The sequence below is a fragment of the Companilactobacillus huachuanensis genome, assembly GCF_005404815.1.
GTDB lineage: Bacteria > Bacillota > Bacilli > Lactobacillales > Lactobacillaceae > Companilactobacillus > Companilactobacillus huachuanensis.
The window spans coordinates 1-115,035 of sequence record NZ_BJDF01000010.1; the positions used below are offsets into that span (position 1 = coordinate 1).

At 36.5% G+C, this 115,035-nt stretch carries 122 protein-coding genes, 2 tRNA genes, 1 pseudogene and 2 other annotated features; of the genes and pseudogenes, 23 read left to right on the forward strand and 102 right to left on the reverse strand.

All coding sequences use genetic code 11. The features are described from left to right. The 8 genes and pseudogenes from FFM71_RS13615 to FFM71_RS06870 form a co-directional block, all read left to right on the forward strand. Nucleotides 1-151, forward strand: a pseudogene (locus tag FFM71_RS13615) (IS630 family transposase); the annotation flags it as partial. 253 nt (nucleotides 152-404) lie between these two features. Continuing rightward, a complete protein-coding gene (locus FFM71_RS06840; protein ID WP_137611435.1) occupies nucleotides 405-1,484 on the forward strand; it encodes a PucR family transcriptional regulator in 1,080 nt (359 codons plus the stop codon). 70 nt (nucleotides 1,485-1,554) lie between these two features. Then, the gene (locus tag FFM71_RS06845) at nucleotides 1,555-1,986 is read left to right on the forward strand and encodes a pyridoxamine 5'-phosphate oxidase (protein ID WP_137611436.1); all 432 of its coding nucleotides are present in this window, start codon (nucleotides 1,555-1,557) and stop codon (nucleotides 1,984-1,986) included. 138 nt (nucleotides 1,987-2,124) lie between these two features. Further along, nucleotides 2,125-2,679 (forward strand): TetR/AcrR family transcriptional regulator, encoded by a 555-nt coding sequence (locus FFM71_RS06850; protein WP_137611437.1) that lies wholly within the window; start codon nucleotides 2,125-2,127, stop codon nucleotides 2,677-2,679. A gap of 133 nt (nucleotides 2,680-2,812) precedes the next feature. Beyond that, nucleotides 2,813-4,615 (forward strand): oleate hydratase, encoded by a 1,803-nt coding sequence (locus FFM71_RS06855; protein WP_137611438.1) that lies wholly within the window; start codon nucleotides 2,813-2,815, stop codon nucleotides 4,613-4,615. 129 nt (nucleotides 4,616-4,744) lie between these two features. Then, complete coding sequence (locus FFM71_RS06860) at nucleotides 4,745-5,269, forward strand: TetR/AcrR family transcriptional regulator (RefSeq protein ID WP_137611439.1); 525 nt, start codon at nucleotides 4,745-4,747, stop codon at nucleotides 5,267-5,269. A 1-nt stretch (nucleotide 5,270) separates the two neighbouring features. Beyond that, a complete protein-coding gene (locus FFM71_RS06865; protein ID WP_137611440.1) occupies nucleotides 5,271-6,332 on the forward strand; it encodes an FtsX-like permease family protein in 1,062 nt (353 codons plus the stop codon). 4 nt (nucleotides 6,333-6,336) lie between these two features. After that, nucleotides 6,337-7,017 carry an ABC transporter ATP-binding protein gene (locus tag FFM71_RS06870; RefSeq protein WP_137611441.1) on the forward strand — a complete coding sequence of 227 codons (681 nt, stop codon included), beginning with the start codon at nucleotides 6,337-6,339 and terminating at the stop codon, nucleotides 7,015-7,017. 135 nt (nucleotides 7,018-7,152) lie between these two features. Here the strand turns inward: FFM71_RS06870 and FFM71_RS06875 are convergent, their stop codons facing one another. From FFM71_RS06875 to FFM71_RS06970, 21 genes are all read right to left on the reverse strand, one after another. Beyond that, entirely contained in the window at nucleotides 7,153-7,656 is a 504-nt protein-coding gene (locus FFM71_RS06875) for a YcaO-like family protein (protein ID WP_137611442.1), read from the reverse strand. Then, on the reverse strand, nucleotides 7,646-8,383 hold the full coding sequence (locus FFM71_RS06880; protein ID WP_137611443.1) for an ABC transporter permease: 738 nt from the start codon (nucleotides 8,381-8,383) through the stop codon (nucleotides 7,646-7,648). The genes FFM71_RS06875 and FFM71_RS06880 overlap by 11 nt, the downstream gene beginning before the upstream one ends. Next, a complete protein-coding gene (locus FFM71_RS06885; protein WP_137611444.1) occupies nucleotides 8,380-9,246 on the reverse strand; it encodes an ABC transporter ATP-binding protein in 867 nt (288 codons plus the stop codon). The genes FFM71_RS06880 and FFM71_RS06885 overlap by 4 nt, the downstream gene beginning before the upstream one ends. A gap of 289 nt (nucleotides 9,247-9,535) precedes the next feature. Continuing rightward, nucleotides 9,536-10,639 carry an IS66 family transposase gene (tnpC, locus tag FFM71_RS06890; RefSeq protein ID WP_137611445.1) on the reverse strand — a complete coding sequence of 368 codons (1,104 nt, stop codon included), beginning with the start codon at nucleotides 10,637-10,639 and terminating at the stop codon, nucleotides 9,536-9,538. A gap of 3 nt (nucleotides 10,640-10,642) precedes the next feature. Continuing rightward, on the reverse strand, nucleotides 10,643-11,062 hold the full coding sequence (locus FFM71_RS06895; RefSeq protein WP_137611446.1) for an IS66 family transposase: 420 nt from the start codon (nucleotides 11,060-11,062) through the stop codon (nucleotides 10,643-10,645). Between the two features lie 56 nt (nucleotides 11,063-11,118). Continuing rightward, nucleotides 11,119-11,472: an IS66 family insertion sequence element accessory protein TnpB gene (tnpB, locus tag FFM71_RS06900; protein WP_137611447.1), complete on the reverse strand. Its 354-nt coding sequence runs from the start codon at nucleotides 11,470-11,472 to the stop codon at nucleotides 11,119-11,121. After that, the gene (locus FFM71_RS13415; RefSeq protein WP_171000500.1) at nucleotides 11,462-11,638 is read right to left on the reverse strand and encodes a hypothetical protein; all 177 of its coding nucleotides are present in this window, start codon (nucleotides 11,636-11,638) and stop codon (nucleotides 11,462-11,464) included. The genes tnpB and FFM71_RS13415 overlap by 11 nt, the downstream gene beginning before the upstream one ends. A gap of 163 nt (nucleotides 11,639-11,801) precedes the next feature. Further along, on the reverse strand, nucleotides 11,802-12,155 hold the full coding sequence (rplS, locus tag FFM71_RS06905) for a 50S ribosomal protein L19 (RefSeq protein WP_137611448.1): 354 nt from the start codon (nucleotides 12,153-12,155) through the stop codon (nucleotides 11,802-11,804). A 114-nt stretch (nucleotides 12,156-12,269) separates the two neighbouring features. Beyond that, on the reverse strand, nucleotides 12,270-12,998 hold the full coding sequence (gene trmD, locus FFM71_RS06910; protein WP_137611449.1) for a tRNA (guanosine(37)-N1)-methyltransferase TrmD: 729 nt from the start codon (nucleotides 12,996-12,998) through the stop codon (nucleotides 12,270-12,272). Further along, nucleotides 12,998-13,513 carry a ribosome maturation factor RimM gene (gene rimM / locus FFM71_RS06915; protein WP_137611450.1) on the reverse strand — a complete coding sequence of 172 codons (516 nt, stop codon included), beginning with the start codon at nucleotides 13,511-13,513 and terminating at the stop codon, nucleotides 12,998-13,000. Before rimM ends, trmD begins: the two co-directional genes overlap by 1 nt. 60 nt (nucleotides 13,514-13,573) lie before the next feature. Further along, nucleotides 13,574-13,846 (reverse strand): 30S ribosomal protein S16, encoded by a 273-nt coding sequence (gene rpsP / locus FFM71_RS06920; protein ID WP_137611451.1) that lies wholly within the window; start codon nucleotides 13,844-13,846, stop codon nucleotides 13,574-13,576. Nucleotides 13,847-14,493: 647 nt separating this feature from the next. Continuing rightward, a complete protein-coding gene (gene ffh, locus FFM71_RS06925; protein ID WP_137611452.1) occupies nucleotides 14,494-15,930 on the reverse strand; it encodes a signal recognition particle protein in 1,437 nt (478 codons plus the stop codon). A gap of 9 nt (nucleotides 15,931-15,939) precedes the next feature. Continuing rightward, on the reverse strand, nucleotides 15,940-16,281 hold the full coding sequence (gene ylxM / locus FFM71_RS06930) for a YlxM family DNA-binding protein (protein WP_041499647.1): 342 nt from the start codon (nucleotides 16,279-16,281) through the stop codon (nucleotides 15,940-15,942). A gap of 2 nt (nucleotides 16,282-16,283) precedes the next feature. Continuing rightward, complete coding sequence (ftsY, locus tag FFM71_RS06935; RefSeq protein ID WP_137611453.1) at nucleotides 16,284-17,753, reverse strand: signal recognition particle-docking protein FtsY; 1,470 nt, start codon at nucleotides 17,751-17,753, stop codon at nucleotides 16,284-16,286. Nucleotides 17,754-17,762: 9 nt separating this feature from the next. Further along, entirely contained in the window at nucleotides 17,763-21,308 is a 3,546-nt protein-coding gene (smc, locus tag FFM71_RS06940) for a chromosome segregation protein SMC (RefSeq protein ID WP_137611454.1), read from the reverse strand. A gap of 13 nt (nucleotides 21,309-21,321) precedes the next feature. Beyond that, a complete protein-coding gene (gene rnc, locus FFM71_RS06945) occupies nucleotides 21,322-22,011 on the reverse strand; it encodes a ribonuclease III (protein WP_137611455.1) in 690 nt (229 codons plus the stop codon). A 403-nt stretch (nucleotides 22,012-22,414) separates the two neighbouring features. After that, a complete protein-coding gene (gene acpP, locus FFM71_RS06950) occupies nucleotides 22,415-22,657 on the reverse strand; it encodes an acyl carrier protein (RefSeq protein WP_137611456.1) in 243 nt (80 codons plus the stop codon). A 14-nt stretch (nucleotides 22,658-22,671) separates the two neighbouring features. Further along, complete coding sequence (gene plsX, locus FFM71_RS06955; protein ID WP_137611457.1) at nucleotides 22,672-23,673, reverse strand: phosphate acyltransferase PlsX; 1,002 nt, start codon at nucleotides 23,671-23,673, stop codon at nucleotides 22,672-22,674. Nucleotides 23,674-23,685: 12 nt separating this feature from the next. Next, nucleotides 23,686-25,719, reverse strand: a complete 2,034-nt coding sequence (gene recG / locus FFM71_RS06960) for an ATP-dependent DNA helicase RecG (RefSeq protein ID WP_137611458.1) — start codon at nucleotides 25,717-25,719, stop codon at nucleotides 23,686-23,688. Nucleotides 25,720-26,105: 386 nt separating this feature from the next. Continuing rightward, nucleotides 26,106-27,782, reverse strand: a complete 1,677-nt coding sequence (fakA, locus tag FFM71_RS06965; RefSeq protein ID WP_137611459.1) for a DAK2 domain-containing protein — start codon at nucleotides 27,780-27,782, stop codon at nucleotides 26,106-26,108. A 24-nt stretch (nucleotides 27,783-27,806) separates the two neighbouring features. Continuing rightward, nucleotides 27,807-28,175, reverse strand: coding sequence for an Asp23/Gls24 family envelope stress response protein (locus FFM71_RS06970; RefSeq protein WP_137611460.1), 369 nt, complete (start codon nucleotides 28,173-28,175; stop codon nucleotides 27,807-27,809). A gap of 197 nt (nucleotides 28,176-28,372) precedes the next feature. Between FFM71_RS06970 and rpmB the strand changes: the two genes are divergently transcribed. Together rpmB and FFM71_RS06980 are read left to right on the forward strand one after the other, a co-directional pair. After that, nucleotides 28,373-28,558, forward strand: a complete 186-nt coding sequence (gene rpmB, locus FFM71_RS06975) for a 50S ribosomal protein L28 (RefSeq protein ID WP_041499634.1) — start codon at nucleotides 28,373-28,375, stop codon at nucleotides 28,556-28,558. Nucleotides 28,559-28,656: 98 nt separating this feature from the next. Beyond that, on the forward strand, nucleotides 28,657-29,487 hold the full coding sequence (locus tag FFM71_RS06980) for a DUF1565 domain-containing protein (protein WP_137611461.1): 831 nt from the start codon (nucleotides 28,657-28,659) through the stop codon (nucleotides 29,485-29,487). Nucleotides 29,488-29,549: 62 nt separating this feature from the next. On the opposite strand, the gene FFM71_RS06985 is transcribed toward FFM71_RS06980, so the two are convergent. From FFM71_RS06985 to gmk, 15 genes are all read right to left on the reverse strand, one after another. Then, nucleotides 29,550-30,734 (reverse strand): hypothetical protein, encoded by a 1,185-nt coding sequence (locus tag FFM71_RS06985; protein WP_137611462.1) that lies wholly within the window; start codon nucleotides 30,732-30,734, stop codon nucleotides 29,550-29,552. A gap of 132 nt (nucleotides 30,735-30,866) precedes the next feature. Further along, nucleotides 30,867-32,012 (reverse strand): trans-sulfuration enzyme family protein, encoded by a 1,146-nt coding sequence (locus FFM71_RS06990; RefSeq protein ID WP_137611463.1) that lies wholly within the window; start codon nucleotides 32,010-32,012, stop codon nucleotides 30,867-30,869. Nucleotides 32,013-32,567: 555 nt separating this feature from the next. After that, entirely contained in the window at nucleotides 32,568-33,344 is a 777-nt protein-coding gene (locus FFM71_RS06995; protein WP_137611464.1) for an SDR family oxidoreductase, read from the reverse strand. A gap of 22 nt (nucleotides 33,345-33,366) precedes the next feature. Next, nucleotides 33,367-33,840, reverse strand: a complete 474-nt coding sequence (locus tag FFM71_RS07000; protein WP_137611465.1) for an S-ribosylhomocysteine lyase — start codon at nucleotides 33,838-33,840, stop codon at nucleotides 33,367-33,369. A 26-nt stretch (nucleotides 33,841-33,866) separates the two neighbouring features. Continuing rightward, nucleotides 33,867-34,721 (reverse strand): MetQ/NlpA family ABC transporter substrate-binding protein, encoded by an 855-nt coding sequence (locus tag FFM71_RS07005; RefSeq protein WP_137611466.1) that lies wholly within the window; start codon nucleotides 34,719-34,721, stop codon nucleotides 33,867-33,869. 804 nt (nucleotides 34,722-35,525) lie between these two features. Beyond that, nucleotides 35,526-36,185: a thiamine diphosphokinase gene (locus FFM71_RS07010; protein WP_137611467.1), complete on the reverse strand. Its 660-nt coding sequence runs from the start codon at nucleotides 36,183-36,185 to the stop codon at nucleotides 35,526-35,528. Continuing rightward, nucleotides 36,182-36,856 carry a ribulose-phosphate 3-epimerase gene (rpe, locus tag FFM71_RS07015; RefSeq protein ID WP_137611468.1) on the reverse strand — a complete coding sequence of 225 codons (675 nt, stop codon included), beginning with the start codon at nucleotides 36,854-36,856 and terminating at the stop codon, nucleotides 36,182-36,184. The genes FFM71_RS07010 and rpe overlap by 4 nt, the downstream gene beginning before the upstream one ends. Nucleotides 36,857-36,870: 14 nt before the next feature. Next, nucleotides 36,871-37,761: a ribosome small subunit-dependent GTPase A gene (rsgA, locus tag FFM71_RS07020; RefSeq protein ID WP_137611469.1), complete on the reverse strand. Its 891-nt coding sequence runs from the start codon at nucleotides 37,759-37,761 to the stop codon at nucleotides 36,871-36,873. Between the two features lie 3 nt (nucleotides 37,762-37,764). After that, nucleotides 37,765-39,732: a Stk1 family PASTA domain-containing Ser/Thr kinase gene (gene pknB / locus FFM71_RS07025; RefSeq protein ID WP_137611470.1), complete on the reverse strand. Its 1,968-nt coding sequence runs from the start codon at nucleotides 39,730-39,732 to the stop codon at nucleotides 37,765-37,767. After that, on the reverse strand, nucleotides 39,733-40,479 hold the full coding sequence (locus FFM71_RS07030; protein ID WP_137611471.1) for a Stp1/IreP family PP2C-type Ser/Thr phosphatase: 747 nt from the start codon (nucleotides 40,477-40,479) through the stop codon (nucleotides 39,733-39,735). It lies immediately after the preceding gene. A 19-nt stretch (nucleotides 40,480-40,498) separates the two neighbouring features. Next, nucleotides 40,499-41,827, reverse strand: coding sequence for a 16S rRNA (cytosine(967)-C(5))-methyltransferase RsmB (rsmB, locus tag FFM71_RS07035; protein WP_137611543.1), 1,329 nt, complete (start codon nucleotides 41,825-41,827; stop codon nucleotides 40,499-40,501). Next, complete coding sequence (gene fmt, locus FFM71_RS07040; RefSeq protein WP_137611472.1) at nucleotides 41,817-42,767, reverse strand: methionyl-tRNA formyltransferase; 951 nt, start codon at nucleotides 42,765-42,767, stop codon at nucleotides 41,817-41,819. The genes rsmB and fmt overlap by 11 nt, the downstream gene beginning before the upstream one ends. 13 nt (nucleotides 42,768-42,780) lie before the next feature. Next, nucleotides 42,781-45,189, reverse strand: a complete 2,409-nt coding sequence (gene priA / locus FFM71_RS07045) for a primosomal protein N' (RefSeq protein ID WP_137611473.1) — start codon at nucleotides 45,187-45,189, stop codon at nucleotides 42,781-42,783. A gap of 639 nt (nucleotides 45,190-45,828) precedes the next feature. Beyond that, a complete protein-coding gene (gene rpoZ, locus FFM71_RS07050) occupies nucleotides 45,829-46,083 on the reverse strand; it encodes a DNA-directed RNA polymerase subunit omega (RefSeq protein WP_041499615.1) in 255 nt (84 codons plus the stop codon). Between the two features lie 6 nt (nucleotides 46,084-46,089). Further along, a complete protein-coding gene (gene gmk, locus FFM71_RS07055; RefSeq protein WP_137611474.1) occupies nucleotides 46,090-46,701 on the reverse strand; it encodes a guanylate kinase in 612 nt (203 codons plus the stop codon). A 180-nt stretch (nucleotides 46,702-46,881) separates the two neighbouring features. Here gmk and FFM71_RS07060 point away from each other — a divergent pair, with 180 nt between their 5' ends. After that, nucleotides 46,882-47,202 (forward strand): hypothetical protein, encoded by a 321-nt coding sequence (locus FFM71_RS07060; protein WP_137611475.1) that lies wholly within the window; start codon nucleotides 46,882-46,884, stop codon nucleotides 47,200-47,202. On the opposite strand, the gene recN is transcribed toward FFM71_RS07060, so the two are convergent. From recN to FFM71_RS07135, 15 genes are all read right to left on the reverse strand, one after another. Continuing rightward, nucleotides 47,194-48,891 carry a DNA repair protein RecN gene (gene recN, locus FFM71_RS07065; RefSeq protein WP_137611476.1) on the reverse strand — a complete coding sequence of 566 codons (1,698 nt, stop codon included), beginning with the start codon at nucleotides 48,889-48,891 and terminating at the stop codon, nucleotides 47,194-47,196. The genes FFM71_RS07060 and recN overlap by 9 nt on opposite strands. A gap of 8 nt (nucleotides 48,892-48,899) precedes the next feature. Beyond that, a complete protein-coding gene (locus FFM71_RS07070; RefSeq protein ID WP_137611477.1) occupies nucleotides 48,900-49,724 on the reverse strand; it encodes a TlyA family RNA methyltransferase in 825 nt (274 codons plus the stop codon). 10 nt (nucleotides 49,725-49,734) lie between these two features. Further along, nucleotides 49,735-50,583 carry a polyprenyl synthetase family protein gene (locus tag FFM71_RS07075; RefSeq protein WP_137611478.1) on the reverse strand — a complete coding sequence of 283 codons (849 nt, stop codon included), beginning with the start codon at nucleotides 50,581-50,583 and terminating at the stop codon, nucleotides 49,735-49,737. Nucleotides 50,584-50,585: 2 nt separating this feature from the next. Then, entirely contained in the window at nucleotides 50,586-50,825 is a 240-nt protein-coding gene (locus FFM71_RS07080) for an exodeoxyribonuclease VII small subunit (protein WP_171000504.1), read from the reverse strand. Then, a complete protein-coding gene (gene xseA, locus FFM71_RS07085) occupies nucleotides 50,815-52,164 on the reverse strand; it encodes an exodeoxyribonuclease VII large subunit (protein ID WP_137611480.1) in 1,350 nt (449 codons plus the stop codon). Before xseA ends, FFM71_RS07080 begins: the two co-directional genes overlap by 11 nt. After that, nucleotides 52,157-53,005, reverse strand: a complete 849-nt coding sequence (locus FFM71_RS07090) for a bifunctional 5,10-methylenetetrahydrofolate dehydrogenase/5,10-methenyltetrahydrofolate cyclohydrolase (protein ID WP_137611481.1) — start codon at nucleotides 53,003-53,005, stop codon at nucleotides 52,157-52,159. Before FFM71_RS07090 ends, xseA begins: the two co-directional genes overlap by 8 nt. Nucleotides 53,006-53,043: 38 nt before the next feature. Further along, on the reverse strand, nucleotides 53,044-53,448 hold the full coding sequence (nusB, locus tag FFM71_RS07095; RefSeq protein ID WP_137611482.1) for a transcription antitermination factor NusB: 405 nt from the start codon (nucleotides 53,446-53,448) through the stop codon (nucleotides 53,044-53,046). Between the two features lie 5 nt (nucleotides 53,449-53,453). After that, nucleotides 53,454-53,873 carry an Asp23/Gls24 family envelope stress response protein gene (locus FFM71_RS07100; RefSeq protein WP_137611483.1) on the reverse strand — a complete coding sequence of 140 codons (420 nt, stop codon included), beginning with the start codon at nucleotides 53,871-53,873 and terminating at the stop codon, nucleotides 53,454-53,456. 23 nt (nucleotides 53,874-53,896) lie between these two features. Then, nucleotides 53,897-54,460, reverse strand: coding sequence for an elongation factor P (gene efp / locus FFM71_RS07105; RefSeq protein WP_137611484.1), 564 nt, complete (start codon nucleotides 54,458-54,460; stop codon nucleotides 53,897-53,899). Nucleotides 54,461-54,598: 138 nt separating this feature from the next. Continuing rightward, nucleotides 54,599-54,871: a 50S ribosomal protein L27 gene (rpmA, locus tag FFM71_RS07110; protein WP_041499600.1), complete on the reverse strand. Its 273-nt coding sequence runs from the start codon at nucleotides 54,869-54,871 to the stop codon at nucleotides 54,599-54,601. A 12-nt stretch (nucleotides 54,872-54,883) separates the two neighbouring features. Further along, the gene (locus FFM71_RS07115) at nucleotides 54,884-55,228 is read right to left on the reverse strand and encodes a ribosomal-processing cysteine protease Prp (protein ID WP_137611485.1); all 345 of its coding nucleotides are present in this window, start codon (nucleotides 55,226-55,228) and stop codon (nucleotides 54,884-54,886) included. A 2-nt stretch (nucleotides 55,229-55,230) separates the two neighbouring features. Continuing rightward, the gene (gene rplU, locus FFM71_RS07120) at nucleotides 55,231-55,542 is read right to left on the reverse strand and encodes a 50S ribosomal protein L21 (RefSeq protein ID WP_041499598.1); all 312 of its coding nucleotides are present in this window, start codon (nucleotides 55,540-55,542) and stop codon (nucleotides 55,231-55,233) included. 9 nt (nucleotides 55,543-55,551) lie between these two features. Beyond that, nucleotides 55,552-55,619: a sequence feature (ribosomal protein L21 leader region), on the reverse strand. A 44-nt stretch (nucleotides 55,620-55,663) separates the two neighbouring features. Further along, a complete protein-coding gene (locus tag FFM71_RS07125) occupies nucleotides 55,664-57,229 on the reverse strand; it encodes a glycosyltransferase family protein (RefSeq protein ID WP_137611486.1) in 1,566 nt (521 codons plus the stop codon). 520 nt (nucleotides 57,230-57,749) lie between these two features. After that, nucleotides 57,750-57,998 (reverse strand): hypothetical protein, encoded by a 249-nt coding sequence (locus FFM71_RS07130; protein ID WP_137611487.1) that lies wholly within the window; start codon nucleotides 57,996-57,998, stop codon nucleotides 57,750-57,752. Nucleotides 57,999-58,141: 143 nt separating this feature from the next. After that, entirely contained in the window at nucleotides 58,142-59,542 is a 1,401-nt protein-coding gene (locus tag FFM71_RS07135) for a carboxylesterase family protein (RefSeq protein ID WP_137611488.1), read from the reverse strand. 188 nt (nucleotides 59,543-59,730) lie between these two features. On the opposite strand from FFM71_RS07135, the gene FFM71_RS07140 reads away from it, so the two are divergent. The 3 genes from FFM71_RS07140 to FFM71_RS07145 all read left to right on the forward strand — a co-directional run bounded on the left by FFM71_RS07140 (nucleotide 59,731) and on the right by FFM71_RS07145 (nucleotide 60,470). Next, nucleotides 59,731-59,916 (forward strand): hypothetical protein, encoded by a 186-nt coding sequence (locus tag FFM71_RS07140; protein ID WP_137611489.1) that lies wholly within the window; start codon nucleotides 59,731-59,733, stop codon nucleotides 59,914-59,916. A gap of 212 nt (nucleotides 59,917-60,128) precedes the next feature. Then, on the forward strand, nucleotides 60,129-60,251 hold the full coding sequence (locus FFM71_RS13790; RefSeq protein WP_263390692.1) for a hypothetical protein: 123 nt from the start codon (nucleotides 60,129-60,131) through the stop codon (nucleotides 60,249-60,251). A 145-nt stretch (nucleotides 60,252-60,396) separates the two neighbouring features. Then, nucleotides 60,397-60,470 (forward strand) — tRNA-Arg (locus FFM71_RS07145). 45 nt (nucleotides 60,471-60,515) lie between these two features. Here FFM71_RS07145 and FFM71_RS07150 read toward each other — a convergent pair. Further along, on the reverse strand, nucleotides 60,516-61,193 hold the full coding sequence (locus tag FFM71_RS07150) for a type 1 glutamine amidotransferase domain-containing protein (protein WP_137611490.1): 678 nt from the start codon (nucleotides 61,191-61,193) through the stop codon (nucleotides 60,516-60,518). Nucleotides 61,194-61,309: 116 nt separating this feature from the next. On the opposite strand from FFM71_RS07150, the gene FFM71_RS07155 reads away from it, so the two are divergent. After that, nucleotides 61,310-61,383: transfer RNA gene (locus FFM71_RS07155), tRNA-Arg, on the forward strand. Between the two features lie 237 nt (nucleotides 61,384-61,620). On the opposite strand, the gene FFM71_RS07160 is transcribed toward FFM71_RS07155, so the two are convergent. The 4 genes from FFM71_RS07160 to miaA all read right to left on the reverse strand — a co-directional run bounded on the left by FFM71_RS07160 (nucleotide 61,621) and on the right by miaA (nucleotide 65,571). Next, on the reverse strand, nucleotides 61,621-62,610 hold the full coding sequence (locus tag FFM71_RS07160) for a cation diffusion facilitator family transporter (protein WP_137611491.1): 990 nt from the start codon (nucleotides 62,608-62,610) through the stop codon (nucleotides 61,621-61,623). Between the two features lie 239 nt (nucleotides 62,611-62,849). Continuing rightward, nucleotides 62,850-62,981, reverse strand: a complete 132-nt coding sequence (locus FFM71_RS13795) for a hypothetical protein (protein WP_263390693.1) — start codon at nucleotides 62,979-62,981, stop codon at nucleotides 62,850-62,852. Between the two features lie 423 nt (nucleotides 62,982-63,404). Continuing rightward, the gene (locus tag FFM71_RS07165) at nucleotides 63,405-64,655 is read right to left on the reverse strand and encodes a methionine gamma-lyase family protein (protein WP_137611492.1); all 1,251 of its coding nucleotides are present in this window, start codon (nucleotides 64,653-64,655) and stop codon (nucleotides 63,405-63,407) included. Continuing rightward, nucleotides 64,648-65,571: a tRNA (adenosine(37)-N6)-dimethylallyltransferase MiaA gene (miaA, locus tag FFM71_RS07170; protein WP_137611493.1), complete on the reverse strand. Its 924-nt coding sequence runs from the start codon at nucleotides 65,569-65,571 to the stop codon at nucleotides 64,648-64,650. The genes FFM71_RS07165 and miaA overlap by 8 nt, the downstream gene beginning before the upstream one ends. A gap of 85 nt (nucleotides 65,572-65,656) precedes the next feature. Here miaA and FFM71_RS07175 point away from each other — a divergent pair, with 85 nt between their 5' ends. After that, nucleotides 65,657-65,851, forward strand: a complete 195-nt coding sequence (locus tag FFM71_RS07175; RefSeq protein WP_137611494.1) for a DUF3042 family protein — start codon at nucleotides 65,657-65,659, stop codon at nucleotides 65,849-65,851. Between the two features lie 120 nt (nucleotides 65,852-65,971). Here the strand turns inward: FFM71_RS07175 and FFM71_RS07180 are convergent, their stop codons facing one another. From FFM71_RS07180 to FFM71_RS07240, 13 genes are all read right to left on the reverse strand, one after another. Next, a complete protein-coding gene (locus FFM71_RS07180; protein WP_137611495.1) occupies nucleotides 65,972-66,379 on the reverse strand; it encodes a rhodanese-like domain-containing protein in 408 nt (135 codons plus the stop codon). A 12-nt stretch (nucleotides 66,380-66,391) separates the two neighbouring features. After that, nucleotides 66,392-67,354 carry an ROK family glucokinase gene (locus tag FFM71_RS07185; protein ID WP_137611496.1) on the reverse strand — a complete coding sequence of 321 codons (963 nt, stop codon included), beginning with the start codon at nucleotides 67,352-67,354 and terminating at the stop codon, nucleotides 66,392-66,394. Next, nucleotides 67,351-67,587, reverse strand: a complete 237-nt coding sequence (locus FFM71_RS07190; protein ID WP_137611497.1) for a YqgQ family protein — start codon at nucleotides 67,585-67,587, stop codon at nucleotides 67,351-67,353. The genes FFM71_RS07185 and FFM71_RS07190 overlap by 4 nt, the downstream gene beginning before the upstream one ends. After that, nucleotides 67,580-68,257 (reverse strand): rhomboid family intramembrane serine protease, encoded by a 678-nt coding sequence (locus FFM71_RS07195; protein ID WP_137611498.1) that lies wholly within the window; start codon nucleotides 68,255-68,257, stop codon nucleotides 67,580-67,582. Before FFM71_RS07195 ends, FFM71_RS07190 begins: the two co-directional genes overlap by 8 nt. After that, nucleotides 68,241-68,810 (reverse strand): 5-formyltetrahydrofolate cyclo-ligase, encoded by a 570-nt coding sequence (locus FFM71_RS07200; protein WP_137611499.1) that lies wholly within the window; start codon nucleotides 68,808-68,810, stop codon nucleotides 68,241-68,243. Before FFM71_RS07200 ends, FFM71_RS07195 begins: the two co-directional genes overlap by 17 nt. A gap of 49 nt (nucleotides 68,811-68,859) precedes the next feature. Further along, nucleotides 68,860-69,009, reverse strand: coding sequence for a 50S ribosomal protein L33 (gene rpmG, locus FFM71_RS07205; protein ID WP_137611500.1), 150 nt, complete (start codon nucleotides 69,007-69,009; stop codon nucleotides 68,860-68,862). A gap of 87 nt (nucleotides 69,010-69,096) precedes the next feature. Further along, nucleotides 69,097-71,193, reverse strand: a complete 2,097-nt coding sequence (locus FFM71_RS07210; protein ID WP_373278796.1) for a peptidoglycan D,D-transpeptidase FtsI family protein — start codon at nucleotides 71,191-71,193, stop codon at nucleotides 69,097-69,099. A 38-nt stretch (nucleotides 71,194-71,231) separates the two neighbouring features. Then, on the reverse strand, nucleotides 71,232-71,528 hold the full coding sequence (locus tag FFM71_RS07215; protein ID WP_137611502.1) for a HesB/YadR/YfhF family protein: 297 nt from the start codon (nucleotides 71,526-71,528) through the stop codon (nucleotides 71,232-71,234). 49 nt (nucleotides 71,529-71,577) lie between these two features. Further along, the gene (gene greA / locus FFM71_RS07220; RefSeq protein WP_137611503.1) at nucleotides 71,578-72,057 is read right to left on the reverse strand and encodes a transcription elongation factor GreA; all 480 of its coding nucleotides are present in this window, start codon (nucleotides 72,055-72,057) and stop codon (nucleotides 71,578-71,580) included. A 101-nt stretch (nucleotides 72,058-72,158) separates the two neighbouring features. Next, entirely contained in the window at nucleotides 72,159-73,268 is a 1,110-nt protein-coding gene (mltG, locus tag FFM71_RS07225; protein ID WP_137611544.1) for an endolytic transglycosylase MltG, read from the reverse strand. A 107-nt stretch (nucleotides 73,269-73,375) separates the two neighbouring features. Further along, nucleotides 73,376-75,781 carry a phenylalanine--tRNA ligase subunit beta gene (gene pheT, locus FFM71_RS07230; protein ID WP_137611504.1) on the reverse strand — a complete coding sequence of 802 codons (2,406 nt, stop codon included), beginning with the start codon at nucleotides 75,779-75,781 and terminating at the stop codon, nucleotides 73,376-73,378. A gap of 4 nt (nucleotides 75,782-75,785) precedes the next feature. Further along, entirely contained in the window at nucleotides 75,786-76,832 is a 1,047-nt protein-coding gene (gene pheS / locus FFM71_RS07235; RefSeq protein WP_137611505.1) for a phenylalanine--tRNA ligase subunit alpha, read from the reverse strand. A 73-nt stretch (nucleotides 76,833-76,905) separates the two neighbouring features. Continuing rightward, nucleotides 76,906-77,086, reverse strand: a binding site (T-box leader). Between the two features lie 48 nt (nucleotides 77,087-77,134). Further along, complete coding sequence (locus FFM71_RS07240; protein WP_137611506.1) at nucleotides 77,135-77,896, reverse strand: TrmH family RNA methyltransferase; 762 nt, start codon at nucleotides 77,894-77,896, stop codon at nucleotides 77,135-77,137. A gap of 65 nt (nucleotides 77,897-77,961) precedes the next feature. Here FFM71_RS07240 and FFM71_RS07245 point away from each other — a divergent pair, with 65 nt between their 5' ends. Together FFM71_RS07245 and yidC are read left to right on the forward strand one after the other, a co-directional pair. Then, nucleotides 77,962-78,237 carry an acylphosphatase gene (locus tag FFM71_RS07245; protein WP_137611507.1) on the forward strand — a complete coding sequence of 92 codons (276 nt, stop codon included), beginning with the start codon at nucleotides 77,962-77,964 and terminating at the stop codon, nucleotides 78,235-78,237. Between the two features lie 58 nt (nucleotides 78,238-78,295). Continuing rightward, a complete protein-coding gene (gene yidC, locus FFM71_RS07250; protein ID WP_137611508.1) occupies nucleotides 78,296-79,312 on the forward strand; it encodes a membrane protein insertase YidC in 1,017 nt (338 codons plus the stop codon). Nucleotides 79,313-79,611: 299 nt separating this feature from the next. Here yidC and FFM71_RS07255 read toward each other — a convergent pair whose 3' ends face one another. The 18 genes from FFM71_RS07255 to FFM71_RS07340 all read right to left on the reverse strand — a co-directional run bounded on the left by FFM71_RS07255 (nucleotide 79,612) and on the right by FFM71_RS07340 (nucleotide 94,597). Next, complete coding sequence (locus FFM71_RS07255) at nucleotides 79,612-80,526, reverse strand: peptidoglycan recognition protein family protein (RefSeq protein ID WP_137611509.1); 915 nt, start codon at nucleotides 80,524-80,526, stop codon at nucleotides 79,612-79,614. 448 nt (nucleotides 80,527-80,974) lie between these two features. Beyond that, nucleotides 80,975-81,946, reverse strand: coding sequence for a hypothetical protein (locus tag FFM71_RS07260; RefSeq protein WP_137611510.1), 972 nt, complete (start codon nucleotides 81,944-81,946; stop codon nucleotides 80,975-80,977). Between the two features lie 147 nt (nucleotides 81,947-82,093). Then, nucleotides 82,094-83,191, reverse strand: coding sequence for a sensor histidine kinase (locus FFM71_RS07265; RefSeq protein WP_137611511.1), 1,098 nt, complete (start codon nucleotides 83,189-83,191; stop codon nucleotides 82,094-82,096). Then, nucleotides 83,188-83,874 carry a response regulator transcription factor gene (locus tag FFM71_RS07270; protein ID WP_041499563.1) on the reverse strand — a complete coding sequence of 229 codons (687 nt, stop codon included), beginning with the start codon at nucleotides 83,872-83,874 and terminating at the stop codon, nucleotides 83,188-83,190. Before FFM71_RS07270 ends, FFM71_RS07265 begins: the two co-directional genes overlap by 4 nt. Nucleotides 83,875-84,229: 355 nt before the next feature. Continuing rightward, nucleotides 84,230-85,654 (reverse strand): NADP-dependent phosphogluconate dehydrogenase, encoded by a 1,425-nt coding sequence (gnd, locus tag FFM71_RS07275; RefSeq protein WP_137611512.1) that lies wholly within the window; start codon nucleotides 85,652-85,654, stop codon nucleotides 84,230-84,232. 69 nt (nucleotides 85,655-85,723) lie between these two features. Beyond that, nucleotides 85,724-86,278, reverse strand: a complete 555-nt coding sequence (locus FFM71_RS07280; protein ID WP_137611513.1) for a YceD family protein — start codon at nucleotides 86,276-86,278, stop codon at nucleotides 85,724-85,726. Next, nucleotides 86,278-87,378: a nucleotidyltransferase gene (locus FFM71_RS07285; RefSeq protein ID WP_223876497.1), complete on the reverse strand. Its 1,101-nt coding sequence runs from the start codon at nucleotides 87,376-87,378 to the stop codon at nucleotides 86,278-86,280. The genes FFM71_RS07280 and FFM71_RS07285 overlap by 1 nt, the downstream gene beginning before the upstream one ends. Before the next feature lie 11 nt (nucleotides 87,379-87,389). Further along, nucleotides 87,390-88,121: a class I SAM-dependent DNA methyltransferase gene (locus tag FFM71_RS07290; RefSeq protein ID WP_137611514.1), complete on the reverse strand. Its 732-nt coding sequence runs from the start codon at nucleotides 88,119-88,121 to the stop codon at nucleotides 87,390-87,392. After that, nucleotides 88,118-88,477 (reverse strand): ribosome silencing factor, encoded by a 360-nt coding sequence (rsfS, locus tag FFM71_RS07295; RefSeq protein WP_137611515.1) that lies wholly within the window; start codon nucleotides 88,475-88,477, stop codon nucleotides 88,118-88,120. Before rsfS ends, FFM71_RS07290 begins: the two co-directional genes overlap by 4 nt. 1 nt (nucleotide 88,478) lies before the next feature. After that, a complete protein-coding gene (gene yqeK / locus FFM71_RS07300; protein WP_137611516.1) occupies nucleotides 88,479-89,081 on the reverse strand; it encodes a bis(5'-nucleosyl)-tetraphosphatase (symmetrical) YqeK in 603 nt (200 codons plus the stop codon). Then, complete coding sequence (locus tag FFM71_RS07305; RefSeq protein WP_137611517.1) at nucleotides 89,074-89,712, reverse strand: nicotinate-nucleotide adenylyltransferase; 639 nt, start codon at nucleotides 89,710-89,712, stop codon at nucleotides 89,074-89,076. Before FFM71_RS07305 ends, yqeK begins: the two co-directional genes overlap by 8 nt. Before the next feature lie 17 nt (nucleotides 89,713-89,729). Then, entirely contained in the window at nucleotides 89,730-90,044 is a 315-nt protein-coding gene (locus FFM71_RS07310) for a YhbY family RNA-binding protein (protein WP_137611518.1), read from the reverse strand. Nucleotides 90,045-90,054: 10 nt separating this feature from the next. Then, complete coding sequence (yqeH, locus tag FFM71_RS07315) at nucleotides 90,055-91,182, reverse strand: ribosome biogenesis GTPase YqeH (protein WP_137611519.1); 1,128 nt, start codon at nucleotides 91,180-91,182, stop codon at nucleotides 90,055-90,057. Further along, nucleotides 91,169-91,696: a YqeG family HAD IIIA-type phosphatase gene (locus tag FFM71_RS07320; protein WP_137611520.1), complete on the reverse strand. Its 528-nt coding sequence runs from the start codon at nucleotides 91,694-91,696 to the stop codon at nucleotides 91,169-91,171. The genes yqeH and FFM71_RS07320 overlap by 14 nt, the downstream gene beginning before the upstream one ends. Nucleotides 91,697-91,768: 72 nt before the next feature. After that, nucleotides 91,769-92,125: a 50S ribosomal protein L20 gene (gene rplT, locus FFM71_RS07325; RefSeq protein WP_041499548.1), complete on the reverse strand. Its 357-nt coding sequence runs from the start codon at nucleotides 92,123-92,125 to the stop codon at nucleotides 91,769-91,771. Nucleotides 92,126-92,159: 34 nt separating this feature from the next. Further along, entirely contained in the window at nucleotides 92,160-92,357 is a 198-nt protein-coding gene (rpmI, locus tag FFM71_RS07330) for a 50S ribosomal protein L35 (protein WP_025084493.1), read from the reverse strand. A 14-nt stretch (nucleotides 92,358-92,371) separates the two neighbouring features. Continuing rightward, a complete protein-coding gene (gene infC / locus FFM71_RS07335; protein ID WP_137611521.1) occupies nucleotides 92,372-92,905 on the reverse strand; it encodes a translation initiation factor IF-3 in 534 nt (177 codons plus the stop codon). A 678-nt stretch (nucleotides 92,906-93,583) separates the two neighbouring features. Then, nucleotides 93,584-94,597, reverse strand: coding sequence for an NAD-dependent epimerase/dehydratase family protein (locus FFM71_RS07340; protein ID WP_137611522.1), 1,014 nt, complete (start codon nucleotides 94,595-94,597; stop codon nucleotides 93,584-93,586). Between the two features lie 91 nt (nucleotides 94,598-94,688). On the opposite strand from FFM71_RS07340, the gene FFM71_RS07345 reads away from it, so the two are divergent. Then, nucleotides 94,689-95,129, forward strand: a complete 441-nt coding sequence (locus FFM71_RS07345; RefSeq protein WP_137611523.1) for a MerR family transcriptional regulator — start codon at nucleotides 94,689-94,691, stop codon at nucleotides 95,127-95,129. A gap of 11 nt (nucleotides 95,130-95,140) precedes the next feature. Here the strand turns inward: FFM71_RS07345 and FFM71_RS07350 are convergent, their stop codons facing one another. From FFM71_RS07350 to FFM71_RS07405, 12 genes are all read right to left on the reverse strand, one after another. Further along, nucleotides 95,141-95,464: a bacteriocin immunity family protein gene (locus FFM71_RS07350; RefSeq protein ID WP_137611524.1), complete on the reverse strand. Its 324-nt coding sequence runs from the start codon at nucleotides 95,462-95,464 to the stop codon at nucleotides 95,141-95,143. 657 nt (nucleotides 95,465-96,121) lie between these two features. Continuing rightward, a complete protein-coding gene (gene thrS / locus FFM71_RS07355) occupies nucleotides 96,122-98,080 on the reverse strand; it encodes a threonine--tRNA ligase (RefSeq protein WP_137611525.1) in 1,959 nt (652 codons plus the stop codon). Nucleotides 98,081-98,379: 299 nt separating this feature from the next. Beyond that, nucleotides 98,380-99,288, reverse strand: coding sequence for a primosomal protein DnaI (dnaI, locus tag FFM71_RS07360; protein ID WP_137611526.1), 909 nt, complete (start codon nucleotides 99,286-99,288; stop codon nucleotides 98,380-98,382). Between the two features lie 2 nt (nucleotides 99,289-99,290). After that, nucleotides 99,291-100,664 (reverse strand): DnaD domain protein, encoded by a 1,374-nt coding sequence (locus tag FFM71_RS07365; RefSeq protein ID WP_171000503.1) that lies wholly within the window; start codon nucleotides 100,662-100,664, stop codon nucleotides 99,291-99,293. 11 nt (nucleotides 100,665-100,675) lie between these two features. Further along, entirely contained in the window at nucleotides 100,676-101,149 is a 474-nt protein-coding gene (nrdR, locus tag FFM71_RS07370) for a transcriptional regulator NrdR (RefSeq protein ID WP_137611528.1), read from the reverse strand. A 21-nt stretch (nucleotides 101,150-101,170) separates the two neighbouring features. Further along, nucleotides 101,171-101,764: a dephospho-CoA kinase gene (coaE, locus tag FFM71_RS07375; RefSeq protein WP_137611529.1), complete on the reverse strand. Its 594-nt coding sequence runs from the start codon at nucleotides 101,762-101,764 to the stop codon at nucleotides 101,171-101,173. After that, nucleotides 101,761-102,588 carry a DNA-formamidopyrimidine glycosylase gene (gene mutM, locus FFM71_RS07380; protein ID WP_137611530.1) on the reverse strand — a complete coding sequence of 276 codons (828 nt, stop codon included), beginning with the start codon at nucleotides 102,586-102,588 and terminating at the stop codon, nucleotides 101,761-101,763. Before mutM ends, coaE begins: the two co-directional genes overlap by 4 nt. A 9-nt stretch (nucleotides 102,589-102,597) precedes the next feature. Further along, entirely contained in the window at nucleotides 102,598-105,255 is a 2,658-nt protein-coding gene (gene polA / locus FFM71_RS07385) for a DNA polymerase I (RefSeq protein ID WP_137611531.1), read from the reverse strand. A 208-nt stretch (nucleotides 105,256-105,463) separates the two neighbouring features. Further along, complete coding sequence (locus FFM71_RS07390; RefSeq protein WP_373278795.1) at nucleotides 105,464-106,864, reverse strand: MFS transporter; 1,401 nt, start codon at nucleotides 106,862-106,864, stop codon at nucleotides 105,464-105,466. Nucleotides 106,865-107,395: 531 nt separating this feature from the next. Beyond that, entirely contained in the window at nucleotides 107,396-108,727 is a 1,332-nt protein-coding gene (gene murC / locus FFM71_RS07395; RefSeq protein ID WP_137611533.1) for a UDP-N-acetylmuramate--L-alanine ligase, read from the reverse strand. Nucleotides 108,728-108,735: 8 nt separating this feature from the next. Further along, entirely contained in the window at nucleotides 108,736-109,368 is a 633-nt protein-coding gene (gene ytpR, locus FFM71_RS07400; RefSeq protein WP_137611534.1) for a YtpR family tRNA-binding protein, read from the reverse strand. 203 nt (nucleotides 109,369-109,571) lie between these two features. Then, a complete protein-coding gene (locus tag FFM71_RS07405) occupies nucleotides 109,572-109,898 on the reverse strand; it encodes a thioredoxin family protein (RefSeq protein WP_137611535.1) in 327 nt (108 codons plus the stop codon). Between the two features lie 123 nt (nucleotides 109,899-110,021). On the opposite strand from FFM71_RS07405, the gene FFM71_RS07410 reads away from it, so the two are divergent. Beyond that, nucleotides 110,022-110,336, forward strand: a complete 315-nt coding sequence (locus tag FFM71_RS07410; protein ID WP_137611536.1) for a hypothetical protein — start codon at nucleotides 110,022-110,024, stop codon at nucleotides 110,334-110,336. An 11-nt stretch (nucleotides 110,337-110,347) separates the two neighbouring features. Here the strand turns inward: FFM71_RS07410 and trmB are convergent, their stop codons facing one another. The 3 genes from trmB to FFM71_RS07425 are packed head-to-tail and all read right to left on the reverse strand — an operon-like array spanning nucleotide 110,348 to nucleotide 112,965. Then, entirely contained in the window at nucleotides 110,348-110,995 is a 648-nt protein-coding gene (gene trmB, locus FFM71_RS07415; protein ID WP_137611537.1) for a tRNA (guanosine(46)-N7)-methyltransferase TrmB, read from the reverse strand. 18 nt (nucleotides 110,996-111,013) lie between these two features. Next, entirely contained in the window at nucleotides 111,014-112,231 is a 1,218-nt protein-coding gene (locus tag FFM71_RS07420; RefSeq protein WP_137611538.1) for an ABC transporter permease, read from the reverse strand. Beyond that, entirely contained in the window at nucleotides 112,231-112,965 is a 735-nt protein-coding gene (locus FFM71_RS07425; RefSeq protein ID WP_137611539.1) for an ABC transporter ATP-binding protein, read from the reverse strand. Before FFM71_RS07425 ends, FFM71_RS07420 begins: the two co-directional genes overlap by 1 nt. An 89-nt stretch (nucleotides 112,966-113,054) precedes the next feature. Between FFM71_RS07425 and FFM71_RS07430 the strand changes: the two genes are divergently transcribed. From FFM71_RS07430 to FFM71_RS07440, 3 genes are all read left to right on the forward strand, one after another. After that, entirely contained in the window at nucleotides 113,055-113,483 is a 429-nt protein-coding gene (locus FFM71_RS07430) for an HIT family protein (protein ID WP_137611540.1), read from the forward strand. A gap of 1 nt (nucleotide 113,484) precedes the next feature. Then, entirely contained in the window at nucleotides 113,485-113,775 is a 291-nt protein-coding gene (locus FFM71_RS07435) for a hypothetical protein (RefSeq protein WP_137611541.1), read from the forward strand. 109 nt (nucleotides 113,776-113,884) lie between these two features. Next, nucleotides 113,885-114,796: a peptidylprolyl isomerase PrsA gene (locus tag FFM71_RS07440; RefSeq protein ID WP_137611542.1), complete on the forward strand. Its 912-nt coding sequence runs from the start codon at nucleotides 113,885-113,887 to the stop codon at nucleotides 114,794-114,796. Nucleotides 114,797-115,035: the final 239 nt, after the last annotated feature.

Genomic DNA, 115,035 nt, shown 5'->3' on the forward strand with positions numbered 1-115,035 from the left:
CAGGCGAATTCCAGAAATGGAACAATTAAAACAAGAAGTAGCAGCATGGTGTAGTGAACGTAATGATAAAAATTTATCAATAGATTGGCAATTCACAACTGCAGATGCACGTATAAAATTACATTCACTTTATCCAAAACTTGAAGGTTGATTAAATATAAACATGAGAGCTACGCTCCACTAGTTTTTTAATAATAGGAAAGTTCAATTGTAATTTTTTGCTATTTAACTAAATTGGTAAATAAATTGTCACAGCAATGTTCATATCACTTTTTCGCCTTTCAACCTTCAGTAATTAATCTTTATTACGTATGTAAATATAATAGCAACCATCTTCTACTACGACTGTCTAATTGCACACAGTTCTAGATATCTCAGTGGTCAAACTGCACACCGGAGGAATTATGTTAAAAGAAGACTTACTACTGAAATCAATAAAATGTACAACCATCGATCAGTTGACGAAACTGATTGGTAATTATCTTGAACAAACCGTGTTGATTATTGATGAGAAAAATAATTTAATTAGTTCAAATTTGCAACAAGTTCCCTCAATCGATGCTGGATGGCTAACTGAGGGTAATTTGAAAAAGTCATTTCTACTTGGTCAAACGGAATATATTCGTAATACGATCAATACATTTTCTTTAAACAACTGGTATTTATTTGTCACTCAATCTAAGGGTTTTCCGTTATCCAATGAGCAATTACAATTATCGATCAAGATCATTAACAATTTTAACGACCGTTATTCCGTCAATCCTGACCAAAGTGAACTGAACAGTTTATTCGCTAAGATGTTAGACCAAGTAAACTCAATTGACACTTTGGCTTTTAATAAATTCTTTCCAACTAAAATTGTTTGTGTCATTGCCATGTCAAAAAAACTCAATAACAACCAAGCCAACTTCATGAAAGAATTACAAACAATTGTTGCTCCCATGCCTTTGACAGAAGATTCTGAACAAAATCTTGTCTTTGTGGTTGCTGAATCAAAGCTTGATGCATTAACCAAGCAGCTAACAGAAATTGGTAAAAAATATCAACATTACTTCTTTGTCTCCGAATCATACCGTGAAATCAGTCAGACTCAAGAGTTTCTAAAAATTTGTAAACAAGCTGCAAAAATAGCCGATAAATTCAATGAAATCAGGGTTGTTAATCATACACTGAAATATAATATTTATATTATTTTGAATCAAATGAGCAATATTGAACTCTTGAAAAACACCATGTGTTCGCAACTACTTTTCTTACAACATTACGACAAAGAACACCATTCTGAACTATTTGAAACCCTTTTTGAGTATCTCGAATCCGATTGTAAGTTAACCTATACGGCAGATAAAATGCACCTCCACCGTAACAGTCTGTCCAAACGTTTAAGCAGAATCAACGATCTCATTTCAATTGATTACGAGAATCCTGATAAAATTTTTGGACTACGTCTCAGCTATCGAATTTTCAATTATTTAGAATACTAATTGCAAGAATATAAGTTTGATTATGTTATGCTTGAGGCACTTAAAACAACATGCAAAGGAGCGTTAAAATATGAATATTTCTCTTTTAAAAGATGTCACTAGAACAACTAATAAGATGGCATTAAGTTTGTCAATTGATAACCGAGCTAACGTAAAAATTGTTAACTTCGTCTGGTTTGAAAATCAACCCGATACGCTCTTCTTTTCGTCTGTTAAAGGTGCCGTCGGCACACTAGAATATGATCAGGCCCAAAGTATCGCCTTCACCAGCATCCCCAACAGTGATATGATTGGAAATCCTTACATTCGTTCACAAAACGCCACTATCAAGCACTCTAACAAGACGATGGAAGATCTGTTACCAAAATACTTGGATTCAGTCCCAAATTATCAAAAAGTTTGGGATATGATTGGACCTAAGTTAGAAGTTTTTGAATTAAAACTCGGTGATGTTTATGTAGATCCTGGTCTTGGACGTGAAAAGATAACATTGAAATTTTAAATAATCATGAGTCTTCGTTTTATTATTCTTGTTATTTTTACATTCAATTAATAATGATTAACTAGTCGGAAGAGCCGGGAAATATTTAACACTTAAAGCCAATTTACTATTTCATTATAAAAATCTGAGGAATCATTTATGCAAAATACTACTGAGTCAATTTTGATTGACGCCTTAAATATAATTTTACAAAACAAACCAATCGACAAAATAACTGTTAAAGACATCGTTACCGAATGCCAATTGACCCGTCAAACATTCTATAATCATTTTTCCGATATTTATGAATTAGTGGAATTCTCTGCTCGTCAAAATGCCGTAAATATTTTGGACAGTTTTTCCGATTATGACAACTGGCAGCAAGGCTTCTACGAAATTATGATTGCTCTTCGTGACAGTGGAAACATAACAAAAAATGTTTACAAATCAGAATATCGTGACTTAATGGAACGATATATTTATAAAGTTATTTATGGCTATATTATTAAAGTCGTCGAAAAACAGGCTGAAGGCATGTCGGTAGATCAAAAGCACAAAAATTTCATTGCCCACTTTTATAGCCTGGCCTTTATTGCCTTGATTTTGGAATGGATCATGGACGGTATGAAAGATGATCCTCAAGAAATTGTCGATCAAACCGGTGTCCTTGTTCAGGGAGATTTCAAGAAAGCTCTAAAAAAATATGCCGAGTAGATTTCAACTTTACAAAAAAAAAGAAGTGTAAATTAATTTTACATTTCTTTTTTTTTGTAAATTGTCTCATTACTAAATTTATTTTATTGTTGGTCTTGTAAGTAAGAGTCAACAATGAAAGAAGGCAGTTACAATGAATATTTATAAAACAATGTATCATCCTCATAAAGCAGCCGGTGTTGATGGTCGTAAGGCCAATATTGTCGGTGGTGGTATTGCTGGTTTGGCAACCGCAGCATTTTTAATTGATGATGCTAAAATGCCTGGCGATAATATTACTATCTATGAAAAGAAACCTGTTATGGGTGGTTCTATGGATGGTACTAAAGGTAATGAGGGTTACCTTTGTCGAGCTGAACGTGAACTTGAGCCATATATGGAATGTCTCTGGTATCTTTGTAGCAAGATTCCATCACTAGAAAATGAAGGCCGGACTGTTCTTGACGATGTCGTTGATTTTAACCGTGACGATCCAATCCACAGTGAAGCTAGAGTTATCGTTAACCAAGGTGAAATTGACGGACAATATCACAATTACAAACTTCCTCAAAAATATGTTACAGCAATGGCTAAAGTTGTTGGTTCATCAGAAAAAGAATTAGCTAACAAACGTATTGACGAATTTTTCGATGAAGACTTTTTCAAAACTAACTTCTGGGTTTGCTTCCATAGTCAATTAGCTTTCAAACACTATCACAGTGCTATCGAATGCCGTCGTTATTGGCAAAGATTTACATTCATCAATCGTCACGAATATCTCGAAGGATTCATTCACACTAAATATAACGAATATGACGCAATTATTCTTCCTATCGAGAGATGGCTGATCGACCACGGAGTTCACTTTGTTAACAACTTTACCGTCTATGATTTAACTCTTGACGAAAAGAACGACACAGTCCAAGCAATTCTAGCTCATCAAGATGGCAAAGATATTTCAAAGCCTGTCAGCAGCAAAGATTTAGTCTTTGTTACAAGTGGTTCAATTAGTGAAAACAGTACCTTTGGTGACAACGATACTGTTGCCGTAACTAACACTGATACTGAACACATGGGAACTTTCACAATTTGGAAGAACCTAGCTAAGAAAGATGACAAATTTGGTCACCCTGATAAATTCTTGGGACAAATTGATAAAACTAAGTGGATCTCATTCTTCCCTACTGTTAAAGATTATCCAGAATTCTTCAGACGTATCGAAGAGTTATCAGGTAGTAAGGCCGGTACTGGTGGTCTAATGACTTTCAGAGATTCAAATTGGGATATGTCATTTGAAATTCATCACAAGCCATTCTTCCCATATCAAGCTAATGACGAAGAAGTTGGTTGGGGTTATGGACTTTACGGTGAGAACGTCGGTAACTACATTAAGAAACGTATGTGGGACTGTACCGGTGACGAAATCATGACTGAATTACTTTATCACTTAGGAATGCTTGACATTAAGGACGAAGTTTTGAAGCACACATACATGTCAACAGCCATGATGCCTTATGTAACTAGTCAATTTATGCCACGTGAACTCGGAGATCGTCCAAAAGTTGTTCCTAATGGCTGTACTAACCTCGCCTTCTTAGGACAATTCGTTGAAATTGATGATGATGTTGTCTTCACAGTTGAGACTTCAGTTAGAACTGGTTTGGAAAGCGTCTATGAACTATTGAACATTGATAAAGATGTCATCGAAGTTAACCCTTCACGTTACGACATTCGTTATCTACTGGAACGTGTTAAGAGATTCAATGGTATCAAGGGCGAAATCACAGCCAGTGATCTTCCAGCAGTTACACCTGAGGCATTGCCTGCTATTCAAAAGATGTTGTTAGATTACGTTAATAACATTCCACCATACTATCAAATGTACTTAGGCCGCGATAAGACTATTCCTTTGAAAGAATCTGTCTTGCACCCTAAGGCTCCACATAGCAAAGGTTAATAAGAAAACGTTATATTTCCAAGTTGGAAATATAACGTTTTTTTTATCTATTTGTTGACACGGTGTCACTAAATAGATATACTATGGTCACATCAAAAAAAGTGACACAGTGTCACATAGGAGAAAATTATGGTTTCTACGACTTTTGAAGATTTAAATAACTCTAAGAAAAAGTTAATAACTGATGCACTACTAAATGAATTTTCACACCACACTTTATCGACAGCTCAAGTTTCCAGAATTGTTAAGGAATCAGGCATTGCTCGTGGAGCTTTTTATAAGTATTTTGATAATTTAACAGATGCTTACAATTACCTCTATCACTTTGCTTTACAAGATATTCACCAAACAATCACGACTGACTATCACAAAAAATTTCAACCTGACGACTATGTGGATCAGGTACGAGAATTCACTGAGAAAAGTACAAATAGTCGCTACTTTGAACTTGTAAAGATGCATTTACTTTTTAATGAAGCTCATTTTTCGACTCCTGTCAGTAATCATCTGATAATTGAAAATGAATTTTATTGGGCAACACAAGTGTTGATACATGATGCCATCAAGCAACTAATGCTTGACCCAAGTTCAAAGGAATTAATATTGCAAAAACTGGCCAATGTTTTACACAGGCTAGCAAAAGAGGATGATTAATATGTTTTTGTCATTAAAGGAAATAAAAAAAGAAAAATTTCGCTACGGTTTAATTATCGGAATGATTGTCTTAATCGGCTACCTAATTTTTATTCTAACCAGTCTCTCAATGGGGTTAGCCAATCAGAATACTGACGCCATCAATTCCTGGAACGTCAAGAGTATTGTTCTTGATAAGGATGCCAACACTAGTTTGACTCAATCCTTAATTACGAGTGATGCTGTAAAGAAATCAAAAATCACAAAAAATGAGGCCTATTTAGGTCAAGCAGCTGTTGTGGCTAAGAAAAATGGTCTAACTAAAGAATCAGCTCAATATCTTGGTTTGAAAGAAAATCAATTTATTGCAAAGAATCTTAAATTGACGGCTGGTCACAATTTCAAAAAATCAAATGAAGTTGTTGTTGATGAAAAATTTCAAAACGACGGCTACAAATTAGGTGACAAAATAAAATTTAACTCAGCTTCAACTGCTTACACTATTGTTGGTTTTGTCAAAAACGCCAAACTGAATATTGCTCCTGTAATTTATGGAAATATTGACAACTGGCTAGCTATCAAGAGCTTAAATGGTCCATTTAGGGCGAGTGCTATCGTCTCAAAAAATGCCAATTTTAAATTGAAAGATAATCAGGTAAAAACTTATTCAATTGCCAATTTTATTTCGAAATTACCTGGCTATTCAGCACAAAATTCCACTTTTACCTTCATGATTGGTTTCTTAATGATTATCTCGTTAATCGTCATTGCAGTTTTCTTATACATTTTAACTATTCAAAAAATTCAAAATTACGCTGTCTTACGGGCCCAAGGAATCCCTTCAAGAACCCTCGTCAGTGCTACCTTGTCACAATCAGTAATTCTGGTTGTTAGTGGCCTGATAATTGCAACAATCTTCACAGCTATTACTGCATTCGTAATGCCAGCCGCTGTACCGATGAGTTTCAATATTCCCGTCCTTTCGGCTGTCGGGCTCGGCCTAGTCCTAACAGGACTACTAGGTTCACTTATTCCTATCAAAATAATCTTAAATGTTGATCCTGTCAGTGTAATCGGAGGCTAATCAGATGACAACTTTACAATTAACTAATATCAATAAATATTTTGGAACTGGCACTAGTCGTGTCCATGTTCTCAAGAATATTAACTTCACTGCCAAAAAGGGTGAAGTTAACCTCGTTATTGGACCTTCTGGTTCTGGTAAAAGTACCTTTCTAACTATTGCCGGTGGCTTACAGACTCCGACTGATGGCACAGTCCAACTAGAAGGACAACCCGTAAAGTCAATGTCCAGCAAGCAAAGAGACGCTATGCGTTTAAACTCAATTGGTTTTGTTTTGCAATCGTACAGTCTGGTACCCTACCTCACTGTTAATGAACAATTCAAGCTCGTACGTAAGGTTAAAAAAGAGAATAATCTGACGAATCTTTCATTAGAACGATTGCTGGATAAACTTGGTATCAATGATTTAAGAAATAAATATCCCGGTGAGCTATCTGGTGGACAGAATCAACGTGTTGCCATTGCACGAGCACTTTACACCAAACCTGATATTCTTCTAGCCGATGAGCCAACTGCTGCCTTGGACAGCGAAAGAGTAGTTGAAGTTGGTAAGATTTTACAAGATTTGGCACGAGCACAAAATACTGCGGTGATTATCGTAACTCACGACTTAAGACTGACTGATTTTGCGGACAAAGTTTACAAAATCATGGACGGTCAAATGTCACTTCAGATGGCACAATAAAGGACACACTTCGGTTCTAGCCGTTCTGCAAGTAATTGAATACGCGCAGATTTAGAAACGGCATACTTATCTATGCTTTCAACCCTTAGTTATTCTTTTAAACACGACAAAAAATCCGTAATCTCAATAATGAGTTTACGGATTTTTTTTGTTTTTGCTGCCTCCAGGGTAAACGTACGTTAATGGAAGCAATATCTCTTTTTTTTCAAAAATATCAATTACTTTAATCCAGGACATTCTAATATGTGAATTCATTTTAGATAAACCATTTCTCTCATACTCACCTTTAGAACATATTGGTAATAATAAAATATCTACAATACTGTATTCTTTTGACAATTCTTCATATGATCCAGTTATCAACTGTCTAGTATCCCAAAAGGCATTACAATATCTCTCCATTGTTTCTACAAATGCCTTGTTTTTTGCCTTGTTTTCGTCAATCGCATCACCACCTGCTCCACCTAGTTTCATCGGATCCCCCCAATTATGCTTTTCTTGCGAATCTATTTGGGACAAATCCCCTAAATTACCACCATAAATATAAAACTGTGGATCTCCGATTTCAGGTAACTTTAGTCCATGATTAATAAAAACACCAAAACGTGATGAATGTGTATTCCCAAATTTAGTATTCATTTATTTTTAATCCTTTTTTATTGTATAGGTAAGAGAATAAATTAACTAACACGATTAACTCTATGATAATAACGAAAACTGATCTAACGGAAAAATTAATTGATTGATTAATTACTACTTTCATTAACATTTTTAATAAAACACCCGTGTAAATAAAATCAGAAATATTTTTAAATATTTCGCTAAGTGTTCCCAATTGAGGAATTAGGATTAAAGGCAAGATTACTGGTGTTACAAAATATGACGTATCTGATACCTTTTTGCATAAAATACCTATCAATAAACCAATAATCATGCTTATTACAGTCATCATGAAAGTTATAATAATATATTGAAAATAAAAATATGCTTCCATTCTTACATCACTCAATAATGGTAAAACTAAATTGGTTCCCATTATCACAATAAACGATGGCGTCAATGTCGCAATCAAATATTCAGACGGAGTAATAGCAGATGAAACTAAAAGTTTTAAACTTTTCTTCTCCTTTTCCTCTGCCATAGGAATGCTTATCATCATTATTGATGACATCACAGCATTAAATAATACGGTCATCATTAGAATAAATTGTCCTCGCTGACCATTAAACATTGAATCAGACAACGTGTAACGAAATAAAATACTAAAAAGAACTGCAATTAATGACCCACTAATTGCCGAAAAGTTTTTAATCAATAGTTTAAATTTTATTTTTGTCAAACTTTTAAGACTATTATCCTTTATCATGACATTTTCCTTCCTGCTAAGTTAACAAATATTGATTCTAAGGTAGGCTCATTAGAGTGAATACTTAAAACTATCTGATCTTTTATTAAATTAGATAATTGGACTTTTTCCTTTGGATATTCAAGGTCAATAAGTGAACCATTTTCCATTGTGCAAGTTATAAGTAATGGCTGTTGGAAATATTTTTCTTTTATTAGGTTAGGACTGCCCTGCTCAAGTATGACTCCTTCATTCAATAAGACTAATTGATCACATAATTGTTCTGCTTCAAACATATTATGCGTTGTTAAAATAATTGTTTTTCCTTTTTCTTTTATTTTTACAATAAAATCTCTAATTATTGAACCGGTATATGGATCTACATTACTTGTAGGTTCATCTAATAAAAGTACAGGCGCATCATTTAAAAAACATCTAATTAAAGAAACTCTCTGTCTCATTCCCGTAGATAATTTTGAAAATGTTTTTTGCTCACATTCATGTAGATTTGTTGTTAGTAATAACTCAGAAACTTCCTTTTTACCTTTTCCAAATGTATTTGCGTACAACAAGAGATTATCCATTACAGTCAATTCCTCGTATAGTCCACTATTAACAGAGCATAAGCTTAGCTCTTTAAATAAATCAGCCCCTTTATTAACGGTGTCATTTCCATCAATGTAAACATTTCCCTCGTAAGATATCTGATTGGTCAAAACATTAAGCAACGTCGTCTTTCCAGCTCCTGATGGGCCGATAATTCCGAATATATTCCCCCTTTGAATATTCAAGTTTATCTTTTTTAATACGTAATTTGTCTGCTTTCTTAAAATACCCGTATTAAAATAAACGGAGATATTTACACATTTAATAATGTCGTTCATTTTTATCCTCTCCAATTTTTAAAAGAATATAAAAAAACAAAAAATCCAGTTTCCTCCTATAACATTTATCTGAAGAAACAATATAATGCTGCGATATTATTTTTTCACAAAAAGAATATCACAATATAGTAAAAAGTGAATGAATAATATCAAGCATTTACATTTCTTTTACAATAAAAAAACGAGTTCAATAATTTAACACATTGAAAGTAAGCGCCGGATTATGAAGTACTGATAAATGGAACGACAAATAGACAACCACCGTTGATATTTCCGGTTGGTTGCCTTTTTATTTGCAATTTAATTGGACCGTGGGTGACCACGACATGCAATCCATCAACGTTTGGTGATCTACGATCGCCAAGTTGGGGATTTCAGTGAACAAATAATTAAGATATTTTCTAGTATCTAAGCCCTGTAGTTCTGCTGTTTTCATGATACTTAGAATCACGCCATTAGAATGGGCTCCTTTCAAACTTGTTGAAAAAAGCCAATTTTTACGTCCCATAACTAATTCTTTAATCATTCGTTCAGCTTTGTTGTTCGAAAATTCTAAACGTCCATCTTTTAAAACTTCCATGATTCCTGAACGTTGTTTTGCCGCATAATTCGCGGCTAGACCTAGTTTTGATTTTGGCATCGCATCCAAATTATCTAGCCATTCCCAGAACTCATCCATTACCGGTTTCAATTCTTTTTCTCGGTGAGCCAACCGCTCCTCTGGAGCGAGGTCGCACCATTTCTTTTCCAATTGAAACATCTTTTGCCAATATGAGTAACCGATGTATGCTGGACTAGATTTACTGGATTCCTTTTTGCTATGGATAGCCTCATAAAACTTACGTCGAATATGTGCTGCGCAAGCAACCAGTGTCACGTTTGGTAGAAGAGGATATGCTCCCCAACCATCGCAATTCAGATATCCCGTGAAACCGTCTAAGAATTTCAATGGAACTTCATGTCCTCGTGATTCAGCGTGATGGTACAAAACGACTTGTCGTTTTTCCATCTTTCCTGAACAAAACAACCAGTAATAAGTTTTGGCTTTGTCACTCTTAATGACCTGATAGCTGGTTTCATCAGCGTGAATAATATCCTGTTTAACGATTTCTTCATGTAATACATCATATATTAATTGAAGAACTTGTTTACTGCTGGTTATTTGCCAATTGCAGATATTATCTCGGTTAATATCAAGTCCTAAAGACTTCCAATATTTTTCCTGCCTATAGGCCGGAACTTTCTGTTGAAACTTTTGAATAATGGTTTCAGTTACGATTGAACTCGAACCTAAACTGTTTGATATTAATGGTTTGGGAACAGGGGCTTTTTTTATTGATGTGATCCCTTGTCGCTCACATTTTTTACAAACATAACTATGTTGCTTGTAAATTCTTCACTCGATTGTTGCTGGAATGAGAATTAACTCGCTTCGCGCTTCAACACTACCCATATCAATCATATGGGTTCCACAATTATTACATTCACGCTCACTATCGGTGAGTTCACGTTCGACAATTTCTACTGGAAAATTGGCTAATTTATCTGCTTTAGTCCCTTTGGATTTTCGTTTGTAACTACTCACTTCAGTGGTTGCTTCATCTTGGACAGGCACCTGCGGTGCAGTGTCCTCGAACAACGATTGTTGCCCATCAACTTGAATGTCTTCTTTAGATTTACCGAACATCTCACGATTCATTTCACGGATAAGTTCAGTCAAGTAGGCGACTTGTTGCTGAAGTTGTTCATTACGCTTGTTAGATTCATTCAATTGCTTTTCCAAGATTTTAATTACATCAGCCACAAAGATCACCACTTTCTCTTAAATAATGAAAGTAGTGTATCATATTTGCCTGTCGTTGACGACACTTATTATAGTGATCCCGTGACAGCTTCATGGACTGATGATTTTTGGTCTATTTTTAGACCTTCGAACAGCCAGCGAAGCTGTTGCTGTGAAAGTAACTTAACTTCTTCACGATGACGAGGCCAATGTAACTTGCCATTCTCTAAACGTTTATAAAGTAGCAGGAACCCGTCGCCATCCCAATATAACATCTTAAATCTATCAGACCGTCCTCCACAGAAAAGAAAAAGTGCATCCTCGTAAACATCAAGCTGATACTGACTTTGAATTATTCCTGCCAGACCATCGATGCCACGACGTAAATCAGTCTTACCACAAACAATATATATATGACTGACCTTGGTATAATCAATCAACATGTTCCTGAAGCTCCTTCATAAGAATGTACAGCACATATTTATCAATGCCATTATGGATTTCTAAAATCACATCACCGTAACGCAGCGTTGCTGCGACGGGCATTGTTGGTTTATCAATTGTATTACCGTCGATTTCATTCATTTTAATTTGAACTATGTCTTCCAAAAAAATGACCTCCTCCAATTACTTGATATACTCAAGTTTACTGAAAGAGGTCATGCTTTTGTAGGTACCAAGTTATCCGGCGTTTACCCTGGAGGCAGCAAAAACAAAAAAATCCATTATCTCTCAATTGAGATATCGGATTTTTTAAGCTATTTGCACTAAATTAGATGTCACGACGACGTTCTTTAATACGAGCAGCCTTACCTGTACGAGCACGTAGGTAGTAAAGCTTGCTACGACGTACACGACCATGTCTGATAACTTCGATTTCTTCTACACGAGGTGTGTTTAATGGGAATGTTCTTTCAACACCAACACCATTACTCATCTTTCGAACGGTATAAGTAGCGCTGATACCAGCACCATGTCTCTTGATTACGACACCTTCGAATAATTGAATACGTTCACGGCTACCTTCAACAACCTTAGCGTGGACACGAACAGTATCTCCACTACGGAAGTCAGGTACATCAGAACGTAATTGTTCTGCAGTAATATCTTGAATTAATTTATTCATAAATAATTTCTCCTAGCCGACACTCATACATATCCATTGATACACAGCGGAATATCGTTAATATGTGCGTTCAAACACTCTTAATATCATACTTTATTTAAACATAATTGTAAACTAGTTATTTCGACGAATTTCACGTAAGTACTTTTGTTCCTCATCAGTCAACTCGGCCTTCTCCAATAAATCAGGACGACGTTCGAGTGTTTTCTTCAAAGCCTGCTTAAGACGCCAAACACGGATTTTTTCGTGATCCCCACTGATTAACACATCTGGTACCTTTTTACCGCGGAAATCGGCTGGACGTGAGTATTGAGGGTACTCTAACAAGTTATTAGAGAAAGATTCCACTTCAGTAGATTCTGAATTTCCCAAAACTCCTGGTACAAAGCGTAAAGTAGCGTCAATCATACTCATAGTTGGTAATTCCCCGCCAGTCAAAATATAATCACCAATCGAAACTTCATCAGTAACTAAATCCTTTACCCGTTCGTCGAAGCCTTCATAATGTCCACAGATAAAGACTAATTGATCTTCTTTAGCAAAGTCCTTGGCCATTTTTGTGTTAAAAGTTTTTCCGGCTGGATCCAACAAGATAACTCGTTTTTTACCCGGCTTTTTCTTTTCAACATAATCCATCGCATCATAAATTGGTTGAGCTTGCAATAACATACCTGCTCCACCACCATATGTGCCATCGTCAACATGATTTTGTTTGTTAGTCGTGAAGTCACGAAAATCAACGACATCAATCTTAACGAGGTCCTTCTCTTGAGCTTTACCAATCAATGATTCGTCTAAAGCCTGAAACATTCTTGGAAAAATACTTAAAATTGTAATATCCATTAATCCATCAACCCATCCGGTATTTCAACATTAACAACACCGCTATCAATATCTACATCTTTGACAACATCGTCAATATAAGGCAACAAGATTTCTTTGTACTTAGGTCCCTTAACGACCCAAACATCATTTGAACCCAATTCAATAATTTCAGTAACCTTGCCGACTTCACCTAAGTCTTTATCAATCACAGTCAAACCGATAATTTGCTTATAAAGAAATTCACCTTCGTTGAGGCCAGAGACTTCTTCACCATCAGCAAATAACTCTGATTTAACATATTTTTCAACGTCATTGATATTGTCGTAGCCCTTGAACTTCAATAAGATAAAGTTCTTATGTGGACGTGATGATTCAACAGTGAATTCAGTCACTTGATCTTTATTCTTCAAATAAACTTTTGCACCAGCCTTGAAGCGATCCTCTGGGAAATCAGTAATTGAAATTACTCTTACTTCGCCTTTAATACCATGAGTATTGACGATTGTACCAACTCGATATAATTTTTCCGTCATTTTTCCTCCGTGAATAAAAATAGGACCACGACAACTCTTGTCAGGCCCCACCAAAAATTACTATTTTGTGAATTTGCTTTCGTGATACTTTTGCATAATTCCATGTTTCTTCAACAAGTGACGAACAGTATCTGAAGGTTGTGCACCTTTGTTTAACCATTCAACGATCTTGTCGTCTTCTAGATGAATTTCTTCTGGTTGTGAGATTGGGTTGTAATAACCAACTTGTTCGATAAAACGACCATCACGTGGTGAACGTGAATCTGCAACAACTAATCTATAAAATGGGCGTAACTTACTACCCATACGTTTCATTCTGATCTTAACTGACATATGTTTGTTTCCTCCTAAATACTTAACTTTGTTAGTATACACAAAAAACTAGACGGTGTAAAGTTTTTTTCTTTACAGGCTATCTTTTTATTATGCCGTCTCCAGAGCTGAGAAGTATTTCGCCTGCTGTGCGGACCGGACCGAGCCTGAGAATCGGTCTCGGACCTCGGTTTGAAGCCTTACCAAAAACCCGGTAAGTCTCCAAACTCGCCCGGTGGTGTAACGTAAAGTCTTAACGCCACTTCCACTGCGGGTGAATACTTCTCAGCTCTTCCGACTGGTCTCTTAAAAAATACAAAGTTACCGTTAAAAATCAATAGTATTAAACATCCGAGGTATTCATGATAATAAAAAATACCACTCAACATTTTTTAATGACAAGTGATATTTAAATATCTTTTAAATTTTTTACTTTAATTTCAAAAATTGAAATCAACCAGTAAACTAGCCGGAGGGTGTCAGTAATAAATATAGACAGCGGTGAAGTTGTTGTTAGACCAGCGATTTTCTGGTCTTACAACAAGGACGAGTTTTGAGATTCGCGAACCATGCGAAGCTCAAAATCGAGGTTCGAGACCGCACTTCGGCTCGAACCGGTCCCACCGCAGACTATATTTATTACTGACACCCGGAGGCGGCAAAGAAAATTATGACTTAAAGCGTTTAATCTTCTTCAAACGTTTCTTCTTATTTTTCTTATTCTTACGAACCATCGAATGCATTGCCATCTTACCCAATCGACCTTGGACACCATTGCCCATTAGTTGATCCATTCCGGCCATGTTACCTTTACTCATCTTGTTCATCATGTCACGAGATTGCTTGAATTGTTTGATCATGCGGTTAACGTTTTGCACGCTTTGACCGGAACCGGCAGCAATTCTTCTACGACGTGATGGGTTCAATGAATCAGGATCTTCACGTTCTGCTGGTGTCATTGAATAAACAATTGCCTTTAAATGAGCAATATCTTTTTCACCAATATTGATGTTTGCTAAAGCGGGATTATTAGCCATCCCTGGAATCATCTTCATGATTTCATCTAATGGTCCCATTTTGGTAATTTGGTCCATTTGATCAATAAAGTCATTGAAGTCAAAACTATTCTCACGAATCTTTTCAGCAACTTGCTTAGCTTGTTCTTCGTTGTAATCAGTCTGAGCCTTTTCAATCAAGGTCAGCATGTCACCCATACCTAAGATACGGTTGGCCATACGATCAGGATGGAAGACGTCTAATTGGTCGAGTTTTTCACCTTGTCCAATAAACTTAATTGGCTTACCAGTAACATCACGAATTGAAAGAGCAGCACCACCACGGGTATCACCATCCAACTTCGTCAAAACAACACCGGTAATATCGAGTTGTTCGTCAAATCCATGGGCAACCTTTGCTGCAACTTGACCAGTCATTGAGTCAGCAACAAATAAAATTTCATCTGGATGTGCAAGTTCTTTAATACGTTTCAACTCATCCATCAATTGCTCATCGATTTCTAGTCGACCAGCAGTATCAATAATGACATAGTCATTCTTATTTTCTGCGGCAACTTTCAACCCATCGCGGACAATATCAACTGGATCATGATCAGTTCCTTCGTCAAACACTGGCACATCGAGTTGTTGACCGATAGTCTTCAACTGTTCAATGGCAGCGGGACGATAAACATCTCCAGCGATAAATAATGGACGTGCTTTTTCTTCATGCTTCAAACGGTTAGCTAACTTACCGGCTGTGGTAGTTTTACCAGCACCTTGCAAACCAACCATCATAATGATTGTTGGAATATGCTTGGATTTGTTCAATGGAACAGCTTCTTGTCCCATGATCTTTGTTAATTCTTCATCAACAATTTTGACAACTTGTTGTGATGGCGTCAAACTTTCCATCACTTCGGCGCCTAAGGCACGTTCTCTGACTGACTTGACGAATTTTTTAACAACGTCAAAGTTAACATCCGCTTCCAATAGGGCCATACGTACTTCACGCATTACCTTACGGATATCTTCGTCAGAAAGTTTACCCTTACCTCTTAGTGAGGAGAAAACTTTGTTTAAGCGTTCGCTTAATCCTTCAAAAGCCATACTCTACTCCTACATTTCATTTATTTTTGAAATTCTTTGGACTAAATCTAATAATTCTTTATCATCGGCATATTTCGTCTGAACCAATTGATCGAGTTTTTCAGAAATATCATCAATCTCCTGAGTCTTCTCAATCAAACCAAGTTCTTTCTCAAATGATTCTAACAAACTGACCGAACGATGCAAGTTATCCAAGACTGCTTGTCGAGAAACTTCTAGTTGTTCTGCAATCTCACTGAGCGAAAAATCCTCAACGTAATACAAGTCCAAATAACGACTCTGCTTTTTGGTCAGCAATGAATGATAAAAATTATATAACAAGTTCACTCGTGTTGTTTCATCAATGTTCATAACTATTTGTTAGACGTCCCAACAATTAGGTCCTTGAATAAGCCGTAGATGAACTTCTCAGGATCAAAGTCGCGGAGATCATCCATTTGTTCACCTAAACCAACTAGCTTTACTGGAATGTGCAATTCATTTCTGATTGCCAAGACGACGCCACCTTGTGAACTACCATCGAGTTTCGTCAAAACAATTCCAGAAACATCAGTTGTTTCGTTAAATTGTTTAGCTTGACTCAAGGCATTTTGTCCAGTAGAACCATCGAGTACTAACAGAACTTCTTGTGGTGCATCTGGCAATTCACGAGTGATCACACGTTTAATTTTTTCTAGTTCACGCATTAAGCCTTCTTTATTCTGCAAACGACCGGCAGTATCAACTAACAAAATATCATAATCATCTTCCATTGCTCGTTTAACAGCATCGTAAACAACAGAAGCGGGATCAGTGTGTGCCTTACTTGCTTGAACGTCAACACCATCACGTTTACCCCATTCTTGCAACTGTTCAATAGCACCGGCTCTGAAAGTATCTGCAGCTGCCAACAAAACTTTTTTGCCTTGTTGCTTATAGCGATGAGCGAGTTTACCAACGGTAGTGGTTTTCCCAGCTCCATTAACACCTACAAATAAGAAAACAGTTGGTGTCTTGTTATCACTGAATTTCAAAGAGTTATCCTCTTCTTTACCCTCTTCACCGTACATATCAACTAATTTCTTAACAATTACATTGGAAACGTCAGATTGTTTCTTAGCATTCTCTAACTTAACTTCCTCACGCAATTCATCAGATATTCGCATGGCTGTTTCGTAACCGACATCTGATTCAATCAATAATTCTTCCAAATCATCAAAGAAATCTTCATCAACACTTCTGAAATTAGCCAAGAAATGATTCAGACGAGAACTAAAAGAATTACGACTCTTTTTAAGACCTTCATCGTATTCTTGAACGTCATCTTTAGGCGCTGATTCTTCTGGTTCCGCCTCTGATTCAGTAGTTTCTGTACTTTCAGATTCTTCCTTTTCAGTTTCAACAGGCTCTTGAATCTCAGAATTGTCTGATGATTCCTCAGTTACTTCTTCAACCGTTGTATCTTCAGACTTGTTTTCAGTTTCAGTTGGTTTTTCTCGAAGTTCTTCAGCATGCTCAGTTTCCGTTGGTTCTGATTCTGAGGGTGCTTTTTTAACTTCTTCAGCTTTACTTACAGGTTCAGGTTGAACTGGTGCTTTAACAGGTTCTGTAGCTGGTTTCTTATCTTGTGGTTCTTCTGTCGGAGTTTCTTCAACAGATTGAGCTGCTTCATCGCTTTTAACCTCTGGAGTTGTTTCTGAATTTTCAGCAGCTGGTGCTTCGTTGGCTTCGGCAGTTTGGTCAGATTCTTTTTCAGATTCTTCTTGAGATTTCTTTTCTAAATCTTTATCTTCAGAATCATCTTTACCAGTAAAGGCTTTTTTAATTCGATCAAATAATCCCATTATTAACTCCTATTCTTTGACGTGCACAGACAGCATCCGTGATACACCAGACTCTTCCATCGTTACCCCATAGAGGCGATTGACATTCATCATCGTTCCTTTACGGTGAGTAATGACGATAAATTCAGTGTTAGCGTCATATTGATTTAAATAATTGGCAAAACGATAAACATTTGCATCATCAAGTGAAGCTTCAACTTCATCAAGAATACAAAATGGCACCGGTTTAACTTTAATAATAGCAAATAACAGTGTAATTGCCGTCAAAGCTTTCTCGCCACCAGACAATAAACTCAAACGTTGGAATTTCTTCCCAGGTGGTTGGGCAATAATTTCAATCCCAGTTTCCAAAAGATTATCCGGTTCGGTCAGAACTAATTTAGCCCGCCCACCGGCAAACATCTCAGGGAAAATATCTTCAAAAGCAGCTGCAACTTCGTCAAAAGTCTTCTTAAAACGTGTTGTAACTTCTTTATCCATTTCGGACATAGTATCAAGTAATTGTGAACGAGCTTGCAACAAGTCATTTTGTTGTTGTGTTAAAAATTCATAGCGATCCTTAACCTTGTCGTATTCTTCGATTGCTGACAAATTGACCGTTCCTAATTCTTCAATACCCATCTTCAACAGACGGGCCTCTTTTTGCAATTCCTCGGGATCGTAATCTCCTTGTTTCAAAGCTAAGAGTGAAGCCTCATAAGTCAACTGATACTCTTGTGACAAAGTATCCAATCGACTGTCAATTTGATTCGACAACTTGGTATTTTGAATAGCCAAAGTCTCTTGTTGATCTGATGCATTCTTTTGCAAATCAAAATTTCGTTGCGCCTTAGTATTTAATTCAGTAGCAAGTGTTTGTTGTGTTTCACGTTGAGCCTTTAAATCGGTTACAACCCGTTGAAGTTGTTTAATTTCTCGTTTTAGTTCTGCAATACGACTCTTAACTTCAGTACTATTAAGATCTAATTGACTCCGTTCAGAGTCCAGAACCGTTAACTGTTGTTGGATTTCAGAAATTTGCTGATCCGTTTGTTCAACAATTTTCTTTAAATCTTCATTTTGACTGACGTCGTTTTCATGATTGCTCTTCACAACTGCCAACTGTGTTTGAATTGCTTGTTCCTTTTGATTAATTGACTTCAATTCAGCATCAAAATCGGTTAACATTTTTTGCTTCTGATTCATTTCAGCCTGAGTATCTTCAATCTCTTGTGAGATTTTCTTGGCAGACTCGGTTTGATTCTCTAAGTTTGTCCGCAAATCCTTTTGTTCCGACTGATATTTAGCCAAATTGTACTTAACAACATTCAATCGTTCACTGAAATGTTTTTCCTCGTTTTGATAAGTCGAAATTTCACTTTCAAAATGATTTTTTTCAGCATTAAATTGGGCCAGCTTATCGTCAACTGTCTTCTTTTCAGCATTGAGAGCCGTTAATTGATCACGTAAATCCTGAACAGTCTTCTGCTTTTGATCCATCAGTAGTTCTTGTTTTGACAAATCCTTATTCAAAGACTGCAATTCATCCTTACGTGTCAAAATACTTGAGTTAACTCGACGTTGTTGCCCACCAGTCATTGAACCACCAGCGTTAACAACATTTCCATCTAAGGTAACGACACGATACTTACGATTAACAGCACTAGAAATCTTTGTGGCAACATTAATATCTTTGGCAATCAACAAGTTACCTAAAATATTTTTAACGATGTTTGAAACCTTATCATCATATTTAACTAAATCACTAGCGACTCCAACAAAACCTGCGACCATTTGAGCTTTGTTCAAATCATTAGCATAAATATTATGTGGTTGAATAATATTTACAGGCAAGAACGTTGCCCGTCCACCACGACTCTGCCTCAAGTACGCAATTGCCTTTTTGGCAGCAGTCTCATCCTCAGTAACGATCGACTGTAACTGATTACTGACAACTGTTTCAATCGCCAATTGATATTCCTTGGGCACCGAGATCAATTCAGCAACAGCTCCAACGATTCCTGACAATTGTTGTTCATGATTCAGAACATTTTTAGCTCCTTCAAAAAAGCCAGCATGCTCCTGTTCCATGTTTTCAAGAATTCGCTTTCGAGCCTTAATTTCCTGAAGACTTTCTAAAATCTTCAAATAGTTACTATTTTCACGTTTACCAGTTTCGGTTACTTCAGTGATACTTTGATTCAACTGTTTGTCACGTTCAAGGAGCGACTTATTATCATCAACTAACTTTTTAACTTGTTGGCTAATTGAATTATTGTCATTTTTCGAACTATTTAGATTTTCAGTCACATCAGTTAATTGATCCTGTTGCTCATTTATTGAAGCCTGAACACGTTCCAATTGCCGTTGTGAAAATTTCTGTTCATTATTATTCGAAACTTGGTCCTGCAATAGATTGACATAATCATTCCTCAAATCAGCAATGTTCTTTTGCAAATCAGCTGGTGTTTTTTTCTTTAATTGTTGAATATCAGCCAATTGTTTTTCAAAATTCTTGATCTTATCAATACATTCAGCCAATTTTTGATTTGATTCAGTCAATTTTGCTTGATTAGCTACTTTGCTTGCTTGCAAATTAGCCAATTGATGATTCAAAGACGACTTATTTGAGGAATTGAAACCATTACGCTCATCTGCAACAGCAACTTTTCCATTGAAAATTTCCAAAGTCTTGGTCGACTCAGTCAATTTTGTTTGATTATCATCAATTTTATTAGTTAAATCTTGGACAGCCTGATTATTATCTTCAACTTGTTTGTTAGCAATTTTAACTTGCTGAGAAATATTTTGAAGACTCATCTTAACTTCACGCAAATCTTTATCAATTTGGCGCTTTTGGGCAGATAAATTTTTAACTTCAATTGTTAAGATTTTTTGATAAATACTATCGTATTTACTCTTTTGTTCCTTGTAATCACGGGCAATACTAGCTTGCTCTTTCAATGGTTCAACTTGTTTTGACAATTCAGAAACGATATCTGAAACACGATGCAGATTATCGGTTGTCTCTGACATTTTATTCTCAGCTTGTTGTTTCTTTTGTTTAAATAGTGAAACCCCTGCTGACTCTTCAATGATCGTTCGGCGCTCAACTGGCTTACTGTTAAAAATTGCTTCTACACGGCCCTGAGAAATGATAGAGAACGACTGTTTTCCCATCCCTGAGTCCATGAACAGTTCCGTAATATCACGCAAACGACACTGCTTATTATTGATCAAAAACTCAGTATCACCATTTCTAAATAAGCGACGACAAATTACCAAGTCATCTTGAGACGACTTGAGCTCTCGATTATGATTATCGAATTGTAAAATGACTTCAGCCCGATTCATTTGTGGACGGGTTGCACTTCCAGCAAAAATCACATCGACCATTTTGTCTCCACGTAAACTCTTTGCTGATTGCTCGCCCATTACCCAACGAATGGCTTCAGTAATATTTGATTTTCCACTCCCGTTGGGCCCAACAATACCAGTTATTCCACTGGTGAAATCAATCTTTGTTTTATCAGCAAAAGATTTAAACCCATTGATCGTTAATGATTTTAGCGGCATAAAATACAGACTCCTATAATTCTTCTAATGCTCTCTTAGCAGCCATTTGTTCGGCATGCTTCTTGCTATATCCCAATCCTTTTGACAAAATTTTGCCATTGGCAATCAATTCAACTTTGAATTTCTTGTCGTGATCAGGACCTTCTTCATCGATAACTTTATAGTCAATTTCGACTTCACCAGATTGTTGTAATCTTTCTTGCAAATGAGTCTTGAAGTCAGTGTCTTCAGAAAATTCACCCGAGTCGATATGAGGATAAACGACTTTCTTCAAGAAGTCATCAACTACTTCATTACCTTGATCAAGATATAATGCACCGTTGAAAGCCTCAAAAATATCTTCCAACAAGGTATGTCTTTGACGGGCACCTTGTTTTTCTTCACCTTTACCAATCAACAAATACTTGTCAATATTGATTTCTTTAGCAAAGCGAGCAAAACTATCTGTCCGAACAATATCTGATCTCAAACGTGTTAATTTACCTTCTGGCAATTGCGGATACTTTTTAAAAAGATAGCGCGAGATATTGATTTCTAAAACCGCATCTCCCAAAAATTCAAGACGCTCGTAATCACCAATACCCAACTCTTTGTGCTCATTATCAAAGGATGAATGAGTCATGGCTCTTTCAACCAGTCTTTTATCGTTAAATTTAATTCCATATTGCTCATCTAAAACTTGTAAGAACTTTGGATCTAACATAACGTGTCCCCTTTCCCAATATTACTAATTATACTAAACTTTGGCCCCAAATAATTCCGAATAATTCTCAGTATAGCTAAAGGTTTAAAGTTTAGGTAAGTATTCCGTTTCCAGAACTGAAAGTATTCAATTACTGCAAATGAATACTCTCAGTTCTTCCAACTAGTTTATTTTTTAATGGCAGTAGCAATAAAAAGAAGACTTCTGATTATTTAAATAAATTAGCCATAGGATTTTAACAACTATAGTTATATTAATTTTTCACCTTTAAACCTTCAGTTAGTATAACGCATAGTGCTAGTTGAATATTTTTACATTCAATTAATAACAATTATTTAGTCGGAAGAGCTGGGATATTTAACTAGCACTGCACGTTAGTATAAAAAAATAAGACCCAATGGCCTTATTTTTGATGTGATGAAATGTAGCTTGCTGCTGCACCAACTGTTGTAATCTTTTCAGCGTCATCATCTGGAATCTCAGCTCCGAATTCGTCTTCAAGTTCAAGGACAAATTCAACAAGGTCAATTGAATCTGCGTCGAGATCATTTGTAAATGATGTTTCTCTAGTAATGGTAGCTGCGTCAACTTCGAACTTGTCGGCAATCAATTTAACAATTTTGTCAAAAACTTCTTGTTCTGTCATGGATGGAATTCTCCTTATTTTTCACTCATTTTTTCAAAATACTTATTAGCCTTATTAATTGTATCGTTAGATAACATATCATAAATTTGTTTAACGGTATAATAGACTGCCCGATTATCAGCAGCACCATGCGCCTTAACGACTGGTGACTTGAGTCCTAGTAACACGGCCCCACCTGCTTGAGAAGTATCGAACATTTCTTTCATACCTTTAAGCGATGGTGAAACGATAGCTGCACCCATTTTAGTAAAAATACCGTTATTTAGCAAGGCATCTTTTAGTTGACCTAAGAGAATTTTAGCAGTCCCCTCAGTCGCCTTCAATGCTGCATTTCCAGTAAATCCATCTGTTACGATAACGTCAGCCTTTCCAGCTAAGATGTCCCCAGATTCGATATTACCAATGAAATTGATACCCTCGGTATTCTTCAATAATTGATAGGCCTCTTTGTGCATGCTATCGCCCTTGTCATACTCCGTACCATTATTTAGTAGTGCAACACGTGGCTTGTCGATTTTTTTAACGTCATGAGCATATATCGAACCCATAACAGCCCACTGTTGTAAGTATGATGCCTTAGCTTCGGCGTTAGCACCAACATCCAACATATTAACACCTTTTGGTGAATTTGTTGCTGGTAAAGTTGGCATTAAAGCTGGGCGGGCAACTTGTTTGATTCTACCGACGATAAAAATACCGGCTGCTAACAAAGCTCCTGTATTTCCGAGTGAGAACAAAGCGTCGTTTTCACCATCTTTAACTGACTGTGCGGCCAAAACCATTGAAGCATCCTTTTTGGAACGAATGGCTTTGACTGGTTCATCGGTACCCAAAATTTCCGTATCTGTATGTACGATTGTAATCCGTTCATCATTTTTCAAATACTCTTTGATGGCTGATTCTTTACCATACAAGACAAACTCTAAATCTTTCCATTCGTCACGAGCACGTTCGATTCCTTCAACTACTACTTGTGGTGCATTGTCGCCACCCATAGCATCAACAGCTATTTTCATTTTGTTTCCTCGCTAATCAAAATTATTTAATTGTTCATATTCATCGTTAATAAATGACTTCAAGGCTTTAGTCTCAGGATTATTAAGTAATTTTTCGTCCTCATAAAGTCGACTAGCCTCCTCTTGAGCCACTTCCAAGATATTAATATCGTTGATTGGATTACCAACTTTAAATTCAGGCAAACCGGATTGGCGATTTCCCAACAAATCTCCAGAACCACGCATCTTCAAATCTGCTTCAGCTAAGACAAAGCCATCATTAGTTGACGTCAAAATTTTCATACGCTCCGTGGCTGATTCATTCTTAGGGTCAGCAATCAAAATACAATACGACTGTTTTTCCCCACGTCCAACACGACCACGCAACTGATGCAACTGCGATAAACCGAAACGATTAGCATCATATATTACCATAACTGATGCATTAGGTACATCAACACCAACTTCAATAACTGTTGTCGAAACCAAAACATCGATTTTTTTATCTGAAAAGTCCCTCATAACCGTTTCTTTTTGGTCATTTGGCATTTGTCCATGCAAGAGCCCGATATGATATTTCTGACCAAATAGTTCAGTAAATTTATCATAAATCAATTCCGCATTCTTCAGATCCATCGATTCTGATTCCGAAATCAACGGTGTAACAACATAAACCTGTGCACCATCACTCAATTCCTTAGACACAAAATGATACATCTGTTCGACTTTTTGACTTCTGATCCAGTAAGTCTCGACTTTTTTTCGACCAGCTGGAAGTTGATCAATTCGTGAAACATCCATATCGCCATAAGTTGTAATTGCCAAAGTACGAGGAATTGGTGTAGCTGTCATTGCAAGAACATCTGGATTCTGCCCCTTTTCACGCAAAGCTTTTCGTTGATTAACACCAAAACGGTGCTGCTCGTCAATAACTATGAACCCAAGTTCTTTGAAATCAACACTATCTTGAATCAAGGCATGAGTTCCAACGACGATGTTAGTTTTACCATTTTCAATGTCTCCAGCAATAAAATCATGTTCCTTTTTAGTCAATGAACCAGTTAACAAAGCTGTCTTAATGTGTAAAGGTGCCAATAATTTACTAATTTTATCAAAATGCTGCTGAGCTAGGATTTCCGTTGGTGCCATGATTGCCGCCTGGTATCCTGCTGTAACAGCCGCCAACATCGCAATCACTGAAACAATTGTTTTACCAGAACCAACATCACCTTGTAATAATCGATTCATATGATGTGTCGATTCCATATCATCAAGAATCTCTTTAGTTACTCGATCTTGCGCGTCAGTTAATTTAAAAGGCAGACTTTTGACAAATTTTTGAATAAAGTCATGATCATATTTTTCAACGATCCCAATGTTTTTCTGTTCATCACTGCGTTTGATACTCTGTAAGCCACACTGAAATAAGAAAAATTCTCGAAACTTAGCGCTACGCCGAGCTTCATCCCCTTGTTCTTGGGTTTTTGGAAAGTGGATTCCCGAAACGATTTGCTCGTCATCCAACAGTTTATACTTCGTACGAATATATGTGGGTACAATCGTGTCAATTTGATCATGATATTTTTCATACGCTGCCTTGATTAAGTTGATCAAGGTTTTTTGATGAATATTTTTATTTACAGAATAAACAGAATCAACGGAATTATCGTGGATATCGATAACTTTCATTCCCATCAACGATCGTCGACTCTCATTCCATTTTCCATAAACAGCCACATCAGTTCCCGTTTCAAACTTATCTTTTAACCACGGCTGATTAAAGAACGTTACCATGATGGATTCGTTATCAACTAAAATTCTGACATTCAACCGGGTCTTCTTATACCCAAAACGTGCTACGACTGGCTCACTAGCAACGACACCTTTAAGCAAAATTTTCTCCTGATCAGCCGCATCATCAAGTGACTTGGCCTGCATATCCTCATAGCGAAAAGGAAAATAAAACAACAAATCATACACATTATTAATGCCAAGAGATTGTAAAGCCTCTAGCTTTTTAGGACCAACTCCTGGTAATTCCGCTAGTGAAACTTTTCTCAGATCCATAAACTTTCCCCCTTCCTCTAGACGATATTTCAAAATGAAAAAAGGCTATGACAAAACGAATCGTTTCATCACTGCCTCCTTTGGTTTTAATGTTTTATACTTTTTTTGCTGCTTCCGGCTGTGAGGAATTGGAACCTGATGTGTGGACCGGTTCCTCACAACCTACAGCTAATGTATCTGTTAATTTTATCACTTTGATTATTTAATAAATTTTAAAAATAAATAACTATCAAATCAACTAACTTTAATTAATTATTATTAATGAAAACCTATCAAACCAATGAGTTGGAGGAACTGATAGTATTGACCGAGGTTCAAGACCGCTTCTCAGGCTCGGACCGTTCCGCATAGCAGGTTAATACTATCAGTTCTGGAGACGGGACCCACTATTCAACCGAAATCAAATATGGATAAACTGGTTGATCACCTTGATGAATTTCTGTTTCAAGATCAGCATATTTATCATCTAAATAATCGGCTATCTTTTGGGCATCGTCATCATTACCGTCTTTACCAACAAGAATTGTGATAACTTCACTATCCTCATCGATCATTTTATCCAACATGTGTTCTGTTGTGGCAACAATATCTTCTTCGTCAACTAAAATTTTACCGTCAACGATTCCCATATAGTGTCCCTTAGTGATCTTCAATCCATCGATTTCAGTATCACGAATGGCTTGAGTAACCTGACCACTCTTAACTGTGTCTAATGAGTCTTCCATGTTTTCTTCGTTTTCTTCTAATTCAGCCTCTGGATTGAATGAAAGCATTGCTGTCATTCCTTGAGAAATTGTCTTAGAACCAACGATTGCGACTGGAATATCAACCAAATCAACTGCTTGTTTAGCGGCCATAATGATATTACCGTTATTTGGCAATACTAGAACACGTTTGGCATTTGATTTGTTAATTGCATCAACAATATCATTAGTTGATGGATTCATAGTTTGGCCACCACTGATAACATGTGTAACACCAAGACTCTTGAATAACTCTGTCAAACCTTCACCAGATGAAACAGCAATAACTGCATAATCAATTGGCTCTTGAACAGGTTCTGCCACTGGTTCTTCATCTTCATCAACAATAGTTTCATGTTGCAAACGCATATTATCGATTTTAATTTTAACTAAGGCACCGTACTTTTTACCAGCAGCCCAAACTTTATATGGATAGTTAGTATGGACGTGAACTTTAATAACTTCGTCATCCGAAACACAGATCAATGAATCACCGATTCCATCCAAATAATTACGTAATTTTTCATTATCGAAAACTTCATCAGTTGTGGGATTCTTGCCTAATTTGACCATCATTTCAGTACAATAGCCATTCTTGATCTCATCGGTACTAAATTGGCCTTGGAATGATTGATGATGACTGGCATTAACCATTTCATTCATATCGGTTTCATCAGGAATATATTCTTCATCAGTCGTTGTTTGACCAGTCAAGCCTTCTAAGAAGCCTTCATAAATAAAGACTAAGCCTTGACCACCAGAATCAACAACGCCAACTTCCTTCAAAACTGGTAGAAGTGATGGTGTCTTCTTAAGTCCAACCTTTGAACCAGTAACAACAGCTTTCATAACTTCGGCTAAATCATTAGTCGTCTCTACTTGCTTCATTCCGGCTTCTGCACCATATCTAGCAACAGTAAGTATTGTTCCTTCAACCGGCTTCATAACGGCTTTATAGGCTGTCTTAACACCATCGTCGAAGGCTTTAGCTAAATCCATTGCTGTCAAAGCGTCTTTATCTTCAATACTCTTTGAAAAGCCACGGAAAATTTGTGATGTGATAACCCCAGAATTTCCACGAGCTCCCATCAAAAGACCTTTAGCAAGTGCTTTACCAAGTATACCAACATGATCACTCTCTGATTCATTGACAGCTTTAAAACCGCTTTGAATTGTTAAACTCATGTTAGTTCCGGTATCTCCATCGGGAACCGGAAAGACATTAAGTGAATTTACAAACTTAGCATTCTTTTCAAGTCTGTGCGATGCGACACGCACCATATCTGAAAATTCTTTTTTTGTAATTAGTTCTTTGCTCAAAAGTTTCCCCTCCAACTAGCTTTCCTATTCGATATCGTCCAGAACTTTAATTCCTTGGACATACACGTTAACAGTGCCAGCTGGTGTTCCAAGCATTGTTTCTAGGTTGTATTTTACTTTTTCTTTTAAATTTTTTGCTACTTCTGAAATTTTAATTCCGTATCCGACGATTATGTAGACATCAACGGCCAGTTTACCATCTTCTTGATGGATAACTATACCTCTAGAAAAGTCTTCACGATTCAAAATTGTATTCATACCATCACGGAATTGGTTCTTGCTTGCCATACCTACGATACCGTAGATATCAGAAGCGGCTCCGCCAACGATTGTGGCAACAGTATTTGTTGAAACATCAATTTCACCGTGCTTTGTTTTAATTGTAACTGCCATCTCTGGATCCTCCTATTCATGGACCAAATCTATCATAAACAATAAAATTCTATCATAGCAACATTTCGAATTAAAGATTTATACAACATTAAACCATATTAATCCCTAAATAATCTATTGATTTCAATTCTTACTTATGGTAAATTAGTCAGGTGATATTTTAAAGAAAAAACATGTAGCCAAAGGAGGTCGGTCCCATGGCAAAAGATATTATTACAGGCCGTAAAACAGTATTCGGTAACAAGCGTTCTCACGCCCTTAACCAATCAAAGCGTTCTTGGAAGCCAAACTTGCAAAAAGTTCGTATCATGATTGACGGTAAACCTAGACGTGTATGGGTTTCAGCTAGAGCATTGAAATCAGGAAAAGTTACTCGTGTATAATTATCACTTAATTCATTAAAAAGGACTAGCAATTATATTGTTGGTCCTTTTTATTTTACACTATTATAATAGGTTTTAATTAATTAAGGGGGGATTCTATGAAAATATTAATTGGCAATCAAAACAAAAATGATGAGCAGCTAACACAGGCCATCGTTAATGCTAAAGATGGCGATATAATTGAGCTAATGCCAGGCACTTATTTTTCAAGTACTGACCCTTTTATTTGCACTATTAGAAGAAATATTAGTTTCGTTGGTAAAACAGAGAATAAAAATGACGTCAGATTATTCTGTAGTTTTACGGTTGGTGAACAAAATATCATTATTTTTAAAAATTTAGCTATCAGTTATACGGCTAATGAGGATAATACCCTCTCTGCTTATGATGGTGCAAGAATTTATGGCGATAACATTTCAATCAACCGCCAAACAGTCGACGATTGGGATACTATTTATGGAAAAGATGCCTATTTCTCATTTAAGGATTCTCAGATTTTAACCGGAAGAAAAGTTAAGGCCATTGGATTGTCGTTAGAGAATAGTCAATTGTTTGCAGATAATACTTCGATTCAATTGTTGTTACAAAAGCATTCAAAAGCCTATTTAAAAGATTCATTTGTCTATCACAAATTGGAATTGAGACAGACTTCCACATTGGATTTTCATAATTTATCGATTGATTCGACTGGATCACCCACTAAAAATGATTTAGCCGTTAAAGGTTATTCACGAATGAACGGACAAGATTTGATTTTTATTAATGATGCCCCCGCCATTCGAATTTTGAAGAGTAAGTTTAAGGTTGACAATTTTCAGCCAAAGACTAATGAGATCCATTTTAAATTTGATGATGTTTCTACTATCGAGGCTGATGGGAAGCTGCCCTTTAATGAAGGTCCTTCGGATGCAAAAAAAAATAATAATTAACTTGCAAAGGGTATGTATTCTCTCAATTTGAGAATGCATACCCTTTGCATTTAGTTTTATAATTATTTATTATTTGATTCTTTTTGTTTTCTTAATTCCTCCTTTTCCTTCATCTCATCTACTTTAGTGATAAGTTCGTACGGTGCGTAATTGACCCAGTCCCTAAATTTATAACCTCTTTTCTCTTTTTCAGAATCTTTATTTTTCTTCTTGTCCCCAGAGCCCTTTTTATATTTCTTAAGTGGCACACTTTGAGTAGCATAATGTGTTACTTCTACTCGACGATGTTCCAATAAATCCATCACATTAAATTTGTACTCTTTATTATTATTTTTAATTTCATCAACTTTATTCTTAAAGTAATCACTAACAACCATCTTGTCCAAAACTTCATTTGCATCGGCTCCAAAAACAACTAGCCAATTTGGTTGAATTTTTAAGCATTCTCGTATGAATATACCTAGTGAATTATCTAAAGTGTTTTTATTCTCAATACATAATTTCTTTAGTTTGGACCTTTGCGGTACATTGTTCTCTTTTAATTTATACTTATTTTCTACATATTTGTTTCCAGCTTTATAATCATCATCAGCTTTAGTCAGCATAGCCTTAACCTTTGACAGTTCATCCTGATAATGCCCCAAAACCAATTTATCAATTCTTCTAGCATCCAAGTTCGGTGTTGATTCAGGATGACTTAAAAACGATATTTCATCATCATTAATAAAAAAGTTACGCATCACATTTCCTGAATTGCTATCTTCATATGATTTAATAATATCTGTGATATAGCTTCCCTCAAAACATTTATCACTAGTTTGGACATATAGTTTATAGGTATTTGTTGGTCTATCAGTATCTCGAAAGTTACCCCAACCACTATAATCTTTATCTCCTGTACGATACGCTGCATTTAAACCAACAAACATATAATCATTTTTAAAATCTTTTTCATTAAAAAAATCATCTGGAAACGCAAAGGATTCCTTATCGAACGATGGTTTTGGAAAATCATTTGATTTGGATTCTTTTGATTTAGAACCACTTGATTGAAAATCCGATGGCTTAAAATCCACGATTCCACTCTTTTCAAATTCACCAACAATATCATCATACAATGGGAATTTATGCTTAGTCGTCAAAAAAGAAGCAAAACTATCTACTCCAATTTTTTTACCATTCTTATCTTTAAATCCAGTATCAATTTTAAGTAATTCATCTCTAACTTCAGCTTTACTCCGTACCATATCCTAATCCCCCAAATAATATATTTGTTAGTGCTTACAATTACGATTTCATTATATTATTTTTCCTCAATAAATTGCTTTTTCATTTAAAGAAAAAACGCCGAATTTATAAAAAATTCCGCGTTTTTATTTTTAATCTAATTTATCCAAACTCTGTGCTAAATCGGCAATCAAATCTTTTGAATCTTCAATCCCAACTGACAGGCGAACTAATTGATGTGTAATACCAGCTTTTAACTGCTCTTCAGATGAAAGTTCAGCGTGTGTCATCTTATATGGCAATTCGATCAAACTCTCGACAGCACCCAAACTAACCGCTAATTGGATCAACTTAGTTCCTTCAACAAACTTTGTTGAATCCAAACCATCTGCCAGCTCAAATGAAACAATTCCACCAAATCCATCGGTTTCTTTAGCAGCTATTTCATGATCTTTGCTACCGGAAATTCCTGGATAGTAAATTTTAGCGATTTCCTTACGATTCTGCAAAAATTCAACAATCTTTTGAGCGTTCTCCAAATGACGATCCATTCTAACTGACAAGGTTTGAATCCCACGACGAACTAAGTTGGAATCCTCTGGTGAAAGCGTTGAACCGATGGCATTTTGATTGAAGTAAATTCGATCAGCCAACTCTTTATTTTTTGCAACAGCCATACCGGCAATAACATCGGAATGTCCACTAAGATACTTGGTAGCTGAATGAATCACGATGTCAGCGCCTAAATCCAATGGACGTTGAAGATATGGTGATAAGAAGGTATTATCCACTATCGTTAAAATATGATGTTTCTTGGCTACTTCAGCAGTTGCTTTAACACTTGTGACGTGTAAAAGCGGATTTGTAAAACTTTCAAAATAAATTGCTTTAGTATTTGGCTTAATTGCTGCCTCAATTTCATCCGGATTTTGCGTATCCACGGCAGTGAATTCTAGTTGCCAACGCTTCAGAAATTCATTGATCAATCTAAAAGTTCCACCATAAATTTCTTTACCAATGATGATGTGGTCACCAGGTTTGAAAATAGCTAGAACAGCGTGAATTGCTGCAGATCCAGACGAAAAGGCAAATCCTCGATAACCATTTTCCAGACCGGCGACTTGCTCTTCCAAATAATTTCTAGTCGGATTGCCAGAACGTGCGTAATCATATTTTACCTTGGCCTCAACTGATGGATAAATATATGTTGATGAATTATAAATCGGTACGTTGACCGCCCCAGTATTGTTATCATTTTGTGGTTTCCCATGAACCAATTTGGTATTAAATTCAGTCATTTTTTAAACTCCTAATATATTGATTATTTCTATAATACTTCTTATTAAAATATTTTTGAATTATCAATACTTTCTAGTATCACGCGTTAAATAATTATTTTTAAAGCATTTGTGTCAATCACTGAAGGTTGAAAGGTGAAAAATTAATCTAATCATTGTTATTACAGTCTTAGAGCTAATTTATTATCCCTGCTAATAAAAAATAAACTAGTTGGAAGAGCTGAGAGTATTCATTTTGCAGCGAAAGTGGCGTTATTGCTTCAGCAATTACACCACCGGGCGTGTTGAAGACTCGCGGGTTTTGCGAGGCTTCAACCGAGGTCCGAGACCGCTCTTTGGCTCGGGCCGTTCCGCGCAGCAATTGAATACTCTCAGCTCTGGAAACGGCATACTTAACTAAACTTTCAACCTTCAGCCATTCATGAAGTATTAAAACTAACAAAATGAGTTGTATCCCACCTGATTATTTTTAAGTGTGTGATACAACTCATTTTTTATAAAATTTGCCTAAAATTAAAAAATCAAAATTAAAAAATTCTGGAAAGAGATATTTTTTTAATTCATAGTCATTCCACCAGTAACATTGATTCCTTGACCAGTCATATAATCTGACAACGGACTCGCTAAGAATAATACGACATTAGCAACATCTTGTGGCGTCCCAGTCCGACCCAGTGGAACTTGAGTATTATCTTCTCGCTCAATTGCTTCAGCAGTCAAACCACGAATCTTGGCACCATCTTTTCTTTCACGGTGTTTCATCGACGTTTCAATAATACCAGGACAGACCGCATTGACATTGATTTGATTCTTGGCAACTTCAATTGCCAACGTTTTGGTCAAACCGAGTACCGCATGTTTAGATGCAACGTAAGCTGACATAGCTCGATAACCATTCTTGCCAGCCTGAGAAGCTATCAAAACTACTTTTCCCGGTCTTTTAGCCGCTACCATCAATTTAACAATATATTTACTTATGAGGTATGTTCCACGCGTATTGACAGCCAAAGTCTTATCAAAATCAGCTGTGTCACTATCAATCAAGTAATCCATTGTTGAAATTCCAGCAACGTTTACTAAAATATTTGGTGTTAATTTTAAATCATTCAATTGCTTAGCCAAATTTTGAACACTGGATTCAGAACTGACATCCAAATTAATTTGATATTCATGATCATTAACTTGCTTGAGTTCAGTATTTTGATATGACAGATCTGCCGCAATCACGATGGCTTTCTCATTCTGAAATGTGGTAACCACTTGACGGCCGATACCCTGAAAACCACCAGTAACGAGGACAACTTGTTTCTCCAAAACTTCAAATAAACTCATAAATTACCTTCTTTATTACGTATTAGATTACGTGACGTTCATAAGGATCATTGGAAATTCCTTCTTCAAGAATCTTCTTCGACCATTCCTTAGCTGAGAACAATGAGTGATCACGATAGTTACCGCAGCTATACTTGTCAGTGCCTTGAACATCTTTCCATTCAACTTTGTTAGCAATGTCATCCAAAGCACCTTTCAAAGCAGTAGCAACTTCAGTCGTTGAATGTTCACCCCAAACGATCAAATGGAATCCTGTCCGACAACCGAATGGAGAACAGTCGATAACGCCATCAAGACGGTCTCTTAAAAGTCCAGCTAGCAAATGTTCGATCGTATGCAATCCTGCAGTAGGAATCGCATTTTCATTTGGTTGAACTAAACGTAAATCGTAGTTTGAAATTATGTCACCCTTTGCACCATTTTCTTCAGTAATCAAACGTACATATGGTGCCTTTACCTTTGTGTGATCCAATGTAAAACTTTCAACTTTAGCCATAATTAAATATCTCCTTAAAATTTTTATTATTTATTTTCCAAATATGTTAATGGTTTATTTACTTCAATCTTTGTTCCGTAATACTTTTTCTTAATATAAGCTTGAATTTCTTTGTTGTGATACAACTTCACTAATTTTTTGTAATTAGCATTATTCTTATTCTTGGCGGCAGTAGCGAGAATATTGACATTATCCTTCGTACTTTGATCGATTTTTTCATGGTAGATCGAATCCGTCAAAACATGTAGACCACTTTCCAAAGCAACGGTGTTGGAAATGAGAACAACAGGCACATCATTCAAAACACGGGGGCCAGTGGTATCGTCAATTTCTTTGAATTGAAGATTCTTAGGATTTGAAGCAATATCTTTCGTATTGCTCAAGGCGTTGAAACCCTTCTTCAAAGTAATCAAACCAGCTGATTGTAGTAACAATAGGCCACGTGATGTGTTTGCTGGATTGTTAGCAATGGCAATTGTAGTGCCATTTGGAATTTCACTTATTTTTTTATATTTCTTTGAATAGATTCCCAAAGGTTCCAAGTAAGTTGTGCCTAAAGCGGCTAACTTCCCTTTTGGATTTTGCTTATTGTAGGCATCGTAATATGACCATGACTGAAAGGCGTTGACATCGACTTGGCCTTGACTAGTGGCAGTATTCAATTGCGCCCCATCGGTAATCTCCTTCGTCTTAATATTTAGCCCTAACTTTTTGGCTTGTGAACTCTTGGCAATATGTTCCCAGATATTCAAGTCTGACCCTTGTGATCCGATAGTTATGGTATTGCTATCAGCTGCTTTAGCACTCTTGCCACATCCCACTAACAGGATGACTGACAAAAATAGAATTGCTGAAGCTAATAAATTTTTCCCTTTTCTCATTTCCATTCCTCCTCAAGTTTCTAATAATTCTCTAATTTTTTAAGTTGGTTTAAACCAGAAATTTTTCATTTATTTCGGCCCCTTTTTTTGATTAAAATATTTTGATCTTACTGGATATATTGAAGAAGTTTGTTTGGCATCGGATGGTAAAAAGCATGGAAGGTAAAGCAATCGTAGGAAAGAGGATCATACGGGCGACAATTAGTCGCCCCCATAAGTTGCTCTAAGTGGACAACTCTGGGTTTCATCATCAAATCTTTTCTTTAAATAACTTATTTTTGGTTGTTTTTTTAGTTGTTCTCGGTGGCTTGTCCACCAAGAGCAACTAAAAAAATCGCCCCTACAAATACAGAACTTCTCTGCAATGTAGGGACGATTACCGTGATACCACCCTAATTCGCATCTTGCTTACACAAAATACCTCAACGACACTAACATGTCCGGGATGATATCGCATCCTTGCGTACCTTTGGCTTTCACCTAGGTAAGACTCCAAGCTCATCTTCAGTTATACGTTCGCTCCACCTTTTCACTATCCAGTGGTCACTATCCAAGCTACTAATAAACCTACTCTTCTCTTCAACGTCTAATAAGATTAAATAAGTTTTAATCATGTAATTGGTGATTAATTTACACTCGTACTTAAAAATTGTCAACGTCTTTTTTGAAATCGACCAATTTTGAAGGTCAAACTATCGTCATTTTATACCTATACCAATTATCTAATATTAGCTTTTAAGGGTACAAAAAAAGGCATCCTTGGAAAGGATACCAAATTATTGATAATTAAGTTTAAATTTATTTTTAATTTTTATCACAACTCTGAATCACAGCAACGATTCCACTCTGAAAACTGAAGTCGATCGTATCGCCAACAAACTCATTGCTAGCCCAGCTTACCGGATGATCAATGCTAAAATCATTTAATTTATATTTCGCATCAATCAAATTCAGATGGGTTACTGGTCCCAAATTGACAAAGGCAATATACTTCATTCCATTTTCTTTAAAAATCGAATATCGCCCTGGTCTAAAAAAGCGAATCGTATTTGTTGCTGATTTATAATACAGTTTGTCATAAAAATCAGTGAATCTTGGGTCAAAAGGCAGAAATAAATTAACCAAAAAATGGTCGATTCTACCACCTGTTGCTCCATAAACGTAATATTCTTGAGCATTAAATTTTTCACGAGCAGCTAATAAACAAAGCTCTGAATCAGTATCGTCCTTTTCGGGAGGGAATTTTTTAAAAATCGGTACATTATCTTGCAACAATTTTTGTTCTTTTTTACTGATCGAATCAAAGTCACCGATAGCAATCTCAGGCATTACGCCATTTGCCATCAAGTGTAGACTACCTCGGTCAGCACCCACCCATGGTCCAGGAATTGCTTTGATACTCTTATTCAGCTCCTCTGGATATTCGCTCTGTGGTCCACCTAAAAGAATATTTACTCGTTTCATTGCTTAGCTTCCAAAGCCACTGAACGTAGACCATCAATGCGGTCTTTGAGTCCATCTTGTCCATTGAAGAGATATGATCCGGCAACAAAAATGTCAGCACCAGCTTTAGCACATTGAGCGATTGTTTCAGCATTAATACCACCATCGACTTCAATATCAAAGTTATCATCAGCCGCTGTTTGACGTAGTTGATCCAAACGTTGAATTTTCTTAGTCATACCAGGAATAAATGTTTGACCACCAAATCCGGGGTTAACAGTCATAACTAAAATACGATCAATAATTGGGAACAATTCCTTAACGGTTTCTAGCGGAGTTCCAGGATTAACTACAACCCCAGCCTTAGCCCCGTAACTCTTAACTAGTTCAATTGAACGATAGATATGTTGCGTACTCTCTGCATGGATCAAAACGGTACTTGCCCCAGCATCGATAACTGTCTTGATATAAGCATCAGGATTTTCAATCATCATGTGAATATCTAGAGGTTTGTCAGTAACTCGGCGCATCCCTTCGATAATAGCCGGACTGAAGGACATGTTTGGAACAAAGTTTCCATCCATCAAGTCAATGTGAAAGACATCTGCCCCGTCTTGGTCAGCTGCTCTAACATCGCGTTCTAGGTTCATAATATCTGCAGATAAAATTGAAGGTGCAATCTTTACTGTCATTTAAATTCAGCTCCTCAATATCTTTTTTTGTACGAATTAATTTCATTTAAGAAGTATAAGTAATTGTCATAACGGCTGTGCATAATTTCTCCAGCCTCTAAAGCTTCTTTAACCTTACAATTGGGTTCATTAACATGGTGACAGCCTCTAAATTGACAGCCACCGCTATATTGAAGAAATTCTGGAAAAAGTGTTGGCAATTCTTCGGCCGTGACATCCATCAAATCTATTGATGAAAATCCTGGTGTATCAGCTACTAACCCGTCTGCAATATCAAATAACGACACTTGGCGTGTTGTATGCTTTCCACGATTCAAAGTTTGAGAGATTGCTGCCGTAGCGAGTCCCAGTTCTGTATCGATATGATTTAACAGTGTTGATTTACCGGCACCTGATTGTCCTGTGAAAACGGTCACTTTATCAGCAAACGTTGCCTTAAGTTTTTCAACTTGCATATCATTATAGCTGTCCTGATCGTCAAATACTTGATAACCGGCGTTATGATATCCAGCCAAAATTTCCTTCAGTTCCAAATATTTGTCGTCACTCAAAAGATCCGATTTTGTTAAATAAATCAGTGGTTTAATATCGTTATGTTCAATATTGATCAAAATTTTATCCAACAAATTACTCGAGAAATTAGGTTCAGCCGCTGAAGTGACAACGATTGCTTGATCAATATTGGCAATCGGTGGGCGAACTAAACTATTATCACGAGGTAAAATTTCTAGAATATAACCTAAATCACCAGTCGCATCAAATTTAACCTTATCACCAACTAATGGCTTGATTTTTCGTTTACGAAAATTTCCACGTGCTCGCGTTCTGATCAATTCAGAATTCTCATCATCCAAAACATCATAAAATCCACTGATTGATTTTATAATTCTTCCTGTTCGTTCCATAAATCACCCATTTACTGAACCACCAAGCACAGTCTTGTTGTTACGCTCAACTATATATGATCCAGTTTGTCCATCTTTAAGATTAAAGCTCAATGTTACTGGTGTATCTCCGGTAATAGTCATAGTTTTGTAGACTGTTCCAATGCTATGTGTGGCATCGGAAATATAAATCGTGACATTGTTGTTACCGCTTGAGTCGTATGGAATCGTAATATCTTTTGTTACAGTATTGGTTCCTGACGAATTACTACTGTTGTCACTGCTATCCGAATTGCTAGTATCTTTGTCATTGCTGCTACTCTTGTCAGGATCAGCACCTTTAGAAATAACAACGGACAACGTACCGCCTTGGCTAATTGTACTATTAGCAGTCGGTGTTTGACTAATCAAAAGACCATCTTCAATATCGTCTGAATAATCATAGGATGTATTCAAAGTTAAACCGGTTTCAGAAGCATAGTCTTGAATACTCTTCAAATTATAGCCAGTTAAATCCCTGACTTTGACGACTTTTGGTTTGACTGTCTTAATTTTAGCCACAGTTAATGTCAAAGACTTATTCTTTGTCACAACCTTCTTACCACTCGGAATACTTTGCTTAATAATCGTTCCCGCGTCATATTGGTTAGTTGCTTTGTAATCAACTTTGACTTTAAAACCACGTCGTTTCAAATTATCAGAAATATCTTCATATTGTTTACCAACTAATTTCGGCATCTTGTAGTATGTAGCTCCCAAACTGACAACCAAATTAACTTTTGCACCATTTTTCAGTTTCAAGCCCTTGGCCGGAATCGATTTAATAACATGTCCTGCCTCGACATCATCATCATTTTCTTTGGAGAGATCTCCAACGGACAAGTTAGAACTTTTGAGAATAACGTTAGCCTGTTTAACTGTCAAATTGTACAAATCAGGGACGGTTGTTTCTTGATTGCTCTTCATCACCATCGCAACTATAAAAAGTATCAAAACCAGTGGCACAATTGAAGCCAACAAAATCATCTTACGTCTGCGACTCATCTTCTGTGGTTTCTTCTCTGAGGCCGCCTTCTCGACTGCATCATCAAGTGGTTCCATAACTCTTGTTTCTTCTAAATTATTAATTGGGGTCGGTATAAATTTAGGTTCATCAGCTCGCTCTGGCATCAGACAAGTATTCAGATCATCGCACATCTCACGAACAGATTGGTAGCGTTGATCTGGATCCTTGGCTGTAGCTTTGAGAACGGCATTTTCAAGTGGCTGAGGGATGTTTGGATCAATCTTCTTTAAATCGGGCATCTCCTCTTTGGAATGTTTCAAAGCAACTGTTACGGCAGTATCACCTGTAAAGGGAACATGTTTCGTCAACAATTCGAACAGAATAATTCCTAAGGCATAGATGTCTGATAAAACAGTTGCTGAACGTCCCTTGATTTGCTCTGGCGACATATAGTGAACGGACCCTAGGAGTGAATTAGTTCTCGTAATCGAACGTTCACTCAATGCTAGGGCAATTCCAAAGTCTGATACTTTAACTTGAATCGGATCTTTTTTCTCATCTACCAAAATATTTTCTGGCTTCAAATCACGATGAATGATTCCGTGTTCATGGGCATCAGACACTGCCATGCAAATCTGTTTCATAATATCGACAACTTCGCGGTATGGAATTGGAAAATGAGTCCGGATATATTTCTTCAGATTCGGACCATCGACATATTCAATAACAATATATTGCACGCCATCATCATTTCCAACATCCAAAACATTAACAATGTTTGGATTTGAGAGACCACTAGTTGCCTTAGCTTCACGTCCAAATCTCTTTTTAACAGATTCATCATCCTGGAGATCATACCGTAAAGCCTTTACAGCCACTTTCCGGTTTAAAAGTGTGTCATTAGCCAAATAAACATTGGCCATTCCGCCTTCACCAAGTGTACCTAGAATCTCATAACGACCGCCTACTAGGTAACCTTTCTCCATCTAGCGATTACCTCCATTATTCTTAGTAGAAAAGAGTAAGGCAGTAATATTATCTCTTCCACCGGCTGCATTTGCTTTGTCGATCAAGATATGACACTTGGTTTCCAGACTCATCTTTTGTGCTAAAACATCTTTGATTTCATTTTCTGGAACCATATTCGTTAACCCATCGGTACATAAGAGAATGATTGAGTTATCAACCAAATCAAAGTCTTTGACACGTGGCTGAACGGTTTGTGAGACTCCGAGTGTCTGCGTGATAATATTCTTCTGCGGATGATTTTCCGCCTCTTCGGGACTAATTTGACCGGTCTCCAATAATTCGTGAACCAATGAGTGATCAACACTCAACTGTTTCAATTCACCATCAGTGAAAATGTAGCATCTAGAATCACCGACGTTTACGACCATCATCTTATCACCGATAAAGAACACCCCGACCATCGTTGTTCCCATACCATTCAAATCATCGAATTGGTTAGAAACGGAAACGATGCGGTCATTTTCCTTACTCAATTCACGAATGATCCATTCGCGTAGTTCAGCAATATTGTCAACTTCTGATTCTTCGAAATTGTGACCTAAATGAGAGACTGCCATATCTGAGGCAACGTCGCCACCACGGTGTCCACCCATACCATCAGCAACAATTCCAAAAACAATATCTTTCTTATTCTTGAAAACATTCACATAATCCTGATTGTTTTCTCTGAGTTTTCCAACATCAGTTAATAACGCATATTCCATCAGTTTAGACCTTACCTCTTTAATTTTTTCTAACAAAAGTAGCTATAAAGAAACCATCCGTAAAGTAATCACTTGGTAGAACCTTAAGCATGCCATCTTTAACGGAATTATCCATTGCTGGATCATGCTTAACTGGTACTAATTCAAAATTCTTGTTAGTAGCTAGAAACTTCTCAACTACTTGTTCATTCTCTTCATCATCGAAGGTACATGTACTGAAGACCATCTTACCGTTAACTTCTAGTAGATCAACCATACTATTGAGGATTTCAAGTTGAACTCGTTGAAGATTCATCAAATCTTCTGGTTGACGGAAGTATCTCAACTCAGGTTTTCTTCTCATCAAACCTAGTCCAGAACAAGGAGCATCAACTAAAATACGATCAAATGTGGTATTGAGTATATCTTTAGCTTTACGTGCGTCAGTTGCACCTGTACTAATAATATCTTCATAACCCATTCTTTCACTGTTACTACGAATCAACTTAGTCTTGTGCTTGTGAATATCCAAGGCAGTGACTTCACCTTCACCAGCTTTAATATAACTGGCAATATGCGTTGTCTTTCCACCAGGGGCAGCACAGGCATCGAGTACACGGCTATTTGGTTGCAAATCAAGCGCTGGAGCAACTAACATTGAACTCTCATCTTGAATTGTGTATAATCCGGCCCTGAATTCATCAGTATCAACCAGATTACCACTCTCACAGACTAACCCAACTGCTGAAATTTTGCTTGGTTTTACGTCAAATCCTTTTTCTTGTAAAACTTTTTGTAAGTCAGCGACAGTTGTCTTATTTGTATTTACACGAATTGAAACATTCGAAGGTTGATTAATTGTTTGTAAAATTTCCTTAGTTTTATCGATACCTTGTTGTTCAACAAACTTATCAACTAACCAACGTGGAACACTATACAAAAGGCTCATGTCATAAATTGTATCTTTACCAGGCATATCTCTAGTTCCGTGACGCTGAAAGTTTCTCAAAACAGCATTAACCAAATTACCTGCACCTTGATTGGCGCGTTTCTTGGCAATTTCAGTTGATTCATTCAAAATTGCATGTGCAGGAATCTTGTCCAAGTAACACATTTGGTAGACAGCCGTCTGTAGCAATAAATCCAACCACAGATCAAGCTTCTTATCCTTCAAATATGGTTCCAATTGATATTCCAAAACGTATTTATGCTGAATTACACCGTAGACGATATTAGTCATCAAACGACTATCAGCATCTGACATTTCAGATTTATTTAAAAGATTGCTGATTTCAATATTTGAATATGCCTTGCTTTGGAAAACTCGTGTCAGTGCTTCGACTGCTAATGCTCGGGGATTATTTTTCATCAATAATTTGTTGTCCTTTTTCTAGATTCTTGCCCATTCCATTCATGTAATTGGCAATATCCATCATTTTTTTACCAGCTGGTTGAATCTTCTTAATTGAAACGCCTTGACCATCACCAGCAACAATAACCAATTTTTTCTTACCTAAATCAAAAATAGTTCCGACCGCTTGCTGAGAATTAATTTCTACAACTTCAGTCTGATAAATTTTAGTTCTCTGACCATCAATCAAAGTCCAAGCACCAGGATCAGGGCTCAAGGCACGAATTTGATCAAAGACATCTTCAGCAGGCTTTGTAAAGTCAATGCGTTCTTGTTCCTTAGAAATATTAGGTGAGAAAACAACTTGATCTGGATCTTGCTTAACTGGTTGAATATCGTCGCTCAAAATTTTAGGAATAGTATCTAGCAACAATTCACGACCGACGACAGCCATCTTTTCAAAGAGACTGCCGTTATCATCGTCACGAGTGATAGGTAATTTTTCTTGGCTGATAATATCACCAGCATCCATCCCTTTGACCATATACATGATCGTAATTCCAGTTTCTTTGTCACCATTTAGTAATGACCATTGAATTGGTGCACCACCTCGATACTTAGGTAACAAGGAACCATGCACGTTGATAGCAGCAACTTTAGCCGACTCCAAGAAACTGGTTGGTAAAAATTGACCATAAGCTGCTGTAACAATCAAGTCTGCCTTTAAAGCCTTCAATTCCTCAACCTCGGGACTTCCTGGCAATTTAACTGGTTGGTAAAGTTTGATGTTTTCATCTTCAGCGATGAGTTTAACGGGACTCTTTTGAAGCTTTTGTTTACGACCAACAGGTTTATCCGGTTGTGTCACAGCAGCGATAATATCGTAGCCCTCTTTTAATAGTCCTTTTAAAACAGTTGCCGAAAATTCTGGTGTTCCTAGAAAAATTATTTTTGTCATTCAATCACCCTCATTAATCAATATGTTGTGGTTCGTTATCAATCGCAATCGTAAAGCCATTTTTAGTATCAGCTTGTGTTTCATTTAGAATCTCTAATAATTTTTGATGCAGTTGTGGCTCATTCTTATATTTTACAATAATTTGATAATAATATTTGTTTTGTTTACGTGAAATCATCGTTGGACTTGGTCCTAATAGAATTGCATCTTTCGATAAAGCAGTTTGAAGTTGTTTTTTCAGCCAATAACTCTGTTTTAATGTCTTTCCCTCATCTTGGTTAGCGACACTGATCAGCGTTGTGAAATAATAAGGCGTGTAATTCGATTGATGTCTGAGATACATCTCTTGTTTAAAGAATGTCTCATAATCCTGCTTAGATGCGTCTTTGATCGCATAATGATCTGGATTAAATGTCTGAATTATCACATGACCAGTTTTTTCGGCCCGACCAGCTCGACCACTAACTTGTGTCAACAATTGAAAAGTCCGCTCACTGGCACGAAAATCAGCCAAACTCAAAGTTGTGTCAGCATTAATGACCCCAACCAGTGTAACATCTGGGAAATCCAATCCTTTAGCAATCATCTGGGTTCCTAACAAAATATCAGCTTTATGTTGACCAAATTGTTGCAAGATTTTTGCATGGGCACCTTTTCTTCTTGTTGTATCGACATCCATTCGCAAAACACGAGCCTCTGGAAACAAATCGTTCAACTGTTGTTCGATATTTTGTGTTCCAGTACCATAAAAACCAATTTTCTTACTGTGACAGTTCGGACAAATCTTAGGCACTGGCTCTTCATGTCCACAATAGTGACACTTCATTTTACCAAGGTCCTTATGATAAGTCAGCGAAACATCGCAGTTTGGACATTTAAGGACGAATCCACATTCACGACACATCATAAACGAAGAATAACCGCGCCGATTTAACAATACTATCGCCTGATTGTGATTAGCTAGGGTTTCTTCAAGCCCTGATTTCAAGGCTGGAGAAAAATCACCTTTAACAGCTGAATTTTCAGCATCACGCATGTCAACAATGTGGACGTGTGGCAAAACTTGATTGTTGATTCGTTTCTTCATTCTAATTAACGTATAGACACCCTTCTCAGCTCTTGCACGTGATTCTAATGAAGGTGTGGCACTACCGAGCACTACTGGGCATTTATTAACCTGAGCCCGCCACAAGGCAACATCTCGAGCATGGTATCTCGGATTATCATCTTGCTTATAACTAGCCTCATGTTCCTCATCAATAATAATCAATCCAATGTGATCCAAAGGTGCAAAAACAGCACTTCTGGCTCCAACAACGACCTTGACATCATGATTTTCAATTCGAGTCCATTCATCATAACGCTCACCATTTGACAAACCACTGTGCAAAACAGCCACCTGATCGCCAAAACGCCCAACAACACGGTTAACCATCTGCGGTGTCAAAGATATTTCAGGAACCAACATCAAAGCTGTCTTGTCTTGTTGCAATGCCTTCTCAATTGTTTGTAGATAAACTTCCGTCTTACCACTACCAGTAACGCCCTCAATCAAGAAAGTCTCCGGAGTCTGATTTTCGATTGCCGCAGTTATTTGGTCAACGGCCACTTGTTGCTCCTCTGTTAAAGCTAACTTAGTTGTCTTTTCTGGTGTAATACCAACTGGTTTACGTAATTTAGTTACTTCGACTACTTTAACAAGATTATTTTTCTCTGCCGTTTTAATGGCCGCACGAGAAATTCCGTAATCTTTTTCCAAAACATTAAATTCAATTGGCAAATCATTCAAATTATCTGCTAAAAACTCCAACAATTTAATTTGTGATTTGGCATTAGCCCGTAATTGGCTCTTAGCCTCATGCAACTGAATCACATTTAAATCAGTTGTCACAGCTTGTCTTTTAACTTGAACAGCCTGATTTTCAACTGTGTATTGAATATCAACTTTCCCATTTTTACGCAAGCGATTGATTAACTTGATAGTTTCATCATCAATTTGATTCGTGATTTCAAACATTGGTTGACCTTGCAATAAATTCATTACTTCAGAATCATCAGCCACTACTGGAATCACAAATTGCTTATATTTCGCACGCATAACACTTGGCAACATGGTTTGAAGACAAGATATTTGAAAAGAATAGGTCCGGTCGGCTAACCATGAAGATAAGTCCAACATTTCAGTCGACAGGACAGGTTTCAAATCAATCACACGAGAAATCGGCTTCAACTTACCCTGAAAATCACTTTGACTTTTGACCTGCATAACAAATCCCTGAATCTTACGTTTGCCTCGGCCAAATGGTACTTCAACACGCATCCCTGGTGCGACTACATCTGACAAAGCATCAGGAATCATGTATTCAAATGGTCGGTTCGTTTGCATCGTCGGAACATCAACGATTATCTCTGCTACTGCCATAAAAGCCCACCTATCTGAAATTGTATTTATTTATTTGTTGTTTGTTGTTTGTTCACTTCCGCAACCGGTTGTCAGAAATATAGTCTGCTGTGTGGACCGGCCCGAGCCTAAGAGCGGTCTCGAACCTCGATTTTGAGCTTTGCACAGTACGCAAATCTCAAAAGTCGTCCTGTGGCGTAATGGCTAAATCCATAACGCCACCTTCATTGCTGACTATATTTCTGACAATCGGTTGCTCGATTTTTTATTTGTATATATATCCTGGTTTTAGTCATTATTTAACTAGCATTATGATTCAAATTACGATATATATATGTGTTGGTTAAATAGATTATAAAATTCACAACTATTATAATCATAACCTACTAAGATTAACTGCAAACAACGGAAAGTCTCGATTAATAACCAATAAATTAGCCGGAGCTTGAGATGGATGGAGTTCAGCAGTGAAAGTGATGTTAGGCCGGCGATTTTCCGGTCTTACATCACTGGACGTCTTTTGAGACGCAATCTTCGGCTCAAAAGCGAGGGTCGAGACCTTGGCTCGAGCCGGTCCCACAGCGAACTCCATCCATCTCAAGCTCCGGCGGCAAAGAAAAAAACCCTCACCAATTATCGAAAATCAGTGAAGGAATAATTTTATTTGTCTTCTTTTTTCTCTTCTTCAACCTTTTCGGCTTCTTTTTCAAGAAGAATTGAATTAGGATCGATTTCAATTTTATCATCGGCAATTTCTTCAAAAGCACGACCAACGGTTCTTGGTGATTCATAGTGATTCAATAATTCGATATCACCATTTTCTAGTTGGTGCGCACGTTTAGCAGCTAGAACTGCTAGTGAATAACGAGAATCTACTCGATCTAAAAGCTTATCAATTGATGGATAAATAATCATAAATTATCAATCTCCTATTATTTTTTTGTATTGGTCAATTACTCGTGCCACTCTTAAGTGTTCACTTCTAATTATACCTTCAATTTTTTCAACTGCATTAGGTATTTTATCATTAACGACGGCATAGTCATAGCTTGTCATCATTTTGATTTCTTTTTTTGCCTTTTCCATCCGTTTATCGATGGTTTTCTCATCATCTGTTCCACGGTGAGTAATACGGTCGCGTAAACTTGCCAAATCAGGTGGTGTTAGGAACAAAAATACGCCATCAGGCATCTTTTCACGAACCTGCATCGCACCGTTGACTTCGATTTCTAACAAAACGTCAATTCCTGCATCGAGCTTTTGATTAACATATTTTAAAGGTGTTCCATAGTAATGGTCAACATATTTGGCATATTCTAACATACCATCATTTTTTATTTCCTCTTCAAACTCTTCGTTGGTACGGAAATAATAATCGACACCGTCGACCTCACCAGGACGCATTTGACGTGTAGTCATCGAAACAGAATAATCAAATTTAATTGATGAATTCTTCAACATCGCTTTTCTAACAGTTCCCTTACCTACTCCTGAAGGACCTGATAAAACGATCAACATTCCCCTTTTTGACATAATTAAGTTATCCCTACTATCTATATAATATGGTATCTATAATGCAATAAAATCACATGTTTTTCAAGGCTTTGACGGTCGTCAAGATAAACTTTTATTAAGAAAATCAAAAATAAAGTTGCTCTTTCGAACACAGGTTCGTATAATGTAAGTACAAACAAGTGTTCGGGGGACTTAAACATGCAAGCTAAACAATTACGAAATCATTTCACTACAAATCTAATCAACAATACCACTAATTTTATTAATAATAATTTTGACTTCAACCTTCAGGTCGATCCAAAACCTCAATTAAAACAGATGCCTTTAATGCAACTAGAATTTTTCGCAGAACAAAGTTTTCTTAATAAATATTCTGTCGTTATTACAATGTTAAACGACCAGCAGCTTCAAGGCAAATTTATTTCAAAAGTTAATAAAAATAAATACGTTTTCAAAATGAATTCAGCCTTATTTGAAATTGTCATGCTAAACCAGATTAAGTCAATTAACCTAGTCTAAACGTTTCTGTTCGCCTTGTGCTAATTCTAGTAATTCTTGGGCATGTTGTCGTGTCAAATCGGTAACTTTTGTCCCAGCCAACATCAATGATATCGCATCAACTCTTTGGAGATCGTTAAGCAATGAAACTTGTGTTTCAGTTTTGTCCTTAACGGTCTCTTTTTTGATTTCAAGTTGACGCTGACTCATCGCAGCAACTTGAGGCAAATGCGTAATACACAATACCTGCAAAAATTGTGACACCTTATAAATTTTATCACCAATAGCTTGAGCAACTCGACCACTGACACCAGTATCAATTTCATCAAAGACAATCGTTTCAACGTTCATTTTTTCAGCAATAATAGCTTCAAAAGCCAAAATAACACGAGATAACTCACCACCAGAGGCAACTCTGACTAAAGGCTTGAAATCCTCACCGACGTTTGTTTTCAAATCAAATCGTATCTGATCGATACCATTGATTGAAGGGCTTTCCTCCTCCAATGCGGCAAAGGTCACGCCAAATTTGGCATTAGGCATATATAAATCCTTTAACTGATGATTGATGGATTTTTCCAAAGTTGTAGCAGTCTTGTGTCGTTGTTTTGATAGTGTCTTTCCTAGATCCGTTAATGTTTCTTGCAACTCATTAATTTCTTGCTCAAGTTTGGCTTCAGTATTATCGTCAATATTAATATCCGAATATTCATGATGCGCTTTTTTACCAAAATCGATTACTTCATCTAAGGTTGGACCGTATTTTCTCTTGAGGCCATCTAAAGTAATTAAACGTTTTTGAATATTGTCGAGACGATTCTCATCAAAATCAAGATTCTCCAGTTGATCAGCAATCGTTGCCGCATTATCTTGCAACTGATAGTAAGCACCATTTACCGAATCATATAATTCCTTATAGGAATTATCATAATCCATAATATCTTCCAATTGATCACGGACATTTCCCAAAGAATCAACGACACCTGTATTATTTTCAGACAATCCGCGGTAACTTTCTTGTAGAGATGAACTGATTTTTTCAAAGTTTGACAACTGGTTCTTCTCGTCTTCTAACTTATCATCTTCACCGGCGACAACTTGTGCACTGTCGATTTCTTCAATTTGAAATTTCAACATATCGATTCGCTGTGCTAAATTTTGAGAGTTCTTTTGAATCGTTCGCAAGCGACTTCTTTTTTCTTGATATTCAGTAAATAATTGTTGATATTTGGCCAGATCAACTTGAAACTTGTCGTCAGCAAAGCGGTCCAAAATATTGATGTGATTGTCTTCATCTAAAAGTTCTTGTTGTTGATTTTGACCGTGAATCTCAACCAGAAATTTTCCCACTTGACGCAACACGTTAGTTTTAACTAACTCATTGTTTATCCGACAGACATTACGACCTTTTCGATTTATTTCACGTTTGATAATTACGAGATTGTCTTCGTGAGCAATTCCATATTCATCCAAAATAGCAAAAAGAGGACTACTTGATTTCACTCCAAATAGTCCTTGCACATTGAGTTGCTCTTGTCCTGTTCTAATAAAATCAATTGACGACCTGCTGCCGACTAATAAACCTAAAGCATCAATGATAATCGACTTACCAGCACCAGTTTCCCCGGTCAAAGCAGTCATCCCGCCATTAAAATCAACTTGCAATTTATTAATGATTGCAAAATTATTGATTATTAATTTTTTTAGCATTATTTCACCTATTTATTAAGACTTGAGTATGCTGCTTCCATAGTCTTTTCAACGGAAACATTCTCTAGAATTTCGCCTGGTTGTTCGTTTTCTGGCTTTTGAATATGCATCAAAAATTCGATATTCCCTTCGCCACCCTTGATTGGTGAGAAGTCCAATCCAGAAACGATAAAGCCAGCATTCTTAGCAAAGTTAGTAATTTTTTCCAAAACCATTTGGTGAACCTTATGATTCCTGACTATACCATGTTTCCCAACATTTTCAGGGCCGGCTTCAAACTGAGGTTTGATCAAACAAACTGCATCTGATCCCGGCAAAATGATATTAAACATTGGTGGCAAAATTAATTCCAAAGAAATAAATGAAACATCAGTCATCGCAAATTGAGGTAGACCTTCGTGAAAATCATCTGGCTTGCTATAACGGAAATTGACACGTTCCATAACTACAACTCGTTCATCTTGACGAAGCTTCCAAGCCAGTTGGTTATATCCAACATCCAACGCATAGACTTTAGTAGCACCATTTTGTAAGGCCACATCAGTAAAGCCACCAGTTGATGAACCAATATCCAAACAGATACGATCCTTTAAATCAATGTCAAACGACTTTAACGCCTTTTCTAGTTTATAACCACCACGACTAACATACTTGCTGTGGGCATTCTTTGCTAGATGAAAGACAGTATCTGCTGCTACTTTCTCTCCGGGTTTGTCATAACGAAGGTTATCTTGATTATAGACTTCACCTGCCATCACCGAGCGTTTAGCTTGTTCTCTTGATTCAAATAAATTTTGTTGAACTAATAAAACATCAATTCTTTCTTTTGCCAATATGTGTCACCTATTCTTTAAAATAATCCAAAAAGCTTACCAATAAGTTTTTATCGAATTCTGTTTCCTTTAAAACTGCATTCAGTGCATCTTTTACAAGATCCTTTAATTTAGCTGCAGTAGCTTCTTTTCCAATCAAGTTTGGGAAAGTATTTTTATCAGCATCTTCGCCATCATCAGCATCATTTAAATCATCCTTGAGCTGAAAAGCCAAACCGATATCATTAGCATATTGTACCAGATTTTTTGATAATTCGTGACCTGCAGAAAATGCACCAATCGTTACTGCCGCTGTAATTAAATCAGCGGTTTTTTGTTTATGCAAGGTTGTCAACTCGTCCTCTGTTAAATGCTTATCTTCCATGGTGATATCAGTCATTTGACCAGCAACCATCCCCATGGGACCAGCATTATGAGCCAAGATTCTGACAGCCGCCATCCGTTTATCAGTACTAAGACTCGACTTAGCAATCCAGTAAAAAGCTTGAGTCAGTAACCCATCACCTGCTAAAACAGCTGGACCAACGCCAAATTCTTTGTGATTAGCCAACTTTCCACGGCGATAATCACTATCATCCATTTCTGGCAGATCATCATGAATCAGTGAATATGTATGAACTAACTCAATCGCACCAGCTAAATCAAAGTAGGCAGGCAAGTCCTCAAGTTTAACTCCACAAGAATAAACAACAGCTAAGAAAAGCATCGGACGAACCCGCTTGCCACCAGCATCTAACGAATAGAGCATCGCATCACGCAAAGTCGTTTGTTTGATTTCAGAATTTAATTTGTCATTTAAAAATTTATTGAAGTCAGGTAAAACTTGTTCACAGAACTCTTGAAAATTTTTAATTTCCATAACTAATCCTTACTTTCATCTTGATCATTTTTAATGTTGATCTCTTGACCATCTTTAGTCATGATCTTGGTTACAGTTGCTTCAGCATCGCTCAATGTCTTTTCGAGTTCTTTACTCAAAGCAACACCCGTTTTGAACTTCTCCATGGCCTCTTCCAGTGGAACATTACCAGATTCGAGGTTGGAAACGATTGCCTCTAGATCAGCTAAATTTTCTTCAAATGTTTTCTTTTCAGCCATTATTATCCTCGCTTACTTCTTTGGTTGTTAACTTGACAGTCCCATCTTTGACCTTCAAATCAACAGAATCGCCAACCTGATAGTCATTAACATCTCGTAAAACCTTGCCATTTTTGCCGGTCGGAATTGCATAACCACGACTCAAAGTCTTCAATGGGCTTAATGAATCAAGTGCTGCAACTTGGCTACTAAAGATATTACGGTTTTTACTGATTATTTTGTTAACATTATTGATTAAAATTTGATAATTGCGATTAACTTGGTTGCCATAACTATAAATTTGCTCACGCGGAGATACTTGAACTAATCTATTTGCATCTTGAACCAAAGTATTTTTTGAACGACTAAGAATATTATTAGTATTCTGCTGCAATTTATCTTTTAGATAGTCGACCTTCTGTAGATAAACTTCGTAGATTCGCTCAGGATGCTGTAAAAAGACGTTCTGAGACAATGTTTCTACCTTTCGACGCTCATTACCTATGATATTATTCTGAGCACTGTAAAGTCTCGTATGGAGATCTTGTAAGTGTGTCAAAACATCATTCAAAACTGGGGTCGCTAATTCGGCAGCAGCTGTCGGCGTCGCCGCACGTAAGTCAGCTACTAAATCGGCAATCGTTGTGTCAGTTTCATGACCAACTGAACTGATAACTGGTATCTGGCTTTCAACTATAGCATCCGCCACGATTTCTTCGTTAAAAGGCCATAAGTCCTCAATAGAACCACCACCACGACCGATGATGATCGTATCAAAATTACCTGCTTCATTGATTCGCTTAATTTGACGAACAATCGTTGCCGCAGCCTCATCACCTTGAACTTGTGCCGGATATAAAACTAACTGGACGATTGGATAACGTCGACTAACTGTCGTCATAATATCATGAATAACCGCACCAGATTGACTAGTCACTACAGCAATTCGCTTAGGAAATTGGGGAATCGGTTTCTTAGGTAAATCAAATACACCCTTTTGAGCCAATTTCTTTTTCAACTGCTCAAAAGCCAAATATAATGCTCCTAAACCAGCTGGTTCCATTGAATCAATATAAATTTGATATGATCCACTTGGTTCATACAGTGAAATCCGCCCCTGGACAAGAACTTGCATTCCTTCTTCAGGTTGAAATTTAACCTTTTCAAAACTACTTCGAAACATAATTGCCGAAATTTTTGCCTTATCATCCTTCAAAGAAAAATATTGATGAGCCTTAGGACGCATCCGAAAGTTCGAAATCTCCCCCATCAAATAAACGTGGCCCAAATAAGGGTCCACGTCAAATTTTCTCTTCAAATATTGGCTCAAAGCGGTAACTGTTAAATATTTATCATTATCCATTTGCCCTGCCTTCGGCTAATTCAATCACTTGATCCACAAGAGCAGTGATTGTCATTGGACCAACACCACCAGGAACTGGCGTCATCATGGCGGCTTTATTCTTCACATCCTCAAAATCAACGTCACCACAGAGCTTGCCGAACTCGTCTCGGTCCATTCCGACATCAATCACAATAGCCTGGTCTTTAACGTAATCTTGAGTAATGAATTTAGCTTTTCCAATGGCTACAACCAGCACATCAGCCTTACTTGTTATTTCTTTAAGGTTCTTAGTATGAGAATGCGTAATCGTTACAGTGGCATTACGATCCAACATTAAAGCGGCAGTCGGCTTTCCAACAATATTGCTGCGACCGACAATGACAACGTTCTTGCCATCAAGGTCAACATCGTAGTGATCCAACATCATCAAAATACCAGAAGCAGTAGCCGGTTTAGTTAACGGTGTGCCGATCCAAAGATTACCGACACTGATTGGTGTAAAACCATCCACATCTTTTCTAGGATCAATTGCCTCGATAACTTTATCTTCATCAATATGATCTGGAACTGGCAATTGAACGATGAACCCATCAACAGTTTGGTCATGATTCAATTCATCGATTTTTTCCAACAATTCCTTTTCAGAAACAGACTCCTCAAAATGAATCAATTGAAAGTTAATACCCAGTTTTTCAGCCCGACGTTTCTTGTTGCGAACGTAAACAGAACTAGCACTGTTGTCACCAACTAAGATGACTGCTAATCCAGGAGTCACGCCTTTTTTCTTTAAGTCGGCTACACGTTGTGCCATTGTATCATCTAAAGCCGCCGCTACTTTCTTACCTTCTAATAATTTCATACTAATCACCATAAAAAGGCTGGTAAATTTACCAGCCTTTATCCTTCTACAAAATTAGATAAAATACCATTAACGAAGGACTTTGAGTCCTTGTCGCCAAAGTCACCAGCAATTTCGATAGCTTCATCGATTGCAACTTTCTTTGGAACTTCTAAACTGTTTTCCATTTCAAATAAACCAGCGCGCAAAATTGCACGATCAATACGAGACAGTCTTTGAACTGTCCACTTATTCTTTAGATGAGCAGCAATCTTTTCATCAAGTTCAGCTTGATGTTCGACCGTGCCAGACACTAAGAATGTTAAATAATCAGGAACAATTTCATCGGTTAAATCGCATAATTGCATGGTAGATGCGATTGCAGCTTCTGGAGTGTCCTGAGTGGTTTCGATGGAAAATAGTGATTGAACTGCGAGTTCTCTGATTTTATGTCTACTTATCACTAGTTTTATTCCTTTTTATCAGTTGTTACACGTTCTATTTCGCCAGATTCTTTCTTAGCGATTAATCCTACAACATGCACGTTAATTTCACTCAAGTCTAAATCGGTCATGAATTCAAGTTGTTCAATGGCTGATTTTTGGATCTCCAAGGAAACCTTAGGAATCGATACGCCATATTCTAGATATACATAAACATTAGCGGATATTTTATCCTCATCAAATGACACATCAACGCCTTTACCATGGTTGATACGGCCGAAGAGTGAATCGATTCGACTTGAAATAGTTCCACGCATTTCGTAGACACCATCAACTTGGTTTGTAGCAATCCCTAGAAGGATCTCAATAACTTGATGTGATATTTCAACATTACCGTTTATTTTTCCACTATCTTGTTGTAGAGAAACATATTTTTGTTCAGCCATAAACTTATCTCCATAATCAGTTATTAATTAGCACGTGAAATGTAAGTACCATCTTGTGTATTAATAGTTAACATATCATCTTCGTTAACAAAGAATGGTACTTGTACTACTAATCCAGTTTCCATTGTAGCTGGTTTTGAACCACCAGATTGAGTATCACCCTTAATTGAAGCTTCAGTAGCGACAACTTTAAGATCAACTGTATTTGGAACGTCAACACCAAGAGTCTCACCATTATACATCATAATAGTAACTTCCATGTTTTCCTTCAAATACTTCAATTGGTTTTGAATCTGTTCAGCTGGAATAGTTAGTTGTTCGTAAGTTGTAGTATCCATGAACACGTGGTTTGCACCATCGGCATATAGATATTGCATCTTTTTATTTTCAATAGTAGCTTTCTCAACTTTAGCAGTTGATCTGAAAGTCATTTCTTGAACAGCACCAGTTCTCAAGTTCTTTAACTTTGAACGAACAAAGGCACTACCTTTACCGGGCTTAACATGTTGGAACTCGATAACACGCCAAATACTGTCCTTAACTTCGATTGTTAAACCATTTTTAAATTCATTTACTGAAATAGACATTTTACTCTCCCTTGATTCATACAGATTTTGCCGATAAAACACTATACATTATCTTACCAATATTTACGTGTCAATGGCAATAACCCAAGCTTATTATATAAAAAAAAGAGGAACATTGTCCTCTTTCATATCAATATATTAATATACTGAAACTTTTCTCTTGTCTTTGCCAAGTCTTTCGAACTTAACAACGCCGTCAGTAAGAGCGAACAATGTGTCGTCTCCACCGCGACCAACGTTTGTACCAGGGTGAATCTTTGTACCACGTTGTCTGTAAATAATTGAGCCAGCTGTGATAGCTTGGCCATCAGCACGCTTAGCACCTAATCTACGACCTGCAGAGTTACGGCCGTTACTTGTTGATCCACCACCTTTATGGTGAGAGAAAAATTGTAAATTCATCTTAAGCATGAAGTTTACCTCCTAATCAAGATCTATCTTATTTTTTTGTACTTGAACTTCAATGTTTTTGGAATAACTGCCTTCGATATCCTTAAGGATCCAAAACAGGTTATCCAATAACAAGGCAGTATCGTGTGATATCGCTTTGTCAAATTGGCATCCGAGATGCCCACCGTTTACTTCATCCATGACTACCTGAGGACTTGCCCCAGTGAGTTTCTCCAGATTATTGATTGTTCCAATTGTTACCGCTGAAACAGCAGCACAAACTAAATCTTGACCATAAGGTCCTGAGTCAGCATGTCCTTTAATTAAAAAAGAATCAATCGTCTGATCAGAATTCTGGTGAAAACTAGCTCTAATCATGATTAAGCCTTGATACTATCGATAAGTACCTTTGTATATGGTTGACGGTGACCTGTCTTTTTGTGTGAATGCTTCTTAGGTTTGTACTTGTAAGTAACAACTTTCTTTTCCTTACCTTGTTTTTCAACCTTACCAGAAACACTAGCGCCTTCAACTACTGGGCTACCAATCTTAATATCGTCTCCGTCAGAAACTAAAATTACATCATCAAATGTAACTGCGTCCCCTTCTTTGACATCAAGCTTTTCAACATAAATTGAAGCATTTTCTTCAACTTTATATTGCTTACCACCAGTTTTAATAATTGCGTACATAAGCGTACACTCCCTTCTAAGACTCGCCAATCAGGTGCACTAAGCTTAAACCTGATTTTGAGCGGTTGTAGATGCAATAGTGATTGCAACTTATAAAATATAGCAAATTTCACTTGCTTTTTCAACTATTCTCGGTAATTTTTTTCATTTTCCATCGAACATTCTTTAATGAAAAATAACTCAATAAAATAAATCCCAACAGATTTAGCAATAATGAAACGATTCCAACCCAGTCATAGCGAGTATGAATTTCTATAATATTCTTTCCAGGTTGGGTTCGTAAACTGATTGTCTTACGCTTGGATTCATGTATCTTAATATTTTCATTATTTAACTGAATCTCATAACCTGAATAGTTTTGAACTGGTAAATCCAACGTTGCTGAGGCCGGATCATAGTATTGCACCCAGTAATCGTTGTCTTTGGTATAGAAAGAAACTGACGTTTTACGATTGTTGACCAAAAATTGATTCTGCCCGTGACTTGCAGTGTCATGATAATCCACTACAAATTTTTCATAATTGACCTGCGGATCATCAACAAATGTTTGCTTAGGATTCAGTGAAATACTCTGTGAATAAATCAGGAAGATACTCCCGGCCATAGTTGCTAACAATAATAACCACTTAAAAATTCCTGGAAACTCTTGAAAAATCAGAATAACCGTTCGACAAACAACAATCATCAAGAACAAATTCAAAACACTCTGTAAAGCCATAATTAGCCGACTAACATCTAACCCACTGACATCCCACTTATTGAATAAGATAATTATCATAGGAATCATTTCAAGAATCAAAACTTTATAGCTGAAACGGCTTTGCAGAAAAATCATTAAGATTAACAAGGCTACTAATATTCCGATACTCAATAAGAGATACTGTTGCATTACCGAAAAATTAAGTCGCTCGAACCATTTAATATAATCAATATTCTTAACTGGATCCTGTTGTAATTTCTGTGACCACTGTTGCTTGATCAAAGGTCCGATAAAACCAACCGTAGTCAAAATAGTCATTCCTAATGCGACCAGTGAATTGAGACCTAATTTAGTCCAATACTGCCAGTGATGCGCCAATTTGGTAAAAATCATCAAAATATAAATTGGCAAAATAGTCATGAAAACAACCAGTGCCACATAAGGTGATGTCCAAACGACCAAAGTCATACCCCAGACTAACGTTTGCCAACTCTGATTCTTGAAAAACAAGTACGCTCCGTAATAAACCATCGGCAAAAAAATCATCACAAGATAATTTTCAATTCTTTGATTCTGAAATACCAAGTTAAATCGATCAAAAGAAAACGTATAAATTACAGAAAATAAAATTGCCTCAAAAATATCGTGTGAAAATTTATTCATGTAATAATAAGCACTGATAAAAGTTAGAAATGTCATACAAGTAAAGTAAATGCCAAACCCCCAAAAAACATTAAAATTAATCAACAACCACCCCGGCAATAAAGTAAGCCAAGGACTAAAAATATTAATCTGACTTCCCGAGTGATTCCAATAATTGAAGTTAATTGGTGAAATAAAAATATTTTCCAAACTTTTCAGATGCGCAATGTTAAAAATCATTGTATCGCCAAAATTTGCTTGACGATAAAAAATTACGGTATAAAAAATACTAAATATCAAAAAAATAAAACCTAAGATAATTCTTTTCCATGAACGATTTGACACGGGTAAAACTCCTTTGTTTACTAAAAGTTCAATTAAATATACAGGCAGAGATTGCTAGGATTGAACTGATTCCAAAGCAGACTCTGAACCTCGCGACCTCCTCCGGCATCCCATCAAAATCTAATTAACTGAAGAGTGATGGGTGAAAAATTAATCTAACCATTATTATTACAGGCTTAGAATTAATTTATTTAAATACACAGAAGTCTTTATTTTACTGTTCCACTATAAAAAAATAAACTAGTTGGAAGAGCTGAGAGTATTCATTCGCAGTGAAAGTGGCGTTATTGCTTCAGCAATTACACCACCGGGCGCGTTGAAGACTCGCTGGTTTTGCGAGGCTTCAACCGAGGTTCGAGACCGCTTCTCAGGCTCGGGCCGTTCCGCGCAGCAAATGAATACTCTCAGCTCTGGAAACGGCATGCTACATCAAACCTTCAACCTCTAGCTAATTATACTAAAAAAAGGATTGTGCATACTAGTTCTCACACAATCCTTTGATAATATTCAAATTTTTTTACTACGCTAAGGTAGTCATAACCAATCGTCCCAGAACTAGAAAGAAGAAAACTGCGGCAACAACAAGTTTGCCACGTTTCAAATTCCACTTCTTGAAAACTCTTGTAATCAATACTAAGCCAATAATTAAGCCAATACCAATCAAAATCCCCATTAAATTACTAATAATTGCTTGTTGTGTCATAAACGCAGCAACTACATCCACCAAAATGAAAGCAATTGTAATAATAAACGAAAACTTTCTATTCAAATCTCCACCTCTAAAATCCCAAGCATTATAAATAACGCTTAAACTTTACGCACTTCGAAATCATTGTAAATTTAAATTATTTTCTTTGCAAGATATATTTTTATTGGCATGCCAAAAATACTAATACTTAGGCATTTATTTTTTTATAGTTTATATGATTGCCATGGTAAATCCCCAGAATAACGATAATTTATAACTGAAATACTCTTCAAATCATCAGAATCAAGTTCCATTACTAATCGATCATCATCAAACAATGGCCATTCGTACTTAATTTCCTCTTCGTATGGTTTACCACTGATTACAAACTCCAATAGTAAATTAAGCAAGTATTGTTGATTCTTTCGGTAATCAATATTCAACTCTGCCGCCGGTGTATTCAAATAACGAATCACACCACCGTGTTGCCCATCAAAAACTGTTGCTAAATTGCAATAAATTTCAGCCTCAGGAACTTTAGCTAACAAACCTGCAAGTCTTCTGGCTGGTAAGCAATACATTGCCGTCCCGAGCATTTGAACAAAATCATTCTTTGAATATTGATCAGGTAAAAGCTCTTGTTTTAAAATTTCATTATTTTTACCGAAAAGATCAATCAAGACATCATTTTCCAAACGACTGATGCTCATATCTTTGTAACCTTCTAATTCGTTGTCTCCAGCCGAAATAATGCTTTTAAAATGAGTTCTCTCCAAACGCTGACTCAATTTCTCAGGCCAATTATCAGATATTAAATCATTATCTATAACCGGTCCGAACCAATTCGTAGCAATATGTTGATCAACTGCTCTTTTTTGAACTAGTTGTAATCCATCATCCGTCAAGTTGAATAAATCTTTGGATGACTTAATGTTATTTATTTGACAAATTTTTTCAGAAACTTTTTGGGCTGTTTCCAAATCACGAATTGCTTGAACACCACCAGAAAATAACATGATTTTTTGAACACGGTCAAGAATCATTGAGTTAGATGCCATCAATGACGCAATTGACTTTGCCCCAGCGGAAAGTCCAGCTAAGGTGATATTTTTAACATCACCGCCAAAACTTTGCGCGTTATCCATCACCCACTGAATCGCCATTAGCTGATCTGATAGTCCAACATTAGTATCGCCACCATCAATAACTCCCCAGCCAAATAGTCCTAAACGATAATTGGGTACGACATGAACAACTGACTCATGATCAAGCCAAGACATTTGTTTACTGTAATTGCCCCCATGCAGAAATCCACCGCCATAAAATTCAATTACAATTGGAAATTTTCCCTCTACATCAGGGGTACAAATATCCAGGTTCAAACAATTTTCACCAAAACTAATTTTATCATCTTGATTAAGCGCAGCATCTTGCATTGGTTGGACGCTTGGATGGACTGCATAATGCATTTTATTAACTTCGTTTGTCCCAAATTTTGCCATAGAAAATTCTTCAGCTCTTTTGAAACGGCGACCGTAACCAAATGGAACACCTAAAAAGTCGACGTGGCTGTGATCCATCACACCATGGTAAGTACCTGTAGTTGTTTTCATTATCTTCTTCATTTAAAAATAGGCCCCCAATGAACAAAATATCAATTTAGTTAATATTTTAAACTAATAATATCAATGTACAAGAATTTCGTGTAACCATTTTTAAAACAAACTAATTGAAATTTATTAATAATTTTCCTTGTCTACTAAAATAACATTGTATATAATTTCAAAGACATGTTTTTAAGGGAGAGAAATATATGGTCTTAACAGATGCACAAAAACGTGCCAATGAAAAATGGCACAAGAATCACCGCGAGAGAGCAAACTATATCGCCATGCGCTCTTCAGCCAGAAGTTTTATTAGAAAAAAATCTACGCTCGACGACTTAGAGGAGCTACAAGATATTATTGAAAATCGTCGTAAAGAATTGGTTGAACCCTAAATAAATAAATTTAAATCAAAATTAAAATATGTAAACATTTACATTTGCAAAATTAATTTTTTTTTACTGAAATAAGTCATTTGTTTATGTCAAATGTAATATTTCTGATATACTTTAGACATAGATAAGAAGTTAGGAAACCTTATCTGATAAGTGTTCTGTCCAGATTCTGATGACATTAAAAGCTGCCTGTTATTTCGGAGATGAAGATTATGAAATTCCTAAAATTAATCGAATCATTATTAAATACCGAAAAAACTGAAACTTCCACACAAGATAGAGAAGTTTTGGCCGAATTAGAGGGCGAAAATAAGGCCTTTATCTTCAATAAATGATGTCATTCAGTAAATTATTAATTAGGGTCGGTTCACTTTTTATAAGTGGGCCTTTTATTTTGCCATTAATTAAGATAATTTTTAATAATTATCAATTTTTACATTGACATCAACTGATATCTTTCTCTATAATAATACGAATGAGGTCACAGTGGCTCAGTTGGATAGAGCAACGGTCTTCTAAACCGTAGGTCGTGAGTTCGAATCTCACCTGTGACATATCAGTTAAAAAAAGTCGTTAGAGTTTATCGTCTAACGGCTTTTTTATTGTAATTTTTTAACCAAAAGTTTTCCTACTGCAGCTGCCGAAAATGGATTTTGACCAGTAATAAATTGCCCATCTACCAAAGCATACTCAGAATAAGCACGCTGTTTCGAAAAGATTGCCCCATGGAGTTTGGCAACTTCTTCATTCAAAAACGGCACATACTTTTTCTTACCGCTCAATTGTTCCTCAGCATTGGTAAATCCGGTAATGTGCTTATGCCGAATTAGATACTGTCCCTGCTCATCCTTAATGTATAATAGACCCGAAATTCCATGACAGACTGAAGTTAAAAAACCATCATTTTGATAAATTTGCAGACTTATTTGGTGTAGTTTTTCATTATATGGAAAATCCCACATAACTCCATGACCGCCAGTATAATAAATTGCCTGATAGTCCCTTGGATCAATTTCATTGGGACTAATTGTATTAGCCAAAGCACGATCTTGAAAACTTTGCTCACGATACATTTTTAGATCATCTGGGGTCGCATATTTAAAACTACGTGGGTCAATTGGTACAAAGCCACCTTTTGGACTAACGTAATCAACTGAGAATCCAGCATTTTGCACAATTTCAACAAACTCAGTTGTCTCACCCAACCAAAGTCCGGTAGCTTCTGGATAGTAACCATATTGTGTTTTATTAGTTTCAACAACCAGAATCTTCTTCATTTGCTTTTCTCCTCTTTGATAGAAACGTATATCTATCATAAAATAAAAAGATTAAAATATTTTTCCATTTTGTCGTTGCAACTTTTATAACTTTTCTCTATAATAGTACGAGTGATGTCACAGTGGCTCAGTTGGATAGAGCAACGGTCTTCTAAACCGTAGGTCGTGAGTTCGAATCTCACCTGTGACATAATTGTATTTCATAAAAAGAAATATTCAAAGAAAAAACCCTTTTAAACTAACGTTTATAAGGGCTTTTTCTTTGGATTTAAATTGGACAACTAAAGGTTGAAAGTTTAGTTAAGTATGCCGTTTACATAGCTGAGAGCTATTTAAATAAATTAGCTCTAAGACTGTAATAATAATGGTTAGATTAATTTTTTACCTTTCAACCTTTAGTTGGACAAGATTTGGACAAAACCTATTTTTATTCATGATCCATCATTTCAGGAACTGCCATAACGTCAGTATCCACAATTCCAAACTGACGTCTCATTTGAGACTCAATGTGTTCTCCCAAACGATAGCTATCCTTCACTTCCATATGAGCATCAACTGCAATGGTTACATCCAGCGTCACCATATTACCATTGTAAGTGGCTTTCAAATCAACAACTCGCATCACTTCAGGATATTTTTCAATTGCCAACTTAAACTGTTCTTCAACTTTAGGATCAAAGTAATCCGCTAAGTTCAAGCTGCTCTCACGGAAAATTTTAATCCCTGAAATTAAAATAAAAATACCAACCGCAATACTGGCAACTCCATCAAGCCAAACGATTTTAAATAAGAGCGCTCCACTGATTGCAATGAAAGTTGCTGCACTTGTCAATGCATCACTCAAACTATCTTGAGCGGCAGCTGTCAAAGCTGCATTTTGTAGTTTACGTCCACCATTTCGATTGAACCACCAGACAACTAACATGATTATTGTGGCGATTCCAGCACCAACCAATGTGATAGGATTAGGAACATCCATTTTTGTCTTACCAAGTAAACTCAAAAGTCCGGTGTACATAACATTTAGGGAAATCCCAATCATGATAATTCCAGTAATCAAAGTAAAAACAGTCTCATAATGAAATCTCGACAACTGTAATTTTTGCCCACTTTTGGTTGGATCATCCGGCAAGGGCTGTCCCATGAAGTCGTCATCACCCATATCACGAGCGATGAAAATCCCAATCAGTAACAAAACTGCTGAAATAATACCTGCTAAGTTATTCAAAGCATCCGCTCGTAACGTCTGTGAATGCCCTACAATGGCCAAATAATACTCGATAATAGAAATTAGTAAATATGCTAAGACATTGAACCAAAGATGATGTTGAGCACTGTGAAGTCGTTGTAATTCCTCTTTTTGCATCTTCTTCCAAATTCTTTGTTCCTCTTGACGATGTGCTGATTGTTCTTCCATAACCAAGCCTCTTTAGATTAAACAAAATCTATTTTAGCAATTTTTTAATGATTAATGCCAAAAAAAGCCCTTTCCAATTGGAAAGAGCTTTCTTTTCTTATCGTTGAGGATAGAAAACTGCAACTCTCGTTGCTCATTCAATATATCATCTCATAAGTCAGAATTCTACAAATTCAACAATACGTAAAGTAACTGTATTTTGAATTACATTTCTGTTAATAAATGATAACGAATTATTACTAGGCGACCATCTTCAACAACTTGTTCATAGCTTCTTCAATTGACTTACCGCATGCAGAAACCCTAGTGTTTTTCTTATCAAATACGGTAAACAATTGGTGCTTTGTGTCCAAAGTCACTTTATATCTCATATTGCTTACCTCCAATTTATTTATGTTTCCTAATCATACACGCATTTTTAATAAAATCAATAGAAATAAACAAACTATTTTATTTTTTGTCATTAAAATTGTTCGTAATCAATCACATGACGTTTCCCAAAAAATATGTCTAAGACGTGAAATAGGTACTAATTGTCAATAATTTAGACCAACCTAAAAGATGTCAAATTTAATCCCACAAAACGGCACTTTGTAATTAAACCGTAATAATGTAACAAAAGTTTTGGCATCAAATTAGCTTCCAGAAAATCCATTAATTGTTCAGAAAAAAATGATAATATTCTTGAAAAGGTACTTAATAAGAACTGAATTGTTCGCATTTAGGGCATTTAAAAGCATTTACTATCCAGAATTGTTTCATGAAACAAAAAAATCTGACCATTTGGCCAGACTTTAGAAGAATAATTCTTTACATGCATTTGAAATGGCGATCTTAACGTGTTCGAAAGTTAGGCCACCTTGAATATAAATAGTATATGGTGCTCGCATTGGTCCGTCACAAGAGAACTCAATACTTGCTCCCGAAACGAATGTTCCGGCTGCCATAACAACTTTATCCTCGTACCCAGACATTTCACTAGGAATTGGTGAAACATCGGAATCAATTGGTGAGAATTGTTGAACCATTTTAGCAAATTGAACCATCTTATCTGGATCGCCAAATTCAATTGTTTGAATCAAATCTGTTCGGTCATCATCCCACTTAGGTGAAACATTCAAACCAAGTTTTTCAAAGATAGCTGCCTCAAAAATTGCTCCTTTAATGGCATTCCCTGTCACTCTTGGAGCTAGGAAAAAGCCTTGGAACATTTCTGATTGACGATCAATTGTCGCACCTTCAGAAGCACCAATACCAGGCGCTGTTAATCGATAGCTTGCCAATTCAACTAAATCCTTCTTACCAACAATATAACCACCAACTTTGGCTAAGCCACCACCAGCATTCTTGATCAATGATCCAGCCATCAGATCAGCTCCAACTTCAGTCGGTTCTATCTCCTCAGAAAATTCACCATAACAATTATCAACAAAAATAATTGCGTCGGATACAGTCTTAACTTGCTTGATGATTTCAGCAATCTCTTTAACAGTTAAACTCTTTCTAGTTGAGTAACCACGAGATCTTTGGATTGCAATCACTTTAGGTTGCTGTTCCTTGATTTTTTGTTTCATTAAGTCAAAGTCAACTTGATCTCCAGCCATCTTGACGAAATCAAAACCAATTTTATAATCGATCAGTGATCCTTTTTTATTACCGGCTACACCGATAACTTCTTGCATCGTGTCGTAAGGTTCACCGGTAACATACAAAAGATTGTCTCCGGGACGTAGTAATCCAAATAGAGCTGTTGCCAATGTATGCGTGCCTGAAACAAACTGTGGTCTAACTAATGCGGCCTCAGTCTTAAAAACATCCGCATAGACAGCCTCTAATTGATCACGACCGCGATCGTCATCCCCATAACCGGTTGTTCCTAGCAAGCTTGACTCATCGATACTCTCCTTACGAAAAGCCTCTAGAACCTTATTTTGGTTCTCCAAAACTTGTTCATCAATTTCAGCCAACTTTGGTGCAATCATTTGGTCTGTTTCTTTAATTAATTCCTTCAATTTATCTGGAAATGCTGCATTCCACTTAGTCATCTTTGCCTCCTAGAAATTTAAGGATATTGGATTCAATATCGATTTGATAATTTTTATCATCACTAATATTATACCAATCAACATCCATTTGATTACGGAAATATGTAAATTGACGTTTGGCAAAGTGACGGGAATTCTTTTTAATTTCCTCAAGACAACTTTCCAAACTTGCTTTCCCTTCAAAATATGGAAATAACTCCTTGTAGCCGATTCCATTCTTTGCCTGAGGTAAATTGTCGCGATTGTCATAAACATACTTGGCCTCGTCTAACAAGCCCATCTGTACCATCTTATCCACGCGGTCATTAATTCGTTGATATAGTTTAGGACGTTCATCCGTCAGGCCGACCAAATAAAAATCTGCCCACTTTTGACCATTATTTTGTTCAGTAATTGATTTACCAGTGGAACGCATAACCTCAATAGCTCTAATAAGCCGTCGTGAATTTTCAAGATCAATCTGCTGAAAAGCTAAAGGATCTTCATCCTTCAAAATTGCTTGCAACTTATCGATTTGGCCCGAATTTTCAAGCTCAACTAATTCTTGACGATATTCGTTATCATCTTTTTTACCACCAAGGTTCAAATTATTAATTAACGAACTCAAATAAAAACCAGTTCCACCAACAACTAATGGCAACTTATTTTTTGCTGATAAATTAGTAATAATGGTTTTGGCTCTAGACTGAAAATCCTTAACTGTATAACGTTGATCAGCATCACAAATATTGACCAAGTGATGTGGAACTTTGATTAGTTCCTCTGGCGAATCTTTGGCGGTCCCTATATCAAGATTACGATAAATTTGCATCGAATCTCCGGAAATAATCTCACCATTTAATTTTTTAGCTAATTTCAAACCAAGCGCACTCTTTCCAACAGCGGTCGGTCCTACTATCGCAACAACTTTTATCAAAAAAATACCTCTCTTAGACAGTCTTTTATAGATATTTTAAACGAAATACGCCATAATGAGAATTAAAGACAGGAGGAATATTATTATGGCAAAAAAGCAAAAACATCTTCGCTTTGTTAAAGGCTTCCTTGTTGGTTCACTAACAACAGCTACAGCAGTTTACGGTGCTTTACACGCATTCAAGAAAAAGGTTATCGAACCCGAAAATATTGAAAACGATCGCATCGAAGCTAACCGCAGACGTGCTAACCGCAAGAGCCTTCAAGCACATCAAGGATAACAATTAATGTGGAACTGATAGATTTTCTTCTATTGGTTCTTTTTTATTCTTCTTAATTATGCCACTCTCTTAAACAAACTAAAAAATGCTGTGTCAGATTAACCTCTGCACAGCATTTTTTTAGATTTTAGTAGTTTTCTTAGTCTTGCCTTCCCAATCAGCAAAACGATCTTCTAACCACTTAACGTCAGTAAAGCCCCACTTCTTTTGTAACTTAAGAGCGGCACGGACACACATATTTTTGTTATCCCCATATAGGTAAACTGGAAGATCTGGTCTTAATTCACCCTCATTGTACTTGAGCTGTGTATATGGAAGACTTCTGGCACCCAAAATATGTTTGGCATCGAATGCATTTTTTTCTCTTAAATCAACAATTTGAGCTTTTCTCATTGTTTCCTCAAACGTCTTTTGGTCCATAGAACCACCCATACTTCTACCTTTTAACCAAAAGTATAGCCATGAGCCAACCCAGTAGACCAAAAATCCGATTACAATAATATATAAAATCACATTCAAAACTTGCATTAACAAAAACTCCTAATCAACTTTAATCAATGAAGCAGCACCAATAACACCGGCACCATTACCCAAACTAGCTAATCTTAGTTCAGTTGCATCCTTAATTGTAGCAAATTCATTGGCACGCATAGCTTTGTCAACCTTTGCACGAAGGAATTCACCAGCAGCTGAAACTCCACCACCGATAATGATGTACTTAGGGTTCAATGTGTTAGCAATGTTACCGAGGACAAATCCAAGTGAATCACAAACATAATCTGCTACGATCATTGCTAGGTCATCATCTTTTTTAGCTAAATCAAAAACATCCTTAGCTGAAATATCTTGACCATCATCAAGCATAGCCTTTAATTCTGATTTACCAGCGTATTCTCCAGCACGATCTCTAGCAACACGAACGATACCAGTAGCTGAAGCGATTGTTTCCAAACAACCTCTCTTACCACAAGTACACATGAAGCCATTAGGATCAACTGTAACGTGACCAATTTCTCCGGCAGCACCATTAGCACCTTGAATTAAATTACCATTAGCGATGATACCACCACCAACACCAGTACCTAAGGTTACAAAGACAACATCATTAGCGTTGTTACCCGCACCTTGCCATCTTTCACCAAGAGCTGCAACGTTAGCGTCATTTTCAATTGTTACAGGAAGACCTGTACCCTTTTGAATATCACGCACTGGATAAACTTCGTCAGTCCAGTTAAGGTTGTAAGCACCTTTGATTGTTCCATCTTCATGGTTGATCGTACCAGGTGAACCTAGTCCAATACCATCGAATTGGTCAGGATTCATGTCATACATCTTGATATGATGATTGATTGAATCAATGATATCAGGGATGATCATTTGTCCATCAGATAGAATATTTGTTTCAATACTCCACTTTTGTTGGATCTCACCTTTATCAGTAAGAATAGCAAATTTAATTGTTGTACCACCAAGGTCAACACCGATTAACTTTTTGTCTGTCACTTTGATCTGTCCTTTTCTTCTTGTTTTTTCTCTTCTAACCTGTGCTCACGTTTTAAGACCAATTGAACACGAATAAAAGTCTGTTTGTCGATTAATCCACCTTCATACAACCGCCTGATTTCGCTTGACATCAATTCGATATCCCAGATTCTTTTGCCAACGTGCACAAAAGTTCCATAGCGTTTCAAAAGCTGTTGTACATCATAGAGGGTTCTAAAGCTCATATTATCCATAAACTATCATACCCTTTGCATACATATAATAAGAGATAGCAACAGCTACCAAAATTGCCAGTATGCGAAAGATCATTTTTGGACGACTGATTTTAGGCAATCCCAAAGCATATCCGAGGAGCAACCCACCAACAGCGCCACCAATGTGACCCCAAATATCGATACCGGACATAGTTAGATCCATCAACAGGTTAACTGCGATTAGACCCAAAAAGCTTTTGCCAAGTTCTCTCAAAAATCGGTTCTCGCGATAAATTAAGCCTAATGCTAGAAAGGCAGCAAACATGCCGAAGAGAGACGTACTAGCACCAGCTGAAATAACATTATTAGCACCAAAGGCAAAACTCGCAAGATTACCCATAATACCACTTAACATATAAATCACGAAAAATCGCCAATGTCCGACCATTGGCTCTAAGATTTGACCAACATATAACAGTGTAAACCCATTCATAAAAATATGAAAGATACCAATGTGTAAAAATATTGGCGTGATCAAGCGCCACCATTGGCCAGCCTGAACTAAATTATTAGTTTTGGCTCCCATCAATAGCAACGTTTGATAATTTTGTGACCCACCAACCAGTGACTCAACAATGAAAACACCAATTGTCACCGCTAGTAAGACCCATGTAACGTATGATTTGCTCTCTTTATTGATTATCTGCATTAACATCACCCTTTGATACAAAAATCTTATCGATTGGCTTGTCTAACACGTAAACCGGCCAGGGAGTATCTGTGTAATATTGTCTCGACGATGCTAAGGAAATTGTTTTCGTTGGATGCTTAGCTAAATAACGGTCAAAATAACCCGCACCAAAGCCAAGTCGATTTTTTGAGTGTGAGTATGCCAATCCCGGTACAATCAAGAGATCAGGCGGATCCATCACATTATTTTCATAATTTTTAGGTTCTCGCACACCAAATGAACTCTCAACTAATTCGGTATCTTTGGTATATTGAACGAATCTCATTGAATAATCCCCAAAAGTTTTGGGAATATAAACATCTTTACCCATTTCCCAACATTGATTAATAATTGGAAACGTGGGAATCTCATCATTCATACTCAGCGTAATCCCAATACTTGGGGTATTTTGAAAGTCCAAATCATCGAATAATTGCATGTAAAGATCATTGATTTCTTTTTGAGCCTTATCGGATTTCATAAACTCACTGACCAAATCGATCTGCTTTTTTCTAAAGCTTACCTTATCCAATTAATCACTCCCTTAGTAAAAAAAAACAACAGGGGTTTTAACCTGTTGTTTATTTTGTTTCACGATGCAATGTAACAGTGTGCTCGCGTGGACAATATTTCTTAAGTTCAAGGCGATCATGATTGTTACGTTTGCTCTTGTTTGTTAGATATGTACGTTCGTGACATGAAGTACATTCCATTGTTATGTTTACTCTCATATTGGGAACATCCTTTCATAATACTTAACTAAATTCAACTAATTAAATATATCATTTTTTTCAATATTTTAAAAGGTTAAATTCAGATTATTTCTGACCAGTCATCTTATAATAGTCTGTATAAATTTGATGTGCAAGCAAGTTTGGATAACTACCACTCTCACTTGTAAGATTAGGAAAGACGATTGCCATTGCTACATTAGGATCATCGTATGGTCCAAAACTTACCAAACTTGTGGTAATTGTTTCTGGAGGATCAGATGAAGGATTATCAGGATCATAGTAGAAAGATTGTGCAGTACCAGTCTTAGCAGCAACCGCTGGTGAAAGGTCAGCCAGCTTAGTAGCTGTAGTCCAGTAACCACTACCATGAACAGCAGCGTACATACCTTTTCTAACCACATTTAGATCATCCTGGGTAAATCCAACCTTATTCAAGACTGAAGGCTTAGTAACGGATGTTAAAGCACCCTTAGTTCCATCATCCTTAGTCTTTTGAATCGATTGCACAATATATGGCTTCAAACGATATCCACCATTAGCAATGGTTGAAATATATTGAGCCATTTCAATCAATGTATAGGCATCGTAGTTACCATAAGCCAAATCCAGTGCAGAACCAGTCTTTAACTTACCATCACTATTAGTTGTTGAACCTTCGATACCTGTAGTTTCACCAGAAATATCAATTCCGGTCTTTACACCTAAACCAAATTGGTTGAAGTACCCACGCAACTTGGAGAAGATGTCAGAATCCATACTGATTGACTCATTAGGAACATACTTAGCGTGACCTTCCTTTAAAGCCAAATTCATCATATAAATATTAGATGAAAATTGCAGTGCACGAACTGCATCCAAACTACTAAATGTTCCTGCAGGGTAAACAGATTTTTTAACCGGAGTACCTGGCAAGTAAATTGGATCATCGGCTTGAGTATTGTTTTCAGGTGTAATGACACCATCCATCAAAGCACCCAACACTGTTGCACCTTTAACGGCAGAACCCATAACGAATGTTCTGTTGATAACGCCCAAAGCATCTTCAGTCGTGTCACCAGTCTTTGGATCATTGTGAATTCCGGCCATTGCCAAAACGGCACCAGTCTTTGGATTCAAGACAACAGCATAGGCACCATCAGAATACTGAGTAATACCAGCAGCCTTAGCAGCACTATATTGTGTATTCAAATCTTCTTGAACTTTCTTTTGAAAACTCGAATCAATCGTTAAGTTAAGGTTCCCACCCTTTTGACCTTTGTAGAGTACCGTACTCTTCTTGATCTGGTTGTTGGAACCAATTTGAACTTGACGTTGACTCTTGGTACCAGACAGAATCGATTCATAATTCTTTTCTAGATAACTAGTTCCGACACGGTCATTACGAGAATAACCTGATGCCAACATTGAATTAATTTCATCATCTGGAATACCTTGTTGTTCTGTGGAAACCCCACCGATAATACTGGCAATTGATTTACCTTGTGGATAATCACGTGTCCAATTACTACCGATACTGATTCCTGGCAACTCAGTTAAATGTTCGCTGACTTGAGCAATTTCTCGAGCGGACAAATTTTTATCCTTCAAGAAAACCGTTGAAAGTGAATAAGCGGCACTCATCTTCTTAAATAAAGAAGCTCTCTGAAGATCTTTATCATTCAGATGAATGCCCTCTTTTTGAACATATTTAACTTCATTGGCATAGATTTTATTTGCTGATAAAGCATCACCATTGGAGTCAACCCGATCTGACTTAGGCATTTGCTTAGCAACTTGAGTTGACTTATTAGGTGCAGCCAAGATGTAATCTGCCTTGTCACGTTCAGTTAAATCGTCAACACTAACAGTCATATACTTCGTTAATCTACTTGCAATCGTATAAATGTCACTCGACTTAACACTCCCACTCTTCGTATAAGTGATAGCATTTGCTGTCGAGTTCCCAACTAAAAGTCTACCTTTAGAATCATAAATCATTCCACGTGGTACACTGCCCGTCATTACTGTCTTATCTGTTCGGTCAACCTCTGCTTGAAACTTACCACCATAAACAATTTGTAAGTAAGCCAGTTGTGCGACTAACATTGCGAATAGAACAAAGACAATAAAAAAAAGCAGGTTTAGACGAAATGGAATAGTAGACTTCGCTTGACTACCTGTTCTTTTCTTTATTATATCCAGTATTCTTCTCATATTTATCCTTCAAAAAAAGCGAATAATTACTCATTCGATTTAAAAATATACTTCGGTCCTTCGAGACTCTCGTCATATTCGACCAATAGATCATATCTGGCAAAAAACCAAGTATCACTATCAGTTATATAATAACTCACGCCATTGATAACAGTAATGGACTCCGGATCAACTGGTTTCTCCTTACGCATAGCGATTGAAAATCCCTCATGAACCATTGTCTTTCCATAAACCTTACCATAAAAATGTACACCATCACCAGGTACTAAGTCCAACTCTTCTTCAAACCATTTTACTGCTTTATCAGTCAGTTCAATCTTCATGACGTCCACCTCAATCATTTAATTAAGATAAACATAGCAGAAAACATAGTTATTCAGCAACTGCAACGTCCTTAACAGTTACATCATAACTACCAACTGGAGTTTCAATTGTAACCTTTTCACCGATGTGTTTACCAATAAGTGCTTTAGCAATAGGTGATTCATTAGAAATCTTACCGCCGTCAGGATCTGATTCTGAAGCACCAACAATAGTATAAATATCAGGTTCTTCACCATCTTCTTGAACAGTAACTTTTTTACCGATTGAAATTTCATCATCAGCTACTTGATCAGCATCGATAACTTTTGCATATTGAATGCGTTCTGTTACTTCAGAAATTTTTGATTCAATAACACTTTGTTCATCTTTTGCGGATGTGTATTCTGAGTTTTCAGAAAGGTCACCGAAACCACGAGCAATTTTAATACGGTTGATTATTTCGGGACGTTTAACTTTTTTTAATTCTTCCAATTGATCTTTTAAATCTTGTAAGCCTTTGGCTGTCATTGGATAATTTCTATCTGCCATTTTTAAAATACCTCTTTCAAAATACATTATTTATTCTAATTTCAAAATGTCATCTAATCAAGCACGATTAGATGACATTTATTTATATATACAATTATATCCTATTGTCCTGTTGTTGCATATCTACTGTTATGCTCGGCAAGAGTATGTGAATAAGTAATCTTAGCAGTCTTCAAGTTAGCGAAGAAGTAAAGATAGTTTTGATCTCTATCACTAGGATTCAAGGTTGCTTCAATCGAATCTAAACTTGGCGTATTGAATGGACCAGGTCCATAACCCTCATTCTTATACAAGTTATAAGGAGATTTAACACTAGTATCCTTGTTTGTCAGTTTAGTTTTATGCGTATTCAAGGCATACATAACTGAAATATCAGATTGTAATGGCATATTGATTGCAAGACGGTTATAAAATACACCAGCAATCTTTTTACGATTCTTAGTATCCAAACCTTCACGTTCAACCAATGAGGCAATTGTCAAGACTTGTTGAACTGTATAACCTTTTTCCTTAATCGTTGAATAATAAGGTTGCATCTTCTCATCTTCATTTTCAACCATTTGGTTAACAAGTTCTTTCAACGTCATACCCTTATAAACACTGTATGTAGCTGGGAATAAGTAACCTTCAAGATGGTATCTGACATTCTTTTTGGCCATTGAAGAGTCTAATAATTCAGGATATTTCTTTTGAAGTTGTTTCAAGTATGATTCATCTTTCATTAACTTCATAAAATCAGACTTCTTAAATTTCAAACTCTTCTTAGTATCGGCCTGAATGGAAGTACCAATCTGGTCGATGGTAACGCCCTCACGGACAAGAACAGTATCACCCGAATTAGTTGCTGGTGGTTGAGCGGTACCGCCCTTTTGCAATTGCTTAACAACAGTCCCGACACTCCAAGACTGTTTAAACTTGTAGTATCCGGCCTGAAAGTCGGTATAATTTTGAGCTTTGATATAGAAATTAAAGACTGTCGCACTCTTAATAACTTTATCTTTTTCAAGAGTCTTAGCGATTTCTTTGCTAGAAGAACCTATTGGGATTTTAACAACAATATCTTCTTTACTATTTGCATTATATGGTTGCAATGAACTATTTACGTAATTGAAGCCAATAATAGCAACGACGACTGCTAAAACTGCAATAACCCCGACAATCCAGTAAGCAATATGATTTGCTACTTTTCTTTCTTCGGAGCGAGTTTGCATTTTATCACTCGACTCTTGCTGTAATGCTTCTTTTTTATCATCCTTTTGGCTCAAGACACAGCCTCCCGAGTTAATTTATTAGAATTATACCATTAGTTTCAGCATAATTATCTAATTTCAACATTAAATTTTTGTGCCAAGCTGTCTTTTACGAGTGAAAATGCTTTTTCTACTTCATCATCAGTCAAAGTATCATTAGGGTTTTGGAACTCTAAGTGGTATCCAAGTGACTTATGGTTTGGCTTGATATTCTTACCTTCGTAAACATCGAAAATATTAACATCTTTCAAATACTTTCCACCGTTAGCAAAGATATCTGCAACGATTTGACCATTTTCGATATTCTTTTCAACTAGAATAGCTAGGTCTCGACTGATAGATGGATATTTAGGAGCGCTCTGAGCCTTGACATTCTTAGCATTTAAATCAAATATCATGTCGACGTTCAATTCGAAGACAAATGTATCTGAAACACTGTGATCAGCTTGATAATTAGGGTGCAATTTCCCAACCAGACCAATAACTTGACCATTTGCCAATACCTTAGCTGTTTGACCAGGATGCATATTCTTGTACTCGTCGGTTGCAACAAAAGTAAATTCAGCATCTGTGTTTGTAAATGATAACAACTCTTCAACAATACCTTTGACATAATAAAAGTCAACTGGTTGGGCAGTCATATTCCATGAATCGGCAACAACATTTCCACTAATAGCACCTGATAAGTATGTTATTTCGTCAGGGCGATTTTGACCGGTAGCTCTCTGGAAAATACGGGCATGTTCAAAAATCTTCAAATCAGCATTCTTACGAGCTTGATTATAGGCAACATTTCTAACTAAACCAGGAATCAAGCTATTACGCAAGTATTCGTGATCTTCCGTCATAGGGTGCAATAGTTTCGTATATTCACTATTTGTCGTGTTGAAAGCTTCAACCTCTTGTTTACTTAAAAGCGAGAAGTTGATAACTTCATCCAGACCTTCACCTAAGAGAATGTCACGCAGTTTGTTAGCCAATTCACGTTTAGGATCATAGCCACCTCTTGTTTCCATTCCAGCTGGTAAAGTATTTGGCAAGTTAGCATAACCATAAATACGGTTAACTTCCTCAACCAAATCGGCCTCAATTTCCATATCCCAACGACGAGTAGGAATTGTTACCGTGATAGCATCCCCATCAACGTCAATGTCAAAGCCAAGACGATCCAATATAGCAACAATTTCATCAGTTGACAATTCTAAGCCCATTAAATGATTGATGTGACTAATACTACCCTTAATAATTGTTGGTTGTGCTTTTGTGAAGTTTCCAATAATGTCATTAGAAATTTCTTTAGCATCACTAGTTTGATCCATTAGTTGAACCGCACGCATTAAGGCCTCATCAACAATACCTTCATCAACACCCTTTTCAAAACGATTCGAATCATCGCCACGGAGATCGTGTCTTTGGGCCGTCTTACGAACTGAAGTCCCATCAAACACTCCAGCCTCAACTAACACGTTCTTGGTATTTTCATCAACAGCAGCTTCAATACTAGTTTGAACACCTGCAAGGCCCAAAACTTGGTCACCTGCAACAATTACTAAGTCATTGTGATTCAATGATTTTTCACCGTCATCAAGTTTCAATTTATCACCATCATTGGCAAATTTAACGGTTAATTTTAGTGATTGTAATTTATCCAAGTCGTAAGTTTGGATTGGTTGACCGTATTCGATCATCGCATAATTAGCAGCATCAACAATACTGTTGACTGGTCGAATATTTTGATTCCAGAGTCTTCTTTGCATCCAAAGTGGACTCTTACCTACTTTAACATCCTTCAATTCACGAAGTAAATAATCAGGGACAAGTTTCTTTTCAGCAACATCAACCGTTACATCGTTAATATCTTTAATTTTATCGGCTAATAATTCAGGCTTCTTGAAACTTGGTTTTTCATTGTAAGTTGCACCAATTTCCCATGCAGCTCCACGCATACCCAACGTATCAGCACGATTAGGTGTGATATCAATATCGATCATTTGGTCTTTCAATCCCAAAAGTCCGTAAATGGCATCCCCAGGTTCTTGTGGTTCATCAAAGACATAGATCCCATTTTCAAATTCTTTTGGCATGTATTGTGCAGGAACACCAACTTCATCAAGTCCACAAATCATTCCGTTTGATTCTTGACCACGTAATTTACCACGCTTGATTTTTACGCCACCTGGCAAATGTGCTCCATGTAAGGCTACGATAACATACTGATCAACAGCAGCATTAGGAGCTCCACAGACAATTTGGATATCTTTTGATTCACCAACGTCAACTTGGCAAACTTTCAAATGATCAGAATCAGGATGTGGTTGAATGCTTGTAATGTGACCAACAACTAAATCTGTCAATTCTTCACCCAATTTTACGGGACCAGATTCGATACCAGTTAGTGAAATCTTATTAGCCATTTCTTCAACGGTATGATTGACGGTAATATATTCTTTTAACCAATTAACTGAAATCTTCATTATCTTAATTTACTCCTTTGAATTGTTCTAGGAATCTAACATCATTTAGGTAGAAATCACGAATATCATTGATTCCATATTTGAGCATTGCAAAACGTTCTGGTCCAAGTCCAAAGGCCATGGCACTGTACTCGTTAGGATCAATTCCTGACATTGTCAAAACATTAGGGTGAGTTAATCCGGCACCTAAAACTTCGATCCAACCAGTATATTTACAAATACGGCAACCTTCACCACCACAGTTGAAACATGAAACATCAACTTCAACAGATGGTTCAGTAAATGGGAAATAACTTGGACGGAAACGGATTTCACGATCAGCACCAAAGACGTGACGACATAAGGCATCCAAAGTACCTTTCAAATCAGCCATACTGATATTTTTATCAACAACAAGACCTTCGATTTGGTGGAATTGATGTGAATGTGTGGCATCATCATCATCACGACGATAAACGACACCTGGTGAGATCATCTTCAATGGACCCTTTGAAAAGTCATGAGCTTCCATGTCACGTCCTTCTTGAGCGGAAGTTTGAGTTCTCATCAATAGTTCATCTGACAAGTAAAAAGTATCTTGCATATCACGAGCAGGGTGATCCTTAGGGATATTTAATCTTTCAAAGTTATAGTGGTCTTCTTCAACTTCATAGCCACTTGCAACCTCGTAGCCCAGGCCGATAAAGAATTGTTCGATATCTTCGATCGTTTGATTCAAGATATGTTTTGTACCTTGAGCTTGTTTAGTTGCTGGCAAAGTAACATCAATAGTTTCATCTGCTAATTTTTTTGCAACCATTTTTTGATTCAATTCAGTCATTTTTTCTTCGATGGCTGCTTGGATATCATTCTTAACATTATTAGCTAAAGTACCAATTTCAGGACGTTCCTCAGCTGGAACATCTTTCATTCCACGTAAAGCTTTGGTAATGGGACCCTTTTTACCTAAAAGATTAACTCGTAGGTCATTTAATTCTTGAAGTCTTTCAGCACGCTTGGCTTCGTCGATACCATTTTCTCTTAAGTTCTTTAATGTATCATTTAATGACATATTTTTTCCCTCCATGAAAAATTGTTTTGACTTTTTCATAAAATAATTAGTGCAAAAAAAGTCCTCCTCCCAAATAAGGGACGAGGACTCGCGGTACCACCCTAGTTCATGTTAAACATGCACTCAAGTAGTTATATAGTAACTAACTAAAAACTCAGAAAGTGAATTCACTGTTTTATTCATCAAGCCTATTTCAGTTAACGGCTCTTCCTGTCATGAATTTAACAGTTACTATTTTTCGTCAAAGTTTAAATATTTATTTTATATAACGATTATACAAAAACTAGAAACTTTCGCAAGTTTTAAAGTGATTGTAATCCGTACATCAAAACACCGGCAGCAACAGCCACGTTAAGTGATTCAGCTTTTCCAAGAATTGGAATATAAATATTTTCGTCGGTTTTATTTAGAACATCTTGTGTAATACCATGAGCTTCATTACCCATGATCAAAGCAAAACTGTCGACTTTTTCTAACTCAGTATATGGTTTGGCCTGGGCATTAACCTCTGAACCATAGATCTTTAATTGCGACTTTTTAGCTAATTCGATAGCTTTATTGATATCCATGCGATGAATTGGAAGATGGAATTGACTACCTTGCATTGAGCGTTGAACCTTTGGTTGATAGAAGTCAGCTGTATCTAAACTAGTAATAACTCCATCATATCCAGCGGCATCAGCAGTTCTAACGATTGTTCCGACATTACCTGGGTCTTGAACATCATCTAACATTACCCATTTACCAGAAAATTCATTAAAATCAGCATCATCTTGGACTTTGATTACCGCAAAAATTCCCTGTGGAGTCTTTGTTTCTGATAATTCGTTAGCAACGTCTTCAGAAAGTACCGTAGCAATATCACGATATTTTTTAACTAGACGGTCATCTTCATATTTTTCTGTAACAAAAATTTTTACAAAATCTTGTTCAAATTGATCAGCTTCACGAACTAAGTGAAAACCTTCAATCATGTAAGTACCCGTCTTACGAATATTTTTTGTTGCTGACAATTTCTTCAATTGTTTAATTTCATCATTTTTCTTTGACTCAATATATTTCATATCATCCATCCCTCTTGTTCTATAATATAGATATTAACACATTCAAAGATTTGAGGTGATCACTTGTGAAACATCTTTCCATTAATGTTAATGGTTTAGTCCAAGGTGTCGGCTTTCGTTACTCAACGTTTCAAGTCGCTGAAGAATTGAACGTCTTTGGTACAGTTAGAAACGAAAATGACGGTTCAGTCTCGATTGAGGCCGAAGCGGATGAAAAGATTCTTTATATTTTCTTAAATAGAATAAAATCTTCACCATCTCCCTTTGGAAAAGTAAACAAAATGGACTATACTTTTTCTGACGACTTGCAACATTACACGAAATTTACCGTGATTGGTTGAAACGTCATATTACTTAACGTATATTACTTTGTATACAATTAAAAGGGTGGTTTATTAAGTGAATAAAAAATACGTCAAATATTTATCAGTACTGTCGCTAGTTTTGGTACTGACACTAGTTTTGACGGGGTGTGCACAAGGCTCATCAGCTAATTTACATGCTCCAACTAGTGGGCCATATGGATTTATCTATAAATGGCTAGGAACTCCGTTCCAGAATTTAATCCTCAAAACAGCACAAACTGTTGGTGGAAAGAATGCTTATGCTTGGGGAATCGTAATTATTTCCTTCGTTGTTCGTTTATTGCTTGTTCCATTGGCATTGAATCAACAGTACAAGTCAACAACGCAACAAGAAAAAATGCGCGCCATTCAACCACAGTTGAAATTGATTCAAGATGCCCAAAAGAAAGCTAAAGGCCCTGACCAAACTCAAAAGGTCAGTGGTTTGATGATGGATGTCTACAAACAAAACAACTTGAGTTTAACCGGTGGTATGGGATGTCTCCCATTGCTTCTTCAAATGCCTATCTTGATTGGTATTTATCAGGCTGTGCAATATTCTAAACAAATTGGTTCAGCTACATTCCTATCAATTCCGTTAGGAAAGCCAAGTATCTTGATTGCTATCATCGCGACTGTTTTCTATCTAGTTCAAGGTTGGATGTCACTTCAAATTGTGGCTCCTGAGCAAAGAAAACAAATGCAAACAATGATTTTGATGAGTCCGATGATGACGTTCTTCATTTCAATGATTTCTACAGCTGCTCTTGCCCTCTACTTCTTGGTTGGTGGTGTCGTAATTTTGATCCAACAATTTATTACAAATTACGTAATCACACCAAAAATTAGAAAGAGAACCGATGCCGAACTTGAAAAGAACCCGGTTAAGGTCGTTGTCACTAAAGAGATGCTTGATGGAATTCTTAATAATGGCGGTTCTGAAAGTACTTCTACTTCAACAAAGGCTACTAATGCTACACCAGAGGATAGAGCCAATGAAGATAAAGAAGCTAAAGATTTCCACAAAAATATTCGTGAATTAAATAAGGGTAAACAACAACGTAAAAAATAATTTTTTATAAGTTATTCCCTAGATAAAAATAGTCCAAGCAATCTTTTTATCGAGATTACTTGGACTATTTTTATACAATTAACTGAAGATTGAAAGGTGAAAAATTAATCTAAAGCTTGCTATTACAGACCTAGAGCTACTTTATTTAAATACTCAGAAATCCTCGTTTTATTGTTCCGCTATTAAAAAATAAACTAGTTGGAAGAACTGAGAGTATTGCACCTGCTGTGCGAACCGATTCCGAACAGCAGATGAATATTCTCAGCTCTAGAAACGGAAAACTCACCTAAACCTTCAACCTAAATTATATAAGTTGCCGCAACCCACTCATTTGTTGCTACTCGATGATAGGTTACGCCATCAGAATTTTTAGTTTGATCGGTATACCAAGAAGAATTGTTCGATAAAGCTCGATCCATAATCCTTCTTGTCGATCCATCATTATTAAATGCAACTAATGGCACAAATGAACCGTTAGAATTTTTAACATTTATCGTATTGGCGCTATTTGTAACAGGCTTTGTTGTGGAACCATTGCCACCGTATACATCTTGCGTCGTCTTTAAATTATTGTAGTAATAGCCGACCATATCGTAGAACTGGTACATGCTATAACCCCATTTATTAAAGTAACCCACGGGATCGGTATGATCTGTCTCATGATACATTTTGCTGACTTGGTCATGCGATAAAATTGTAACTTCTGGCTTATCAGGTAAATTATATTGAATTAGTTTTGAGGCCGTATAATAGGCATCATTGGCAATTGATCTGGCAAACGAATCATAATCATGTGTATGACACAATTCTACTTGAACATATTTGGAATTGGCTGTTGCACCAGCACCCCAAACGCCATAGTCAGTATTGTGAATATTAATAATCTCATTGTTGTCAACAAAAGCATGAACGTAGGCACTTATTTTAGACCAATTATTGTTAAAGTAAGTTGCTTCGTTCTTTGCATTCGCAGTTGCCCTATCATCAGCCGTTTCATGAATCACGACACCTTCGGGCTTACCGACGCCATGCTCATAGGGAGTCCAATAACTGAACGTTCCCTCTTGATTTTGAATTTGAACTGGTCTAATACGATTGCTAATAATGTAATCGTTGACCGTACCAGCCTGAACAGTTTGTACGTTGCTCAAAACAAATAGAAAACTGACAAAACTGGCTAATAACATGTAAAAATAAACTTGTTTCTGTTTCATTTCTAAATTCTCCCCCTAAAACATCCATAATCTAAACTACTCTGGAGATAGGAACTTTTCAACCATCAAATAACAAAAGTGTTCAGTTCCCAAAGCTGAACACAGTCAATATAAGAATGCGTAAGATATAATTTTCCCGTTTACTTAACATCCTAAAGAGGCACTGTAATCCAAAATCGGATTACAGTGCCTCTTTATCTCAGTGTTCAAAGATTAACCATGCTTCGTACCAATCGGCAAACTTTAGAAAAATTGTCAATTCTGAGAGTATTCATTTGTAGTGAAAGCGGCGTTAGAACTTTATTCTTACACCAATGGAGTGTTGAAGACTCGCGGGTTTTGCGAGGTTTCAATCGAGATTCGAGACCGCTCTTTGGCTCAGTTCGTCCCCACAGCAATTAAATACTCTTAGCTCTGGAAAAGGCATACTTTCCTAAACTTCCAACCTTTAATTCATATTATCAACATCATAATTATCGTTGGTATCAGTATCATCACTATTATCTGAATCGCTGTCATTTTGACTATCCACTGAATTATCATCATCTGAATTATCGTCTGTACCTTGATTCTGATTATCAATTGAGACACCTACAGAAAATGGAGCTTGATGAATTACAGTCCGATTTGGGAAAACAGTCCAATCATCTACCGTTATTGCGACACCATTGCCACTTTCAAATAATCGAACCCAATAAACATCTTGACCATCGTTAGTTTTAACTGTGCCATTTGTACCAGAAGTTTCATCAGTCATAAATGTATACGAGGTACCTTGTGGTGCTGGTCCATTCAAGCTCTGAATTAATGCTACCGCTTGTTGACCACTAGTGATCTCGCCAACCGGTACTGAATTTTGACGTTCAGTATCGTTAGTTGGTTGTTGCTTTTTGACAGGTTCCACTTTTTTTGTAGCTGAGGCCTTCTTATATGCCTTCTGCAGGTCTGTCTCTTTTAAGTTAGTAGACTTAACTGTCATCACATTAATCTCACTGTAAGCCAATTTATTGTTCTTATTTTTATAACAATATAAACCGATTGTCGAGAAATCAGCACTGTTTAAACCTTGAAATAATTTTTTAAAAGTCTTAGTACTGTTAGAACCAATTTTTATACTTGAATCAATTGTAGAATTGATATTAGATTTCTTCGGATATGCCAGAATGAATTTATTCCCATTAAATGTCACATTTTTACTCGTTCGATTGACAATTTTCAAATCAACAGCTGAAGAATCGCTACTTCTAACAAAAGTAAATGTCATTTCTGATTTTTCAGAATCGCTTAGTTGAGCGTAATCTATCGTTTGTTCAGTATTTTTAGAACTTTGATTGTCTTTGGAACTAGTGGTCACTTTGCCGCAACCGACTATTAACAACAATAATCCTAGAAATAAGACGGTTAATCCCCTTCGCTTCATTATCTTTCCCCCAATAACTTATCTTGTATAATATACCATTTTACTTATTGAACAAAAAATACTCATCATTACGAAAATATATCGTTACACGTAAAAAAACACTTCTCGGAAATGTATCCAAGAAATGTTTTTTTATTAATATTTAACTTATTTTTGACTACTTTCAGCTGTTTCTTTTTCAGTTTGTCCCTCATCTGGAACTTTTTGAACTAGTGGCAATTCAATTTTGAAAACTGTCCCTGAACCAACGACACTTTCCACTTCCAAACTACCTTGATAGATTTCAATCAATCGTTTGGCAATAGAAAGCCCTAAACCGTTCCCTCCACGCTTTCTAGACCGAGCCTTGTCAACTCTGTAGAATCTATTGAAAACACGTTTAAGGTCATTTTTAGCGATTCCTAGGCCATAATCTTGGACAACTACTTCCAGCAAAGCAGAGTTAGTTGAGGCCGCCAAATTTATTTCCTTACGATCAGCCGAATATTTAAAAGCATTATCCAACAAGATCACCAATACTTGCTCCAAGTGATTACGGTAAATCTTAACTTCACTACCCTCACGGATATCGTCATCGAAGTTGATCACAAAATCTGGATGCAACATCTTGAAGTCATTGTAAACTTGCGTAAACAAAGGTTTAACTTCCGTCGTCTGCTCCAAATATGCACTGTCGATCTGTTCAACACGCGTAAGATCTAGCATCTCTTGAATCAAGGACTGCATACGCTTCAACTCCTGCATGGAAGAGTTGATTGAATCATTCAAAACCTCTGGATCATCTTTGCCCCAACGTTGTAACATACTCAAATGACCTTCAAGCACAGCTACCGGCGTCCGCAATTCGTGTGAAACATCCTCCACGAATTCCTTTTGCTGATTAGTATATGCCTGCATACGATCCAGCATCTTATTGATATTAACAGTTAATTCATAAATTTCATCATTTCTTTTACGTAGTTTAATACGTGAGTCAGAATCCGGTTTCTTATTCAAATCATCAATAGTTTTATTGATTTTCCGCAAATCATTTAAAACTAACGTGACCATATAAAAAGTTAAAACAACCCCTAAAATAAAAACTACGATACCGCCAATAACTAGTTTAGTTGTAAATGAATGGATTTCGTTAACAGAAGCTACACTCTGCACAGTTCTCATTGCTAAGATTCCAACAAAAATATAAGCCATCAAGATAACAATTGAAATCAATGCTGTCCATTTTAATCTAATCGAAATTCTCATCGACGCATCACGTACCCTTTACCACGAACGGTTGAAATATAACTTGGTGCACCGGCTCGATCGATCTTGTTTCTCAAATACTTGATATAGACATCAACAACATTTGTTTCGGTTGAAGAGCCAGTTCCCCAAACGCGTTCCAATAAGTCATCACGACTCAAGACCGTACCGACGTTTTCCATCAAAGCACTCAATAAATCATATTCACGACGAGTCAAATCAATTACCTCACCGTTGCGTTTCAATGTTTGAGTAGTCTTATCAATCACAAGATTCTTATATTTAAGAACTTGATCATTATTTCTTGTCACATCAATATCTAAATCAATGCGTCTTAACAATGCCCGGATACGAGCAAGTAATTCTTCAATTGCAAATGGCTTAACGATATAGTCATCAGCACCATGATCCAAACCAGATACACGGTCAATGATTGAATCACGCGCTGTCATCATAATAATTGGAGTATTTTTTTCTTGACGAATTCGACGACAAACTTCGATACCGTTTAACTCTGGAAGCATTAAATCAAGTAGGATCAAATCCCAATCTTCAGATAAAGCTGCTTCGAGACCAGTTCTACCATCGCGTTCAACGGTTACTTCGTAGTTCTCATGTTGAAGTTCAAGTTGAACGAATTTTGCCATGTTCTCTTCGTCTTCAATAACAAGTATTTTAGCCATACATATCTCCTATACATTGAATATTAAATTATCTTTAATTATAGCTTAATCATTACTTTGAATATGTCACGTTATTGGCAATGCACTAATGATTTTAACATATAGCAAAAATTAAAAGAAGACAAGCTTTAATTTTTATTTTTTTAGAACCGTAAAAATTTTATGTTTGAAAGTTAAAAAATCGGTGCTTTTATATTCATTTGACTGAAGGTTGAAAGTTTGATGCATTATGCCGTTTCCAGATTCTGAACTTAAACCAAAGAAACACTGTAATCCGTTTATGGACTACAGTGTTTCTTTTAATGTTCGAAAGTTGACCATATTCTGTCGACTTTCAATTCAATACATTTAAAAATTATTGTTCTTCGTACCAAGTATAGTGATATGTACCTGGTTTATCATTTCTCTCATAAGTATGAGCACCGAAGTAATCTCTTTGTGCTTGAATCAAGTTGGCAGGCAATACTTCTGAACGATATTGATCGTAGTAAGAAATAGCAGCCATAAATCCTGAAACAGGAATTCCCGCTTGAACAGCATAACTAACAACATCACGAACATCTGATTGATATTCTTCAACGATACCCTTGAAGTAATCGTCTAATAGCAAGTTGTCTAATTTTGGTTCCTCATCATAGGCATCAGTGATCTTTTGTAGGAATTGTGCACGAATGATACATCCAGCACGCCAGATTTGAGCAATCTTACCGTAGTCAAGATCCCAATCATAGTGGTCTGAAGCAGCTTTCATTTGAGCAAATCCTTGTGCATAACTGATGATTTTGCTGAAGTACAAAGCCTTACGAATCTTAGCAACTAATTCGTCCATATTTTTGATTTCCGGAGTCTTAGTAGGTGCAGGAAGAACCTTGCTTGCTTTAACACGTTCGTCTTTATAAGCTGAAACATAACGTGAGTAAACTGATTCTGTAATTAATGATTGTGGTACGCCAAGTTCTAGAGCACTTTGTGAACTCCACTTACCAGTACCTTTGTTACCAGCTTTATCCATAATCTTGTTGACGATGTAGTCATCTGTGCCTTCATCATCTTTTCTTGTCAAGATTTGAGCAGTAATGTCGATCAAGTAACTTGAAAGTTCACCCTTGTTCCAGTCATTAAAGACATCAGCAATCTTGTTAACATCATTGTTAAACAAGTGCTTTAACAAGTTGTAACTTTCTGAAATTAATTCCATATCGCCATATTCGATACCGTTATGAACCATCTTTACATAGTGACCAGCACCATTAGGTCCGATATATGTAACACATGGTGCGCCATCTTCATCAGCCTTAGCTGAAATTTGTTCCAAAATAGGAGCAACTAAATCATAAGCTTCTTTTTGGCCACCGGGCATCAATGATGGACCATGGAGTGCTCCAAGTTCACCACCGGAAACACCCATACCAATAAAGTTGATTCCAGATTTATCTAAACGTTCATTACGTTCCATAGTATCTTCAAAGTTCGTGTTACCACCATCGATCAAAACATCGCCTTTATCTAGTAAAGGTAACAATTGTTCAATAACGGCATCAGTACCAGCACCAGCCTTAACCATCATCATGATACGACGAGGTTTTTCTAGTGAGTCTACAAAGTCCTCAATTGTATAACTTGGTACCAATTTCTTTTCTGGATGTTCTTCAACAACCGCCTTAGTCTTTGAACCTGTACGGTTATAGATAGCAACCTCATATCCACGACTTTCAATATTTAGGGCAAGATTCTTACCCATAACAGCCATACCGATAACACCAATTTGTGGTTTTGCCATTAATACTTACCTCCGATTTTTGTTCACATATTCATCTTAACAAAAAAATAAAAAAGGAGTATATAAAAACTACTCCTTCTCATCATTATTTTTAAATAAATCTTTTAATTTAGCAAATTCAGGATTTACATGTTCTTCCTCTTTTTGCTTATTAAAGTCATCTTCAGAGATAACTTCCCAGTTTTTACCAGAAGGCATGATATTTTCCGTAGCTTCCTTCTCGGTTAAAACTTTCTGTGGAATACTCAATAAAATATTATCAAGAATTGATTCATACACATTGATTGTTGGATCATCTTCATCGACTGGAATCACAATATTGTAGTCTTCCAAATCTTCAGTTGCCACATTGTCAACATTGTATGCTTCATTGACTCTGATTTCGATTGGTAATTCGACTGGTAATAAACTTCTCGTTGAAGGAACTTTGAGTGTTGTCTTAACTTTAACATCTGAAATAACAAGTCCGTTATCATTGAACAACTGGCCTTTTACCTCAACTGTTTCAGCGTCTAAAACATCCTCTGAACGTTTCTTCAATTCGGCAGTTAAATCGAGTTTTTCCTCAAATTCAAAAGGTTTGTCTTTATAGCGACGAACGTCTTGAACATCCCAATTTAGCATTAATGTACCCCTTTCATATAAGGTATTTTTCCAAAATTTTCTTCCTGATCAGTCACCAATTGGCGAATTCGATCCGCCCTGATTTCTAGATCAAGTAAATTTTTTTCGTTCTTCCCTACTTTAGTAATTAGTTTAACATTTGATGACTTCTTCAAAATATTTAAATATTTCTGGCCATTCTCGTTAAATCCTAATATTCTCAAATAAGGATTATTATAAACATTATTAATTTCTGAACTCTTAACGTTCAACAATACATAAATCATCAAACGTCGAATTCGTGCCATAGTATAGCGTTTTGACTTCACTTGTTCAATAAATTGAGTAAAATTTTTGCTTTTAACAATCTCTTTTTTCAACTTATATTCCAAGCCTTCTACCATTTGGTAAATCTGACGTAATTCTTCCAATGTTGAATTAGTAATTTGGTATTTCAAATATGGAAAATAATCATCCCACGTTACTAGATTGCGTTTATTTAGGAGTTCTTGCGTCAAATCTGGCGTCAATTGATCAAAAGTTTTCTTATCCACTAATCGTTGGCGAATTTTTGTCGCACTAAAATCACTTGGCAAACGTTTGATAGTCTGAACCGAAATTTCAAAGTCATGTCGCTGAATCTGTTTGACATAATTCAATCCTAACAATTGATTAGGAAACTTGGAAACATTAATACCAACTGACTGATAGTAATCCGTCAAATTAGTGGCCGAATTCTGCTGATAATTCTGTTTAAAAGAGTTATCCACAGCCAATAGTTTCTGTGCTATGCTGGCAAAATCGATTTGTTCCTCGGTACCAAAAAACAGTGTATCTATATCTGCTTGTTGTAGCAGTTTCACTGCCCCTTGAGCAAATAAATCTGCTGGTTCGACCGCGTAGGCGGTTGGCAATTCGACAACTAAATCGACACCATATTCGACTGCCAACCTGGCACGATCCCATTTATCCAAAACTGCAAAATCACCCCGCTGGACAAAATTGCCAGACATAACGGCAATTAACACATCAGGGTGATATTTTTGTTTAATCGAATCAATGAACAATTTATGACCATTGTGAAACGGATTAAATTCAGCAATTAAACCATAAACTTTCATTATCAGATCCTCTATTTTTCTGCCGAAAAGAACCAACGCGTTGAATCATCTTTAACAGACGATTCACCGAACTCAGCGGTTACTGAAACATTCTTGAACCCAATATCCTTCAAAATTGTAATAAAAGTTTCAACTGGATAAGTCCGTTCTTTATGCAATTCAGTATTGACTGAATAGCCTTGAATCTTGTCATTCCAATTGAAAAATGTCAATTCGTGTTCGATACTGTGGGGATACTCGCCTTCAAAACTGTTCCACATAAATGCTGAATCTTCAGTCCGATGGTTGAACATATACCCAGGGAAAACCTCATCCATCTGATACAACGAATGTGCATCAAACAAATATTTCCCACCATCGTTCAAATGTTCAAAAGCTTGATTGAAAGCTACTGCTAATTCATCTTCATCTTTTAAATAACAGATAGAATCGTCAAAACAAGTAATCACGTCAAATTTGTCAAAATCGTATAGATCCATCATATTACTTTGGACGAATGGAATTGATTTTGAAGCTTTTTGGGCCTTTTCAGCTGCAATTTTTAACATTTCATCAGATAAGTCTGTTCCGGTCACTTGAAATTTATCAGCCAATAGAATGGTCAAATCACCTGTTCCACATGCTACATCCAAGAGACTTTTACCTTCTGGAGAAACTTGATTTTCAACATATTGCGCCCATTTCGAATAGAGTGAATCATCCATCAATTCACTGTAAACACGCGCAAAGGAATTGTAAATCATTCTTCAGTAACCAAGCCAGAAATATCAACTTCTGGTGCATCTGACCAAAGTTTTTCAAGATTGTAAAATTCACGTTGTTCTGAAGTAAAGACGTGAATAATAACATCGTGAAGATCAATCAATACCCAGTCAGAGTTACGAGTTCCTTCGACGTGACCAATCTCAACATCGTTTTCGCCCTCTTTGTCTAAAACAGATTGAACGATAGCGTCAACTTGTCTTTGTGATGAAGCGTCGACAATAACAAAATAATCAGCCATGATACTTACTTCACTGATATTTAAAACTTTAATGTCATTTCCACGCTTTTCATCGGCTGCCTTCACAGCAATTTCCATTATTTTCTTTGAGTCCAAATTATAATTCTCCTTTTGCAATCCAGTAATTATAACTAACAAAAGTTGCTGGATAGATTGTTCTATTTTTGTCTACTAAATGTTGGACGGAATGTTTCAATTCATAAGCTACTGCCGAATCAAGTGATTTCTCAGAATAGAGTCGAGCTTGTTCAATTCCAGGAAAATCACGCTTTGGTTCAATGAAATCACCAACGAAGACACATTTGTCTACTTGAGTCATATTCGCTGCTCCCACGGTATGTCTTCTAATGGCGTTTAAAACATCCTCGTCATAAATACCCAACTCATCTTTAATAATCTCAGCACCAACGATTCCGTGCCAAATAGCATTATTATAGTTCAACAGTTCTGGGTCCAAGTGATACTTCTTAATTGCATCAATAAATTCTTGGTCATCGTGTTCTTTAGCATAATCATGTAAAAGTCCTGCCAATCCAGCTCGATCGACGTCCCCATCATATTCAGCTGCCAACCCGCGACTTGTTTTTTCAACTCTCAAACAGTGCGTATAGCGAAAATCACTCAAAGTGTCGTGCATTCGACTTAGAATGTCTTCCCGATTCAAGCCCTGTTTTATACAATTATAATTAAAATCAGTCATTATAAAGTCCCCTATCCTCAATATACCAGGCAACATCATCAGGAACTAAATACTTGATCGACTGTCCCTTTTTGACACGCTGGCGGATCATACTCGAGCTAATTTCTAACTCCGGAGTATTTACCCAAAGTATAGGATAGTTTGACTTTTTCTCAAAACCTTTTCGGCAAACTCCAACAAAATGAATCATTTGTACTAATTCATCAATATGTGACCACTTTGGCAGGTTTTCCACCATATCGCCACCAATAATAAAATAGTATTCGGTATTCGGATTCAGTTCCTGCAGCATTTTGATCGTATCATACGTATAACTGACCCCACCACGGCGAATATCGGTCAGATCCAAGTCAAAATGAGGATTGTTTCGAATAGCTAGTTTAATCATTTCAACTCGATCATCAGTTGCAATTGTTGGTATAGCCTTTTCCACCCCGCGATGTGGCGGAATTTTGTCAGGTAAAAATAAAACTTTATCTAAACAGAGCTGTTCACGAACCTGTTCCGCAATCAACAAATGACCAAGATGGATCGGATTAAATGTTCCACCCAAAATACCCACGTGGCGCTTAGGAAAATTGCTGTGAAACTGTAATTTTGCTTTTGTTAATAATTGTTTTTGAGTATTCATTTTCTCATCACTTAAATTTAAATCTTCTCTAATTCAATTGAGTATTTACGATTTTTGATTTTTGAAGCTTTCTTATAAAAAATCATTTTTGAACCAATTGTTTGAATCGGTACGATTTCAGTATCGAATTCATTCAAAGCATCAATCAAATCTTGTGGTTCAACCCTTGTGTTTTGTAAGAGTGAAACTTTAATCAACTCACTTTTTTCAATCAAAACCTCGAATTGATTCAAAAGATTTTCAGTAATACCTTCACGACCGACTTGAAGTACTGGCTTCATTGTTGCAGCTTGACTTCTCAAGTAACGGTTCTTTTTTCCTTTAATAATCATCTAGTTCTCCTTAAATAATTGCGTTTCGAATTGAGACACGGACACCATCTGGAACATAGGCTTTAACCTTAGTTCCGGCAGGAATTGTCAACCAGCCCAAACCATAAATAACGATATCTGACTTTTCATGAGCTGAGAAAATTTGACTTTTGAATTTAGGAAATTCAGTAACATCAGTTGGTGGTGTCAAAATATCTCCTAAATGCTTTTCATAAAATTCATCAGCATTGCTAGTCTTAGTTCTGTGAAGTGGCAATCCTTGTGTAACATAGAATGTAGCATTAGTTCTCTCGTTTAGAAAATCAAATCTGGCTAATCCGGCTACAAAGATTGTTTGTTCATCACGCAATTGGAACGTTGCTGGACGTAGTGGCTTCTTTGGCGTCACAGTTTTTAAATCATTGGCATTTAGAAAATGAGCAAGTTGGTAGCGATGAATGATACCTGGTGTATCAATCAAATTGTGTCCATCATCCAAAGGAATATCGATTTGGTCCAAAGTAGTTCCTGGGAAACGTGAAGTCGTAATTAAATCTTTGACATCTGTGCGGGCACTAATGATTCGGTTGATCAAAGTCGATTTACCAGTATTAGTTGTCCCGACAACATAAACATCCTTACCATCACGATACTTCTCAATCATATCCATCAATTTATCAACGTTTGTTCCCTTAACAGCGGAAACCATAATTTGATTAACCGACTTGATACCATTTTCTTTACTTTTTTGTTGAACCCAGTTTAAAAGTCGGTTTTGGTTAACTGAATTAGGTAACAAATCAACTTTATTACCAACGACCAAAATCTTCTTATCACCAACAAAACGTTGTAAGCCAGGGATAACGCTACCTTCGTAATCGAAAATATCAACAACATTGACCACTAAAGCATCTTCATCAGCAATTGAATCCAACAACTTCACAAAGTCATCATCAGACACATCAACGTCGGTAATTTCGTTGTAGTTACGCAATCTAAAACATCTCTTACAAAAGAGTTCTTTCTGTTCATCCGTACCATCGTCTTCAAGATATTTTTTTAGAGTTGACGCCTGAATATATCCAGGCTTATCTTTATCCTCTGTTTGAATCTGTGCACCACAACCCATGCAGTACAACTTTTCATCATTTTCTGTCATTTAATGATTCCTTCCAGTATAAATTCTTATCACGTTTTTGCATCACTTTTAGAATCGGACGTTCAAAAAATCTATTAATACGGGTTTTCTTTGCATCTGTATTGACTAACGGTTTAACTAAGACAGTTTTTAATCCAGCCATATTTCCGGCCAGAACATCGGTCATAACTTGATCGCCGACAAACAAGATATTCTTAGGATCAATACTTTCTTCTTTTATATGTTCCATGATCACGAATGGCAATGGTTTCACTGCACGAGCTACGATGCTGACGGGCAACTCATGGACAGCTTTTTCCACACGTTCATAACTGTTGTTAGAAACGATCATGACTTCTATTTCATTTTGGGCCATTTGATTAAGCCATTTACGGAGTGATAAATCATAGTCATTACTATTCCATGGCAAAAGAGTGTTATCCAAATCTGTCATGATAGTCGTGATACCAAGTTCTTGTAAGTCTGCAACTTCAATATCTGTGATTTTATCAAGCATAATATACGGTTTAAACATAGATTTAATCCTCATCTCTGCTAATTAGTAAAAAAACGTAATTTGGGGTTATCCAAATTACGTTTTAAAAAATTAAGCTAAAGCTTTCTTAGCTGTATCTACTAAACTTGTGAATGCTTTAGGATCTTCAATAGCAACTTGAGCTAGCATCTTACGGTTGATGTCAACGTTAGCTAATTTCAAACCATGCATTAATTTGCTGTAACTGATTTCGTTCATTCTTGCAGCTGCATTAATTCTAGCAATCCAGATCTTACGGAAGTCGCGTTTAACTTGACGACGGTCACGGAATGCGTAACGGTATGAAACCATAATTTGAGTATGTGCTGCTTTAAAAGTGATATGTTTTGAACCACGATATCCCTTAGCCAATTTTAAAACTTTCTTACGACGTTTGCGAGTTACTGTTCCACCTTTTACACGTGGCATAATGACTCCTCCTTTTGATTAAAAAAATAAATAATTAGTATGTAGCTAACATTTGTTTGATACGTTTCATATCACTTGAGCTAACCATACCTGGCTTAGCCAATTGGCGACGTTGCTTCTTAGTCTTACCGTGGAAACGGTGACTTGTGTAAGCGTGCATTCTCTTCCAACCACCATTAGCAGTCTTCTTAAATCTTTTTGCTGATGCGCGGTGTGTCTTTTGTTTAGGCATTGGAAATCCCTCCACTATTTCTTCTTTTTGTTATCTTTTGCGTTAATTGGATCAAGCATTAAGAACATACTACGACCGTCCATTTTAGGCCTAGTTGTTACAGTAGCAACATCTTTGGTCTGTTCAGCAACACGGTCTAAGACTTCTTTACCTATCTCTTTATGAGTGATTGCTCTACCCTTAAAGCGAAGAGAGACTTTGACCTTATCACCTTTAGCCAAGAACTTGCGAGCATTATTAAGCTTTGTATTGAAATCATTTGATTCAATAGTTGGACTCAATCGTACTTCCTTAAGACTAACAGTTTTCTGTTTTTTACGTGCTTCTCTATCTTTCTTTTGAAGATCAAACTTATATTTACCATAGTCCATAATTCTGGCAACAGGTGGTTTTGCACCTGGTGACATTAGAACTAAGTCCATACTTGCTGCTTCAGCTAAACTTTGTGCTTCAGCTCTTGGTTTAACACCAAGTTGATCACCTTTTTCAGAAATCAATCGTACTTCACTAACACGTATTTGATCATTTATTAATAAATCTCTTGCTATGAGTAGTCACCTCCGGAGTAATTTGACCCACAAAAAAAGTGGGCTGCATAAGCATGCCCACTATAATTATCTACGTAATCGTATTAACCTAGAGGCAATTGCATAGGTGAGAAGCGGGCGCTTCTGCTTAATCTCAACAGTTACTAACTATACCAACAAAGTATCGGTCTGTCAATACATCGAAATAACATTTGTTAAAAATTGTTGAAAAAATCAATACATATAATTTAGCATAATTTATAACCTAATACAAATATAGCGCCTCCGGTCATCAGAAAAGATAGTTCTGCTGTGAGGCGAGCCACAGTAACAGTCTCAGTCTCGATTTGAAGGTTTGCCAAAATTCCGGTAAATACTCTCTAGTTTAATGTATTTAACTGAATATTGAAGGGAGAAAAATTAATATAACCATTGTTGCTAAAGCCTAGAGCTAATTTATTCAAATAATCAGGAGCCTTCCTTTTGTTGCTACTGCCATATAAAACAAACTAGTTGGAAGAGCTGAGAGTATTCATTTGCAGCGAAAGTGGCGTTAGGGCTTTAGCTCTTACACCACTGGGCGTGTTGAAAACTCGCGGGTTTTGCGAAGCTTCAAACCGAGGGTCGAGACCGCACCCCAGGCTCGGACCGGTCCGCATAGCAGGTTAATAATCTCAGTTCTGGAAACGGCATATCTACCTACTCATATTTAATTAAACTGTCCACAGCACCTAAAACAGCCTCCTCACTATTTGATAATGGTTTCCAGCCTAAAATCTGCTTAGCTTTTTGATTGCTTACATTCCGATTCATATTCTTCATCAATTTGCCTTCTTTAGCAGTTTCATTAAATAACGAACCAACATTCATTATCCAATCTGGTAAACTCTTGGAACTTACCTTGCCTGCTGCTTGAGGACGTTTTTGTTGAATCAAAGTTGCAATTTCTCGCATTGAGATCTGACCATCTGCTGAGGCTATAAACCTTTGTCCAGCCACTTGTGGTGTTTCCATTGCTCTGATTTGAATATCCGCTACGTCTCTCACATCAACTACATTTAATGGTAAATTGGGAATTCGATTCATTTTTCCAGATAAGAGATTTTTCAAGAGATCAAAACTTCCTGATACGTGAGCGTCTAACGATGGTCCGAAAATTGCTACGGGATTAACTGTAACTAACTCTAAATTTACATCTTCCTTATTCACATAATTCCAAGCTGCTTTTTCTGCCAATAATTTCGACTTTTCATAGATGGATAAACCTACTTGATTCTCATCTGTCCAATCATCTTCGGTAGTCAAGCCTGCCTTTTTACTAAACCCAACGGCTCCAAAATTTGAAGTCATTACTACCCTCTTAATACCACTTTCATTGGCTGCTTTTAAAATACGCATCGTTCCATTCAAAGCTGGACGGATTGCATCCATTTCATTCTTAGGTTTATCGAAAAATACTGGTGATGCTACACTGAAGACTCCATCACGATCCTGCATTGCTTCAATCCAATTATCATCGCTTGAAAGATCTGCTTTGATAAATGATAGTTTTGAGATATTTTTTACATTATTGGCTTGCAATACTTTTAGAATTCTATCCTGACCATTATCCTTCCGAATCGTGGTTCTAACGTCATAGCCCTTATTCAACAATTGTAAAATAATTTGTAATCCCAAGAATCCTGTTCCACCGGTTACTAATACTTTTTTCATAAAAATGCTCCTTGATATATTTTGATTTATTGATTATCATCACTCTAAACCCTAAACTATGGTTTAGTGCAACACTTTTAAGGAGTTTAATATGGAAAAAACTTATTCAATTAAAGAGGTCGCTGATTATTTCAATTTGCCGATTTCAACAATTCGTTACTATGACAAAAAAGGACTCTTACCTTTCGTCTCAAAAAACGAGGCTGGTTATCGTGTCTTTTCTGAATCAGACTTTGGATTTATCAAAACTATTTGTTGTTTGAAGGACACCGGCATGCCAATCAGTGACATTCGAACGTACATTGAACTCTGTATGCAAGGCACTCCTTCAATTACCAAACGTCGTTCTATGTTACAACAACATAAGCAAAATGTTATTAAACAACAAGAAATCCTTACGAACAATCTCAAAGAAATTGATGTCAAGATTAATCGTTATGCTTCGAAAGAATCTAAGAATATTATTAGTGCCCAAATTAAGTTTGTTAAGGACGAAAAAAGAGACCTCCATTTGAAAGATCCCTTCTTATAGGTAGAAATGTATTAAAAAATTTTGAACAACTTATCATCTTTGAATTGACGACGTAGGCGTTTACCTACGACACTCTTAGCAGGAACATCTTTTTGAATCTGCTCATAAATGGCTTTGATTTCCTCAGGAACTTCTTCACGATTCGTCTGATAATAATTGACAACATTATGTGACAATTTGGCAATGACTTCAAAATAAACTTTATCATCATTGTTCCCCATCAATGAGCGTGCACATTGCTCAACTATCTTTTTTAAATCTGCATTATTTTTAATAATTTTATTGTTATACACTGTGCCCAAACTCTTAATTAGATTATTACTTTTTTCATCCATAATTTATTTATGCCTTCTTTAATTTCACTCATACCTTCTTTATTATAGGCACAATTAATAATGTGATGTAACATTTAGATTTTAATCTTAACTAAAGGTTGAAAATTTAGTTAGGTATGCCGTTTCCAGAGCTGAGAGTATTCAATTGCTGCGCGGAACGGCCCGACCCTGGGAAACGGTCTCGGACCTCGGTTGAAGCTTCGCAAAAACCGCGAGTCTTCAACACGCCCGGTGGTGTAATTGCTAAAGCAATAACGCCACTTTCGCTGCAAATGAATACTCTCAGCTCTTCCAACTAGTTTTTTTAATAGCGGAATAAAAAAAGATTTTCGATTATTTAAATAAATTAACTCTAGGCCTGTAATAGCAATCGTTAGATTAATTTTTCACCTTTCAACCTTCAGATCTTAAATAAAAAATTACACTATTTCATCACTGCTTAGGTTCACTTTTTGAATTTGATGATAAACAAAAAGAATTCGTTTTCACTAACCCCTCGGGGCTTAAGTAAAAAAACGAATTCTTTTTTTATTCTTATTAAACGAAGTTGAAAAGAAACCTCACGAGCTAGACAAGGGAGACTTTCTCCACTTTTCATAACTATGCACTTCACATAATTACGAAAATGCTCCAGAGCCGAACCCCTTGTTATGCTCTCTAATCTTTATCAGTAACGTCCTTACGACTGTAGTTAGCAATATCGGCAACGACACTGTCAACGAACATCTTAGCATTTTCTGATTCGGAATCTTCTTCACCATATTTTCTAACTGAAACTGTGGCGTTCTTTGTTTCATCATCACCAACAACGATTGTGTATGGAATCTTCATTGTTTGTGAATCACGAATCTTGTAACCCATCTTTTCATCACGGTCATCTACTTCGGCACGGATGTTCTTAGCACGTAATTCTGCAAGAACTTCGTTAGCGTAGTCTGAATGTAATTTTTGGTTAACAGGAATGATACGTACTTGTTTTGGAGCTAACCATGTTGGGAAGGCACCTTTGTAAATTTCAATTAGGTAAGCGATAAATCTTTCCATAGTTGAAACAATTCCACGGTGAATCATAACTGGTCTGTGATCTTGTCCATCAGCACCAACGTATGTTAGTTGGAACTTCTCTGGTTGCATGAAGTCTAATTGAATTGTTGACAATGTTTCTTCATTACCTAGAGCTGTCTTTGTTTGAACATCAAGTTTTGGACCATAGAATGCAGCTTCACCTTCAGCCTCATAGTACTTAAGACCAAGATCATCCATAGCACCTTTAAGCATTGATTGTGACTTGTTCCACATTTCATCATCGTCGAAGTATTTAGCAGTATTGGCTGGGTCACGATAACTTAGACGGAATGTGTAATCATTGATATCAAAGTCTTTATAAACTTCAACCATCAATTGTAGTGTACGTTTGAATTCTTCTTGGATTTGGTCAAGTGCAACGAATGTATGACCATCATTTAGTGTCATTTCACGAACACGTTGTAGTCCTGACAAGGCACCTGATTTTTCGTATCTGTGCATCATACCAAGTTCAGCGATACGTAAAGGAAGATCTCTGTATGAACGGTTGTGGTGGTTGTAAATTTGAATATGTGAAGGACAATTCATAGGACGTAGTTCAAGCATTTCGCCATCTCCCATGTCCATTGGTGGGAACATGTCTTCACGGTAGTGTTCCCAGTGACCTGAAGTCTTGTAAGCATTCAAGTTCATAAGAATTGGTGTGTAAACGTGTTGATAACCCCAAGCAACTTCCTTATCGATGATATATCTTTCAATAACACGACGGATTGTAGCACCATTTGGCATCCAGTATGGAAGTCCAGCACCAACTTCTGGGTCAACGAAGAATAAGTCAAGGTCACGGCCGATTGTTCTGTGATCACGCTCTTTAATTTCAGCACGGCGTTTAAGATCAGCTTTCAATGCGTCTTCCTTGTAAAAGGCAGTAGCGTAAATTCTTTGTAACATTGGATTACTTGATTTACCTTGCCAATAAGCACCAGCAACTGAAAGTAATTCAAAGTGTTTCAAAGCTTTTAGGTTTGTAAGTACGGCGTCATAACCGAAGTCAACAAATCCATCTAATGTGTATACAGGAATTTGAACTGATTCAATAGCAGATACTAATGATGACTTGTATGGATCGTCCTTGAACATTGCTTCAAGGCCGTTCTTGTCCATCATTGATCTTTCAATCTTGTCATTGTTCTTGATGATTTTGTTCATCAAAGCAGAAATTTCTTTCAATTGATCAACACTGATTTGACCTGATTTACTATCAGTATCAACGTAGAAACCATCATCATTGGCTTGTTTTTCACCGAAATGAAGATCTTCTTTGAAACTCTTAGCAGCGGCAGCGAATACTAAAGCAGCTGTGTTTCTAAGTACCTTTTGTGCATCTTCTGAATCTTCAGCTGTAACGATTTCAATCTTAGCATCTTGCTTGATTGGACGTTCAAGATCAACCAAAGTATCGTTTAATTTACCAGCAACAGCTTTTTTACCTAATGATGTGCTAATTGACTTAGCAACGTCCAAGGTTGTAGTGCCTTCGTCAAACTCCTTAACTGAATCATCTGGGAATGTTAACTTGATTTTTGACATTGACTATTTTCCTCCTAAATTTCGATAACAAAAAAATACGTCCCTGAAGTATATCCATATATTTAAATATGCACATACTTCAGGGACGTATTTCTACGCGGTTCCACCCACTTTAAAACTGTATAACAAATAACAGTTTTCACTCATTTGGTTATAACGTAACCAACAATTATACAGTTTTAAGTGAAAGTGGTAACTCCAGTAATGGGTAAGCTTTCAGTGACCGTACCCTCCCTGAATAGAACCGAAGTGTTATCTTTCATGGCTTTATTGAAACATTTATTTTTATATAATGCAAGTTATTTTTCGAATCTTCTGTTTTGACCAGTCACAATAACTTCGTGGGATAAGTACTTAACACGCTCCATGATACGCTTTGCCTTAACTGGTTCTTCCTCACCTCGCTGGTTGATAGCAAGGTGTTTTTCCAATTCTTTCATTGAAAAATTTGATGAAAAGAATGTCGGTAAATTTTCTTGCATCCGATACTGCAAAATAACTCCCAAAACTTCATCCCTGATCCAACTGGACATTGAATCAGCACCAATGTCATCAAGCATCAAGATCTCAGCACCCTTAACTTTATTAACTTTAGCCAAGACGGTATTTGATCCAATTGAATTCTTCATTTCTACAGCAAACGTTGGAAAATGCATCATTGTCGTGTGAACATCACTCTTAAACAATTCATTTGCAATTGCTCCGAGTAAATACGTTTTACCTACACCGAAGTCACCAGCCAAATATAAACCTGGTACAAAACCTTTTTGATTCAAATAGTTGTCGATAAAATCGAGTGACTTGCCCAATGCTTCTTGACGGCCATCTCCGTTATAATCATCCAACTTGGCGCTTCTAATATCGGAAGGCATATCCATCAAAACAAACCCATTCTCATATTGATTTCGTTTCTCACGATTCTGGGTTCTTTCATTTGGATAATAAGCCACTTCAATATTGTGATTGCTAACAGTCAATTTAGGATAATAGTCGCGGGATAATTCACTAGCATGATTTTTGTTGTTGTAAAACTCATAAATACTGGCAGCACTTGTCGAAATAGCCTTGGAGTCTATTTTCTCACTATTGTCCTTCAAAAATTGTTGAACGTCAGGGTCTTTCAAAGCACCATTAAGAAGACGGCGATAATCCTCCGTCAAATTCTTTGAATTCAAATATTCAGCCAGTTTTTTACCTAAATTTTCCATGCTTAATTATCCTTATTTCTTAGTCGATTTAAGCGATCTTGCATTTCGCTGTGACTATTTTGTTGATTCTGATTGTTTGGAACCTTCGCCTTGTACTTAGTCCAGTCAGTTGCTTGTTCCACTTTGCGATTCTTATTGTTGTTATAGCGACGTTTGGGATTACGTGGTTTTGTTTGGAAATCATTGATCCGTTTCAAGGCCTGCTCTGGGGTCTGAATATTGTTCTGTTGCCAATCATTAGCCATTGTTTCCATCAGTGGCGATGTTAACGTTGGTGAATTTTGTAGAATATAGTAAACCATAATATTCAGAACGGGTGCTGACAAGTATGTCTTCATTGCCATATCACGCAGAGCACGAGATTCAACGGTTCCCACAAAGCCACCGCTCTTTTGCTTCTGAGCTGCCAAAAAATCGGCCGGAGTCATTGTTTTAGCTTGTTGTAAAATCAATTGGTCAGCACGATTTAAATTGGTCTCAGCAGACTTGGGAGTCTCTTCAACAGTTGGTGCCTGTTGTTTCACTGAAATATTAGCATTTTTCTCAAAACGATCTTGAACCGAGCGCTTCAAACGTACTGGATCAATTGTATTATTGACGATATCACAAGTTTTACCAATCAAATCAATCAAGATCATTTCGTTCAAACCATAAAAAGCATGCAGATTAAGAATCAATTCTTGATTTTCCAACAAATTATCCGGATGAATCCGATACAACTGTTGAATTCGATCAGAAATGAGTTCCCAATCTAATGGTTCAACTTCTTTGCCATTCAAACTAGGCTTTTGAGCACTAGCAGTTATCGTGAAATTACTCTTAGCATTCTTTACTTCAGTTGGTGTGTTAATCAAATCGCTATTACTCAACTGGAAGACTTCCAAAAAGTCCTTAGTAATTTCTTGTGAATTATTCAGAATCAAATCTGAATGGGCATATTTATCTGCCAATAAGCGATATTTACTATCACTAACCTGCTCATATAGAAAGATACTCATTAAATCGTCTTTGAAAAATTCATCCGGTGACAATGGTTCAAACAACTGATAGACATAATAAGGTCCAAGGTCATCCTTCTTTTCAAACGTCCGCAACAAACCTAATGCTTCAGCTTTAATACGTGCTTCATAAAAACGCTTCAAATCAATTCCTAAAAGGCTCAATAATTCTGCATGACTCTTACGTTGCGTAACTAGCTCTTTATTTGGTAATTTTTCCCATAGCAATAGATAGAGACTAAAAGCCTCAGTTCCTAAAATTGGCAAATATAAATCTGTTAAAACGTGGCGATCATCATCATTAAGGTGACCATTTGGCAAACACCAATAGCCTACTAGTGGTGTAAACTTTTCTGATTCAAAATTACTTGTAGACACTGGCATCCCTCTTATTTCTTATCAATTTTATTGCCGTTCGCCATCATCTCTTGAACTTCTTGCATGAAACTATTCATGTCTTTAAATTCACGATAAACACTAGCAAAGCGGATATACGTAACATCATCAACCTTGGCTAAGATTTTCATGACATGCTCACCGATAATTTGTGAACCGATTTCACTCTCACCGTTGGCTCTAATCTCGTTTTCAACTTTATCAACGATATCATTCATTTGATCCATAGTAACAGGACGCTTTTCAGCTGCACGAACGATTCCTCGGAGCAACTTTTCACGACTGAACTCTTCACGATTTCCATTCTTTTTGATTACTAAAAGTGGCGATTTTTCTAATCTTTCAAAAGTCGTAAAACGTGTACCGCAGTATTCACATTCACGACGTCTTCTAATAGCGCGTCCCTCATCGCTTGGACGACTGTCAATTACTTTTGATGAATCATGATGACAATGTGGACAAATCAAAATTCCAACCTCTTTTCCAAATTAAAGTTGTGACATTAGTTTTTCAAATTCTTGTTCTAGATGCTTTAAATCTCCCGAATTATCAATTACAAAGTCAGCACGACGTTTTTTCTCATCCATCGACAGTTGGGAATTAATTCGATCTTGAGCAACTTTTTTTGACAAATCATTACGTTTCATAAGGCGATCTAATTGAATTTCAGGACGTTCATACAGGCTGATAACGCCGTCAAAATAATTCTCATAGCCACCTTCAAACAACAATTGGATTTCAAAAATCGCAATTGTTTTACTGGTAGACTTTTTAATCAAGTCAATTGTCTCTAAAATTTTCTCTTTAATCAAAGGTCGCGTTATGTGATTGAGTTTTTGCAGTTGTTCGTTATCGCTAAAGACGATTGACCCGAGTTTGGCACGATTTAAGGTCCCATCTGCATTCAATATTTGCTCGCCAAATTGATCAACAATCTGTTTTAGACCGATAGAGTTAGGAATAACTACCTCTCGAGCAAATGAATCTGCATCAAAAATTATGAAACCATGCTCGCGAAACATGGCTAACACCGTTGATTTACCAGCTGCAATTCCACCAGTTAATCCATAAATTTTACTCATTTGACAACCTGACACTTAGGACAAAAGTGTGTTCCTCGACCATTTACTTTGATTTTTTTAATCTCGGTACCACAACGTGGACAAGGTGTCCCTTCCTTACCGTAGACCTTCAAACTATTTTGCATATTACCCTTATGACCAGTTGCATCAACATATGACCTGACAGTTGACCCACCTGCAATTATTGCCTTTTCCATTTCTTCATTGGAAACTTCAATAATATTCTGAATGTCGATATCATTCAAATGATTAGCCGGCGTTTCGGGATGAATCTTAACTTTCCATAATACTTCATCGACATATATGTTCCCTAAGCCGCTCATTACTGACTGATCCAACAAAACAGTTTTAATATCTTTACGATGACGCATGATACGCGGCTTCAGATTATTAAAGGTAAATGCGTCAGAAAGCGGTTCTGGACCAAGTTTTTGAATCGATTTATTATTCTCCAAATCGTCAGTATTCCACAGTTGCATTCGACCAAATTTTCGAACATCATTATAAATCAATTTTTGACCATTATCTAATGTAAAAATGGCATGTGAATGCTTATCAATCGCACTTGGATCAGCCGAAATTCGATAACGACCTTCCATACGTAAATGACTGATGATTGTATACCCATTATCTAAATGTATCAACAAAAATTTAGCTCGACGACCAACATCATCAATTGTTGCCCCTGTAACAAACTCTTTGAACTGGTCAACATCCCCAGTAATCAAATTTGGGTAACGAATCTCTACATTAGTGATTTTTCTACCCTTAACTTGGGCTATCAAACCACGCCTAACTGTTTCTACTTCTGGCATCTCTGGCATATTATCAACCTACTTTGCTTCATACCAAGTTTTCCCGTGAGCAGTTTCAACCTTCAATGGCACATCAAGTTTGACTGCTGAATCCATCACGCTTGGTACTAATTTTTCTAAAGTTTTGATTTCAGATTTTGGAGCTTCAAAAATCATTTCATCATGTACTTGTAATAGTAAATTGGCTTGAAGATTTTCTTCTTTAAGCTTCTTTTGCATATTGATCATGGCCACTTTGATAATATCAGCGGCACTACCTTGAATTGGCGTGTTCATTGCCGTTCTTTGAGCAAAGTTTCTGATATTAAAATTACTTGAATGAATATCTGGTAAATAACGACGACGGTGCATAATTGTTTCCACATAACCATTCTCACGAGCATACTTAACAATATCATCCATATACTTCTTAACACCAGGATATTGTTCAAAATATGACTCAATAAAGGCTGCAGCTTGCTTTCTAGTAATACCGATATTTTGTGACAAACCATAGTCGCTAATTCCATAAACAATTCCGAAGTTAGTGGCCTTGGCCTGCCGACGCATATTTGGCGTTACGTCATCAGTACTGTTTAGACCAAAGATTCTCATCGCCGTATGGGCATGAATATCATAGTCTTCTTTGAAGGCTTCTTGCATATGTTCATCACCTGAAATATGAGCTAAAACACGCAATTCAACTTGTGAATAGTCAGCTGAAAAAATCTCCCAATCATCATGTTGCGGAACAAATGCTTTTCTGATCTGCTTACCTTCATCAATTCGAATCGGGATATTTTGCAAATTAGGTTCAATTGATGACAAACGGCCAGTCTGTGTCAACGTCTGTAAATAAATCGTATGAATCTTATTATCAGGTTGTACAAATTTTTGCAAGCCAACAACATAAGTTGATTGAATTTTTGAAATTTGACGATACTCCAAAACCATTTGTACAACAGGCGACTTATCCTTCAGCTTATCTAGAACATCGACTGAAGTTGAATAACCTGTCTTAGTCTTTTTAACAACGGGTAACTTCAAATCTTCAAACAAAACAACACCCAGTTGTTTAGGTGAATTGATATTGAATTCTTTTCCTGCCTCTTGATAAATTTTTTGTTCAATTTCAGCCAAACGAGTAGCAAAACTGTTTTCCATTTCCTTTAATTTGGAAACTTCAACCGTCACACCTTTTATTTCCATATTTGCCAAAACAATTGACAATGGCAATTCAATCTCATCATAAAGACTGTCTTGATCATTTTGCTTAAGTTCGGCCAACATTTTATCTTTCAAGCCATCAATAACCTGAGCCTTTTGAGCAAGGAAATTCAACAACACATCAGTATCTTCAGGGACTGCTTTTTTCACGCCCTTGCCATAAAATTCATCTTCGGAAGGCAAACTAAGATTATAATTCTTAGCTACCAAACCGATATCTTGCTTGTTGTCATTGGTATCAAGCAAATATGCAACCAACAACATATCGAAACTGATACCATCCAAATCACAACCATAACGATGTAATAACGCAATCGTTCGCTTGTTATCAAAGAGGTACTTCTCTTTAGATTTATCGACCAACCAGGTTTTCAAATCAGTATTTTCTAAGATGGAAACATCTGCTGTTCCATAATAGTCTTTACCATCCGAAATCACGATTCCGACAATTGGTGCCAAGTGATAATTCTCACCGAATCCCTCAACAATCAACGTTTGTGGCTGAGTATTCTGAACTATTTTTGCAACCGCAACTTCATCCAGAACTTGGACTTTGATATCTGCCAAAGCTTCAGAAGTATCTTCTTGAGGCACGTCCATTCGGTCGAGGAACGTCTTGAAATTCATTTTTTGATAAAACTGAATCAATTCTTCTTGATTATCACCGTGATATTCGAGATCACCAACTGTTATTTCAACTGGTGCTTCCAAATTAATTGTGGCTAATTTTTTACTCAAGTATGCTTGATCTTTATCATTAATTAAATGCTCTTTTAACTTGCTTTTCTTCATTTCGTCGACATGATCATAAATACCTTCAACACTGCCGTACTCATTGATTAACTTGATAGCAGTCTTTTCACCGACTTTTTCAACCCCAGGATAATGATCTGAAGTATCGCCCATCAAACCTTTCATATCGATAATTTGCTTAGGTGTAATGCCTAATTTTTCTTGAACATGCTCCGGGGTGTACGCTTCCGTTTCCGCTACACCTTTGACATTAACTTTGACGGTAACTTTATCAGTTGTTAACTGAGTCAAATCCCGATCACCCGTGATAATCGTCACATCCATCCCATCAGCTTCAGCTTTACGTGACATTGTTCCAATAATATCGTCCGCTTCATAGTCAGGCAAATCATAAGTTTTAATACCGCGATAACTCAACATTTCCTGAATCAATGGTAACTGTTCCATCAATTCTTGTGGAGTTTTAGCACGAGTACCCTTATATTCCTCAAACATCTTAGTTCTAAAAGTAGTCTTACCAGCATCAAAAGCAACCAAAACATGAGTTGGCTTTTCATCTTTTAAAACCAATTCCAACATGTTATTAAAGGCGTAAAGTGCGTTCGTGTGAATACCTTCGCCTGTGACAAATTTATCCAAGACATTGTGCATGGCAAAGAAAGCCCGAAATGACACACTATTTCCATCTATTAAAAGCAATTTTTTATTTTTTGACATATATTCTCCAATAAAACCGAAATTAACTAATTCTATTTTAACAAATACTGCTGTGTTGTAACAGATTAGCGGTAGTTTATTTGTGAATGCAGTTTTCAAAGTCTGCAAATATTAACCTCCGTGACTTAAAAAGATCCGAGATAATAATTATTATTGACATTAAGTCAAAGAGACACTGTAATCCAAAATTGAATTACAGTGTCTCTACTTAATCATTTTGTTTTTCATATCTGAAATAGATATAGATTATTGATATCAATACTAATAACGATAGCACAGTCAAAATAATAAAATCAATTTTGGCACCTGCTATCATATTCAAAATCTCACTCTTAGTACCACTGGTCAATGCTACGGCCGTAATCACAACGGATAACACGTTAGTACCAAGTGAACCGGCATATTGTTGCATCATGCTATAAAGTGAATTTTGATCTGACTTTTTGGGTCCTTTTACTTGAATACTGCCGTCGGACAATGAAACTCCAAAGCCCATGCTAAAACCAATTCTAACTAAAATGTAAATCCAAATAATGGACGTCATCGTTAAACTCTCACTGTATAACCAGAACAGTCCAGATCCCACCGTAATCAATAATCCACTGATTAGTAATGGTGACCAAGCGCCCTTTTTATCATACATGTAACCCGCAACTGGTCCAAACGCCGCACCTAGTAATGAACCTGGTAAAAGCATTAATCCTGCTTGAGCCGAATCTAGTTTCAAAACTGTTTGGGCAAATATCGGTAAAACAAATGACAAACCGATATTAATGAATTGTAGACTAAAGTATCCAAATAATCTTAAGCGTAAAACTGGAATTTTTAGAATTGAAAGATCAATCAATTGACGGTTACTTTTTCGATTATACCAAGCAAATAATCCAACAATTACGATTGATCCCAAGACCCAGAGTAAAAATTGACTCGAAGTCCAGCCATAACGTCCGGCTTGATCAAAAGTAAATAAGATAACTGAAAAAATAATTGCTAAGCCAAGCACACTCAAGTAATCAAATGAGATACCTTTCGTACCTCTAGCAGTTCCTCTAACTGTTAAAATACCAATAATAAATAATAAAACAATTAATGGTAAGACTCCAACAAATATTTCTCGCCATGTCCAAATTCCATTAATAACACCACCATAGGTAGGTCCCAAGGCTGGTGCTAAAGAAATAACAATTCCCGCCAATCCAGTATAGAGTCCTAACTTTGATGGTGGGATTTCCTCAAAAATCAGATTAAACATTAATGGAGTTGATAAACCCGTTGAAACTGCTTGTAACAAGCGTCCAGACATTAAGACTGGAAAATTTGGTGCCATCAAACAAATCAATGAACCGATAAAACAACAGGCCACTGCAAAAACAAAAATCTTCAACGGATCGAATTTCTTTAAAATATAAGCAGTTGTGCTCATAACGATCGTTGTCAGTAACAAATATCCTGTCGTCAGCCACTGAACTGTTCCCAAACTGACTCCTAAAGTCTTTACCAAAGTAGGAAATGTGACGTTCATGGAAGTTTCAATCAAAATACCTGTAAATGATAATAATCCAACTGCCAGGATTGACAATTTAACACGCGTCGATACAGAATTATCCAAAAAATTTTTACCTCTTTTCATACAAAAAGGCCATGACAATTTGCTCTGTCATAGCCTACTTATTAAGTACTACTTTACTATTTTAAAAAAAATATTGCTAGCAAAAAATTATGTTCAAGTATTTAACTAACACAATGAATTAACTTACTAAAGGGTGAAAGGTGAAAAACTAATATAACCACTGTTGTTGCGAGCATAAAACAAGTTTATTTAAATAAGCAAAAGTTTTCATTTTATTTGTTACTGCCATGAAAAGATAAAATAGTTGGAAGAGCTGGGAGTATTCATTTGCAGCGAAAGTGGCGTTATTGCTTCAGCAATTACACCACCGGGCGTGTTGAAGACTCGGGGGTTTTGCGAGGCTTCAACCGAGGTTCGAGACCGCTTTCTGGCTCGGACCGTTCCGCGCAGCAATTGAATACTCTCAGCTCTGGAAACGGCATACTTAACTAAACTTTCAACCTTTAGTTAACTTATAAAAAGCCAGCACCAGTAATCACATAATAGAGATTACCATTGCTGGCTATATTTTTATTGTTGATTAGGATTCAAGGTACTTAATAATTGTTCATAAGCAGTTTCATACTTTTGAACGTCTCCAGCACCCATGAAAATCATCACTGTATCGTGGTAATCCAATAATGGTGAGAGGTCATCAAGTGTTAGAACTTTACCACCCTTATGGATCTTGTCACCAAGATCTTTACTTGTAATATCACCATGGGCTTCACGAATAGAACCAAAGATGTTAGTCAAGTAAACTTCGTCTGCTAAATCTAGTGACTTAGCAAAGTCGTCCATTAAGGCCAAAGTTCTTGTATAAGTATGTGGTTGGAAGACAGCAACAATCTTTTTGTCAGGATACTTTTGTCTAGCAGCATCAATTGTAGCTTTGATTTCTTGTGGATGGTGAGCATAGTCATCAATGATAACTTGGTCAGCAACTTTCTTTTCACTGAATCGTCTCTTAACACCACTAAATGTTTGTAATTCACGGTTGATCAGCGCGTGATCTAGTTTTTCCATGTGACCCACACCAATAACAGCTAGTGAATTAAGAACATTATGTTCACCGAACAATGGAACTTGGAAATTACCAATATTTTCGCCATCAATAGTTACATCAAATGATGAACCTTTAACGGTACGTTTGATGTTTGTAGCACGGATATAATCTGATTCATTCAAACCATATGTGTAAATTGGAGCATCGGTCTTGATTGACTTAGCATGCGTATCTTCACCCCAGATGAAAATACCTTTCTTAGTCTTTCTAGCTTCTGACTCAAAAGCGTCAACAACATCATTGATTCCGCCAAAGAAATAATCGGGATGATCAAAATCAATATTAGTTATAATCAAGTAATCTGGTGAGTAAGCTAAGAAATGACGACGATATTCATCGGCTTCAAAAACAAAGAACTTAGCATCTTTGATTCCTTTACCAGTACCATCACCAATCAAGTATGAAGTCTTAGCAATACCACTTAATGTGTGTGCCAAAAGACCAGTCGTACTTGTCTTACCATGTGAACCGGCAATACCAATTGAAGTATAACCGTCAACCAATGTACTAACCAATTCAGGATATGTAATTACTGATAAATGCATATCATTAGCCTTTTTAATTTCTACTTGGTCATCACTAAAAGCGTTTCCTTTTACGATTGTCAAACCCTCGTGAATATTTTTTTCATCGAAGGGTAAAATTTTAATGCCTGCTTGTTCAAGACCACGTTGCGTAAATGTATATTTATCAATATCTGATCCTTGAACCTCATATCCAAGATCCTTCAATATAAGTGCTAATGCACTCATACCAGTACCTTTAATTCCAACAAAATGATAGACTGTATTTTCCATAATAACTCCTAATCGAACAAATTCTTTGCTGCTTCAAAATCAAATGCTTGGCCAGCTGCACCTTTATCAAGTACAAGGATACCATGTTTTTGTGGTGCATTAGGAATACCTAATTCCCTAGCAGAACAAATCATACCAAAACTGTCAACGCCACGTAATTCACCTGGCCAAATTTCAGCTCCTGTTGGCATTACCGCACCGGGCAAAGCAACAACAACTAATTGTCCCTGATCAATATTTGGCGCACCACAAACGATTTGAACTGGCTTATCTAGTCCAACATCTGTTTGAGTAATATGCAAATGATCTGAATCAGGATGTTCCTTCATTTCTTCAACGTGTCCAATAACAAATTTGGGACTATTATCAGTCACTAACTTATCAGAAAAACCTGCTTTAGCAATAGCATTGTTTAAAATGTCAACTTGCTTGTCATCAAGAAATACTTGACCAGATTCATTTTGAATACCTAGTTCTTCACCAAGTCCAAAAATGTTGAACCCAATTGGAGCGTCATTTTCTTCGTTAAAAATACGTACGATATTATCTTTTTGAGTTGTCTCTTGAGTTGCAACATCTTCTGCTGTTTCAACTAATAAAACATCCCCTAAAACATTTGGATTATAAAAGCTTAATAGCAAGTTTTTTCCCTCACTTGATTAAATTATTTTTTACTGAAGGTTGAAAGTTTGATGCATTATGCTGTTTCTTAATACTAAGAATATCCAATTGTGCTCTTTTGCCAATTAAATAAATTGGTAAATAAATTGAATTTAGGACTGTCACAGCAATGTTTATATCACTTTTTCACCTTTCAACCTTCAGCTTTTTAACTAAAATAGCATTACGCGTTAATTACGCTGTTAATAAAGGTCTCAACTTCTTGTTTAGTTTTACGATCTTTATTTACTAGTCTACCAATTTCTTTGCCATTTTCAATAATAACAAAGCTAGGAATTCCCATAATGCCTAATTCTTGAGCAACTTCCATGTTATCATCACGGTTAAAACTGATCCAGTTGAAATCAGAATACTCTTGCTCTAGCTCTGGCAATTTAGGTTCGATAAATTTACAGTCAGGGCACCAGTCGGCATGGAAAAATAAAATGTGTTTGCCTTCTTTAGTTACTTCGTGCCAGTCTTTTACGCCATAGTCCTCAAATGTTTTCATACTTTTCACCTCTTCAATAAGATACTTTTTATTTGTTAAACGGTCAATTAAGTGCTCTTGGGTATTAGATTGATATATAATAGTGGTAATATATCATTAAATCGAAATCAAGGAGTGATTTTTATGAATAAAAAAGGTATCGGTTCATTAATCGTTGCTGGTACTGTCGTTGCTGCATCTGCTGCTGCCACAGTTTTAGTAAAACACCATCTAGATAGCGAGAAAATTATCAATAAAGTTAAGTCCGTTTTGGGCGAAGATAGCAAAGTCATCGGTTCATGGGTTGAACCCTTTTATCAAAGAGTTGATGTCAATGGACGTGCAACTTGGGGAATCGTTGGCGGTGTAACTACAATGGACGAATTCGATGTTGCTCAATATCACTTCATCGCTGATGCTGTAACAGGCGAACTTTTGAACATTAAAAAAGTACAGTAAGCAAACAAAAATTAATTTTTAAATTGGGCTTTCAGGTAATTGATCCTGAAGCCTTTTTTTGAGAACTTTTCTTCATACTCAGTTTCGATGTTATTTGAATTGAATCCTTCATTGTTATGTAGATCCAAAGAAATTTCATCGAATTTCATCCCATAATTATTCATACTGATCAATGAGTATTCAAATAATCCTTGATTGTCAGTTTTGAATTGTAGATAGCCATCAGCTTTTAAAATATATTGGTATTGCTTCAAAAATGATTTATAAGTCAAACGACGTTTTTCGTGACGTGTCTTTGGCCATGGATCAGAGAAATTCAAGTAAACTCCATCCACTTCACTTTCAGCAAAATACTCAGATAAATCAGCACCATTGGCTAGTAACAATTGCAAGTTGGGTAACTTTAACTCAACTTGCTTTTTTAGTACCAAGGCAATGGCTCCTTCTTGAACTTCCATCGCAATGTAATTATTTTGGGGATTTTGTTTGGCCAATTCAGTGATAAATCTACCCTTACCTGAACCGACTTCAATGAACAAAGGTTGTTTCTTAGCAAATCGATCTTGCCACTTACCTTGCATGTTCTCAGGTTGAATGGCAATCATATCAAGATTGTCATTGATCATTTCTTTAGCCCAAGGCTTATTTCTTAATCGCATAAATATTAATTCTCTCCATTAATCTAGATATTTTTTCAATTGTCGTGGCATGTAGAAATAATTGACAAAAATCAATACTGCTAAGCCAGCAACAATGATTATCAAACTATTCAAACTCATACCAAATTTATAAATAATTGCCAATGCACTGACAATCCATTGGATCGATAAAATAGTTGTACTTAGCTTTGTAAAATCAGCAATTTTAGTTTTACCGCTGATTGGATAAAGGCGTTGCATTAAATTTTGCATAACCTCTTTGAAGTAAGGCTTCAATTGGAAACCTACTAAATAAATAAACAACATTTCTACTATTAGTGAGATATAGAAGTTGTCGATCATTGCCAACATAATAGCTTGAATCACCGTCAAACGGAGGAACAAACCAATATATTCATTATTTCTGATGAACCCTCTGGCAAAAAGATACAAATAAGTATTGCTTGAGACTGGTTTGATTGGCGTTAATAAACCATCCAACCACTTGCGACGTTTTATTTTACTATTAACACCTGGCACATCAGTAAAGAGATTGTAGAAACGTTTGATTCGAAACATTCTCTGATCTTCAGTTTCAATCGCTAATTTCCACTGCAATTGACCACTAGTTTCCAAAGTTCGAACTCGAGCATTCAAGAAGAAGTAATAAATTATTGCCACAATCAACATTGTCCAACTGAACAAATATGTTGAAACAATCAATGCTACCACTAAGAGAATGTTTGAGGCTAAACGCATTCCAATCTTACCGAAATGTGCTCGGCCGTATATTTCCATTAAATTAACATCTAAAAATGCCAATTTATAGACAATTAAACCTGCAGCAATTACTACAATATCAATTATCTTTAATCCAGCTCCTCGTGAAGCAAAAGCTGACAATAAAAAGTTGACCAACGCTAAAGTCACAATTGGTAAAAAGCTACTATAATTTTTAGCTGACTTAAAGTACTTATAAAAATCTTTTTCCTTAACTAATAAGAAAGTACTATCCGGTTCTTCGAGCAAAGTGGCAATCCCACCTACCTGAACCGCTAAAAATAACAACAAAATAACGATTGGCTTTCCAAAGGTCAAAGTTTGGTGAATCGTACCCAATAAATTGGAATACCAAAATCCTAACGCACCAATTAAGACGATAAACGCTAACACGAAATTATCATTGAAGATCAATCTTAGATATTTGAATTGATTAAGTTGATGTCTTCTTAATCGTTCATTCCAAAGTTCTGACATTAGAGATCCTCGTTTGACATCTTGATATAAATATCATCAAGATTGGCATCTGGTTGCATATCAAATTTAGCTTTCAGTTGATCAAGCGTACCGTCAGCTCTCACTTGACCATGATTGATCAAGACAAACTTATCCGCGTGATTTTGAACTGTAGCCAGAACGTGAGTTGACATCAAAACTGAACACCCTGCTTTTTTCTTAGCTTCCACAATATTTAATAAATCGTTGACTGCCAAAGGATCTAGTCCTGTAAATGGCTCATCAATAATAAATAAACTAGCATCAGTCATGAATGCACAGACAATCATCACCTTTTGCTTCATACCTTTAGAAAAATTCTGTGGGAACCAATCCAACTTATTATCAAGTCGGAAGGTTTTCAACAATTGGTTAGCATTTTCCCATGTTTTATCATGGTCCAAGTCATATGCCATTATTGTTAAATCAATATGTTCCTTTAATGTAAGTTCTGGATAAAGAATTGGCATTTCGGGAACATAGGCAATTTTCTTACGATACTTTTCCACATCATCGTGCAGGCTGATTCCATCAATTAAAATCCGGCCCCCACGTGGTGTCAATAAACCGATGATATGTTTGATGGTTGTTGATTTACCAGCACCATTCAAACCAATCAGTCCAACAACTTGTCCACTTTCAACTGTGAAAGTTTCTTTTTTTAAAACTGATACTTGACCGTATCCACCGGTCAGCTCTTTTACTTCTAAAGTCATGGTTTAAACCACCTATATCTGTTTTTAATAATGTTAATATGATAGCATTATAGTAAATATAATGCTGTTTTTTGAAAGGAGATTTTTCTATGGATGATTGCATTTTTTGTAAAATAATCAACAATGAGATTCCTAGTACGACAATCTATGAGGATGATGATATCAAAGCTTTCTTCGATATTTCTCAGGTCACTCCTGGTCATACCCTAGTAGTACCTAAGAAACATGTTCAAGATATCTTCGCTTATGATGAGGATTTAGCTGAACGTGTCTTCAAAAAAGTACCTATGATTGCTCGTGCCATTAAAGCTTCAAATCCTGATATTATCGGTATGAATATCTGCCAAAATAATGGTGAGATTGCTTACCAAAGCGTGATGCACTCACACATCCATTTGGTACCCCGTTACTCAAAAGACGATGATTTCTCAATGCACTGGGGAGATAACACTGGTCTAGTTGACAATGAACAATTACAGGCACGTGCCGACAAGATCAAACAACACTTGGAGGATTAAGATGAAATTTTTTGCTGGATTCATGGTTGGATCAATTTCAGGAGTCGCTATCCACTTGTTTCAATCAAAAGATGCCACATCTAGTATCAATAATACCAAGATATTTAAGAATATAAAAGATTTTAAAGACATATTAGCTGATCTCCAAAAGAATTCTGCAATTGTTCCTGAAGTCCTCTCTGGAATTCAAAAGGATGTCACAGAATATACTGAAAGCATCAAGCCTGATGTTGAAGAACTTCAGAATTCAATTCAAGAAATGCAAGAAAACGTTGATAAGTTTCAAAAATAATCATGCCAAATATGAATTTTTTGTGATTTTTTCTTAAAATGATAAACTATTCACTATTTTTTATGGTAGTCTTTTCAATTGTAGACATATTAATTAAGGATGTGTAAAGATGAATAAACGATTAACTAAATGGATTTTGGCTATTGCCGGTCTATTTATGATAACAGTTGTTGCTGCTGGTTGTTCAAGTAACAAAACTGTTGCAACTCTAAAGGGTGGAAGAATTACCCAAGACGAATACTACAAAGAAATGAAGAGTTCTTCGTCAGGTAAGCAAACACTTCAAACAATGATTATCACAAAGGCCCTTGAAGACCAATATGGTAAAGACGTTTCCACAAAACAAGTTGACAAGGAATACAACAAGTACAAGAGTCAATATGGTTCATCATTCAGTTCTATTCTTCAACAAAACGGTATGACAACTGCTCAATTCAAGAAGAACATTCGTACTAACCTTCTAACAAAGGTTGCTTTGAAGAAGAACAAGACCGTTACAAATGCAGATCTTAAGAAAGAATGGAAGAGCTACCAACCTAAGATTCAAGTTGCTCAAATTCTTGTAAGTAAAGAAGCAACTGCTAAAGAAGTTATTACAAAACTTCAAAATGGTGAGAAATTTGCCGATTTAGCTAAAGAATATTCAACTGATTCTGCAACAAAGAACAAGGGTGGTAAAATGGCTGCCTTTGATAACGATAGTACAAGTATTGATACTGACTTTAAGACAGCTGCATACAAGCTAAGTAAAGTCGGAGATTACACAGATACACCTGTTAAGACAAGCTACGGTTACAGTGTTATCCAACTTGTTAAGAAGCCTGCTAAGGGTAAGATGAGTGATCACACAGCAGAACTTAAATCTAAGCTCTATGCTTCATGGATGCAAGATTCAACAGTTATGCAAAAGGTTATCTCTAAAGTCTTGAAGAAGGCTGATGTATCTATTAAAGATAGCGACTTGAAGGATGTTCTTTCAGGTTACGTTTCATCAAGTTCATCATCATCTTCATCAAAATAATAATATAATCTAAACAATCAATAACGTTGGTTAATTCCAGCGTTATTTTTTTTGCTATTTTATTATATATATATATGCCGCCTCCGATTGTCAGTAAATATAGTCCGCTGTGGGGACCGGTCCGAGCCAAGGTCTCGCACGAGGCTGCTGAAAAAGTCCATAAGATATTTATAATGTTTTTTAAGCATCCAGTTATGGGTGCTTTTTTGATATAATCCACTTAATGAGGTAGATGACTA

What these genes read in the sequence shown, in the direction of transcription:
- coaE (WP_137611529.1), bottom strand. Translation starts at nt 101,764, where the DNA reads ATGAGTAAAATTTATGGATTAACTGGTGGAATTGCAGCTGGTAAATCA.
- FFM71_RS07440 (WP_137611542.1), top strand. Translation starts at nt 113,885, where the DNA reads ATGAATAAACGATTAACTAAATGGATTTTGGCTATTGCCGGTCTATTT.
- FFM71_RS06985 (WP_137611462.1), bottom strand. Translation starts at nt 30,734, where the DNA reads ATGGTACGGAGTAAAGCTGAAGTTAGAGATGAATTACTTAAAATTGAT.
- yqeK (WP_137611516.1), bottom strand. Translation starts at nt 89,081, where the DNA reads ATGACTGATTTTAATTATAATTGTATAAAACAGGGCTTGAATCGGGAA.
- thrS (WP_137611525.1), bottom strand. Translation starts at nt 98,080, where the DNA reads ATGTCAAAAATCAAGTTAACATTCCCAGATGATTCAGTTAAGGAGTTT.
- trmB (WP_137611537.1), bottom strand. Translation starts at nt 110,995, where the DNA reads ATGCGATTAAGAAATAAGCCTTGGGCTAAAGAAATGATCAATGACAAT.
- FFM71_RS07180 (WP_137611495.1), bottom strand. Translation starts at nt 66,379, where the DNA reads ATGCAAGTTTTGAATGTGATTTTATATATTATTGTAATCGGATTTTTG.
- FFM71_RS07340 (WP_137611522.1), bottom strand. Translation starts at nt 94,597, where the DNA reads ATGAAAAAAGTATTAGTAACCGGTGGAACAGGATTCTTGGGATTACAA.
- FFM71_RS07430 (WP_137611540.1), top strand. Translation starts at nt 113,055, where the DNA reads ATGGATGATTGCATTTTTTGTAAAATAATCAACAATGAGATTCCTAGT.
- FFM71_RS06880 (WP_137611443.1), bottom strand. Translation starts at nt 8,383, where the DNA reads ATGATAAAGGATAATAGTCTTAAAAGTTTGACAAAAATAAAATTTAAA.
- greA (WP_137611503.1), bottom strand. Translation starts at nt 72,057, where the DNA reads ATGGCAGATAGAAATTATCCAATGACAGCCAAAGGCTTACAAGATTTA.
- efp (WP_137611484.1), bottom strand. Translation starts at nt 54,460, where the DNA reads ATGTCTATTTCAGTAAATGAATTTAAAAATGGTTTAACAATCGAAGTT.
- ffh (WP_137611452.1), bottom strand. Translation starts at nt 15,930, where the DNA reads ATGGCTTTTGAAGGATTAAGCGAACGCTTAAACAAAGTTTTCTCCTCA.
- plsX (WP_137611457.1), bottom strand. Translation starts at nt 23,673, where the DNA reads ATGAAAATAGCTGTTGATGCTATGGGTGGCGACAATGCACCACAAGTA.
- recG (WP_137611458.1), bottom strand. Translation starts at nt 25,719, where the DNA reads ATGGATCTGAGAAAAGTTTCACTAGCGGAATTACCAGGAGTTGGTCCT.
- dnaI (WP_137611526.1), bottom strand. Translation starts at nt 99,288, where the DNA reads ATGGAAAATTTAGGTAAAAAACTGGCTGAATATTTGAATTCAAAGAAT.
- rsmB (WP_137611543.1), bottom strand. Translation starts at nt 41,827, where the DNA reads ATGAAAAATAATCCCCGAGCATTAGCAGTCGAAGCACTGACACGAGTT.
- rsgA (WP_137611469.1), bottom strand. Translation starts at nt 37,761, where the DNA reads ATGGAACGAACAGGAAGAATTATAAAATCAATCAGTGGATTTTATGAT.
- FFM71_RS07195 (WP_137611498.1), bottom strand. Translation starts at nt 68,257, where the DNA reads ATGCAGATAATCAATAAAGAGAGCAAATCATACGTTACATGGGTCTTA.
- tnpB (WP_137611447.1), bottom strand. Translation starts at nt 11,472, where the DNA reads ATGTTGATTGATTATACCAAGGTCAGTCATATATATATTGTTTGTGGT.
- FFM71_RS07265 (WP_137611511.1), bottom strand. Translation starts at nt 83,191, where the DNA reads ATGAGAATTTCGATTAGATTAAAATGGACAGCATTGATTTCAATTGTT.
- FFM71_RS07150 (WP_137611490.1), bottom strand. Translation starts at nt 61,193, where the DNA reads ATGAAGAAGATTCTGGTTGTTGAAACTAATAAAACACAATATGGTTAC.
- FFM71_RS07005 (WP_137611466.1), bottom strand. Translation starts at nt 34,721, where the DNA reads ATGAGAAAAGGGAAAAATTTATTAGCTTCAGCAATTCTATTTTTGTCA.
- polA (WP_137611531.1), bottom strand. Translation starts at nt 105,255, where the DNA reads ATGTCAAAAAATAAAAAATTGCTTTTAATAGATGGAAATAGTGTGTCA.
- FFM71_RS07215 (WP_137611502.1), bottom strand. Translation starts at nt 71,528, where the DNA reads ATGAAGATTGAACTGACTGATAAAGCAGTAAAATGGTTTGAAGAAGAG.
- rnc (WP_137611455.1), bottom strand. Translation starts at nt 22,011, where the DNA reads ATGTTAGATCCAAAGTTCTTACAAGTTTTAGATGAGCAATATGGAATT.
- FFM71_RS07075 (WP_137611478.1), bottom strand. Translation starts at nt 50,583, where the DNA reads ATGGAAATTAAAAATTTTCAAGAGTTCTGTGAACAAGTTTTACCTGAC.
- FFM71_RS06995 (WP_137611464.1), bottom strand. Translation starts at nt 33,344, where the DNA reads ATGAGTTTATTTGAAGTTTTGGAGAAACAAGTTGTCCTCGTTACTGGT.
- FFM71_RS06990 (WP_137611463.1), bottom strand. Translation starts at nt 32,012, where the DNA reads ATGACTGAATTTAATACCAAATTGGTTCATGGGAAACCACAAAATGAT.
- rpmI (WP_025084493.1), bottom strand. Translation starts at nt 92,357, where the DNA reads ATGCCTAAACAAAAGACACACCGCGCATCAGCAAAAAGATTTAAGAAG.
- FFM71_RS07260 (WP_137611510.1), bottom strand. Translation starts at nt 81,946, where the DNA reads ATGAAGCGAAGGGGATTAACCGTCTTATTTCTAGGATTATTGTTGTTA.
- smc (WP_137611454.1), bottom strand. Translation starts at nt 21,308, where the DNA reads ATGCCGCTAAAATCATTAACGATCAATGGGTTTAAATCTTTTGCTGAT.
- FFM71_RS07135 (WP_137611488.1), bottom strand. Translation starts at nt 59,542, where the DNA reads ATGAAGAAGATAATGAAAACAACTACAGGTACTTACCATGGTGTGATG.
- FFM71_RS06970 (WP_137611460.1), bottom strand. Translation starts at nt 28,175, where the DNA reads ATGGCAGTTACAATTAAAACAAAGCACGGTGAAATTGATGTTTCAACA.
- FFM71_RS06845 (WP_137611436.1), top strand. Translation starts at nt 1,555, where the DNA reads ATGAATATTTCTCTTTTAAAAGATGTCACTAGAACAACTAATAAGATG.
- FFM71_RS07165 (WP_137611492.1), bottom strand. Translation starts at nt 64,655, where the DNA reads ATGACTAAGTGGAATGCAGCATTTCCAGATAAATTGAAGGAATTAATT.
- rplU (WP_041499598.1), bottom strand. Translation starts at nt 55,542, where the DNA reads ATGTACGCAATTATTAAAACTGGTGGTAAGCAATATAAAGTTGAAGAA.
- rpe (WP_137611468.1), bottom strand. Translation starts at nt 36,856, where the DNA reads ATGACAGTAAAGATTGCACCTTCAATTTTATCTGCAGATATTATGAAC.
- FFM71_RS07255 (WP_137611509.1), bottom strand. Translation starts at nt 80,526, where the DNA reads ATGAAACAGAAACAAGTTTATTTTTACATGTTATTAGCCAGTTTTGTC.
- FFM71_RS06885 (WP_137611444.1), bottom strand. Translation starts at nt 9,246, where the DNA reads ATGAACGACATTATTAAATGTGTAAATATCTCCGTTTATTTTAATACG.
- murC (WP_137611533.1), bottom strand. Translation starts at nt 108,727, where the DNA reads ATGGAAAATACAGTCTATCATTTTGTTGGAATTAAAGGTACTGGTATG.
- FFM71_RS07000 (WP_137611465.1), bottom strand. Translation starts at nt 33,840, where the DNA reads ATGGCTAAAGTTGAAAGTTTTACATTGGATCACACAAAGGTAAAGGCA.
- FFM71_RS07310 (WP_137611518.1), bottom strand. Translation starts at nt 90,044, where the DNA reads ATGATTATTAAAGGAAAAAAGAACCGTTACTTGAGAAGTCAAGCTGCA.
- FFM71_RS06870 (WP_137611441.1), top strand. Translation starts at nt 6,337, where the DNA reads ATGACAACTTTACAATTAACTAATATCAATAAATATTTTGGAACTGGC.
- FFM71_RS07100 (WP_137611483.1), bottom strand. Translation starts at nt 53,873, where the DNA reads ATGGCTGAACAAAAATATGTTTCTCTACAACAAGATAGTGGAAAAATA.
- pknB (WP_137611470.1), bottom strand. Translation starts at nt 39,732, where the DNA reads ATGGAGAAAGGTTACCTAGTAGGCGGTCGTTATGAGATTCTAGGTACA.
- FFM71_RS06840 (WP_137611435.1), top strand. Translation starts at nt 405, where the DNA reads ATGTTAAAAGAAGACTTACTACTGAAATCAATAAAATGTACAACCATC.
- xseA (WP_137611480.1), bottom strand. Translation starts at nt 52,164, where the DNA reads ATGGATAATGATAAATATTTAACAGTTACCGCTTTGAGCCAATATTTG.
- FFM71_RS07435 (WP_137611541.1), top strand. Translation starts at nt 113,485, where the DNA reads ATGAAATTTTTTGCTGGATTCATGGTTGGATCAATTTCAGGAGTCGCT.
- gnd (WP_137611512.1), bottom strand. Translation starts at nt 85,654, where the DNA reads ATGGCAAAACCACAAATTGGTGTTATCGGTATGGCTGTTATGGGTAAG.
- rpoZ (WP_041499615.1), bottom strand. Translation starts at nt 46,083, where the DNA reads ATGATTATTTATCCATCAATTGATAAGCTTTTAGATCGAGTAGATTCT.
- ylxM (WP_041499647.1), bottom strand. Translation starts at nt 16,281, where the DNA reads ATGAACATTGATGAAACAACACGAGTGAACTTGTTATATAATTTTTAT.
- FFM71_RS07350 (WP_137611524.1), bottom strand. Translation starts at nt 95,464, where the DNA reads ATGGATGAAAAAAGTAATAATCTAATTAAGAGTTTGGGCACAGTGTAT.
- FFM71_RS07305 (WP_137611517.1), bottom strand. Translation starts at nt 89,712, where the DNA reads ATGAATACTCAAAAACAATTATTAACAAAAGCAAAATTACAGTTTCAC.
- FFM71_RS07270 (WP_041499563.1), bottom strand. Translation starts at nt 83,874, where the DNA reads ATGGCTAAAATACTTGTTATTGAAGACGAAGAGAACATGGCAAAATTC.
- FFM71_RS07175 (WP_137611494.1), top strand. Translation starts at nt 65,657, where the DNA reads ATGGCAAAAAAGCAAAAACATCTTCGCTTTGTTAAAGGCTTCCTTGTT.
- rpmG (WP_137611500.1), bottom strand. Translation starts at nt 69,009, where the DNA reads ATGAGAGTAAACATAACAATGGAATGTACTTCATGTCACGAACGTACA.
- rpsP (WP_137611451.1), bottom strand. Translation starts at nt 13,846, where the DNA reads ATGTCAGTTAAGATCAGAATGAAACGTATGGGTAGTAAGTTACGCCCA.
- rplS (WP_137611448.1), bottom strand. Translation starts at nt 12,155, where the DNA reads ATGAATAAATTAATTCAAGATATTACTGCAGAACAATTACGTTCTGAT.
- rimM (WP_137611450.1), bottom strand. Translation starts at nt 13,513, where the DNA reads ATGACGGAAAAATTATATCGAGTTGGTACAATCGTCAATACTCATGGT.
- FFM71_RS07420 (WP_137611538.1), bottom strand. Translation starts at nt 112,231, where the DNA reads ATGTCAGAACTTTGGAATGAACGATTAAGAAGACATCAACTTAATCAA.
- FFM71_RS07160 (WP_137611491.1), bottom strand. Translation starts at nt 62,610, where the DNA reads ATGGAAGAACAATCAGCACATCGTCAAGAGGAACAAAGAATTTGGAAG.
- FFM71_RS07060 (WP_137611475.1), top strand. Translation starts at nt 46,882, where the DNA reads ATGCAAGCTAAACAATTACGAAATCATTTCACTACAAATCTAATCAAC.
- rpmA (WP_041499600.1), bottom strand. Translation starts at nt 54,871, where the DNA reads ATGCTTAAGATGAATTTACAATTTTTCTCTCACCATAAAGGTGGTGGA.
- FFM71_RS06875 (WP_137611442.1), bottom strand. Translation starts at nt 7,656, where the DNA reads ATGAATACTAAATTTGGGAATACACATTCATCACGTTTTGGTGTTTTT.
- FFM71_RS07115 (WP_137611485.1), bottom strand. Translation starts at nt 55,228, where the DNA reads ATGATTAGAGCTAGTTTTCACCAGAATTCTGATCAGACGATTGATTCT.
- FFM71_RS07030 (WP_137611471.1), bottom strand. Translation starts at nt 40,479, where the DNA reads ATGGAATATGCGTTATTAACTGATGTTGGAAAACTCAGAGAAAACAAT.
- pheT (WP_137611504.1), bottom strand. Translation starts at nt 75,781, where the DNA reads ATGAAGATTTCAGTTAATTGGTTAAAAGAATATATTACCGTCAATCAT.
- rplT (WP_041499548.1), bottom strand. Translation starts at nt 92,125, where the DNA reads ATGCCACGTGTAAAAGGTGGAACAGTAACTCGCAAACGTCGTAAGAAA.
- FFM71_RS07410 (WP_137611536.1), top strand. Translation starts at nt 110,022, where the DNA reads ATGAATAAAAAAGGTATCGGTTCATTAATCGTTGCTGGTACTGTCGTT.
- mltG (WP_137611544.1), bottom strand. Translation starts at nt 73,268, where the DNA reads ATGCAAACTCGCTCCGAAGAAAGAAAAGTAGCAAATCATATTGCTTAC.
- acpP (WP_137611456.1), bottom strand. Translation starts at nt 22,657, where the DNA reads ATGACAGAACAAGAAGTTTTTGACAAAATTGTTAAATTGATTGCCGAC.
- FFM71_RS07285 (WP_223876497.1), bottom strand. Translation starts at nt 87,378, where the DNA reads ATGAAAGTTTATGGTTTAATTGCTGAATTTAATCCGTTTCACAATGGT.
- FFM71_RS07090 (WP_137611481.1), bottom strand. Translation starts at nt 53,005, where the DNA reads ATGAAATTATTAGAAGGTAAGAAAGTAGCGGCGGCTTTAGATGATACA.
- priA (WP_137611473.1), bottom strand. Translation starts at nt 45,189, where the DNA reads ATGGCAGTAGCAGAGATAATCGTTGATGTTCCGACGATGCAAACGAAC.
- FFM71_RS06850 (WP_137611437.1), top strand. Translation starts at nt 2,125, where the DNA reads ATGCAAAATACTACTGAGTCAATTTTGATTGACGCCTTAAATATAATT.
- FFM71_RS06855 (WP_137611438.1), top strand. Translation starts at nt 2,813, where the DNA reads ATGAATATTTATAAAACAATGTATCATCCTCATAAAGCAGCCGGTGTT.
- recN (WP_137611476.1), bottom strand. Translation starts at nt 48,891, where the DNA reads ATGCTAAAAAAATTAATAATCAATAATTTTGCAATCATTAATAAATTG.
- mutM (WP_137611530.1), bottom strand. Translation starts at nt 102,588, where the DNA reads ATGCCAGAGATGCCAGAAGTAGAAACAGTTAGGCGTGGTTTGATAGCC.
- FFM71_RS06860 (WP_137611439.1), top strand. Translation starts at nt 4,745, where the DNA reads ATGGTTTCTACGACTTTTGAAGATTTAAATAACTCTAAGAAAAAGTTA.
- ftsY (WP_137611453.1), bottom strand. Translation starts at nt 17,753, where the DNA reads ATGGGATTATTTGATCGAATTAAAAAAGCCTTTACTGGTAAAGATGAT.
- FFM71_RS07010 (WP_137611467.1), bottom strand. Translation starts at nt 36,185, where the DNA reads ATGAAACGAGTAAATATTCTTTTAGGTGGACCACAGAGCGAATATCCA.
- FFM71_RS07190 (WP_137611497.1), bottom strand. Translation starts at nt 67,587, where the DNA reads ATGGATAATATGAGCTTTAGAACCCTCTATGATGTACAACAGCTTTTG.
- FFM71_RS07405 (WP_137611535.1), bottom strand. Translation starts at nt 109,898, where the DNA reads ATGAAAACATTTGAGGACTATGGCGTAAAAGACTGGCACGAAGTAACT.
- FFM71_RS07280 (WP_137611513.1), bottom strand. Translation starts at nt 86,278, where the DNA reads ATGCTAAATTGGGATGTTCAAGACGTTCGTCGCTATAAAGACAAACCT.
- FFM71_RS13795 (WP_263390693.1), bottom strand. Translation starts at nt 62,981, where the DNA reads ATGAGATATAAAGTGACTTTGGACACAAAGCACCAATTGTTTACCGTA.
- FFM71_RS06865 (WP_137611440.1), top strand. Translation starts at nt 5,271, where the DNA reads ATGTTTTTGTCATTAAAGGAAATAAAAAAAGAAAAATTTCGCTACGGT.
- gmk (WP_137611474.1), bottom strand. Translation starts at nt 46,701, where the DNA reads ATGTCAAAAAGGGGAATGTTGATCGTTTTATCAGGTCCTTCAGGAGTA.
- rpmB (WP_041499634.1), top strand. Translation starts at nt 28,373, where the DNA reads ATGGCAAAAGATATTATTACAGGCCGTAAAACAGTATTCGGTAACAAG.
- trmD (WP_137611449.1), bottom strand. Translation starts at nt 12,998, where the DNA reads ATGGATATTACAATTTTAAGTATTTTTCCAAGAATGTTTCAGGCTTTA.
- FFM71_RS07320 (WP_137611520.1), bottom strand. Translation starts at nt 91,696, where the DNA reads ATGTTTAAACCGTATATTATGCTTGATAAAATCACAGATATTGAAGTT.
- FFM71_RS07345 (WP_137611523.1), top strand. Translation starts at nt 94,689, where the DNA reads ATGGAAAAAACTTATTCAATTAAAGAGGTCGCTGATTATTTCAATTTG.
- fmt (WP_137611472.1), bottom strand. Translation starts at nt 42,767, where the DNA reads ATGACAAAAATAATTTTTCTAGGAACACCAGAATTTTCGGCAACTGTT.
- FFM71_RS07240 (WP_137611506.1), bottom strand. Translation starts at nt 77,896, where the DNA reads ATGAAATATATTGAGTCAAAGAAAAATGATGAAATTAAACAATTGAAG.
- FFM71_RS07290 (WP_137611514.1), bottom strand. Translation starts at nt 88,121, where the DNA reads ATGATTTACAATTCCTTTGCGCGTGTTTACAGTGAATTGATGGATGAT.
- yqeH (WP_137611519.1), bottom strand. Translation starts at nt 91,182, where the DNA reads ATGACAGAAAATGATGAAAAGTTGTACTGCATGGGTTGTGGTGCACAG.
- FFM71_RS13790 (WP_263390692.1), top strand. Translation starts at nt 60,129, where the DNA reads ATGAAATTCCTAAAATTAATCGAATCATTATTAAATACCGAAAAAACT.
- FFM71_RS06980 (WP_137611461.1), top strand. Translation starts at nt 28,657, where the DNA reads ATGAAAATATTAATTGGCAATCAAAACAAAAATGATGAGCAGCTAACA.
- FFM71_RS07425 (WP_137611539.1), bottom strand. Translation starts at nt 112,965, where the DNA reads ATGACTTTAGAAGTAAAAGAGCTGACCGGTGGATACGGTCAAGTATCA.
- pheS (WP_137611505.1), bottom strand. Translation starts at nt 76,832, where the DNA reads ATGTCATTAAATGATACATTAAAGAACTTAAGAGAAAATGGTATCGAC.
- FFM71_RS07140 (WP_137611489.1), top strand. Translation starts at nt 59,731, where the DNA reads ATGGTCTTAACAGATGCACAAAAACGTGCCAATGAAAAATGGCACAAG.